Source organism: Serratia sp. CY74737, from assembly GCF_052166775.1.
GTDB lineage: Bacteria > Pseudomonadota > Gammaproteobacteria > Enterobacterales > Enterobacteriaceae > Serratia > Serratia ureilytica.
The window spans coordinates 170,714-274,165 of record NZ_JBJNOF010000008.1 but is presented as its reverse complement, the minus strand read 5'-3'; the positions used below and the strand labels follow the sequence as shown (position 1 = coordinate 274,165).

106 protein-coding genes, 1 rRNA gene and 1 other RNA gene (1 of these 108 running past the window's edge) are annotated in these 103,452 nt (G+C 60.7%); 62 read left to right on the top strand and 46 right to left on the bottom strand.

Annotated features, from left to right (window positions below; genetic code table 11):
* Positions 1–112: ribosomal RNA gene (rrf, locus tag ACJ8PE_RS14145) — 5S ribosomal RNA — on the top strand; the annotation flags it as partial.
* Between the two features lie 258 nt (positions 113–370).
* Positions 371–1,681: an MFS family transporter gene (locus tag ACJ8PE_RS14140; RefSeq protein ID WP_033644171.1), complete on the top strand. Its 1,311-nt coding sequence runs from the start codon at positions 371–373 to the stop codon at positions 1,679–1,681.
* A gap of 36 nt (positions 1,682–1,717) precedes the next feature.
* Here the strand turns inward: ACJ8PE_RS14140 and pssA are convergent, their stop codons facing one another.
* The 4 genes from pssA to trxC form a co-directional block, all read right to left on the bottom strand.
* Positions 1,718–3,073: a CDP-diacylglycerol--serine O-phosphatidyltransferase gene (pssA, locus tag ACJ8PE_RS14135; protein WP_033644170.1), complete on the bottom strand. Its 1,356-nt coding sequence runs from the start codon at positions 3,071–3,073 to the stop codon at positions 1,718–1,720.
* Positions 3,074–3,225: 152 nt separating this feature from the next.
* Positions 3,226–5,874 carry a bifunctional acetate--CoA ligase family protein/GNAT family N-acetyltransferase gene (locus ACJ8PE_RS14130; protein WP_122016696.1) on the bottom strand — a complete coding sequence of 883 codons (2,649 nt, stop codon included), beginning with the start codon at positions 5,872–5,874 and terminating at the stop codon, positions 3,226–3,228.
* A gap of 48 nt (positions 5,875–5,922) precedes the next feature.
* Positions 5,923–6,612, bottom strand: a complete 690-nt coding sequence (locus ACJ8PE_RS14125) for a tRNA-uridine aminocarboxypropyltransferase (protein WP_047573925.1) — start codon at positions 6,610–6,612, stop codon at positions 5,923–5,925.
* A gap of 114 nt (positions 6,613–6,726) precedes the next feature.
* The gene (trxC, locus tag ACJ8PE_RS14120) at positions 6,727–7,146 is read right to left on the bottom strand and encodes a thioredoxin TrxC (protein ID WP_442536767.1); all 420 of its coding nucleotides are present in this window, start codon (positions 7,144–7,146) and stop codon (positions 6,727–6,729) included.
* Between the two features lie 207 nt (positions 7,147–7,353).
* Between trxC and ACJ8PE_RS14115 the strand changes: the two genes are divergently transcribed.
* The gene (locus ACJ8PE_RS14115) at positions 7,354–8,442 is read left to right on the top strand and encodes a tRNA/rRNA methyltransferase (RefSeq protein ID WP_033644167.1); all 1,089 of its coding nucleotides are present in this window, start codon (positions 7,354–7,356) and stop codon (positions 8,440–8,442) included.
* Between the two features lie 54 nt (positions 8,443–8,496).
* Here the strand turns inward: ACJ8PE_RS14115 and emrB are convergent, their stop codons facing one another.
* The 7 genes from emrB to ACJ8PE_RS14080 all read right to left on the bottom strand — a co-directional run bounded on the left by emrB (position 8,497) and on the right by ACJ8PE_RS14080 (position 15,814).
* Positions 8,497–10,035 (bottom strand): multidrug efflux MFS transporter permease subunit EmrB, encoded by a 1,539-nt coding sequence (gene emrB, locus ACJ8PE_RS14110; protein WP_033644166.1) that lies wholly within the window; start codon positions 10,033–10,035, stop codon positions 8,497–8,499.
* Between the two features lie 17 nt (positions 10,036–10,052).
* A complete protein-coding gene (gene emrA / locus ACJ8PE_RS14105; RefSeq protein ID WP_016929855.1) occupies positions 10,053–11,225 on the bottom strand; it encodes a multidrug efflux MFS transporter periplasmic adaptor subunit EmrA in 1,173 nt (390 codons plus the stop codon).
* Positions 11,226–11,248: 23 nt separating this feature from the next.
* On the bottom strand, positions 11,249–12,700 hold the full coding sequence (locus ACJ8PE_RS14100) for an efflux transporter outer membrane subunit (protein ID WP_197793477.1): 1,452 nt from the start codon (positions 12,698–12,700) through the stop codon (positions 11,249–11,251).
* Positions 12,701–12,728: 28 nt separating this feature from the next.
* Positions 12,729–13,247, bottom strand: a complete 519-nt coding sequence (gene mprA, locus ACJ8PE_RS14095; protein ID WP_004928879.1) for a transcriptional repressor MprA — start codon at positions 13,245–13,247, stop codon at positions 12,729–12,731.
* Positions 13,248–13,409: 162 nt separating this feature from the next.
* The gene (gene ygaH / locus ACJ8PE_RS14090; protein WP_197760276.1) at positions 13,410–13,757 is read right to left on the bottom strand and encodes an L-valine transporter subunit YgaH; all 348 of its coding nucleotides are present in this window, start codon (positions 13,755–13,757) and stop codon (positions 13,410–13,412) included.
* Positions 13,747–14,493: an AzlC family ABC transporter permease gene (locus ACJ8PE_RS14085; RefSeq protein WP_197793476.1), complete on the bottom strand. Its 747-nt coding sequence runs from the start codon at positions 14,491–14,493 to the stop codon at positions 13,747–13,749. The genes ygaH and ACJ8PE_RS14085 overlap by 11 nt, the downstream gene beginning before the upstream one ends.
* 121 nt (positions 14,494–14,614) lie before the next feature.
* A complete protein-coding gene (locus ACJ8PE_RS14080) occupies positions 14,615–15,814 on the bottom strand; it encodes an MFS transporter (protein ID WP_197760274.1) in 1,200 nt (399 codons plus the stop codon).
* 105 nt (positions 15,815–15,919) lie between these two features.
* Here ACJ8PE_RS14080 and ACJ8PE_RS14075 point away from each other — a divergent pair, with 105 nt between their 5' ends.
* Positions 15,920–16,798, top strand: coding sequence for a LysR family transcriptional regulator (locus ACJ8PE_RS14075; protein ID WP_197793475.1), 879 nt, complete (start codon positions 15,920–15,922; stop codon positions 16,796–16,798).
* Positions 16,799–16,828: 30 nt separating this feature from the next.
* On the opposite strand, the gene proX is transcribed toward ACJ8PE_RS14075, so the two are convergent.
* The 3 genes from proX to proV all read right to left on the bottom strand — a co-directional run bounded on the left by proX (position 16,829) and on the right by proV (position 20,201).
* Positions 16,829–17,830, bottom strand: coding sequence for a glycine betaine/L-proline ABC transporter substrate-binding protein ProX (proX, locus tag ACJ8PE_RS14070; protein ID WP_197793474.1), 1,002 nt, complete (start codon positions 17,828–17,830; stop codon positions 16,829–16,831).
* A gap of 69 nt (positions 17,831–17,899) precedes the next feature.
* Entirely contained in the window at positions 17,900–19,006 is a 1,107-nt protein-coding gene (gene proW, locus ACJ8PE_RS14065; RefSeq protein WP_042785249.1) for a glycine betaine/L-proline ABC transporter permease ProW, read from the bottom strand.
* Positions 18,999–20,201: a glycine betaine/L-proline ABC transporter ATP-binding protein ProV gene (proV, locus tag ACJ8PE_RS14060; protein ID WP_197760271.1), complete on the bottom strand. Its 1,203-nt coding sequence runs from the start codon at positions 20,199–20,201 to the stop codon at positions 18,999–19,001. Before proV ends, proW begins: the two co-directional genes overlap by 8 nt.
* A 126-nt stretch (positions 20,202–20,327) precedes the next feature.
* On the opposite strand from proV, the gene ACJ8PE_RS14055 reads away from it, so the two are divergent.
* Positions 20,328–20,591, top strand: coding sequence for a hypothetical protein (locus ACJ8PE_RS14055; RefSeq protein WP_197760270.1), 264 nt, complete (start codon positions 20,328–20,330; stop codon positions 20,589–20,591).
* 16 nt (positions 20,592–20,607) lie between these two features.
* Here the strand turns inward: ACJ8PE_RS14055 and ACJ8PE_RS14050 are convergent, their stop codons facing one another.
* On the bottom strand, positions 20,608–21,294 hold the full coding sequence (locus ACJ8PE_RS14050; RefSeq protein WP_033644157.1) for a response regulator: 687 nt from the start codon (positions 21,292–21,294) through the stop codon (positions 20,608–20,610).
* 33 nt (positions 21,295–21,327) lie between these two features.
* Positions 21,328–22,920 carry an ATP-binding protein gene (locus ACJ8PE_RS14045; RefSeq protein WP_033644156.1) on the bottom strand — a complete coding sequence of 531 codons (1,593 nt, stop codon included), beginning with the start codon at positions 22,918–22,920 and terminating at the stop codon, positions 21,328–21,330.
* A gap of 326 nt (positions 22,921–23,246) precedes the next feature.
* Here ACJ8PE_RS14045 and ACJ8PE_RS14040 point away from each other — a divergent pair, with 326 nt between their 5' ends.
* Positions 23,247–24,602: a 2-hydroxycarboxylate transporter family protein gene (locus tag ACJ8PE_RS14040; protein ID WP_033644155.1), complete on the top strand. Its 1,356-nt coding sequence runs from the start codon at positions 23,247–23,249 to the stop codon at positions 24,600–24,602.
* A gap of 96 nt (positions 24,603–24,698) precedes the next feature.
* On the opposite strand, the gene ACJ8PE_RS14035 is transcribed toward ACJ8PE_RS14040, so the two are convergent.
* Positions 24,699–25,670, bottom strand: a complete 972-nt coding sequence (locus tag ACJ8PE_RS14035; RefSeq protein ID WP_047025553.1) for a patatin-like phospholipase family protein — start codon at positions 25,668–25,670, stop codon at positions 24,699–24,701.
* A 206-nt stretch (positions 25,671–25,876) separates the two neighbouring features.
* Here ACJ8PE_RS14035 and ACJ8PE_RS14030 point away from each other — a divergent pair, with 206 nt between their 5' ends.
* Positions 25,877–26,821 carry an MBL fold metallo-hydrolase gene (locus tag ACJ8PE_RS14030; RefSeq protein WP_197793472.1) on the top strand — a complete coding sequence of 315 codons (945 nt, stop codon included), beginning with the start codon at positions 25,877–25,879 and terminating at the stop codon, positions 26,819–26,821.
* A gap of 12 nt (positions 26,822–26,833) precedes the next feature.
* On the opposite strand, the gene ACJ8PE_RS14025 is transcribed toward ACJ8PE_RS14030, so the two are convergent.
* Positions 26,834–27,727, bottom strand: a complete 894-nt coding sequence (locus tag ACJ8PE_RS14025; RefSeq protein ID WP_195880653.1) for a LysR family transcriptional regulator — start codon at positions 27,725–27,727, stop codon at positions 26,834–26,836.
* A gap of 102 nt (positions 27,728–27,829) precedes the next feature.
* On the opposite strand from ACJ8PE_RS14025, the gene ACJ8PE_RS14020 reads away from it, so the two are divergent.
* From ACJ8PE_RS14020 to ACJ8PE_RS14005, 4 genes are all read left to right on the top strand, one after another.
* Positions 27,830–28,570, top strand: a complete 741-nt coding sequence (locus ACJ8PE_RS14020) for an SDR family oxidoreductase (RefSeq protein WP_197793470.1) — start codon at positions 27,830–27,832, stop codon at positions 28,568–28,570.
* Between the two features lie 64 nt (positions 28,571–28,634).
* Complete coding sequence (locus ACJ8PE_RS14015; protein ID WP_046897850.1) at positions 28,635–28,829, top strand: DUF1289 domain-containing protein; 195 nt, start codon at positions 28,635–28,637, stop codon at positions 28,827–28,829.
* A gap of 77 nt (positions 28,830–28,906) precedes the next feature.
* On the top strand, positions 28,907–29,194 hold the full coding sequence (locus ACJ8PE_RS14010) for a CopG family ribbon-helix-helix protein (RefSeq protein WP_033639547.1): 288 nt from the start codon (positions 28,907–28,909) through the stop codon (positions 29,192–29,194).
* On the top strand, positions 29,194–29,481 hold the full coding sequence (locus tag ACJ8PE_RS14005) for a type II toxin-antitoxin system RelE/ParE family toxin (protein WP_033639548.1): 288 nt from the start codon (positions 29,194–29,196) through the stop codon (positions 29,479–29,481). The genes ACJ8PE_RS14010 and ACJ8PE_RS14005 overlap by 1 nt, the downstream gene beginning before the upstream one ends.
* Before the next feature lie 43 nt (positions 29,482–29,524).
* On the opposite strand, the gene nrdF is transcribed toward ACJ8PE_RS14005, so the two are convergent.
* The 5 genes from nrdF to ACJ8PE_RS13980 all read right to left on the bottom strand — a co-directional run bounded on the left by nrdF (position 29,525) and on the right by ACJ8PE_RS13980 (position 33,979).
* Positions 29,525–30,496, bottom strand: a complete 972-nt coding sequence (nrdF, locus tag ACJ8PE_RS14000) for a class 1b ribonucleoside-diphosphate reductase subunit beta (RefSeq protein ID WP_033639549.1) — start codon at positions 30,494–30,496, stop codon at positions 29,525–29,527.
* Positions 30,497–30,504: 8 nt separating this feature from the next.
* A complete protein-coding gene (gene nrdE, locus ACJ8PE_RS13995) occupies positions 30,505–32,649 on the bottom strand; it encodes a class 1b ribonucleoside-diphosphate reductase subunit alpha (protein ID WP_071845116.1) in 2,145 nt (714 codons plus the stop codon).
* Positions 32,631–33,035 (bottom strand): class Ib ribonucleoside-diphosphate reductase assembly flavoprotein NrdI, encoded by a 405-nt coding sequence (nrdI, locus tag ACJ8PE_RS13990; RefSeq protein WP_004928930.1) that lies wholly within the window; start codon positions 33,033–33,035, stop codon positions 32,631–32,633. The genes nrdE and nrdI overlap by 19 nt, the downstream gene beginning before the upstream one ends.
* Positions 33,036–33,044: 9 nt before the next feature.
* On the bottom strand, positions 33,045–33,275 hold the full coding sequence (locus ACJ8PE_RS13985) for a redoxin NrdH (protein ID WP_033644148.1): 231 nt from the start codon (positions 33,273–33,275) through the stop codon (positions 33,045–33,047).
* A gap of 272 nt (positions 33,276–33,547) precedes the next feature.
* A complete protein-coding gene (locus ACJ8PE_RS13980; protein WP_042785242.1) occupies positions 33,548–33,979 on the bottom strand; it encodes a carboxymuconolactone decarboxylase family protein in 432 nt (143 codons plus the stop codon).
* A 95-nt stretch (positions 33,980–34,074) separates the two neighbouring features.
* Between ACJ8PE_RS13980 and pdxR the strand changes: the two genes are divergently transcribed.
* A complete protein-coding gene (gene pdxR / locus ACJ8PE_RS13975; protein WP_404769058.1) occupies positions 34,075–35,499 on the top strand; it encodes a MocR-like pyridoxine biosynthesis transcription factor PdxR in 1,425 nt (474 codons plus the stop codon).
* A gap of 67 nt (positions 35,500–35,566) precedes the next feature.
* On the opposite strand, the gene ACJ8PE_RS13970 is transcribed toward pdxR, so the two are convergent.
* Positions 35,567–35,875 carry a DUF883 family protein gene (locus ACJ8PE_RS13970; protein ID WP_004928950.1) on the bottom strand — a complete coding sequence of 103 codons (309 nt, stop codon included), beginning with the start codon at positions 35,873–35,875 and terminating at the stop codon, positions 35,567–35,569.
* Positions 35,876–36,104: 229 nt separating this feature from the next.
* On the opposite strand from ACJ8PE_RS13970, the gene asr reads away from it, so the two are divergent.
* Positions 36,105–36,455, top strand: a complete 351-nt coding sequence (asr, locus tag ACJ8PE_RS13965) for an acid resistance repetitive basic protein Asr (RefSeq protein WP_103830240.1) — start codon at positions 36,105–36,107, stop codon at positions 36,453–36,455.
* A gap of 196 nt (positions 36,456–36,651) precedes the next feature.
* Here the strand turns inward: asr and ACJ8PE_RS13960 are convergent, their stop codons facing one another.
* Both ACJ8PE_RS13960 and ACJ8PE_RS13955 read right to left on the bottom strand, forming a co-directional pair.
* Positions 36,652–37,032: a DUF4440 domain-containing protein gene (locus tag ACJ8PE_RS13960; RefSeq protein ID WP_004928958.1), complete on the bottom strand. Its 381-nt coding sequence runs from the start codon at positions 37,030–37,032 to the stop codon at positions 36,652–36,654.
* Positions 37,029–38,411 (bottom strand): MFS transporter, encoded by a 1,383-nt coding sequence (locus tag ACJ8PE_RS13955; RefSeq protein ID WP_404769060.1) that lies wholly within the window; start codon positions 38,409–38,411, stop codon positions 37,029–37,031. The genes ACJ8PE_RS13960 and ACJ8PE_RS13955 overlap by 4 nt, the downstream gene beginning before the upstream one ends.
* Positions 38,412–38,516: 105 nt before the next feature.
* On the opposite strand from ACJ8PE_RS13955, the gene ACJ8PE_RS13950 reads away from it, so the two are divergent.
* From ACJ8PE_RS13950 to ACJ8PE_RS13940, 3 genes are all read left to right on the top strand, one after another.
* Positions 38,517–39,413, top strand: coding sequence for a LysR family transcriptional regulator (locus ACJ8PE_RS13950; RefSeq protein ID WP_197760266.1), 897 nt, complete (start codon positions 38,517–38,519; stop codon positions 39,411–39,413).
* Between the two features lie 98 nt (positions 39,414–39,511).
* Entirely contained in the window at positions 39,512–40,684 is a 1,173-nt protein-coding gene (locus ACJ8PE_RS13945) for an MFS transporter (RefSeq protein ID WP_404769061.1), read from the top strand.
* A 102-nt stretch (positions 40,685–40,786) separates the two neighbouring features.
* Positions 40,787–41,125: a DUF2002 family protein gene (locus tag ACJ8PE_RS13940; protein ID WP_042785237.1), complete on the top strand. Its 339-nt coding sequence runs from the start codon at positions 40,787–40,789 to the stop codon at positions 41,123–41,125.
* Positions 41,126–41,150: 25 nt separating this feature from the next.
* Here the strand turns inward: ACJ8PE_RS13940 and ACJ8PE_RS13935 are convergent, their stop codons facing one another.
* Both ACJ8PE_RS13935 and ACJ8PE_RS13930 read right to left on the bottom strand, forming a co-directional pair.
* A complete protein-coding gene (locus tag ACJ8PE_RS13935) occupies positions 41,151–41,597 on the bottom strand; it encodes a DUF1198 family protein (RefSeq protein WP_033644142.1) in 447 nt (148 codons plus the stop codon).
* 67 nt (positions 41,598–41,664) lie between these two features.
* Positions 41,665–42,000: an MbeD/MobD family mobilization/exclusion protein gene (locus ACJ8PE_RS13930; protein ID WP_033644141.1), complete on the bottom strand. Its 336-nt coding sequence runs from the start codon at positions 41,998–42,000 to the stop codon at positions 41,665–41,667.
* 184 nt (positions 42,001–42,184) lie between these two features.
* On the opposite strand from ACJ8PE_RS13930, the gene smrA reads away from it, so the two are divergent.
* Complete coding sequence (gene smrA / locus ACJ8PE_RS13925; protein ID WP_197793466.1) at positions 42,185–42,757, top strand: DNA endonuclease SmrA; 573 nt, start codon at positions 42,185–42,187, stop codon at positions 42,755–42,757.
* Positions 42,758–42,807: 50 nt separating this feature from the next.
* On the opposite strand, the gene ACJ8PE_RS13920 is transcribed toward smrA, so the two are convergent.
* The gene (locus ACJ8PE_RS13920; RefSeq protein WP_016929826.1) at positions 42,808–43,221 is read right to left on the bottom strand and encodes a DoxX family protein; all 414 of its coding nucleotides are present in this window, start codon (positions 43,219–43,221) and stop codon (positions 42,808–42,810) included.
* Between the two features lie 192 nt (positions 43,222–43,413).
* Here ACJ8PE_RS13920 and ACJ8PE_RS13915 point away from each other — a divergent pair, with 192 nt between their 5' ends.
* Together ACJ8PE_RS13915 and ACJ8PE_RS13910 are read left to right on the top strand one after the other, a co-directional pair.
* Positions 43,414–43,644, top strand: a complete 231-nt coding sequence (locus tag ACJ8PE_RS13915) for a (4Fe-4S)-binding protein (protein ID WP_016929825.1) — start codon at positions 43,414–43,416, stop codon at positions 43,642–43,644.
* Position 43,645: 1 nt separating this feature from the next.
* Positions 43,646–43,924: a GNAT family N-acetyltransferase gene (locus ACJ8PE_RS13910; protein WP_033644139.1), complete on the top strand. Its 279-nt coding sequence runs from the start codon at positions 43,646–43,648 to the stop codon at positions 43,922–43,924.
* Between the two features lie 32 nt (positions 43,925–43,956).
* Here ACJ8PE_RS13910 and ACJ8PE_RS13905 read toward each other — a convergent pair whose 3' ends face one another.
* Complete coding sequence (locus tag ACJ8PE_RS13905; protein WP_016929823.1) at positions 43,957–44,139, bottom strand: YodC family protein; 183 nt, start codon at positions 44,137–44,139, stop codon at positions 43,957–43,959.
* Positions 44,140–44,259: 120 nt separating this feature from the next.
* Between ACJ8PE_RS13905 and ACJ8PE_RS13900 the strand changes: the two genes are divergently transcribed.
* Positions 44,260–44,775 carry a DUF1543 domain-containing protein gene (locus tag ACJ8PE_RS13900; protein WP_197760263.1) on the top strand — a complete coding sequence of 172 codons (516 nt, stop codon included), beginning with the start codon at positions 44,260–44,262 and terminating at the stop codon, positions 44,773–44,775.
* 151 nt (positions 44,776–44,926) lie between these two features.
* On the top strand, positions 44,927–45,427 hold the full coding sequence (locus ACJ8PE_RS13895) for a GNAT family N-acetyltransferase (RefSeq protein ID WP_033651602.1): 501 nt from the start codon (positions 44,927–44,929) through the stop codon (positions 45,425–45,427).
* A gap of 59 nt (positions 45,428–45,486) precedes the next feature.
* On the opposite strand, the gene ACJ8PE_RS13890 is transcribed toward ACJ8PE_RS13895, so the two are convergent.
* On the bottom strand, positions 45,487–46,221 hold the full coding sequence (locus ACJ8PE_RS13890) for a class I SAM-dependent methyltransferase (protein WP_033651601.1): 735 nt from the start codon (positions 46,219–46,221) through the stop codon (positions 45,487–45,489).
* A gap of 100 nt (positions 46,222–46,321) precedes the next feature.
* On the opposite strand from ACJ8PE_RS13890, the gene ACJ8PE_RS13885 reads away from it, so the two are divergent.
* The 3 genes from ACJ8PE_RS13885 (at position 46,322) to ACJ8PE_RS13875 (ending at position 49,036) form a co-directional block, all read left to right on the top strand.
* Positions 46,322–46,774 (top strand): GNAT family N-acetyltransferase, encoded by a 453-nt coding sequence (locus ACJ8PE_RS13885; protein WP_197760262.1) that lies wholly within the window; start codon positions 46,322–46,324, stop codon positions 46,772–46,774.
* 112 nt (positions 46,775–46,886) lie between these two features.
* Complete coding sequence (locus tag ACJ8PE_RS13880) at positions 46,887–47,303, top strand: DUF2946 domain-containing protein (RefSeq protein ID WP_232094946.1); 417 nt, start codon at positions 46,887–46,889, stop codon at positions 47,301–47,303.
* Between the two features lie 71 nt (positions 47,304–47,374).
* Positions 47,375–49,036, top strand: coding sequence for a DUF2534 family protein (locus ACJ8PE_RS13875; protein WP_197793465.1), 1,662 nt, complete (start codon positions 47,375–47,377; stop codon positions 49,034–49,036).
* A 55-nt stretch (positions 49,037–49,091) separates the two neighbouring features.
* Here ACJ8PE_RS13875 and ACJ8PE_RS13870 read toward each other — a convergent pair whose 3' ends face one another.
* Positions 49,092–50,027, bottom strand: a complete 936-nt coding sequence (locus tag ACJ8PE_RS13870; RefSeq protein WP_025303965.1) for a LysR family transcriptional regulator — start codon at positions 50,025–50,027, stop codon at positions 49,092–49,094.
* A gap of 135 nt (positions 50,028–50,162) precedes the next feature.
* Here ACJ8PE_RS13870 and ACJ8PE_RS13865 point away from each other — a divergent pair, with 135 nt between their 5' ends.
* From ACJ8PE_RS13865 to ACJ8PE_RS13855, 3 genes are read left to right on the top strand one after another with little or no spacing between them, the layout of a single operon-like run.
* Positions 50,163–50,816: a DUF3313 domain-containing protein gene (locus tag ACJ8PE_RS13865; protein WP_025303964.1), complete on the top strand. Its 654-nt coding sequence runs from the start codon at positions 50,163–50,165 to the stop codon at positions 50,814–50,816.
* Between the two features lie 38 nt (positions 50,817–50,854).
* On the top strand, positions 50,855–51,199 hold the full coding sequence (locus ACJ8PE_RS13860) for a DUF3302 domain-containing protein (protein ID WP_197760259.1): 345 nt from the start codon (positions 50,855–50,857) through the stop codon (positions 51,197–51,199).
* Between the two features lie 9 nt (positions 51,200–51,208).
* Complete coding sequence (locus tag ACJ8PE_RS13855; protein WP_033651593.1) at positions 51,209–52,345, top strand: HlyD family secretion protein; 1,137 nt, start codon at positions 51,209–51,211, stop codon at positions 52,343–52,345.
* Positions 52,346–52,478: 133 nt separating this feature from the next.
* Here ACJ8PE_RS13855 and ssrA read toward each other — a convergent pair.
* Both ssrA and smpB read right to left on the bottom strand, forming a co-directional pair.
* Positions 52,479–52,842: a transfer-messenger RNA gene (ssrA, locus tag ACJ8PE_RS13850) on the bottom strand.
* A 49-nt stretch (positions 52,843–52,891) separates the two neighbouring features.
* Positions 52,892–53,374: an SsrA-binding protein SmpB gene (smpB, locus tag ACJ8PE_RS13845; protein WP_016929804.1), complete on the bottom strand. Its 483-nt coding sequence runs from the start codon at positions 53,372–53,374 to the stop codon at positions 52,892–52,894.
* 161 nt (positions 53,375–53,535) lie between these two features.
* On the opposite strand from smpB, the gene ACJ8PE_RS13840 reads away from it, so the two are divergent.
* Both ACJ8PE_RS13840 and ACJ8PE_RS13835 read left to right on the top strand, forming a co-directional pair.
* Positions 53,536–53,970 carry a type II toxin-antitoxin system RatA family toxin gene (locus ACJ8PE_RS13840; protein WP_004929096.1) on the top strand — a complete coding sequence of 145 codons (435 nt, stop codon included), beginning with the start codon at positions 53,536–53,538 and terminating at the stop codon, positions 53,968–53,970.
* Positions 53,963–54,247, top strand: coding sequence for an RnfH family protein (locus tag ACJ8PE_RS13835; protein ID WP_004929098.1), 285 nt, complete (start codon positions 53,963–53,965; stop codon positions 54,245–54,247). Before ACJ8PE_RS13840 ends, ACJ8PE_RS13835 begins: the two co-directional genes overlap by 8 nt.
* A gap of 116 nt (positions 54,248–54,363) precedes the next feature.
* Here the strand turns inward: ACJ8PE_RS13835 and bamE are convergent, their stop codons facing one another.
* From bamE to nadK, 3 genes are all read right to left on the bottom strand, one after another.
* Positions 54,364–54,702 carry an outer membrane protein assembly factor BamE gene (bamE, locus tag ACJ8PE_RS13830; RefSeq protein WP_044030646.1) on the bottom strand — a complete coding sequence of 113 codons (339 nt, stop codon included), beginning with the start codon at positions 54,700–54,702 and terminating at the stop codon, positions 54,364–54,366.
* Positions 54,703–54,942: 240 nt separating this feature from the next.
* Positions 54,943–56,604, bottom strand: a complete 1,662-nt coding sequence (gene recN, locus ACJ8PE_RS13825) for a DNA repair protein RecN (protein ID WP_033644129.1) — start codon at positions 56,602–56,604, stop codon at positions 54,943–54,945.
* 86 nt (positions 56,605–56,690) lie between these two features.
* On the bottom strand, positions 56,691–57,569 hold the full coding sequence (gene nadK, locus ACJ8PE_RS13820) for an NAD(+) kinase (RefSeq protein ID WP_004929107.1): 879 nt from the start codon (positions 57,567–57,569) through the stop codon (positions 56,691–56,693).
* Positions 57,570–57,694: 125 nt separating this feature from the next.
* Between nadK and grpE the strand changes: the two genes are divergently transcribed.
* Complete coding sequence (gene grpE, locus ACJ8PE_RS13815) at positions 57,695–58,279, top strand: nucleotide exchange factor GrpE (protein ID WP_025159545.1); 585 nt, start codon at positions 57,695–57,697, stop codon at positions 58,277–58,279.
* A 56-nt stretch (positions 58,280–58,335) separates the two neighbouring features.
* On the opposite strand, the gene ung is transcribed toward grpE, so the two are convergent.
* Positions 58,336–59,019: a uracil-DNA glycosylase gene (gene ung / locus ACJ8PE_RS13810; protein ID WP_004929112.1), complete on the bottom strand. Its 684-nt coding sequence runs from the start codon at positions 59,017–59,019 to the stop codon at positions 58,336–58,338.
* Positions 59,020–59,365: 346 nt separating this feature from the next.
* On the opposite strand from ung, the gene grcA reads away from it, so the two are divergent.
* From grcA to ACJ8PE_RS13795, 3 genes are all read left to right on the top strand, one after another.
* Positions 59,366–59,749 carry an autonomous glycyl radical cofactor GrcA gene (grcA, locus tag ACJ8PE_RS13805; protein WP_004929114.1) on the top strand — a complete coding sequence of 128 codons (384 nt, stop codon included), beginning with the start codon at positions 59,366–59,368 and terminating at the stop codon, positions 59,747–59,749.
* Between the two features lie 183 nt (positions 59,750–59,932).
* Positions 59,933–60,892: a DUF2974 domain-containing protein gene (locus tag ACJ8PE_RS13800; RefSeq protein ID WP_033644128.1), complete on the top strand. Its 960-nt coding sequence runs from the start codon at positions 59,933–59,935 to the stop codon at positions 60,890–60,892.
* Positions 60,885–61,640, top strand: a complete 756-nt coding sequence (locus ACJ8PE_RS13795; RefSeq protein ID WP_033651589.1) for an ankyrin repeat domain-containing protein — start codon at positions 60,885–60,887, stop codon at positions 61,638–61,640. Before ACJ8PE_RS13800 ends, ACJ8PE_RS13795 begins: the two co-directional genes overlap by 8 nt.
* A gap of 52 nt (positions 61,641–61,692) precedes the next feature.
* Here ACJ8PE_RS13795 and srmB read toward each other — a convergent pair whose 3' ends face one another.
* Complete coding sequence (gene srmB / locus ACJ8PE_RS13790) at positions 61,693–63,015, bottom strand: ATP-dependent RNA helicase SrmB (protein WP_047025578.1); 1,323 nt, start codon at positions 63,013–63,015, stop codon at positions 61,693–61,695.
* A 99-nt stretch (positions 63,016–63,114) separates the two neighbouring features.
* On the opposite strand from srmB, the gene trmN reads away from it, so the two are divergent.
* Positions 63,115–63,894, top strand: coding sequence for a tRNA(1)(Val) (adenine(37)-N(6))-methyltransferase TrmN (gene trmN / locus ACJ8PE_RS13785; protein WP_060660335.1), 780 nt, complete (start codon positions 63,115–63,117; stop codon positions 63,892–63,894).
* A 38-nt stretch (positions 63,895–63,932) separates the two neighbouring features.
* Here the strand turns inward: trmN and nadB are convergent, their stop codons facing one another.
* Positions 63,933–65,534, bottom strand: a complete 1,602-nt coding sequence (gene nadB / locus ACJ8PE_RS13780; protein WP_016929796.1) for an L-aspartate oxidase — start codon at positions 65,532–65,534, stop codon at positions 63,933–63,935.
* A gap of 214 nt (positions 65,535–65,748) precedes the next feature.
* Between nadB and rpoE the strand changes: the two genes are divergently transcribed.
* Genes rpoE through rseC form a run of 4 tightly spaced genes read left to right on the top strand, consistent with a single transcriptional unit; the run spans position 65,749 to position 68,440 of the window.
* Positions 65,749–66,324, top strand: coding sequence for an RNA polymerase sigma factor RpoE (gene rpoE / locus ACJ8PE_RS13775; protein ID WP_004929136.1), 576 nt, complete (start codon positions 65,749–65,751; stop codon positions 66,322–66,324).
* Between the two features lie 30 nt (positions 66,325–66,354).
* A complete protein-coding gene (gene rseA, locus ACJ8PE_RS13770; protein WP_197760257.1) occupies positions 66,355–67,008 on the top strand; it encodes an anti-sigma-E factor RseA in 654 nt (217 codons plus the stop codon).
* On the top strand, positions 67,008–67,964 hold the full coding sequence (gene rseB, locus ACJ8PE_RS13765) for a sigma-E factor regulatory protein RseB (protein ID WP_025303948.1): 957 nt from the start codon (positions 67,008–67,010) through the stop codon (positions 67,962–67,964). The genes rseA and rseB overlap by 1 nt, the downstream gene beginning before the upstream one ends.
* Complete coding sequence (gene rseC / locus ACJ8PE_RS13760) at positions 67,964–68,440, top strand: SoxR-reducing system protein RseC (protein ID WP_197760256.1); 477 nt, start codon at positions 67,964–67,966, stop codon at positions 68,438–68,440. Before rseB ends, rseC begins: the two co-directional genes overlap by 1 nt.
* On the opposite strand, the gene ACJ8PE_RS13755 is transcribed toward rseC, so the two are convergent.
* Complete coding sequence (locus ACJ8PE_RS13755) at positions 68,437–69,273, bottom strand: hypothetical protein (protein ID WP_033644123.1); 837 nt, start codon at positions 69,271–69,273, stop codon at positions 68,437–68,439. The two genes, rseC and ACJ8PE_RS13755, sit on opposite strands and share 4 nt — an antisense overlap.
* A 519-nt stretch (positions 69,274–69,792) precedes the next feature.
* Between ACJ8PE_RS13755 and lepA the strand changes: the two genes are divergently transcribed.
* The 7 genes from lepA to acpS all read left to right on the top strand — a co-directional run bounded on the left by lepA (position 69,793) and on the right by acpS (position 76,341).
* On the top strand, positions 69,793–71,592 hold the full coding sequence (gene lepA / locus ACJ8PE_RS13750) for a translation elongation factor 4 (protein WP_019452315.1): 1,800 nt from the start codon (positions 69,793–69,795) through the stop codon (positions 71,590–71,592).
* Positions 71,593–71,624: 32 nt separating this feature from the next.
* Positions 71,625–72,602: a signal peptidase I gene (lepB, locus tag ACJ8PE_RS13745; RefSeq protein WP_033644122.1), complete on the top strand. Its 978-nt coding sequence runs from the start codon at positions 71,625–71,627 to the stop codon at positions 72,600–72,602.
* Between the two features lie 234 nt (positions 72,603–72,836).
* A complete protein-coding gene (rnc, locus tag ACJ8PE_RS13740) occupies positions 72,837–73,517 on the top strand; it encodes a ribonuclease III (protein WP_004929158.1) in 681 nt (226 codons plus the stop codon).
* Entirely contained in the window at positions 73,514–74,422 is a 909-nt protein-coding gene (era, locus tag ACJ8PE_RS13735) for a GTPase Era (RefSeq protein ID WP_004929162.1), read from the top strand. Before rnc ends, era begins: the two co-directional genes overlap by 4 nt.
* A gap of 4 nt (positions 74,423–74,426) precedes the next feature.
* Positions 74,427–75,158 carry a DNA repair protein RecO gene (recO, locus tag ACJ8PE_RS13730; RefSeq protein ID WP_015378804.1) on the top strand — a complete coding sequence of 244 codons (732 nt, stop codon included), beginning with the start codon at positions 74,427–74,429 and terminating at the stop codon, positions 75,156–75,158.
* Between the two features lie 71 nt (positions 75,159–75,229).
* A complete protein-coding gene (gene pdxJ / locus ACJ8PE_RS13725; protein ID WP_033651585.1) occupies positions 75,230–75,961 on the top strand; it encodes a pyridoxine 5'-phosphate synthase in 732 nt (243 codons plus the stop codon).
* Positions 75,961–76,341: a holo-ACP synthase gene (acpS, locus tag ACJ8PE_RS13720; RefSeq protein ID WP_004929169.1), complete on the top strand. Its 381-nt coding sequence runs from the start codon at positions 75,961–75,963 to the stop codon at positions 76,339–76,341. The genes pdxJ and acpS overlap by 1 nt, the downstream gene beginning before the upstream one ends.
* A 44-nt stretch (positions 76,342–76,385) precedes the next feature.
* Here the strand turns inward: acpS and ACJ8PE_RS13715 are convergent, their stop codons facing one another.
* The 3 genes from ACJ8PE_RS13715 to ACJ8PE_RS13705 all read right to left on the bottom strand — a co-directional run bounded on the left by ACJ8PE_RS13715 (position 76,386) and on the right by ACJ8PE_RS13705 (position 79,280).
* Positions 76,386–76,646 carry a YfhL family 4Fe-4S dicluster ferredoxin gene (locus tag ACJ8PE_RS13715; protein ID WP_033635622.1) on the bottom strand — a complete coding sequence of 87 codons (261 nt, stop codon included), beginning with the start codon at positions 76,644–76,646 and terminating at the stop codon, positions 76,386–76,388.
* Between the two features lie 91 nt (positions 76,647–76,737).
* Positions 76,738–78,288, bottom strand: a complete 1,551-nt coding sequence (locus ACJ8PE_RS13710) for a phosphoethanolamine transferase (protein ID WP_197793462.1) — start codon at positions 78,286–78,288, stop codon at positions 76,738–76,740.
* 143 nt (positions 78,289–78,431) lie between these two features.
* The gene (locus ACJ8PE_RS13705) at positions 78,432–79,280 is read right to left on the bottom strand and encodes a MurR/RpiR family transcriptional regulator (protein ID WP_044030653.1); all 849 of its coding nucleotides are present in this window, start codon (positions 79,278–79,280) and stop codon (positions 78,432–78,434) included.
* Between the two features lie 167 nt (positions 79,281–79,447).
* Here ACJ8PE_RS13705 and murQ point away from each other — a divergent pair, with 167 nt between their 5' ends.
* Genes murQ through yfhb form a run of 3 tightly spaced genes read left to right on the top strand, consistent with a single transcriptional unit; the run spans position 79,448 to position 82,381 of the window.
* Positions 79,448–80,341, top strand: a complete 894-nt coding sequence (gene murQ / locus ACJ8PE_RS13700; protein WP_197760253.1) for an N-acetylmuramic acid 6-phosphate etherase — start codon at positions 79,448–79,450, stop codon at positions 80,339–80,341.
* A gap of 18 nt (positions 80,342–80,359) precedes the next feature.
* On the top strand, positions 80,360–81,721 hold the full coding sequence (locus tag ACJ8PE_RS13695; protein WP_033644117.1) for a PTS transporter subunit EIIC: 1,362 nt from the start codon (positions 80,360–80,362) through the stop codon (positions 81,719–81,721).
* A 3-nt stretch (positions 81,722–81,724) separates the two neighbouring features.
* Positions 81,725–82,381 (top strand): phosphatidylglycerophosphatase C, encoded by a 657-nt coding sequence (gene yfhb / locus ACJ8PE_RS13690; protein WP_046897770.1) that lies wholly within the window; start codon positions 81,725–81,727, stop codon positions 82,379–82,381.
* A gap of 45 nt (positions 82,382–82,426) precedes the next feature.
* Here the strand turns inward: yfhb and ACJ8PE_RS13685 are convergent, their stop codons facing one another.
* Positions 82,427–83,479 (bottom strand): DUF2157 domain-containing protein, encoded by a 1,053-nt coding sequence (locus ACJ8PE_RS13685; RefSeq protein WP_033644115.1) that lies wholly within the window; start codon positions 83,477–83,479, stop codon positions 82,427–82,429.
* Positions 83,480–83,596: 117 nt separating this feature from the next.
* Between ACJ8PE_RS13685 and tadA the strand changes: the two genes are divergently transcribed.
* Entirely contained in the window at positions 83,597–84,103 is a 507-nt protein-coding gene (gene tadA, locus ACJ8PE_RS13680) for a tRNA adenosine(34) deaminase TadA (protein WP_033644114.1), read from the top strand.
* Here tadA and mltF read toward each other — a convergent pair whose 3' ends face one another.
* On the bottom strand, positions 84,104–85,564 hold the full coding sequence (gene mltF, locus ACJ8PE_RS13675) for a membrane-bound lytic murein transglycosylase MltF (RefSeq protein WP_033644113.1): 1,461 nt from the start codon (positions 85,562–85,564) through the stop codon (positions 84,104–84,106).
* Between the two features lie 278 nt (positions 85,565–85,842).
* On the opposite strand from mltF, the gene purL reads away from it, so the two are divergent.
* The 13 genes from purL to patD all read left to right on the top strand — a co-directional run.
* Positions 85,843–89,733, top strand: a complete 3,891-nt coding sequence (purL, locus tag ACJ8PE_RS13670) for a phosphoribosylformylglycinamidine synthase (RefSeq protein WP_197793461.1) — start codon at positions 85,843–85,845, stop codon at positions 89,731–89,733.
* Between the two features lie 886 nt (positions 89,734–90,619).
* Entirely contained in the window at positions 90,620–92,056 is a 1,437-nt protein-coding gene (locus ACJ8PE_RS13665) for a sensor histidine kinase (protein ID WP_046897768.1), read from the top strand.
* Between the two features lie 3 nt (positions 92,057–92,059).
* Positions 92,060–92,932, top strand: coding sequence for a two-component system QseEF-associated lipoprotein QseG (gene qseG / locus ACJ8PE_RS13660; RefSeq protein ID WP_197793460.1), 873 nt, complete (start codon positions 92,060–92,062; stop codon positions 92,930–92,932).
* Positions 92,929–94,269, top strand: a complete 1,341-nt coding sequence (glrR, locus tag ACJ8PE_RS13655; RefSeq protein ID WP_033644111.1) for a two-component system response regulator GlrR — start codon at positions 92,929–92,931, stop codon at positions 94,267–94,269. Before qseG ends, glrR begins: the two co-directional genes overlap by 4 nt.
* A gap of 130 nt (positions 94,270–94,399) precedes the next feature.
* Complete coding sequence (locus ACJ8PE_RS13650; RefSeq protein WP_025303930.1) at positions 94,400–96,022, top strand: NAD+ synthase; 1,623 nt, start codon at positions 94,400–94,402, stop codon at positions 96,020–96,022.
* 12 nt (positions 96,023–96,034) lie between these two features.
* A complete protein-coding gene (glnB, locus tag ACJ8PE_RS13645; protein WP_004847623.1) occupies positions 96,035–96,373 on the top strand; it encodes a nitrogen regulatory protein P-II in 339 nt (112 codons plus the stop codon).
* Positions 96,374–96,704: 331 nt separating this feature from the next.
* Complete coding sequence (locus tag ACJ8PE_RS13640; RefSeq protein ID WP_015378793.1) at positions 96,705–97,628, top strand: LysR substrate-binding domain-containing protein; 924 nt, start codon at positions 96,705–96,707, stop codon at positions 97,626–97,628.
* A 114-nt stretch (positions 97,629–97,742) separates the two neighbouring features.
* Positions 97,743–99,206, top strand: a complete 1,464-nt coding sequence (locus ACJ8PE_RS13635) for a gamma-aminobutyraldehyde dehydrogenase (RefSeq protein WP_142075911.1) — start codon at positions 97,743–97,745, stop codon at positions 99,204–99,206.
* A gap of 73 nt (positions 99,207–99,279) precedes the next feature.
* On the top strand, positions 99,280–100,434 hold the full coding sequence (gene ydcS / locus ACJ8PE_RS13630; protein WP_025303928.1) for a putative ABC transporter substrate-binding protein YdcS: 1,155 nt from the start codon (positions 99,280–99,282) through the stop codon (positions 100,432–100,434).
* 53 nt (positions 100,435–100,487) lie between these two features.
* The gene (locus tag ACJ8PE_RS13625) at positions 100,488–101,516 is read left to right on the top strand and encodes an ABC transporter ATP-binding protein (protein WP_015378790.1); all 1,029 of its coding nucleotides are present in this window, start codon (positions 100,488–100,490) and stop codon (positions 101,514–101,516) included.
* A 1-nt stretch (position 101,517) separates the two neighbouring features.
* A complete protein-coding gene (locus tag ACJ8PE_RS13620) occupies positions 101,518–102,462 on the top strand; it encodes an ABC transporter permease (protein ID WP_025303927.1) in 945 nt (314 codons plus the stop codon).
* Entirely contained in the window at positions 102,452–103,258 is an 807-nt protein-coding gene (locus ACJ8PE_RS13615; RefSeq protein WP_016929774.1) for an ABC transporter permease, read from the top strand. Before ACJ8PE_RS13620 ends, ACJ8PE_RS13615 begins: the two co-directional genes overlap by 11 nt.
* A gap of 35 nt (positions 103,259–103,293) precedes the next feature.
* Positions 103,294–103,452 carry the 5' end (the start) of an aminobutyraldehyde dehydrogenase gene (patD, locus tag ACJ8PE_RS13610; protein WP_442536766.1) on the top strand. It continues 1,266 nt past the right edge of the window, so the window shows 159 of its 1,425 coding nt (coding positions 1–159); it begins with the start codon at positions 103,294–103,296; the stop codon falls past the right edge of the window.

Below are 103,452 nucleotides of genomic sequence, written 5' to 3'. Positions count from 1 at the left end.
GCGGCAATAGCGCGGTGGTCCCACCTGACCCCATGCCGAACTCAGAAGTGAAACGCCGTAGCGCCGATGGTAGTGTGGGGTCTCCCCATGCGAGAGTAGGACACTGCCAGGCATCAAATAAAGCCGAAAGCCCTGAACTGACGTTCAGGGCTTTTTGCTATGCGTAAAATGGAAAATCCCCGTTGTAATCCGCTTCAGCTTTCATCGTACTGTTTAATATTCATCACAAAACCAACGCATTGTTTCTCTGAATGTCAGATATTCTTCGTCCGCTATTAAGTTTGGCTGTTAACTTATAAATAACAATAAAGTAACAACCAGGGCGGCAGGAAGCCAAATTTCATCATTGTTATGGCTCGGAGAATACATCATGACAGAAACAACATCGGCTCTTGGGGATGAGCACGGCGTCGAACAGGGGGCGCTGGATAACAAGAAACGCATTTTCGCTATCGTCGGGGCTTCATCAGGCAATCTGGTGGAGTGGTTTGATTTTTACGTTTACTCCTTTTGTTCCATTTACTTTGCCGCCTCGTTCTTCCCGGCGGGCAACAGCACCACGCAGCTGCTGCAAACCGCCGGGGTATTCGCCGCCGGCTTCTTTATGCGGCCGATTGGCGGTTGGCTATTCGGCTATATTGCCGACAAGCATGGTCGAAAAAATTCCATGCTGCTTTCGGTCTGTATGATGTGCGCCGGATCGCTGGTGATCGCCTGCCTGCCGACGTATGAATCGATCGGCAGCTGGGCGCCGGCGTTGCTGCTGATCGCCCGCCTGTTCCAGGGGCTGTCGGTAGGGGGAGAATACGGCACCAGCGCGACCTATATGAGTGAGGTGGCGATCAAGGGGCGACGCGGCTTTTACGCCTCGTTCCAGTACGTGACGCTGATCGGCGGGCAACTGTTGGCGTTGCTGGTCCTGGTGATCCTGCAGCAGATATTGCCCGCCGAAGAGCTGAAAGCCTGGGGATGGCGCATTCCGTTTGCCCTGGGGGCCGTGTTGGCGGTAGTCGCGCTGTACCTGCGTCGTTCGCTGAATGAAACCTCCGATGCGAAGACGCGTAACCACAAAGATGCCGGTTCGCTGACGGGGCTGTGGAAAAATCGCAAGGCGTTCCTGATGGTGCTGGGCTTTACCGCCGCCGGTTCGCTGACCTTCTACACCTTCACCACCTACATGCAGAAATATCTGGTGAATACCGCCGGTATGGACGCCAAGCTGGCCAGCGCCATCATGACCGTCGCGCTGTTCGTCTTTATGCTGCTGCAGCCTGCGGTAGGCGCGTTTTCGGACAAAATCGGCCGTCGCAGCTCGATGTTGATCTTCTCGGCCTTTGCCACGGTGTTGACGGTGCCGATCCTGTTCGCTCTGAAAGAGGTGAGTAATCCTTATATGGCGTTTGGCCTGATCGTGCTGGCGCTGTTCATCATCAGTTTTTACACCGCGATCAGCGGGCTGCTTAAAGCCGAAATGTTCCCGCCGGAGGTACGTGCTTTAGGGGTGGGCTTGTCTTATGCGGTGGCGAACGCCATGTTCGGCGGCTCGGCGGAATATGTCGCGCTGTCGCTTAAATCGTTTGGCGTGGAGAACGCTTTCTTCTGGTATGTCTCCGGCATGTGCCTGCTGGCGCTGCTGGTCTCGCTCCGGTTGCATCGCAAAGGCAAGGAGATACAGCTGTAATAAAAACCCCGGCCTTGGCCGGGGTCAGCATACCGCTTACAGGATACGGCTGATCAGCCGATCGATACGGATACGGCGCAGACGCCGAATCAGCTTACGCACCTTGATCGGATACTGCTGAATGCTTTGCAGTTCCTGATAATGGCCGACTACAGTGGTATGAGTACGGATGCATTCCAGCTCTTTCTGCCGTTGCTCGCGCAGCTCTTGCTTGGGATCGTGGATCAGAATGGCGTTTTCCAGATCCAGCCGCCAGGCGCGCGGGTTGAGGTTATTGCCGGTAATCAGCTGCCACTCTTCGTCTACCCACATGCCTTTCAGGTGATAGCTGTTATCACCATCCTTCCACAAACGCACGATCAGTTGGCCGGTGTCGATGTAACGCTGCAACCGGCTCAGGAAGCGGCGCAGGTTGATCTCATACAGGTAGGGCAGCGCGCCGATGATTTTGAACGGCTGGTCCTCCGGAATATAGAAATCGTTGGCGGTTTTATCGCCGACGATGATTTCCACCTGCTTGCCCTGTCGCAGCAGATAAATGATGTTGCGCACCAGCAGCGCCGGCAGGTTGAAATAGGGAGTGCACAGCGTCAGTTTCTGGTCGGTGCATGACATCAGGTGATGAATGGTTTTATTCAGCACGCTTTGTTTGCCTAGCCCAACCATCGGCGTCACCGCCAGCTCATCGTTGCCGGCTTTGCCGCGGAAGTGGTAACCGGCACGGCGCAGGGCGAAACGGAACAGACGGGTTTCGTTTTTGATCTCCGGGCTTTTCGGCCGATCGCTGCGATCCAGGCGTTGTACGGCGCCGGCGGTGAGCAGATGCTGCTTGATGTAATCGATCAGGGTATCGGCCAGCACGCCGTTGGTGATCAACTGGTAGCGATCGTAACGGTATTTCTCATGCTGATGCAGATAGACGTCGTTGATGCTGGCGCCGCTGTAGATAACGGTATCGTCGACCACAAAACCTTTCAGATGCAATACGCCCAGCGCTTCGCGAGTATTGACCGGTACGCCGTAGATCGGCACCGATTGTTCCGGATGCTGGCTGGCCATGGCGCAGTACCAGTCGGCGTTGGTATTGGCGGCGGCGGCGCCGATGCGCCCGCGCTGTGCGCGGTGCCAGTCGACCAGCACGCAGATTTCCAGCTCGGGCCGCCGCTGTTTGGCTTGATACAGCGCGTTGAGGATCTCACGCCCGGCGTCGTCATGCTCCAGATACAGAGCCACCAGATAGATACGTTGGGTGGCGTTGGCGATGGAATCCAGCAGCGTGGCGCGAAAGTCGGACGGCGCGTACAGAGTACGAACATCAGCAACCGTCTGGGGGAGTTTGGGCAGTTGTGCAAGGTGTTGTTGATGTTTGCTACGTTTAAATTTTGACAACATCACAGTGCGCTTCTTCTCTCATGATTGATGGCCGGAACGCCACAGACTTAAAAACAATAAACCGAATAATCGGGCGATAATACCATTAGTTGCCTCGATTGTGCGTATGTTTTGGCGTTAAGTGGTGGATTCGTAGCGCATTGCGACGCAGGTCACTGCGCGTCGTCGGCCTGCAGCGGCAGCGTCAGATTGACGATGCCGTCCTCAAGCTGCACCTCGATGCCAAAGCCCAACCGCTGCGCCAGCGCGATCATGCCGCGGTTATTCGGCATGGTGATACCGCTCAGGCGGGTCAGGCCATGCGCGCGCGCATAGGCGATCATTTTCTCCAGCAGCTGGCGGCCCAGGCCCAGGCCTTTCAGGTCGGAACGTACCAGCACGGCGAACTCGGCATCGGTGTTGTCCGGATCGGACAGCGCGCGGGTCACGCCGATGATCTCGTCTGCGCGCACCGCCACAAAGGCCATTTCCCGATCGTAGTCGATCTGCGTCATGTTGGCCAAATCGTCATGGGTAAACTCGTTGATCTCGCTGAAGTAGCGGTAATAGAGATCTTCCTTGGTCACCCGGTCGATGAAATGCTTCAGCGCCGGCTCGTCTTCCGGCAGGATAGGGCGGAACAGGCATTGGCTGCCGTCTTTCAGCGCGATGGTCTCTTCCAGCTCATGCGGATAAGGCCGAATCGCCAGCCGCGCCTGCGGATCGCCGCTGAACGGTGCGAGCTGCATCGAAACGTCCAGCAGGGTGAACTCGCTGCCGGAAGCCAGCACCGGGTGAATATCCAGCCGGGCGATCTCAGGGCAGTCAAGGATCAGGTTGGAAACCTGCACCAGCAAGCGGCTCAGCCCGGGGATATCTAAAGGCCGCAGTGCGCTGCGCCCGCGGATCTTGCCGCCTTTCACCGCCTGCAGCACCAGATAACGCGCCAGCGCCATATTCAACGGCGGCAGCGCGACCGCGACCTGATTTTCCTGGCGCCACTCTACGCCGCCTTCTCCCAGCATGATCAACGGGCCGAAAATGGCATCCTGCTCCACGGCGATGCGCAGCTCCTGGGCGCCGGCGCGGTTGGCCATGCTCTGCACCAACAGGCCGTGGATGCGCGCCTGAGGATAGGTACGCTTCACGCGGTCGAGGATCGCCTCCGCCGCGCGTTGCACTTCGGTCGCGGTGCGCAGGTAGAGCATCACGCCCTGAACTTCCGATTTGTGCGGGATATCCGGCGAGCGCAGCTTCAGCGCCACCGGGTAGCCGATCTGCTCGGCGATGTGCACCGCTTCGGCGCTGTCTTCGGCGATCCAGGTCGGCAGGGTGCTCAGATCGTAGGCCTGCAGAATGGATTGCACCTCGTGGGTATCCAACTGGGTGGCGCCTTCGGCCAGCGCCTGATGGATCAGGCGGTGGGCATCGGCGGTATTGGCGGTCAGGCCGACCGGCAGCGCCGGCGTCTCCTTCAGCTGCTTCTGGTTGCGGCGGTATTCCACCATATGCATAAAAGCGGTCACAGCGCCTTCCGGCGTGCGGTAAGTCGGAATGGCGGCTTCGGTAAACAGCCGGCGCGCCTCTTGCGAAGAGTATTCGCCGCACCAGTTGGTCAGCAGCGTGATGCGCTTGCCGCGCGCATGGCGATGCAGCGCGTCGATCAGCCGCTGCGCCGTGGCGGTGCCGGGCGCAGCCGCGCTCGGCGCGTGGATCAGCAGCAGCGCGTCATAGTCGTGGCTGTCGAGCAGCGCTTCGAGAGCCGCCAGATAACGCTGCGGCGTGGCGTCGTCGCGCAGGTCGAGCGGGTTGCCGGCGCGAATGAAGTCCGGCAGCGCGTCGCTCAGCGTCGCCAGGCTCTCCTCGCTCAGCGTCGCCAGCTTGCCGTTGCGGCCGAGCAGTTCGTCCAAGGCCATCGCCGCCGGCGCCGCCCCGTTGCTGACGATCATCAGCCGTTCGCCGCGCAGCGGATGCATATGGCTGAGGGTTTCCACCGCCGAGAACAGCTCATGGGTATCCTGGACGCGCAGCAGGCCGGCGCGCTGGATGGCTGCGTCATAGGCGGCGTCCAGCCCCAGTTGGCTGTTGAGCAGTAATTGCGCCTGTTGGCTGCGGCCGCTTTTGATCACCAGAATGGGCTTGTTGCGCGAGGCGCTGCGCGAGGCGGAGAGAAAGCGCCGCGCGTCGCTGATGTTTTCCAGATACAGCAGGATGGCGCTGGTCTTGCTGTCGCGCGCCAAAAAGTCGAGCAGGTCGTCGACGTCGATATCCAGGCTGTCGCCCAGCGCGATGAAATAGGAGAAGCCGACTTCGCGCTGCTGCGCCCAGTCGAGAATGGTGTTGGCGACGGCGGCGGACTGCGAGATAAACGCCAGCTTGCCCTTTTGGATCGGCACCGGCGAGAAGCTGGCGTTGATGCCTTGCCACGGCGCCAGCAGCCCCAGACTGTTGGGGCCCAGCAGCCGCATGGCGTAACGCTGCGCGCAGGCTTTGAGCTCGGCGAACTGTTCCGGCGGCGAAGAGAGCACGATGGCGGTTTTGCAGCCGCGTTGGCCCAGCGCTTCAATCAGCGCCAGATTACGGCTGGCGTGGGTGCAGATGATCGCCAGATCCGGCGTCAGCGGCAGGCTGGCGACGTCGGGATAGGCCATGACGCCGCATACCGCCTTGTAACGCGGCGTCACCGGCAAGATGGGCCCGCCGAAACCGCCGGCCAGCAGGTTGCTCATCATCAGGTTGCCGGCGCGGCCCGGCTGCTGCGAAGCGCCCAGCACGGCGATCGATTTGGGACGTAGTAGCGCTTCTAACCCTCGCTGGCTCATGCACGGCTCCTTTTGGCAACGTTACGCCTGATTTTAGGCGCTTTATGGCTACATTGCTGTGACCGGTGCCTCCGGTCGGGTCGGTTTTCCCGCCAGATACTGTTGACGGAAATAGCGGAAGTGCTGATTCAATCCGTCGGCGGCCGGCATATCGCCCGCCTGTTGCAGCAGGGCGGCGGCCACTTCCGCCGTGCAGTGTTGCTCGGCGCGGCTGGCTTCGCGCAGCTGGTAGGCCGATGCGGCGTCGACGTTGAGTGAAAACACCGGGAATTGATTGAGATACGGGCTTTTACGGAACATTTTGCGCGCTTCCGCCCAGGTGCCGTCCAGCATGATGAACAGCGGCGGTTTGCCGCCGACGGGCAGTTCGCTGAACACCGGCCGCTCGGCGTCGGCGTAGGACGCGGGGAACACCACGTAAGGCTGCCGTGTCGGATCGTTGATGGCCGCCAGCAGGGCGGGATCGACCTCGGTACGCGACCAGAGGAACGCCTGGGTGTCCGGCAGGATATCGGCGATCAGGCGCCCGGTGTTGCTGGGCTTGAGCGGCTCGGCGCCGAACATGATCAGGCAGAAACGGCTGCCGGCCTGCTGCGGGCGAATGGTGTCGCACAGGCAGTTCTTATGCGGCAGCAGGCACCCCTGACAACGCGCCACTCGGCAACCGCGCGCCAGAAAGGGGCGGGTGGCGCGGTCTAAACGGAATTGGCGCAGGCGAAGTACGGCGTTGTCGGTCATAACGATCCTGGGGAAAAACCGCTATTGTAACGCAGAAAAAAGCCCGCCGGGAGGGGCGGGCTCGATCGGGGCGCGTTCGCGCGCGATGGCGGGATACGGCCTATACTTGCCGAATCACACTAACTCGTTGAGCCAGTTGTCAAACGGCGCCTTCGGCATCGCGCCGTTGAGCATGTCGACCATCTTGCCCTGACGGAACACCATAATGGTCGGGATGCTGCGGATGCGGAAACGGGCGCTCAGTTCCGGCTCGGCTTCGGTGTTCACTTTCACGAAGCGCACTTTGCCGGCGCGCTCTTCGGCCACGTCTTCAAAGATCGGCGCAAAGCTGCGGCACGGGCCGCACCACGGCGCCCAAAAATCGACCACGACCGGCAGATCGTCCTGCAGCAACTGGTCCAGCGTGACGGCGGTGGCGTTGATCACTTCACCGTCGAAGAGCTCATGGCCGCAGCGGCCGCATTTCGCGTTGTCCGCCAGACGTTCTTCCGGCACACGGTTGGTGGCATTGCAAGCTGCACAAACTGTATTCATGTTGACCTCGGGTACTGAGAAAGCCGGGTCCCCGCAACGCGGTTGCGGAGATGTTTCTTTAATGCTGACGATTATCGGCAAAACCCGGCGCATGAACAATGAGGTTTGTTCAATGGATGTGATAGTTGGGAGCTTTTAGCGCAAGTTGGTGGCTTCATGCACCAACATCAGGTAATCTTCGCGCCCTGCGCGTTGGTGGAGAAGACAATGAACGATTCATTTAGTGGCAAAAACGGTAAGGTCAAAGTGATGTACGTCCGCAGCGACGACGACAACGGCGACGACCGCAACAAGAATAAACGTCCGGCCGGCAAAGGCCGTCCGGCTGACGGTGCGCGCTCGGGCCGCACCGGTCAAGACAAGGCGCGCGGCGGCAATGACCGTCGCGGAGCCGATTCCCGCCGCAGTGAAAGCGATCGTCCTCGCCGTCCGGCGCGCTCTGAAGATCGCGGCGGCAACGAGTCGCCGTGGAGAACCGTGTCGCGCGCGCCGAGTGAAGAGCCGGCGTTCGATCACGGCGGCATCAGCGGCAAAAGCTTTATCGATCCGGAACAGCTGCGCCGCCAGCGCGCGGAAGAAACCCGCGTTTACGGTGAAAACGCCTGTCAGGCGCTGTTCGCCAGCCGCCCGGAAGCGATCGTGCGCGCCTGGTTCGTGCAGTCGGTCACGCCGCGCTTCCGTGAAGCGCTGCGCTGGATGGCGGCTAACCGCAAAGCCTACCACGTGGTGGATGAGGAAGAGCTGGCCAAGGCTTCCGGCACCGAGCACCACGGCGGCGTCTGTTTCCTGATCAAAAAGCGTCAGGGCCTGGATGCGCAGACCTACCTGAAAACTGCGCCGGCGACCGACTGCGTATTGGCGCTGGAAGAAGTCGGCAACCCGCATAACCTGGGCGCCATCGTCCGTTCGTGCGCCCACTTCGGCGTCAACGGCGTGCTGCTGCAGGATCCGGCGTTGCTGGAATCCGGCGCGGCGGTGCGTACCGCAGAAGGCGGCGCGGAGCACATCAAGGCGATCAACGCCGATGATTTCCTGTCGGTGCTGGATACCTTCCGCAAGGCGGGTTACACCATCGTCACCACCTCGAGCCACAAAGGCACCGCGCTGGCGCAGGCCAAGCTGCCGGCCAAGATGGTGCTGGTGCTGGGCCAGGAGCGCGACGGCCTCAGCGACAGCGCCTGGCAGCAGGGGGATATGAACGTGTCTATCGGCGGCACCGGCAAGGTAGAAAGCCTGAACGTTTCCGTGGCGACCGGCATTCTGCTGGCGGACTGGTGGCGTCAGAATCAGGCGTGATTTTCACGTCGAATAAAAAAACGGGCGCCTCAGGGCGCCCGTTTCGTTTGAAGCTTAGTGAGCGCCACCGCCCCCGCCGCCGCCGGAGCTGAATGGCGGTTTCGCTACCCACACCAGCGCCAGCAGCACCAGGAATACCCCGGCCGACAGCCAGAAAATCTCGTTGGCGGAGATGATCAGCCCCTGTGCCGTGATCTCGTTGGCGATGTAGGCCGACGCCTGCTGCTTGCTCATGCCGAGCTGCTCGAGCTGCCGGTACATCTCCTGCGACTGCGGATTGTACGGGTTGACGAACTCCGTCAGCTGCGCGTGATGCTGCGATTCGCGCTGCGTCCACAGGGTGGTGGTGATCGAGGTGCCGATCGACCCCGCCAGGGTTCGCGTAAAGTTCGACAGGCTCGATGCCGCCGCCATGCGTTCCGGCGGCAGGCCGGACAGCGTGATGGTGGTCAACGGCATGAAGAAGCAGGCGATGGCGAAGCCCTGAACGAACTGCGGCCAGGCCGAAGCGCCGAAGTCCATGCCCGGTTCAAACGTATAGGCGCGCCAATAGAAGCACACGGCATACATGATGAAGCTGAAAGTCACCAGCTTGCGCATGTCGAGCCGGTTGCCGAACTTACCGATGATCGGCGACAGCAGCACCGGGATCAGCCCGACCGGCGCCGACGCCAGCCCCGCCCAGGTGGCGGTATAGCCGTACACCTCTTGCAGCAGCTGCGGCAGCAGAACGATGGCGCCGAAATACAGCATGTACGCCAGGCTGATGCACAGACAGCCGATGGTAAAGTTGCGCGACTTGAACAGCGACAAATCCACCACCGGATGATCGTCCGTCAGTTCCCAGACCACCAGGAACAGCAGCGCCACGACCGCCACGACGGTCAGGGTGATGATCTCGGTCGAGTTGAACCAGTCCAGCTCCTTGCCCTGATCGAGCATCACCTGCAGCGAACCGATGCCGACGATCAGCAGCACCAGGCCAACCGTATCGATCGGCTTGATCTCGGTTTTGGTTTCTCGCCCCTTCAGCGTCGCCATCGCCGCCAGGATAACGAAGGCGCCGATCGGGATGTTGATGAAGAAGATCCAACCCCAGTGGTAGTTGTCGCTGATGTAACCGCCGAGAATTGGCCCGAAGATCGGCGCAACGATCACGGTCATCGACCAGAGCGCCAGGGCCATCGCTCGCTTGGCGGGCGGGTAGTTGTTCAGCAACAGGCTCTGCGACAGCGGGATCAGCGGCCCGGCCACCACGCCCTGGATCACGCGGAAGAAGATCAGCATGCCGAGGCTGTTGGAGATGCCGCACAGCCAGGAGGCGAGAACGAACAGCGCGGTGGACCAGAGGAACAGCCGCACTTCGCCGATGCGCTTCGCCAGCCAGCCGGTGATCGGGATCGAGATGGCGTTCGCCACGCCGAACGAGGTGATCACCCAGGTGCCCTGCGAGTTGGAAGACCCGAGGTTACCGGCAATGGTGGGGATCGCCACGTTGGCGATGGTGGAGTCCAGCACCTGCATGAAGGTCGCCATGGCGAGCGCGACCGTCATCCAGGCAAGCTGGGCGCCTTCAAGCGGTTTCTGTGGCAAGATGGCCTCCCGCGCGCTTAGCCGGCGTTCGCATGGATCACGTCGGCGATCAGCTGGTTAACCGGCGCCAGATTCAACGCCAGCGCGTCGCTCTGATACAGCGGTTTGTCGCGCACCACGTCAGACAGCACGCGGCCGTCCAGGTTGGCGGTGTCGACGGTGACCAGCGTCGAAAGACCGATGCGCAGCGGATGATCGGCCACCTGCTTGGCGTCGAGCTCAATACGCACCGGCAGACGTTGCACCACCTTGATCCAGTTGCCGGTGGCGTTCTGGGCCGGCAGCAGCGAGAAGGCGCTGCCGGTGCCCATGTCGATACCGACCACTTTGCCTTGATACACCACGTCGTCGCCGTAGACGTCGCTGACCACCGTCGCCGGCTGGCCGATGCGCATATTGGCGATCTGCGTTTCCTTGAAGTTGGCGTCAACCCAGATGTGATCGGCCGGCACCACCGCCATCAGCGGCGAACCGGCGGCGATCTGCGCGCCGACCTGCACGCTGCGGCGCGAGACATAGCCGGTAATCGGGCTGATCACTTTGGTACGCTGCAGCGCCAGCCAGGCGTCGCGCATCTGCGCGGCGGCTTGCTGGATCGCCGGCTGCTGTTCCAGCGGGGTGTTCAGCACCATCGCCTGGTTGGCGTTGTATTGCTGCACCGCCACTTCCAGCGCGGCTTTGGCGCTGTCGACCGCATCGCGAGCGTGTTGCAGCTCTTCGCGGCCGATGGCGTCAACGCTGCCCAGCACCACGCGACGTTTCAGATCGTTCTCGGCCTTGCTCAGATCGGTCTTGCGCAAGGCGATGTTGGCCTGATACTGCTTGCTGTTGATGATCAGCTGGTGGGTCTGACGCACGCTGTTGGCCAGGCCGGTTTTGGCGCGTTCAAACGCCTGCTCGGCATCGGTCGGATCGAGCGTCAGCAGCACGTCGCCCTGCTTGACGTAGTCGGTGTTGTCGAAGTTGACGCTGTTCACGCTGCCGGACACCTGGGCCATGATCTGCACCTGGTTGCCAGAGACGTAGGCGTCGTCGGTTTCCTGGTGATGACGCAGCACCAGGAACCAATACACTAAATAAGCCACCCCTATAACAATGAAAATAACCGTCAGCAACAGCAGCCAAAATTTGCGCTGCTTCTTTTTGCCGCTCGGCTGCTGCGGGTTTTGGGTTTCCGCGCTTGCGCTCATGGTGTTCTCCAAGCCTTATATTATTATGCTTTCGAATCCGCTGCGGCCGGGGCCTGATAGCCACCGCCCAACGCGCGGATCAGTCCTATCTTCGCCTGCAGTAAATTGCTGCTGGCATTCAACTCCGCCTGTTGCTGCTGCAATAGCTGCGTCTGGCTGGTCAACAGATCGTCGCGCCCGATAATCCCTGCCTGGTAACGGGCGTTGGCGACCTGATACACCTGTTGCATCGACTGGGCCGCGGACGCCGCCTGCAGCTGCTGTTGTGCAGAGCTCTGCTGGATGGTGATGGCGTCGGCGGTTTCCTGTACCGCATTCAGGATGGTTTGGTTGTAGGATTCCACCGCTTCGTCATACAGCGCGGATTCCTCACCCAGCTTGCTGCGCAGGGCGCCGGCGTGGAAGATCGGCAGCGAGATCGCCGGCATCACGTTCCAGGCCTGGCTGGCCGCTTCAAACAGATTCGGGCTGGTGCCACTGGTATTGGTGGTCATCAGGCCGGCGAAGGCTGAAATGGTCAGGCTGGGGTAAAACTCTTTACGCGCGGCGCTGACGCGCTGGCTGTAAGACTCCACCAGCTGGCGTTGCGCGGCGATGTCCGGGCGTTTGCCCAGCAGATCCGCCGTCAGTTCGCCCTGCGGCGCCATCAGGTTGTCTGCAGGCAGCGGCACCTGACGCAGGTGCTGCATGGCGTTCGGCCCCTGGCCCGCCAGCGCGGCGAGCTGGTGTCTGAGCTGTTCGATTTGCGACTGCAGCTGCAGAATCTGCTGTTTGGCGACGTCGGACTGCGCCTGGGTTTGTTGCGGCACGTCGACGCCGGTCAGGCCGGCCTGATAGCGCTGTTGGCGCAGCGCGGTCAGGCGCTCGTTGTTGTTCACTTCCTGCTGCAGCAGCTTCTCGAGCGCGAGATTGCTCTGCAGCTGGTAGTAGGCGGATGCCACCGAGCTGGTCAGCGTCAGCGCCGCCTGTTCCTGCTCGGCGCGCGCTGCGTTCACTTGCGCCTTGGCGGCGTTCACCTGGTTGCGGTATTTGCCCCACCAGTCGAACTCGTACGCCAGGTTCAACCCCAGCGAGTTGGAGCTTGAATAGATCGGCTTATGCGGATACCCCAGCCCCATATTCACGTTTTGCGGCACGCGTTGACGCTGGGTGCTGGCGTTCAAATCCAGGTTCGGCCCGTTGGCGGCGTTGGCTTCGCCTACCACGCTCTGCGCTTCGCGCACGCGGGCGGCGGCCTGACGCAGGGTCGGCGAATTTTGCAGCGTCTGCGTCATCAAGGCGTCCAACTGCGGATCCTTGAGGGCGCGCCACCACTGCGGGCTGACGGCCAGCGAACTGACTTTCGGCTGAGCCAACTGCAGGCTCTGCGGATCCATCAGCGTGGATTGCGGGGCAATATTATCGGTAGAAGCACACCCGGCCAGCAGCAACACGGCGAACAGCGGGGTGAATCTCCAGTGAAATGGGGATCGCATAAGTAGGTACCTGAACAGAAATTGTGAATTAGGGTAACTGTTCTGTGATTTCCATTTGATCCAGACGTGCCAGCAATTTGCGCGTCAGCTGTTCCAGCTGTTTTTGCTCATCGTCGGTCAGCGTGGACCACAGGAAATGCAGACATTGGTGCTGCGGCGGCAGCAGTTGACTGAGAAATTCTTCCCCCTGCGGCGTCAGATGCAGATGCAGGCAGCGGCGATCGTTGTCGCTTTCCCGGCGCTCGATCCAGCCGCGCTTCTCCAGCTCGTCGGCGATGCGGGTCGCATTGGTGCGCGAGGAGCCCAGGGCAGAGCTTAGCTCAGAAGGTTGGATGCTGTGGCTTTCCTGCGCATCCAGGGTAATCAGCGCCATAAACAGTGTTTCGTTAATCCCCTGCGCTTTCAGCATCTTATTGCGATTTTCCAGCAGCTTGCCTTGCATGTGCATGCACAGACGGGTCAGCAGGATTTCCTGATAAGGGAAATCTTTCTGCCGCGTGGCGCGGAAATTCAGCATTTGTTCTATGGGGGCAAACGAGCTTTCCATAATTTAGGGCCTCATTAATTTCGTTCGAGATAGTAACGACGGTGACAAATAATGTAAATGTTCAGCCGTGCGGATAATTTAGCAATTCGTGTCATTTGTCAGTGTTTGTAAAGATGTGACGCCTGAAAACGCCAGTGCGAAGCCAAACGGTCGGAGGCAACGTCAGCCAGGGCCGAAAAACATTAACAATTTTAATGTGGCGCCAAAAGCCGTCGCGCCGAGCAGCGTCGACAGAATGATGCTTTTGCTGCGGTAGAAGCACAGCGCCAGCGCGGCGAACCCCGCTAACGTCGGCAGCAGCTTGTCCGGTTCGCGCATCACCACCGGCGTGCTGGAGACCACCAACAGGGCGCAGATCGAGGCGATGCCGATGCTGTCGAGCAACAGGGCGGCTTTACCGCGTTTGAGGCCGGGCTGGGCGCGCGTCGGCGCCAGCCGCAGCGGCAGATAACGGAACAGGTAATTGGCGCAGCCCACCACCAGGCCGATCACCAGCACATCAGTGTTCATGGCTGGCCTCCGCGTGCGGGGGTTGGAACAGGGCGGCGACGCAGCCGGTGCCGATGCCGGCCAAAATGGCGACCGGAATGGAGAACAGCACCACGCCGAGCAGCGCGCCGGCCAATGCGGCGGCAATGGTCAGGCTCTGCGGGCGCCGGAAGGCGGCCAGCAGGAAACTGAGAAACAGCGCCGGCAGCATGAAGGCCAGCGAGGCTTCGATCACCGGGAACTGCTCCAGCGGGCCGTTGCCGAACAGCGCGCCGAGCGCGGTGCCTGCCACCCAGGAGAGCCAGGAACAGAGCGCGATGCCCAGCATCCAGTTTTCGCTCCAGCTGCGGTTATTGCGCATCAGCCTGGCGGTGGCGGCGGCGAAGACCTCATCGGTCAGGCCAAAGGCCCACAGCGCCGTTTTGCCGGGCGACAGGCGCGAGACGATGCGGTGACGCAGCGCCGGGCCATACAACAGGTGGCGCACGTCCATCGCCATTACCGTCAGCGCGGAGACCCACAGCGACATGCCGGCGCTCAGCAGGGCGGTGATCACGAACTGGCTGGCGCCGGCGTAGATGATGCAAGAGAAGAAAATGCTTTCCAGCGGGGAAAAGCCCAGTTTGACGGCGCTGAGGCCGAAGGCGAACGCCACCGGCACGTACCCGATGACGATCGGCAAACTGTCGACGACGCCGTTGGCGAAGGTGGCGCTGACGGCGGGCGGAGTGAGGCTGTCTGCAGCTTGGCTTTGCATGGTTGTGGGTCGCAGGGTAGATAGGTCGTCAATAGTTTATGCCCAGAACATTACCAGAGAGTAAGTAATGTTTATACCCTGCACCGCTAATAAATTTCTTAAGTGACTATTTGCACGATAATCAGATTGTCGCCGGCCCCTGCGGATCGTGGTGCTTGCCGAGCCACCAGGTCAGCAGGTTGAGCAGGCATAACACCCCGCCGACGGCGGCTACGCCGTACCAGCCGGCATGCTGATAGGCCGAGGCTGAGAGCAGCGAACCGAGAGCGCCGCCGATAAAGTAGCTGGTCATGTAGCCGGCGGTCAGGCGGTTGCGCGCCTCCGGCATGATGCGATACATCACGCTCTGGTTGGTGACGTGTACCGCCTGCACCGCCAGATCGAGGATCAGGATGCCGGCGATCAGCGCCCACAGCGATTGTTTAGCCAGCGCGATAGGTATCCAGGACAGCAGCAGCAATACCAGGCCGACGGTGGTGGTCAACCCGGCCTTGCCTTTGTCCGCCAGATGCCCGGCGCGCGAAGCGGCCAGCGCTCCGGCGGCGCCCACCAGACCGAACAGTCCGATCACCCCTTCGGAATAGTTGAACGGCGGCGCGGCGAGCAGAAAGGCCATTGAGGTCCAGAGTACGCTGAAGTTGGCGAACGACAGGGCGCCGAGAATGGCGCGGGTGCGCAGCAGCGGCGTGCGGCAGAACAGGCTGAAGATCGAGGCCAGCAGCTGCGGGTAGTTCAGCCCGGAGTGTTGCTTATAGCGCGGCAGCGCGCGCCACAGGATCAGCGCCATCAGGATCATCAGCACGCTGGCGACCCAGTAGATGGTGCGCCAGCCGCCGAACGACGCCAAGGCGCCCGCGACGGTGCGCGCCAGCAGGATGCCGAGCAGCAGGCCGCTCATGATGATGCCGACGGTCTTGCCACGCTTTTCCGGATGGGCCAGCGTGGCGGCCAGCGGCACCAAAATCTGCGCCACCACCGAGAACAGCCCGGTGAGCGCGGTGCCGAGGATCATCATCGGCAGCGTGGCGGAAGTGGCGGTGATCAGCATGCCGCCGGCGGCCAGCAGCGTCATGAACACGATCAGCCCGCGGCGCTCGAACATATCGCCGAGCGGTACCAGCAGCAGCAGGCCGGTGGCGTAACCGAGCTGCGCAGCGGTGACGATAAAGCCGGCCTGATTGACCGACAGGTTGAAACCGGTGGCGATGGTTTCCAGCAGCGGTTGCGCGTAATAGTTGCTGGCGACCGCCAGGCCGGTAGCGATGGCGATCAGCACGGTCAGCGCCGGGCTGAGGCCCGGATGGGCGTTTTGTTGGCTCATGGTTTTTTCATCACGGAAAGAAGATGGCGCGCAGTATCCGGCAACGCGCGTCCGGAAACCAATGTATAATTTTCATTTGATTTATCTCATTTCAAGATAGATGCCATGAACCTGAAACAGATCCGCTATGCGCTGGCGGTGGCGGAAGAACAGAGTTTCACCCGGGCGGCGCAGCGCTGCCATACGGTGCAGTCGGCGCTCAGCCACCAGATCGCCAAACTGGAAGAAGAGCTGGGCTGTCCGTTGTTTGAACGTACTTCGCGCCGGGTGCGCTTGACCCCCGCCGGCCAGGCTTTCATACCCTCGGCGCAGCGACTGTTGGCGGCACAGCAGGCGCTGGTGGAGGAGGTGACCGCCGCCGGCGATGCGGTGTCCGGCACCCTGACCATCGGCACGATTTCAACCATAAACGCGATTGATCTGACCGAAAAACTCGACAAGTTTCATCGCCACTATCCGGCGGTGAATATCCGCCTGTACGTTGGCATGAGCGAAGCCCTGCTGGAGGATGTGCGTCAGCAGAAGTGCGATATGGCGTTCGTCGGCATCTGGCCCGGCGATGTCGATCTGCTGCCGATGTCGCACCGGCAGTTGACCGATGAGCCACTGGTGGCGCTGGTGGCGCCGCAGCACCCGCTGGCCAACCGTGAGCGGGTGAACCTGCAGGCGCTGGCGGAAATGCCGCTGGTGGATTTCTACAGCGGCACCGGCGCGCGGCGCCAAACCGATCGCGCCTTCCTGGCGGCGGGCATCCGCCGGCACGTCAGTTTTGAGATTGATCATATCGAATGGCTGGAGAATTTGGTGCGGCGCGGGTTGGCGGCGGGCATCGTACCGATCTCGACCGCGCAACGCTTAAGCGCGCTGGTGTCGATTCCGATTGAAGACGGGCCGCGGCGCCAGGTGTATTGCATCTGGCCACAGCCCTTGTCGAACGCCGCCGCCCGTTTTTTACAGTTCAGCGGTATCGATCTGGCGGGGTAGGGGCGCGGCAGAGGCGGCGCCCCCGATCGGTTACGGCTTCGCCGCTTCGGCGGCGGTTTTCACCCAGCCGTCGAAGGTCGCCTGATGCGCCTTGATCCAACCGTTGACGTGGTTTTGGATGTCGGCCTCCGAAGCCTGGCCTTCATGCATGCGCAGGTTTTGCGCGTTGATGTCGGCGATCGGCAGCTTCATGATGGCGAACAGCTTGGCGGCCACCGGGTTGGCTTCGGCCCACTGCTTGTTGGCGGCGATGCGCATGGTGTTGACCGGGAAGCCGTAGTTGGCACCGTTAGGCAGCTTGGTATCGACGTTCTTCTGCTCGCCCGGCAAGGAAGAGAACGGTACCTGCAGCCAGACCACGTCGCGGCCCGGCACCATCACATCGCTGACCCAGTACGGCGTCCAGGTGTAATACAGTACCGGTTTGCCCTCTTTGTAGCGGGTGATGGTGTCGGCGATCATCGCCGCGTAGTTGCCCTGGTTGTGTTCGACGGTATTGCTCAGGCCATAGGCCTTGATGTGATGGTTGATCACCGCCTCGCAGCCCCAGCCCGGGGTGCAGCCGGTCAGATCGGCCTTGCCGTCGCCGTTGGTGTCGAACAGCTTGGCGATCTTGGGATCCTTGAGCTGTTCGACGTTGGTGATGTGGTACTGCTCGGCAGTTTTCTTGTCGATCAGGTAGCCCTGCGCGGCGCCGTTGACGTAGACGCCTTCGCGGTAGAACTTGGCGTCGCCGCCGGCGGCCTTGTACTGATCGGCGTGCAGCGGATCCCAATTGACCGCGATAAAGGTGGCGTCGCCGGAGGCGATGGAGGTGTAGGCGACGTTGTAATCCACTTCGCGCGGTTCCTTCACGTCGTAACCCAGTTTTTCCAGCGCCTTGCTGACCAGCAGCGTCTGGAACGTCTCTTCGGAAATGGTGCTTTGCACCGGCTGTACCGCTATTCCCTTGCCGGGTAAATCCGCCGCGATGGCGCTCTGTGAGCCAATCAGTGTCGTCAGGGCGAGAGCCCAGATGCCCGTGATGCGCATAGTGTTTCCCCTCTTTTGATATGGTGGTGCCCTGGCCCGCCGGGGCCGCAGCCGCCGGCGGGAAAAGCGTCAGGCTTGTTTGATAAATGGACGGGTAAACAGCCCGATGGGGCCGCGACGGTACCAGCGGCCGATGCCCTTGCTGCGGCGATCGCGCCCCAGCGATTGGGTGAGGCGATCGAGAATGATCGCCAGGATCACGATGCCGACCCCGCCGATGGCGGCCAGGCCCATATCCAGCCGGCCGATGCCGCGCAGCACCATCTGGCCCAGACCGCCGACGGCGATCATCGAGGCGATGACGACCATCGACAGCGCCAACATCAGCGTCTGGTTCACGCCGGCCATGATGGTCGGCATCGCCAGCGGCAGCTGCACCTTGAACAGCAGCTGGCGCGGGCTGGCGCCAAAGGATTCGGCGGCCTCGATCAGATCCTCCGGCACCTGCTTGATGCCAAGAATGGTCAGACGCACGATCGGCGGCAGCGCGAAGATAATGGTTACCACCACGCCCGGCACGTTGCCGATGCCGAACAGCATGACGATCGGCACCAGATAGACGAAGGCCGGGGTGGTCTGCATGGCGTCGAGCAGCGGCCTAATCACTTTGGCGGCATGCTTGCTGCGCGCCAGCCAGATGCCGAGCGGCAGGCCGATAAGGATGCAGAAGAACAGCGCGGTCAGCACCAGCGCCAGCGTAACCATCGCCTGCGACCAGGCGCCGATGGCGCCGATGGCGACCAGAGAGAGCAGCGTCGCGGCGCCCATGCCGAGGCCCGCGATCTGCCAGGCGACCAGCGAGAACACCAGAATGGCGATCGGCGCCGGCATGCCCAACAGCAATTGCTGGAAGCCGCTCAGGATCACGTCTACCGGCACGCGGATGCCCTGGAACAGCGGGCGGAAGTGCAGCACCAGCCAGTCGATGCCTTGCGTGACCCAGGAATCAAACGGCACCCAGGCTTTGTGGAACGGATCAAGCAGGCTGAAGTGCTCAGGCTGCGCCGGGGCGCTGCTGAGCCAATCGGCGCCTTGCCCGGCGGCGTCATGAGCGGCCGGCGGCGGCGCGCTGGACCAGGCGTCGCCGGCGTTGGCGGCGGCATCGTGAGTTGGGGCAGCGCCGGCATCGGCCGGTGCGGTAGCCCAGGGATCTTGGGTTTGCGTGGTATCACTCATTGGCTGAGCCCTCCTTGTCCAACGCCTGCAGCAGCATGGCCTTGGAGATGATGCCGAGATAGTTATGTTCTTCGCCCACTACCGGCACCGCGCACGGCGCCTGGGCAACCAGGGAGATCAGATCGCTGAGCGGCGTGTCGGCCGGCACGGCGGCGGGGGCCTCAAGCAAGGCATCGTCCAGCGTTTGATTGGCGGACAGCGCCTTTTTCAGCGACTCTATCGACACCACGCCGATAAATTTCTTCCCGCGTTCAACAACATAACCATAATCACGGTCCTCATCGCGCAGCAGCTGCAGCGCCGAGCGGGGGCCAAAACCGGGGGTTTTGCGGATCAGCGTCACCGGACGCCGCTGGGCGATATCCTTGGCGCTGAACACATGACTGATGTCCACGCCGCGGAAGAAGGTGCGCACGTAGTCGTTGGCCGGATTATTGAGGATCTCGTCCGGCGTGCCGACCTGGATCACCTCGCCGCCCTGCATGATGGCGATGCGATCGCCAATGCGCATCGCTTCGTCCAGATCGTGGGAAATAAACACGATGGTGCGCTGATGCTGAGCCTGTAATTTCACCAGCTCATCCTGCATTTCGGTGCGAATTAACGGATCGAGCGCCGAGAAGGCTTCGTCCATCAATAATATATCCGGGTTATTGGCCATCGCGCGGGCTAATCCCACGCGCTGACGCATGCCGCCGGATAATTCATCCGGATAAGACAGCGCATAATTTTCCAGCCCGACCTGACGCAGGGCGTCCAGCGCTTTTCCCTGGCGTTCCTGCAGCGGTATTCCGGCTAATTCCATGCCAAAGGCGGTATTATTCAGAACATTCATATGCGGCATTAGCGCGAATGACTGAAATACCATGCTGATCTTATTTCGCCGCACGGTGCGCAGCGCGGTGTCGGATATTTTGGCGATGTCCTCACCGTCGATCAGCACCTGACCGCGGGTGGGTTCTATCAGACGATTGAGAAGGCGTACCAGGGTGGACTTGCCGGAACCGGAGAGCCCCATGATGACAAATATCTCGCCTTCTTCAATGGCCAGAGTGGCGTCTTTTACGCCGAGCGATAAGCCGGTTTTTTCAAACAGCTGATCTTTTGTCAGACCTTTATCCAGCAGTTTGAATGCGCGTTCCGGGTGCTCGCCAAATATCTTATACAGGTTCTTTACTTCGAGTTTAATTGCCATGCAATTTGCTGTTTCCTCTGGTTTAATTAAAGCGTTATGGGCTGTCCTTAGCAAAATGAAAGAGCTTTTTACCCTAACACAGTGAATATCTGAAACAACCCTCAATGTCATTTAAATGGGATATTAGTGGTTTACATCAAGGTTTTAATTAGTTATGGTAATTTGGCCCGTGACTCAAAATTGACGGCCATTATTCGCCATAATGGTTTGGTTTTTGGGGAAATAATACGGTGTGGCGCAGAGAAATATTTTGGCGCCGCGCCTGCCGTTCGGATAATAAAAAACCCGACCAGAGGCCGGGCAAAAGTCATCAATATTTCATCAGTTTTAACGACAGGTGCCGATATCGAGGGGGATATCGTCGGGCGTCATGTTATCGCCTTAGTATGACAGCCAGATGGCAGCCTCAGGCCTTGCGATACAGCCTGCGCGGATGGCCGATATTGCCGTACAGCATCTCCACCCGCACGAACTGGGTGGCGACGCAATATTCCAGATAACGGCGAGCGGTGGTTTTGCTGATGCCGACCTGTTCGACCACGTCTTCCACCGCATGCGCCACCGCCGGCTGGGCGATAAACAGCGCCTGCACCAGCTCCAGCGTGTTGGTTTCTATGCCTTTGGCGCTCGGTTCGCTGGAGAACTGCTTCGACTGCAGGTTGTACAGCGCATCGACATTGTCCTGATCGATGATTTTGAAGGTGCGCTGGGTCTGCACGAACTGCATGAAGCGCTCGAGCGAGTTGCGCAGCCGTTTGTAAGACACCGGCTTGATGATGTAGTCGAAGGCGCCGTTGCGGATCGCCTGGCTGCAGGTATGCATGTCGCTGGCGGCGGTGATGAAAATCACCGAACAGGCGGGATTCTTTACCGCCGGTTCTTCCATCAGCTCAATGCCCTGGCCGTCCGGCAGAAAGTTGTCCAGCAGGATCAGCCGCGGCTGATGCTCGTTGGCTTTGGCCCGCGCTTCGGCCAGCGTGGCGGCGTAGGCCACCACCCGCAGGTTGAAATTTTTCTCGATGAACTCTGCGTGCAGCGTCGCCAGTTGCGGCTCATCTTCCACGATCAGAACGTCCAGTGTTTGGTGTGACATAATCGGGTGCTCAAAAAAATCGGGTTATGGGTTTTATTTAGGGATAAATATAGAGAATATCGCGCCGTGCGGCTCGTTGTCCGACACTTCTATGCTGCCGTGCGCCTGCGCCACGTGGCTGGCGACCAGATGCAGGCCGATGCCGTGGTCGCTTTTATCCGCTTTGGTGGTCACGCCCTGTTCAAACAGCGTATCACGAATCTCCTCGGCGATGCCGGTACCGCGATCCGCCACCTCGATCACCAGCTCGTCGCTGCCGTCGCTGATATAGAGTTCGATCGCGTCGTGCGGAGCCGGGCAGTGCAGCGTCGCCTCCACCGCATTATCCAGCAGGTTGCCGACGATCGACATCAGTTCGGTCTCATTCAGCGCCGCCGGGATCTGCCGCAGCTGGCAGGCCGGATCGAAACGCAGTTCGATGCCTTTCTCTCTGGCGCTGGAGTATTTGCCCAGCAGCAGCCCGCACAGCGCCGCCGAACTGAAGCGCTGCGAGATGAAATCGAGGATCTCCTGCGCCCCCTCCGACTGGGCTTCCACATAGCGGATGGCCTCGTCGTAGCGCTGCATATGCAGCAGCCCGGCCAGCGTGGCGGTCCAGTTCAGCTGCTCGTGGCGCATGATGCGCAGGTTGTCGGCATAGCGTTTCACCTGGCTGAGCTGGCTGCTCAGGGTATTGATATCGTTCTTGTCACGGAAGCTGATCACCCAGCCTTGCAGCTCCTGCTCCTGCATGATGCGCACCCGGCTGGCGATCACCCGCACGTGGTTGAAGCGGCACACCTCGTCATGGGTGTCGTGTTCCAAGTGCGCGACGGCGAAAAAGTCCGGCTGGGCCTGGATCACGTCGCCGATCGGCCGGCCCAGCAGGCCGGTGGCGGGCTGATGCAGATCCAACAGCTCACGCGCCGCATGGTTGATGGTGATGATCCGCAGCTGCGGATCGATGGCGATCACGCCCTCATAGATGGCTTCCAGCAGCGCTTTTTGCTGGCGCACCAGCAGCGCGATCTCTTTCGGCTCCAGCCAGAACATTTGGCGTTTGAGGTTTTTCGACAGCAGCCAGGAAAAAACGAACAGGGCGATCAGCAGCAGCACGATGGAACCGATAATTTGCGTTAATGTCCTGGCATTTAAATTATCGATATGCGATTTCAAATAGCCGACGGAAACGATGCCGATGACGTGATTATTTTCATCCAGAATCGGCGCCTTGCTGCGTAATGAAACGCCGATGCCGCCCTTGCGAATGGAAATAATGCTTTTTCCTTCCAATACTTCTTTATTATCGCCGCCGATCATCGGCGTGCCCAGGCGGCCCTCATATTCGGAATGATAGAGATGACGGGCATGATTATCACCGATGACGATATAGCTGGCGTCGCTGCTGGCGCGGATTTTTTTCATCAACGCAGCGATCCTGGCGGCGTCGTTTTTTTCTACGGCATCCACCAACGAAGGGATAAGGGCGATTTCACGCGCCTGCACCTGGGCGCGGGCGCCGAGATCGCGGTGCAGCTGCGCATCCAGCTGGTAATAGGTGTAGGCGCCGATGCAGCTCAGCAGCAGGCAGGAGAAGGCCACCAGGCACAGAAACAGCTTGATTTGAAATGAGAGTTTAAGGCGCATGGCGGAGCTTCACCGTAAAGAGATCCTGAAGCCTTACCCTATCACGAGATACGGGGTGTGTAATATTGCGCCCGATCAACTTGTGATCCCTCACACGGGATTAGAGTGAACCGGACGAGAATTGTTCGTCTGCGATAAAGTTGATAAGCTTTAAAATAAAAACGGTATTAACGCCATTAAAACCACGCTGATTTTTACATAATCTTAATTAACCCCATAGAAACCATAACCACCATTAAAAACCCTTTTTAATTTTGAACATAATCACAGCAGATAATCCGTGCGCTTCTCTATGATGGCTGAACAAACTAATAAGAGGCCAGATTATGAGCACAACAGATGATTCTTACCTCGTAGCCAAAGACAAGGCCGCTGATATTCCTCTGCGTGAGAAATGGTGGCGGATACTGGATAATTATAAAGTAGGGATTATTCCGTTACCGTTCTTTATTCTGGCCGGCGTGTTGATTCTGCTCGACTGCCTGGAAGGCAAATTGCCGAGCGATATCGTGGTGATGGTAGCCACCCTGGCGTTCTTCGGTTTCGCCTGCGGCGAATTCGGCAAGCGCCTGCCGCTGATCGGCAAAATGGGCGCGGCGGCGATCTGCGCCACCTTCATTCCTTCCGCGCTGGTGCACTATGGCCTGCTGCCGGACGTGGTGGTGGAGTCGACCACCAAGTTCTACAAATCGACCAACATTCTTTACCTCTACATCTGCTGCATCATCGTCGGCAGCATCATGAGCATGAACCGCCAGGTGCTGATCCAGGGCTTCCTGCGCATCTTCATCCCGATGCTGTGCGGCGAGATCGTCGGCATGCTGGTGGGGATGGGCGTCGGCATGGCGCTGGGCCTGGAACCGTTCCAGATCTTCTTCTTCCTGATCCTGCCGATCATGGCCGGCGGCGTAGGTGAAGGGGCGATCCCGCTGTCGATGGGCTATGCCGCGATCCTGCACATGGAGCAGGGCGTGGCGCTGGGGCGCATTCTGCCTATCGTGATGCTCGGCAGCCTGACCGCTATCGTCATCGCCGGCCTGCTCAACCAGCTGGGCAAGCGTTATCCGCACCTGACCGGCGAAGGCAGCCTGATGCCGAGCAAGCAGGGTGAAAGCGACATGAGCGCGGTGGAAAAAATCAGTGGCAAGGTGGACGTCAGCACCATCGCCTGCGGCGCGCTGTTGGCCATTCTGCTGTATATGGTGGGCATGCTGCTGCACCGTCTGATCGGCCTGCCGGCGCCGGTGGGCATGCTGTTCGCCGCCGTGGCGGTGAAGTTGGCGCACGGGGTGTCGCCGCGCATTCAGGAAGGCTCGCAGGTGGTGTACAAATTCTTCCGCACCGCCGTGACCTATCCCATCCTGTTCGCCGTCGGGGTAGCCATCACGCCGTGGCAGGAACTGGTGGACGCGTTCACCGTACAGAATCTGATCGTGATCGTCACCACCGTCAGCGCGCTGGTAGCGACCGGTTTCTTCGTCGGCAAGAAAATCGGCATGCATCCTATCGACGTGGCGATCGTCTCCTGCTGCCAGAGCGGGCAGGGCGGGACCGGCGACGTCGCGATCCTCACCGCTGGCAACCGCATGTCGTTGATGCCGTTCGCCCAGATCGCAACCCGTATCGGCGGCGCTATCAACGTTTCGCTGTCGCTGCTGGTGTTGGCCAAGTTCTTCGTATAACTCCTATAAATCCTTAGCGTTACTTTGCCTTTCCCCGCCCCCGCGGGGATTTTTTTGCCCGCGCGCCGGCCTGACGCGCGGGCGGGGAACTGCCGGTTATGCCGCTTGCTTCATGGCGGCGTCATACCACGCGAAGTAGCGCTCTACGCCGCGACGGCCGGATTCGATCAGCGCGCGTTTCTTCTCCTCGCTGATGCCGAACTCCAGCGTGCCGACGTCGAGCGTGTCGACATACACGGTGCGCTTCCAGTCATCGCTGTCCAGATGCACCTTGGTTTGGATGTCCAGCATCACGTTGGCCACCGCCAGGGTGAAATCAAACAGGTTGTTGACCGGCGTGCGCGGGCCGGCCTGACCGGCGGCCTGAGCGATTTCACTGGCGGAGTCCAGGCGAATGCCCAGCGTACGGGTGTTGATGCGCTGGCTGGTGCTGTCGATGTAAGGCGGCGTGGCGGAGAAGTCATAGTCGAACAGCCGCACCGGGTAGTTGTCGATCATGCCGCCGTCGATGCACAGGTCGCCCAGGGCATTTTTCTTCGCCACGAAGGCGAACGGGAACGACATCGAAATGCGCAGGCCATCCGCCACTTTCATGCGCGGCGTGGTGCGATGCGAATAGACTTCGCGCTGGCCGCTGTTGAGGTTGGCGCCGATAAAGTAAATCGACTTGAACCCTTTCGCCGTTTTCATCGCTTCGAACTGTTCGAAGGTAATATCCGGGTTGCCGGTATATTGTTTGATAATATCGCGTGACCATTGATAGAAATAATCGCCGGGCGCGATGCCGTATTGATTGAACAGGCGATAGGCGTCCTGGAGCGTGCCGAAAAAACCGCCGTTATAATCGAGGAATTTTTTAAAATCCATCGCCGACAGAATCTTGGTCACGTCGGCCGAGCTGCAGCCCAGCCCGACCAGCAGCGCGGCGATAGCGCCCGCTGAGGCGCCGGAGGTTTGCTTGATCTGCGGCATGATGCCTTTGGCCTCCAGCAATTCCAGTGCGCCGCCATAGGCGATGCCTTTTACGCCGCCGCCTTCAAAGACCAGGTTTTCGAATTGATAGCTCATCATATTTCCTTACTCGTGGTTTAGGGAGTAAGAAAAATAACGAAGCGGCGCACGAGAAAATATGGATTGGGGTTGTGTGGCTTGGCAAACAAAATTATTCATAATGAATATATTATTTATATATTTATCAAAGGCATTTATTAAACAGGCGCATCGGACTTTTTGCGTCAATACTTAGCGCTGTTCAATTCTCACAAGGAGTCATCATGTTCTGGAAACGTTGTCTGTTGGGCGCGGCGCTGGCCGTTATGTCGTTACAGGCCGCCGCCGCCGCGCCGCAGGCCAAAACCCCGACGCCGGGATTTTACCGCATCATGCTGGGCAGCTTTGAAGTGACCGCGTTGTCCGACGGCATTATTCGCTTGCCGGCGGATAAGCTGTTACTGGGCCGTACGCCGCAGCAGATCGCCGCCGGGGTAGCCGAGCAGCATCAAAGCCTGCCGGTGGTCACGTCGGTCAATGCTTATCTGATCAATACCGGCGACAAGCTGGTGATGATCGACAGCGGCGCCGGCCAACTGCTGGGCGACGGCCTGGGCAAGCTGGTGGATAACCTGCGTGCGGCGGGCTACCAGCCGGAGCAGGTGGATGAGATCTACCTGACCCACATGCACCCGGACCACCTCGGCGGCCTGACGCACGACGGCAAGGCGGTATTCCCCAATGCGGTGGTGCGCGCCGCCAGCCAGGACGCGGACTTCTGGCTAAGCGCGGACAAACTGAAACAGGCTAGCGCGGGCAGTAAAAGCAACTTCGAAAGGGCTCAGGCAGTGATCAAGCCGTATCAGGCGGCCGGCCACTTTAAGCCGTTCAGCGGCGACGGTGAGCTTTCCCCGGGCATTGCCGCCTTTGCCGCCCACGGCCATACGCCGGGACATAGCGTGTATCAGGTGACCAGCCAGGGCCAGAAGCTGTTGCTGCTGGGGGATCTGATCCACGTGGCGGCGGTGCAGATGCCGCATCCGAAGGTGGCTATCAGCTTTGATAATGACGCCAAGGCGGCGGTCGCTCAGCGGCTGCGGATATTTGGTGACAGCGCGCGGCAGAGCGAGCTGGTGGGGGGCGCACACCTGTCGTTCCCGGGGTTGGGGTATTTGAACCGCCAGGGCGACGGTTACACCTGGGTGCCGTTGAACTACGGCGCGCTGTAACGCACGTTCTTGTTATCGGTTCCGCTCGGCGAACACCCGGCTGAACCAATCGAGAAACACGCGCACCCGCGGCGACAGCTGGCGGTTGCGCGGATAAAGCAGCGAGACCGGCATCGGAGGAGAAGGCCAATCCGGCAGCAGCGGCAACAGGCTGCCGTCGGCCAGATCGCCGCGCAGGTGATAGCGCGGCACCTGAATGATGCCCAACCCGGCGCGGGCGGCGGCGACCAGGCTCTCCGCCGCGCTGACCGATACCGTCGCCGGCAGCGTGATGGGCTGCGCTTGCCCCGTCACCGTGAACGCCAGCGGCATCAGCGCACCGGTCGCCGAAGAGCGAAAGCCCACCATGCGGTGATGGCGCAGATCGTCCAGGCTTTGCGGCGTGCCGAAGCGCTGCAGGTAGGCCGGGGCGGCGCAGGTCACCTCTTCCAGCTCGCCCAGGCGGCGCGCCACCATGTCGCTGTCCCGCAGTGTGCCGACGCGCACCACGCAGTCGATGCCTTCCCGCAGCGCGTCCACCAGCCGATCGCCTTCGCTCATATAGAGCTCGATATCCGGGTATTGCGCCAAAAAATCCGGCAAATCGGGCAACAGAAAATGGCGCGCCAGCGTGCCGTGTACGTCGATGCGCAGCAACCCGCGCGGTTTGGCGCCGGCGAATGCCATCTCCGCCTCTTCGATGTCCGCCAGAATGCTCAGGCAACGCTGATAGTAGGCTTCGCCGTCCAGCGTCGGGCTGACGTGGCGGGTGGTGCGTTGCAGCAGCCTGACCTGCAGCCGGGCTTCGAGCTGTTTGATGGCGTCGGTCACGGTGGAGCGCGGCAAGTTCAGATCCTGCGCCGCCTGGGTGAAGCTGCGTTGTTCTACCACGCGGGTGAACAGACGCATGGCGTCGATTCTGTCCATAATTGTTCGCTTATTTCGGATAGTGATGACGAAGAATAGGGGATTATTCGCTGTACCGAAAGGTGCATGATGACAGTACATTAACCCGATGAGGAGATATCCATGAATCACGCGACTCAACGCGTCGCCATCGTCACCGGCGCATCGCGCGGTATCGGCGCGGCCATCGCCGAGCGTCTGGCCGCCGACGGTTTTACCGTCATCATTAACTATTCAGGCAACCCGGCGCCGGCCGATGAGCTGGTGCGCAAGATTGAACAGGGCGGCGGCCGCGCCTTGAGCGTCAAAGCCGACGTCAGCGATGCATCTGCGGTCGCCCGCCTGTTCGACAGCGCCGAACAGGCGTTTGGCGGCGTCGACGTGCTGGTCAATAACGCCGGGGTGATCGCGCTGGCGCCGGTGGCGGACATGCGTGACGAAGACGTGGATCGCCTGCTCGACATCAATCTGAAAGGCAGCTTCAATGCGATGCGCGAGGCGGCGAAGCGCCTGCGCGACAATGGCCGCATCATCAACTTCTCCTCCAGCGTGGTGGGGTTGCTGCAGCCGGGGTACGGCATGTATGCCGCCAGTAAGGCGGCGATCGAAGCGCTGACCAGCGTGCTGGCGAAAGAGCTGCGCGGCCGCAATATCACGGTGAACGCCGTCGCGCCGGGACCGACCGCCACCGGTTTGTTCCTCGACGGCAAAACCCCGGAGCTTATCGAGCGGCTGGCGAAGATGGCGCCGCTGGAGCGCCTGGGCACGCCGGACGATATCGCTGCAGTGGTGGCCTTCCTCGCGGGGGCCGACGGCGGCTGGATCAACGGCCAAACCCTGCGCGCCAACGGCGGCATCATCTGATTGACGACGCGCCGCCGCAGGATCGGGTATCCTGTGGCGGAACTCATCACATCAAGGGCAGCGTATGGCGGGCGACAATCAGCAGTTTCATCCCGGCGTCAGGTCGCCCTGCGTCAGCCTGTGTCGGATCGACGACGAAACCCAGCAGTGCCGCGGATGCCGGCGCACGCGGGCGGAGATCGCCGCCTGGCCGACCGCCAGCGACGCGGAGAAACGCGCTATCTGGCGGCGGCTAGAGCTGCGTCAATCGGTGAAATAATCCTCTGCATTATTGCGCTGCCTGACTGCATGTAGCACAATTGAGCTACATGTGATTGACCGACGTTAGGAGCGATTATGTCGACGACGACCATTCGTATTCCAGATGAGCTTAAAGCCCGAGTCGCTGCCGTCGCCGAGCAGGTTGGCGTAACGTCTCACAGCTTTATTTTGCAGGCAATAGCGGAGAAAACGCAGCAGGAAGAGTTGCGCCGCGACTTTGAGAATGAAGCGGAAAAACGCTATGCCAAGATAATTGCGACGGGAGAGACGGTCTCTTGGAAAGAGATGCGCGGTTATTTGGAAAATTACGCAGCGGGTGATACTGCCGCTGTCAAACCTCCGGTTAAAAAATTGGGGCGCTGATGGCAAATGTCGAGTTGGCGCCAGAGGTCAGGGATGATATCGAACGTATTCTCGCTCATTTGGCTCAGTATGGCGCTGCGGATTCAGGGCGGCGCATTCAGGAAATCATCCAGGCAATTGCGGTATTGGAACATAATCCATTGATCGGACGGTCCCTTGGCGCAGGGCTGCGTGAATTGATTATTGGGCAGCAAGCTCGCGGTTATTTGGCGCTCTACAAATACATTCCTGATATCGATACGGCGTTTGTTCTGGCGATCCGCAGTCAGAAAGAACAAGGGTATTGAATGCACGATACCGGCCTGAAAGACCGGCATCGCTGTCATGTCCTCAGAAATCCCAGTCCTCATCCTCGGTGTTGACCGCCTTGCCGATGACGTAGGACGACCCTGAACCGGAGAAGAAGTCGTGGTTTTCGTCGGCGTTTGGCGACAGCGCCGACAGGATCGCCGGGTTGACCTCCGCCATCGCCGGTGGGAACAGCGCTTCATACCCCAGGTTCATCAGCGCTTTGTTGGCGTTATAGTGCAGGAAGGTCTTCACGTCTTCCGTCCAGCCGACGCCGTCGTACAGTTCCTCGGTGTAGCGCACCTCGTTGTCGTACAGGTCCTGCATCAGATCGAAGGCGAAATTTTTCACCTGTTGGCGCCGTGCGGCGTCCACTTTCTCCAGCCCTTTCTGGAACTTATAGCCGATATAGTAGCCGTGCACCGCCTCGTCGCGAATGATCAGGCGGATCAGATCGGCGGTGTTGGTCAGCTTGGCGCGGCTGGACCAGTACATCGGCAGGTAAAAGCCCGAATAGAACAGGAACGACTCGAGGAACACGCTGGCGACTTTTTTCAGCAGCGGATCGTCGCTGCGGTAGTGCGCCAGAATGATGCCGGCTTTCTTCTGCAGCGCGCGGTTTTCCTCGCTCCAGCGATAGGCGTCATCCACGTCCGGCGTTTGGCACAGGGTAGAGAAGATTGAGCTGTAAGAGCGGGCGTGCACCGCCTCCATAAAGCTGATGTTGGAGTACACCGCCTCTTCGTGCGGCGTCAGCGCATCGGCGATCAGGGCCGGCGCGCCGACGGTGTTCTGGATGGTGTCCAGCAGCGTCAGCCCGGTGAACACCCGAATGGTCAGCTGCTGCTCCTTCGGTGTCAGCGTGGCCCAGGAGGGGATATCGTTGGACAGCGGCACCTTCTCCGGCAGCCAGAAGTTGGAGGTCAGGCGGTTCCACACCTCCAGATCCTTGTCGTCTTCGATGATGTTCCAGTTGATGGCGCGCACCAGCGGCGCCGATGTTACGGTCGTCATAAGTTGCCTCACAGCGCGCAGGACACGCAGCCCTGCACCTCGGTGCCTTCCAGCGCCATCTGGCGCAGGCGGATGTAGTAAATGGTTTTGATGCCTTTGCGCCAGGCGTAGATCTGCGCGCGGTTGATGTCGCGGGTGGTGGCGGTATCGCGGAAGAACAACGTCAGCGACAGCCCCTGATCGACGTGTTGCGTCGCGGCGGCATAGGTATCGATGATTTTTTCCGGGCCAATCTCGTAGGCATCCTGGTAATACGCCAGGTTGTCGTTGGTCATGTACGGCGCCGGATAGTAAACGCGGCCGATCTTGCCTTCCTTGCGGATCTCGATGCGCGAGACGATCGGATGGATGCTGGAGGTGGCGTTGTTGATGTACGAGATGGAACCGGTCGGCGGCACCGCCTGCAGGTTCTGGTTGTACAGCCCGTGCATCATCACCGACTGGCGCAGCGCGCGCCACTCATCGCGGCCCGGAATGGCGATGCCGGCGGCGGCGAACAGCTCGCGCACCCGCTCGGTCTGTGGCAGCCAGTCGCGTTCGGTGTATTTGTCGAAGTACTCGCCGCTGGCATAGCGCGAGTGCTCAAAGCCGTCGAACGCGCCGCCGCGTTCGATCGCCAGCCGGTTCGAGGCGCGGATGGCGTGATAGGCCACGGTATAGAAATAGAGATTGGTGAAGTCGATGCCTTCTTCCGAACCGTAGAAGATGCGCTCGCGCGCCAGGTAACCGTGCAGGTTCATCTGGCCCAGACCGATGGCGCGGGCGCTGCGGTTGCCTTCGGCGATCGACGGCACCGAGCGGATATCGCTCATGTCGGCCACCGCGGTCAGCGCGCGGATCGCGGTCTCGATCGCCTTGCCGAAGTCCGGCGCGTCCATGGTTTTGGCGATGTTCAGCGAGCCGAGGTTGCAGGAGATATCTTTGCCGATGCGATCGTAGCTCAGATCTTCGTGATAGGTGCTGGCGCGGTTGACCTGCAGGATTTCCGAACACAGGTTGCTCATGTTGATGCGCCCGGCGATCGGATTCTCTCGGTTGACCGTGTCCTCGAACATGACGTAGGGATAGCCGGATTCGAACTGGATCTCCGCCAGCACCTGGAAGAACTCGCGCGCGTTGATGCGCGACTTGCGGATGCGCTTGTCGTCCACCATCTCGCGGTATTTTTCACTGACGCTGATTTCAGACAGCGGCGTGCCATACACCCGTTCGACGTCGTAGGGCGAGAACAGGTACATTTCTTCGTTGTTCTTCGCCAGTTCGAAGGTGATATCCGGGATCACCACCCCCAGCGACAGCGTTTTGATGCGGATCTTCTCGTCGGCGTTTTCCCGCTTGGTGTCGAGAAAACGCAGGATATCCGGGTGGTGGGCGTTGAGATACACCGCGCCCGCCCCCTGGCGCGCGCCGAGCTGGTTGGCGTAGGAGAAGGCGTCTTCGAGCATTTTCATGATCGGAATGACGCCGGAGGACTGGTTCTCGATGCGTTTGATCGGCGCGCCCACCTCGCGAATGTTGCTCAGCATGAAGGCCACGCCGCCGCCGCGTTTCGACAGCTGCAGCGCGGAGTTCACCGCCCGGCCGATCGATTCCATATTGTCTTCGATGCGCAGCAGGAAGCAGGAGACCAGCTCACCGCGCTGGCGTTTGCCGCAGTTGAGGAAGGTCGGCGTGGCCGGCTGGAAGCGGCCCGAAATCATCTCTTCCACCAGATCCTGCGCCAGGGCGGTGTCGCCCGCCGCCAGCGTCAGCGCCACCATGCACACCCGGTCTTCGTAGCGTTCCAGATAGCGCTTGCCGTCGAAGGTTTTGAGCGTATAGCTGGTGTAGTACTTGAAGGCCCCGAGGAAAGTCTCGAAGCGGAATTTTTTGGCGTAGGCCTGCTGGAACAGCTGCTTGATAAACGGGAATTCGTACTGCGCCAGCACCTGCGGCTCGTAGTAGCCTTCTTCCACCAGATAGCGCAGCTTTTCCTCCAGGTTATGGAAGAACACGGTGTTTTGGTTGACGTGCTGCAGGAAGTAGTGCCGCGCCGCCAGCCGATCTTTATCGAACTGGATCCGGCCTTCCGCATCGTAAAGATTGAGCATCGCGTTGAGCGAATGGTAATCCAGCGCGCCCGTCTCGGGCCTGGTCAGTTCTGTCGTTGCCAAAATGCGGTTACTCCCTGTCTAACGTTTTCAACGTCTTGCGTAGTGCCGAGCAGCTCGAAGCGGTACAAGAAAGGCACCTGGCATTTTTTGGCGATGATGTCGCCGGCGATGCCGTACGCTGCGCCGAAGTTGGTGTTCCCGGCGGCGATGACGCCGCGCAGGTATGAACGGTTTTGCGGAACGTTGAGAAAGCGGATCACCTGGATCGGCACCGCGCCGACGGCGCTGCCGCCGCCATAGCTGGGCACGATCAAGATATAGGGCTGTTCCATCAGCAATTTGCTGCGGGCGCCGGCGATCGGAATGCGGATCGCCGGCAGGCCCAGTTTCTCAACGAATCGGTGGGTGTTCTCCGAGCTGCTGGAGAAATAGACCAGCGGATTCATCGTCGGGCCTCAGCAGGTGAGCGCCAGCGCGCCGATTTTGTCCGGCCGGAAACCGGCCCAGTGATCGTCACCGGCGATAATCACCGGAACTTGCTGATAACCTAAGGATTTAACGTGGTCCAGCGCCTGCGGATCCTGGGTGAGGTCGATCACCTGATAATCAATCCCCTGTTTATCAAATGCGCGATAGGTGGCGTTGCACTGGACACAGTCCGGCTTACTGTAAATAATAATGCTCATGATTCGCATTTACCTTTAGGCTGAAGGAAAGGCGGACAAGTCAGAGAACGGAGCATTGTTCCTGGCGTTTCTGACGGCGTTATCAGCCGAACAACATTCCCTGCGGCTGACCCATAAAATACTATATGTTGATATTTGTTTTATCAACCACGCTATATATGGTGGTTTGTCGGGTTTTGCGCGCAGGCCGCGCCGGGGCTGGAAAAGGCGAGGGGAAAAATTTTTGCGGGTGTGAAATTCCCCCTCAGAGTCAAGAGGGGGAGGCGAGCGCATTACTGACGCATGCTGACGGCCAGCCGGTTGAAGGCGTTCATGATGCTGATGGCGAAGGTCAGATCGGCGATCTCGGTATCGCTGAAGTGCGCCTTCAGCGCCTCGAAAGCGCTGTCCGGCGCGCCGGTGGCGGCGATCAGCGTAACCGACTCGGCCCACTCCAGCGCCGCGCGTTCACGCTCGCTGAATTCATGGCTGACGCGCCAGCCCGCCAACGTATCCAGCTTGGCATGGCTGAAGCCGCTTTCGCGCAGCGCTTTGCCGTGCATGTCCAGGCAGTAGGCGCAGCCGTTGATCTGCGAAACGCGCATAAACATCAACTCGATGGTCGCTTTGTCCAGGGCGCCTTTCTCCAGCGCCATCAGCGCGCTCACCATATTTTTGTACGGGGCGGGCGCCAGCTCGGCATAGTTCAAACGTGGCTTAATCATGGTCAACCTCAATCGATAGTAACGAAATCATGGCGCTACTTTAGCGGCCTTATGGTCTATGCTATAGGGCCATAAAATGATTATTTAACCGGGCCATGATGCCACCGTTCCTGACTTCATTGCGGCTGGACAGCCGGCTCGCCGAGCCGCTGTACCGGCAGATTTACCAGCGGATTAAAGACGCCATCGCCCAGGGCAGCCTGGCGGCGGGAAGCCGGCTGCCTTCGGTGCGCGGGTTGGCGAGCGATCTGGGCGTGGCGCGCGCCACGGTGGAAAGCGCCTACGCGCAACTTATTGCCGAAGGTTTATTGCAGAGCCGGGGGCAGGCGGGCACCTATGTCTCGCCGCAGTTGCCGCACATGCCGCCGGGCGCGATGCCCGCTGCGCCGCCGCTGGCGGCGATGGCGCCCGATCCGCTGCAGCCGCAGGGCATGCTGCAGCCTTTCCAACTGGGCGTGCCGGCGCTGGATGCGTTTCCCCGCGCGCTGTGGCAGCGCATTGTCGCCCGCCAGCTGCGCGGTTCCACGGCGGCTTCCCTGGCGCTGCCGCCGGCCGGCGGCCTGCCTGAACTGCGTGAGGCGATCGCCCATTATCTGCATTTGTCGCGCGGCATCAGCTGCCGGCCGGAGCAAATTTTCCTCTGCGCCGGTTATCCGGCGTTGCTGGACTGGGTGACGGAGACGCTGTTGCATGCCGGCGACGCGGTATGGATCGAAGATCCCGGCTATCCGGTCACGCGCCCGCTGTTGCGGGCCGCCGGTGTCAGGCCGGTCGCCGTGCCGGTGGATGAACAGGGGATGGACGTGGCTGCGGGTATGCTGACGGAGCCTGAGGCGCGGCTGGCGGTGGTGACGCCGACCCATCAAAGCCCGCTCGGCGTCTCGCTCAGCCTGGCGCGGCGGGTGGCGCTGCTCGACTGGGCGCAGCAGCGCGGGGCCTGGATCCTCGAGGATGACTACGACAGCGAGTTTCGCTATCACGGGCGGCCGCTGCCGCCGCTGAAAAGCCTCGATGTTCAGGGGCGGGTGCTGTATGCCGGCACCTTCAGCAAAACGCTGTTCCCGGCGCTGCGCATGGCTTATTTAGTGGTGCCCGTCGGCCTCACGGAGGCCTTTGCGCGCAGCAGCCGGCTGCGCGGCTGCGGTTGCCCGCCGCTGCTGCAGGCCGGCGTGGCGGATTTTATCCGGCAAGGGCATTTCTATCGCCACCTGAAACGCATGCGACTGTTGTACCGCCAGCGGCGCGAGTGGCTGACGCTGGCGTTGGAGCGGCAGCTGGAGGCGTGGCTGACGACGGTGCCGCAACAGGGCGGCATTCAGCTGTTGGCCCGGCTGCGCGACGGCTTGGCGGATGCGCCGTTGGCGGCGCAAGCCTGGCAGCAGGGGCTGGCGGTGCAGGCGTTGTCTGACTGGCGAATCGACCATCCGGCGGGGCAAGGGTTACTGCTGGGGTTCGCCAATTTCAGTCGGCGAGAGGAGGCGGAGCGGGCGGTACAGGGGCTGGCGCAGCTGTTTCGCTAAAATTAAACGGCCCGCGATTTCCGCGGGCCAGACGCACATCTGTTTTATCTTTATGACTGCAGGGGTGTTAACGCCGGGCCAGCAGCACGCCGAGCACGATGCCGACGGCGGCACCGATCCCTACGCCCTGCCAAGGTTTGTCACGCACATAGCTGTCGGCTTGATCGACCGCGTCGCGCGCATGTTGTGTCAGACTGGTGGAGCCGTTGAATCGCGCTCGCGCGTCGCGCAGCACGCCTTTCGCCTTGCTGTGCAGCTCTTTCAGTTCCTCTTTGGTCTTGTCACCGGACTCGCGCAACACTTCATCCAGCGTATCGGCCAACAGAGTCACATCCTGATCGATATCGCGTTCTGTTCTTTCCGCTTTCTTAAACATTCAGCTCTCCATTTCGACACATGTCTTTTAAGTGTAGACCATGCCGAGATTTGTGTGGCCGATCACGGAAAAAAACCGCCGTCACGCAGGTGTTTGCCGGCACCTGGGCTTTGTACATTTGGTTACTCGGCGAAACCAATCACTCACGGAAACGGCCGTTTGATTCCACTAGTATCTGTTTCAACGGCTCCACCGGAGCTTACCGAAACAACACTCTGAGGATTTAAAGATGAAAAAAGTATTAGCGCTGATCGTTGCTGCCACTATGGGTCTGTCTTCTGTTGCTTTCGCTGCTGATACTGCAGCTACTGCTCCGGCTACCACCACCGCGCCAGCTGCGACCACCACTACCGCTGCGCCAGCGGCTGCTGCTGAAAAAGCGCCAGCTAAAGCAACGCACCACAAGAAAGCCAAGCACCACAAAAAAGCGCCAGCCCAGAAAGCTCAGGCCGCTAAAAAGCACCACAAAAAAGCGCCAGCTCAGAAAGCCCAGGCTGCTAAAAAACACCACAAAAAAGCGCCAGTGCAGAAAGCTCAGGCCGCTAAAAAACACCACAAAAAAGCCGCTAAAAAAGCTTAATTAAGTGATGTTTGCGGAACCGACAAGGTTCCGCACTCTACAGCCCGTATTCCAGACACCCGGTCTTTCCGGGTGTCTTCTTTTGAGGCTACTCACGATGATCCATCGCTATCTGTTTGAAGTCATTTTCAGCGCGGTAACCCTGTGCGGGGTGATCGTCGGTTGGGAACTGTTTCTGGCCGGCAGCTTCCTGTAATTATTGCGCCGCGGCGGTTTCGTGCAAATGCCGCCAGCCGAGCGCGTCGGGCAGGCGTTCAAACACCACCGTGGAGTAGCGCAGCGTGGCGCTTTGCCCCGGCAGACTCTGTTTTTCCCGGTAGCTGACTACCGCGCCAGTCGGCCATTCGGCCACCAGCTTCATCTCTTCTATCTCGATTTCCAGTCCCGGTTTGGCGGCGCGATGCGCGCGGAAAAAAGCGCACAGCGCGGTGAAATCCAGCGGGGCGCCGTTCAGCGCTATCATGCTGAAATCCGGCGTAAAGCGCGCCAGCAGCGCTTGCTCCTCTCCGGCGCCTTTGCCCAGCCAGCGTTCAATGGCGATGTGGGCGTCGATCACTTCGGTAAAATACGGGTTCATAAAGCATCCTGTTGAGCGTTGAGTTGGCGCACGATGGCGCGGTTGGCGAGGCGCAGACACAGTAACAGCGGGATAAGTGTGCTGGCGCCCGCCAGAATGAAGCAGGTTCGGTAAGCCGCCGCGGGCGGCAACCCGGTCAGCAGCAGATTCAGCAGCAGGCTGAGCAGCGCCACGCCGAGGCAAAAACTGAGCTGGCGGTTGATATTCCACAGTGCGCTGGCGTCCGCCAATTGGCCGTCGGGGATCTGCAGAAACGCGCTGCTCTGCGCGGTGCTGCTACACAGGCTGCCGCCGAACCCCATCAGGGCGAAGGCGGCGATCTGCAACGCGTGCTGCCCGGCCTGATCGATCTGCGCCAGCGTCAGCATGCCGGCGCCTTGCAACAGGCAGCCGGCGATCAGCAGCGGCCGCGGGCCGAGGCGATTAAAGCTTTTGCCGGTCAACGTGATGGCCAGGAACGACGCCAGCGCCCAGGGCAGCATCAGGCCGCCGACCTGCGCGGCGGGCATCCCCAACTGGTTTTGCAAATACAGCATCGCCACCAGGCTGACGCCGATGAACAGGCCGGGAATGCACAAATAAACCGCCATGGCGTTGCGCAGCAGCGGATCGCCGACCAGCCGCAGGTTCAGCAGCGGCTGCGGGGTGCGCAGGCTATGGCGCAGATAATAGGCCAGCACCAGCAGGCCGGCGGCCAGCAGCGCCGCGCCGGAAACCTGATGACCGGCTTCGCTCAGCCGGGTCAGGCCGAGCAGCAGCAGCGTCAGCGCCGCGCAGGCGCTCAGTAATCCTGTCGCGTCGAGCGGTTTGCGCGCCGCCGTCGGCGCTTCCGCACGTAGCCACAACGCCGCCAGCGCCAGGGCCAGGGCCGCCAGCGGCAGGTTGGCGAAAAACACCCAGCGCCAGTCCAACCGATCGACGAGCCAGCCGCCCAGCGCCGGTGACAGCGCCGGCGCCAGCAGCCCCACCAACATGATGGCCGCCGACAGCCCGGCGCGTTCATGGCTGCGGTACAGCTGATAGGTCAGGGTCTGGCCGATGGGGATCAGCAAACCGCCGCCCATGCCTTGCAGGGTGCGCCAGCCGATCAGCGCGCCGATGCTGTCGGCGTTGCCCGCGCCGAGGGTGGCCAGCATGAACAGCGTCAGCGACAGCAGGAACACTCGCCGCCCGCCGATGCGCTGCGCCAGCCAGGCGCTGAGCGGGATCACCAGCGTCAGGCCGAGAATATAGCCGTTGCTGACCCACGCCAGTTGGCTGACCGATGCCCCCATCGCCTGGCCGATGGCGGGGTAGGCGACGTTGGCGATAAACATATTGATCAGATCGACGAAAAAGCCGAGCAGATAGACGATTGCCACTTTGCTGCGATAAGACATGGTGCCTCCGGTTGAAGGCGAGCAGTGTATCGGGGGGAAAAGTGCGGATAAATCGGCGACGGGCGATTACACTGTCAAAATTATTTTGACAATAAGGGCGACGAAATGCTGAATTTGCAGCGTCTGGCGATCTTCGCGTCGGTGGTGGAAGCGGGCAGCTTTACCGCGGCGGCGGCGGCGCTGGGGCAAACCAAGGCGGTGGTGAGCTTTAACGTCAAGCAGCTGGAGAACGAACTGGGGGTTTCACTGCTGGCGCGCAGCACCCGCCGATTGTCGCTGACCGATGCCGGCGAACGCTTCTACCAGCGCAGCCTGCAGCTGTTGCAGGAGGCGGAGAACGTGCTCGACGACGTGCGACGCGATCATCACGGGCTGAGCGGCGTGCTGCGTATCACCAGCACGCCTGAGTATGGCGCGCAGGTCGTGGTGCCGGCGCTGGCGGCGTTTTCGCGGCAGCATCCGCGCCTGCGCATCCAGCATGTGTCTTCCTCTTATCATGCCGATCTGATCTCGGAGCGCTTCGACGTGGCGATCCGCCTGGGCCAGCTGGCGGATTCCAGCCACCGCGCGGCGCTGATCGACAGCTTCGCCATCTTTCCGGTGGCGGCGCCGAATTATCTGGCCGAGCGGCAGATTCATTCGCTGACGGATCTGGCGCAGGCGCAGTGGATCGCCCACAGCCGGCTCAGTTCGCCCCTCAGCTGGCAGGTGGTCACGCCGCAGCGCGAAGCGGTGCTGTTCAAGGTCGCGGATGCCGCCACGCTCACCGGCGACAGCGCCGCGGCATTGCTGGCGTTCGCCCTGCATGGCGCCGGGGTGGCGCTGCTGCCGGCGTGGCTGGCACAGCCCGACATCGATGCTGGCAGGCTGCAGCGGTTGCTGCCGGATCACCGTTTCCCCGAGCAGAGCATCTATGCGCTCTACCCGAACACGCGCCACGTGCCGGAGAAGGTGCGGGCGTTTATCGATTTTCTGCGTGCGCGGGTGGCGGCAAACCGTTAGCGAAATAATAATTCGTTATCACTCTCTCATTTATCATCAAATCTCGTCGGGGTATGCTGGCAATCTCTGTCTACCCCGTCCGATGCGAGCCACCTTCGATGACCGCAGAAAATAACCTCCAACTGAACCGACGCATTCTGTCCGTGGTGATGTTCACCTTCGTCTGCTATCTGACCATCGGCCTGCCGCTGGCGGTGTTGCCGGGATTTGTGCATGACCACCTGGGCTACAACTCGGTGCTGGCGGGCCTTATCATCAGCGCGCAGTACTTCGCCACGCTGTTCAGCCGCCCGCACGCCGGGCGTTACGCCGATCAGTTGGGGCCGAAGAAGGTGGTGCTGTTCGGCCTGGCCTGCTGCGGCGCCAGCGGCCTGTTTTACGCGCTGGCGTTCGGCGTTGACGGTTGGCCGTGGCTCAGCCTACTGCTGCTGTGCGTGGGGCGGGTGTTTCTCGGCGTCGGCGAAAGCTTCGCCAGCACCGGCTCCACGCTGTGGGGCATCGGCCGGGTTGGGGCGATGCACACCGCGCGGGTGATCTCCTGGAACGGCGTCGCCACCTACGGTGCGATGGCGGCCGGCGCGCCGCTCGGCGTGTATCTGAATCAGCAGTGGGGCTTGGCCGGGGTGGCGGCGCTGATCGTGCTGGCGGTTGCGGTGGCGCTGTTGTTGGCGAGCGGCAAGCCGGACGTCTCGATCGCCGCCGGGCAACGCATCGCCTTTCGCGCGGTGTTCGGCCGCATTTGGGCCTATGGTCTCGGGCTGGCGATGGGCACCGTCGGCTTCGGCGTGATCGCCACGTTCATCACCCTTTACTACGCCGACAAAGGCTGGAGCGGCGCGGCGTTTTCGCTGACGCTGTTCAGCTGCGCCTTCGTCGGCATTCGCCTGATCTTCAGCAATGTCATCAACCGCCACGGCGGGTTGAAGGTGACGCTGGCGTCGTTTCTGGTTGAGATCGTCGGGCTGCTGTTGATTTGGCAGGCCGGCGAGCCCTGTATGGTGCAAACCGGCGCATTGCTGGCCGGCGCCGGTTTTTCGCTGGTGTTCCCGGCGCTGGGCGTTGAGGCGGTGAAACAGGTGCCGCCGCAGAATCAGGGCACGGCGCTCGGCACCTATTCGGCGTTCCTCGACCTGGCGTTGGGCATCACCGGCCCGCTGGCCGGGCTGCTGATTGGGCAGGCGGGCGTGCCGTCGATTTATCTGGCGGCGGCGCTGCTGGTGGCGCTCGGGGTGTTGCTCACTCTGCGCCTGCTGCAGCGCAGCCGGGCCTGATTCAGGAATAGTCCGAAACCCGGATTCCTCCCCAGAAAATCATTGTTTCGGTGAATGATTACGGTAAGGTCGCTCAGCGGTCCAGAATGAGAGGAGGAATCGATGTATTTACGGCCGGATGAAGTGGCTAAAGTGTTGGAGAATACCGGCTTTGAGCGTGATTATGTCACCGATCAGGCCTATGGTTACCGCAAGGGCGCACACTACGTGTATGTGAATCGCGAAGCGCGGATGGGCAGAACCGCGTTGGTGATCCACCCGGCGTTGAAAGAGAGAAGCGTACATTTCGCCACGCCGACCTCGCCGGTGCGCACCAGCGAGCAATATCTGGAATTTCCCCTGGATTTAAGCAGCGACGCGCCGAATCAGCGTTACGGCATCGCACACGGCTTCAGCTCGCGCGAAGCGCTGTCGCGTTACCTCTACAGCATGTTCCTGTAAACGGTCCCCCGCCAGGGGGACGCTATCAGCCGTGGGCCAACGCTTCGCGGTTGAAACGCTCGTTGTAGGCGCGGCGGAACTGCGCCAGTTCAAACGCATCGATATCCAACTCGGCGAAGTAAAACAGCGCCGCTTCGGTGTGCTCGGCGTGCAGCTCCGGCGACAGCCCGGCGCGCAGCAGCACGTCGCGCCAATGGCCAATCTGCTCGTCGTCCGCCTGTTTGATGAACGTCAGGTAGATGAACAGCAGGTAAGCGGCCTGGTGCATCTCTTCGGTATAGCCGTTGTTCAGCATGCGGATAAAGGTCTGGCTTTGGCGGCCGCCCATTTCCTGGATCATCGATTCGATCAGCATCGGTTTAACCCTCAGCAGATGGGCCAGCGAATCGATGGCTTTACGGGTATCGGACGTCAAAATGCGGTAACCGATGATGAATACGACGATCAGGGCGGCGAGGATGATCCAGGTCATTTAGGCTTTATTACACTCTCAATACGCCAGAAGAGGGGCGGGAGGCGCTGTGCGACAGCGCCCGCTATCAATGCTGTTCGCCGCTGAAATTACCGACCGCACTCTGTTGGCGCAGGTGGTGATTGAAGGTGGCCGCGTCTTTGGCCAGCGCGTCCAGATGGGCACCGAGCATTTTGATCTGCTTGACCAGCGCATGCTGCTCCGGCACCGAACTGGCGGTGCTCAGTTTGCGCGCCAGTTGTTCATTCTGCGCCCGCAGCGCGGCTTCGCGCTGTTTGGCTTCTTCCAGCAGTTGCTGCAGCGCCTGGTAGCTCCGCTGCCATTCGCGGTGTTGCCGTTCGAAGCTGCTCTGCAACTCATTCATCGCATTTTGAAACTGGATTTCCAGCTCGCGCATTGTCATGGGCTCGATCCTTTGCGGCACTCAATGATGGCTTAGCAGTATAGCGAAAACTGCTCGCAAGCTCACCCGTTGACGACAATTGAGACAAATGCCGCTGACAATTCCCGGCTTGCAACCGCGCCAAGGCGTCTTACAATCGTCCCCATCCCCGGCCGTAAAGGCTGCCGTTCAAGAGAGGTGGAACATGAGCGAGCAGGAAAAAGACTTTTTTGAACAGGCGATGGCAGACGTGGTGCCGCTGGCGAGCAGGCGCCAGACGCTGTACCTCAAGCCGCAGGAGACGGTGGACAAAAGCGCGCGGCGCGAAGCGCAGCGGCTGATGCAGGAAAACTTCCTCAGCACCGATTTCCTCGAGGTGATCCCCTGCGATCGGCCGCTGGAGTTCAAAGGGGAAGGCATTCAGCAGGGCGTGCTGGACAAGCTGCGCAACGGGCGTTACCCGCCGCAGGCGTCGCTGAATTTGCTGCGTCAGCCGGTTGAAGCCAGCCGGCAGGCGCTGTTCCGTTTCATTATGCAGGCGGAGGCGCAAAACCTGCGTTCGCTGCTGATCGTGCACGGCCGCGGGCGGCAGAACGAAAGCCATCCGAATATCGTGCGCAGTTACGTCGCCAAATGGCTGGCGCAGTTTGAACAGGTGCAGGCGTTTTGCCGCGCCTTACCGCGCGACGGCGGTGAGGGCGCCTGCTATGTCACGCTGCGTAAATCGGCGCAGGCCAGGGCGGAAAACTTTGAGCGCCACGCCAAGCGCAGCCGGTGAAAGGATAGCCGAAATAAAATGGCCGGCGCATATCGCCGGCCATCGATGAATTATTTATTAAATATTTTATAGTCCAGCGAATAACGGCCGGCGCCAGTCACCGCCAGCAGCAGCAAACCGCCAATGATGCTGATGTTTTTAAAGAAGTTGATTTCGTTGCCCATCATTTCCATGCCGGTCATTTTCCAGAACGGATGGCCGATAAACGCGGTGCCCAACACATACAGGGCAAAAATGACCGCGATAGGGCGAGTAAACAGGCCGAGAATAAGCGCGATGCCGAAAATAAACTCCACCACCACGGCGACAATCGCCGCCAAATAAGGCATCGGCGTGCCATAGCCTTCCATCGCCGTGACGGTCGCACCGAAGTTGACCAGTTTCATCCAGCCGAAAATGATAAACAGAACCATCAGTAGAATGCGGGACAGCAGAATTACGCCGTCTTTTGAGCTATCACCCATTTCGAACTCCTTAGCCACTGTCGGAATTATGTTGTCTTGCTGAATAAAGATTAGAACAATTTACGGTTTTTTCTAGCGGCGACGGGCGGTTGCGCCACTTTTTTCGGCGGACGAGAGGCGTGGTGAAGCCGGCGGCATTGCCTATACTTGAGCCTGGAGCAAAAACAATAAAACGGGCAATGTGAGGCCATGATGGATGAAGAATTGACCGCCGCCGGTTACCGCCGTTATTCCGGCGACAAGATTGACGTTTATTTTAACAGCGCGATATGCCGCCATTCCGCCAACTGCGTGCGTGGCAACGCGGCTATTTTTACCCTGAATCGCCGGCCGTGGATTATGCCGGACAATGCCGACGCGGCCGAAGTGAAACGCGTTATCGATACTTGCCCCAGCGGCGCACTGAAATATAGGGAGAAATAATATGGATCATAAAATACTGGCGGACGAGAAGCGTTTTTATATCAATGACGAGCACGGCAAGTTGATCGCCGAGATCTCTTTCGTGCCGAGCGGGGACAAGCTGACCATTATCGATCACACCTGGGTGGATGAGTCATTGAAGGGGCAGGGCGTCGGCAAAAAGCTGGTGGCGCTGGTGGTGGAGAAAATGCGCGCGGAGCAGCGCAAAATCATTCCGCTGTGCCCGTTCGCCAAGCATGAGTTCGATACCACCCCAGCCTATCAGGACATTCGCGCCTGAGGCGATAACGGGGCGCGGCGCGCCCCGGTCATTCAGCAGACGCCGAAATCGCCGTCTTCGTGGTACAGCGCCACCTCGTTGGCCTGCACTTCCGTGCGCTGCTCTTTACCCAGTTCATTCCAGCTGCAAACCAGGGTTTCGCCGTCGATCGCCACCACGGTCATCTTCGGGCCGCCGGTGGTGCGTTGTACAAAATCACCGATATTGAATGCCATGCGTTCCTCCACAACAGATTAAACCTCATCTATTGATAACACAGAATGGCGCCGCCGTTGGCAGGTGTTTCGTTATGTATTAAATTATACAGCGACTATTACCAGGGAGAGCAAACTAACATGCCGGGATTATTGATGTTTTATGTGGGCGGTACGGCGCCGGGCGCCAATATTGAGTTGCACGACGTGCAGTTCGCGGCGGCGGATCGGCCGGAAGAAGCGTATCCGCTGCTGCGTGAAAAGTGGTTCGGCGATAAGCGCAAGGTGCATGTCGACGGCTATGCGCGCATCGACTGGGCGGACGGTTACGACGTGAGCCTGAAGCCCGCGCCGTTTGCCGGTGAAGAGAAGCTGTTTTTCGTTAACGTGGGCGGCTACCGCAGCGATGAGCTGGCGGAATTGCACCAGTTCGGTCTGTTTGTGGCGCGCTCCGCCGACGAGGCGAAGGAGAAAGCCAAACGGGCGCTGCTGACGGACAGCGCGCAGCAGCACAAAGATGATCTGGCTGAGGTGGACGACTGCCTGCTGCTGCAGGCGCTGCAGGGCTACCACGTGCATCTGCGCGCCAACCCGCACGGCGAACCGGCCCGGCCGCTGTGGCAGGGGTATCTGCCGATCGGCGAACCCGCGTTATAACGCCGCTTCGAACACCCGCGGCAGGTTGAGATCGAGGCGTTTCAAATCCAGATGCATGATATTCATTGCCTGTTGATGAAAATGCCGTTCATGCAGCATGAGAGGCGCTGTATGCTGGCAAGCACAGCCATCAACTCACACAGGACTTGCCATGACCATTGAGATTTACCCGGCGCAAAAAAGCGACGCCAAACTGATTCTGGATATGATTATCGAGCTGGCGGTGTACGAAAAGGCGCGCGAGCAGGTGCGGGCCAGCGTGGAGGACATCGAACGCAGCCTTTTTGGGCCGGGCGCCTGTTCCGAAGCGCTGATTTGCACGGTAAACGGCGAGCCGGCGGGTTATGCGGTGTTCTTTATGAGTTACTCCACCTGGCTGGGTAAAAACGGCATCTATCTGGAAGACCTGTACGTGGCGCCGAAGCATCGCGGCGCGGGCGCCGGTAAAACGCTGCTGCGGCACATCGCCCAACTGGCGTGCGAGCGGCAGTGCGGCCGCCTGGAGTGGAGCGTGCTGGACTGGAATCAGCCGGCTATCGATTTCTACCTTAGCATCGGCGCGCAGCCGCAGGGCGAGTGGGTGCGTTATCGCATGGAGGGCGAGGCGCTGACGCACTTCGCGGCGCACGGGGCGGCGCTGCCGGTACAATAGCCGTTGGGGGGAGGCGGCCTCCCCAACTGTGGTGGTGTGAACGGTTTACTGCGGATCAATCAGGCGGGTTTGCGGGCGGCGAGAATGAAGATCATCGGGCGTTCCTGCTCTTCGTCCAGCGCCGGAGTAGCGGCGATTTGCTGCGCGCTGGGGCCCCATTCGTTCAAATGCTGGATGATAAACCCTTGCTGCGCCAGCGGGTTGATATAGCTGCCGAGCGTGCGGTGCTGCTTGATGACGCCTTCCGCCAGCCAGTTGGAGACGCGCCGGCCTTCCCGTTGGTAGCCGTTGACCGGCCAGGATTTCTGCCCGTTGCCGTCGGTCAGCCAGCCCTGCTGCGCCGGGGCGGTGTAGATCGGGTGCTCGGCGGTGAAGATGAACTGCCCGCCGGGTTTCAGCGCGGCGTAAACCGTGGCGAACAGCGCGGCTAGATCCTCGAGGTAGTGCAGCGTCAGCGAGCTGTAGATCAGATCGTAACTTTCCGGCGGCAGCTGCAGCTGCGCCAAATCTTGCCGACGGTACTCGATGCCCGAGTCGGCGGTCATCTCCCGCGCTTTGGCCAGCATCTTTTCCGAGACGTCCAGCCCCAGCACGCTGGCTGCGCCCTGTTCGCGGGCGCTGCGGCAGAACCAGCCGTAGCCGCAGCCGAGATCGACCACGCTTTTGCCCTGTAAATCCGGCAGGATGCGGCGGATGGCGGGCCATTCCGGCGCGCCGTCCAGGCCGTGCTGCGAGCGGCTGAGCTGCGCGTAGCCGTCGAAGAAGGCCTGATTGTCATAGATATTTTGCGTCATGATGACTCCTTGGGGTGAATGACGGCGGCGGAATGCCGCTGCCATACCGTGCATATTGCTGCATAATTCTACGCTGACAACATGAATAACGGGAATGACGATGGACATGATTTCGGTGCGGCAAGCGCCCGAGCTGGCGCCGCGCGCCATTGCGTATTTTCAGCGGCACTGGGCCACGGAAGAAACGCTGATGATGTATGAAGACGCCATCAACCGCAGCCTCGGCGCCGCCAACCCGCTGCCGCAGTGGTACCTGCTGATGGAAAATGACCAGATCCTCGGCTGTGCGGGACTGATTACCAACGACTTTATCAGCCGTGGGGAATTGTATCCCTGGCTGTGTGCGCTCTACGTAGAAGAGACGCAGCGCGGCCGGGGCTACGGCACCAAGCTGATTGAGCATGTGGCGACGGAAACCCGCCGGCTGGGCTTCCCGCAGCTGCACCTGTGCACCGATCTGGAAGGCTACTACGAGCGCAGCGGCTTCGTTTATAACGGGCTCGGCTATCACCCCTGGGGCGAAGCCTCGCGGGTCTACTCGCGGGCGCTGTGATCGCCCTCGCCGGGGACGATCAAGACAAACCTGACTTTTCTTTCACCTCATCGCGCATCGCGGGTTACACTGGCCGCTTGTTCGCCACCGACCGGGTTAATTCGCCGCCGCGATGAGAGTGCCACGCCAGCTACAGCAACGCTTTACCGCCTGCATCGCCATTATGGCGGTGCTGTTGCTGTTTGTGGCGCCGGTGGTGTCGAAATCGCTGATGCACCACCCGATGATGGGCGGCATGGCTCAGACGGACGCCGCCATGCCGCACGACCTGCACGGGATGGCGATGCCCGCCGCCGAGCATGCCGGCCACCACGGCATGGATCCTGCGGAGATGATTTTCTGCGGCTATTGCGAGCTGCTGATCCACGTGCCGCTGCTGCTGTGGACATTCGTCCCGCTGCTGTGGCTGATGGCGCGTATCGCGCGCCTGCCTTGCGCGCCGCGCATCGCTTCTCCACCCCTTCGGCGCCTTATTCTGCGGCCAAGCCCGCGCGGGCCGCCCGGCCAACCGTTTTTCCCTATTGCTTGATCATGGGTAACGCCGTCCGTATCGCTGCGGACGGTTTGCCTGCGCGCACAGTTTGAAAAACGAGAAAGGCCATGTCTTCAATAACCAAAACTCCACCTGCCGCATCGCCGCGTGGCGCGATGCTGAACCTGATCAGACGGCTGCATTTCTATATCGGCCTGCTGGTTGCCCCTTTTATTCTGGTCGCTGCACTGACCGGCACGCTGTATGTGCTGACCCCGCAACTTGAAGAGGCGCTGTATCGCGATGCGCTTTTCACCGAGCCGCACGGGCAGGCGAGATCGCTGGCTGACCAGATCGCCGCTGCCCGCCGTGCGGCGGGTGACGAGGCGCGCATTTACGCCGTGCGTCCGGCTCCCGGCGCAATGGATACCACGCGCGTACAGTTCGCGAGTGCCGATCTGGGCGCTTCCGAGTCACGTGCGCTGTTTGTCGATCCCTATACCCTGGCGATCAAGGGCGATATGACGGTGTACGGCACCTCCGGCGTGTTGCCGCTGCGCACCTGGCTGGACAAGCTGCACAGTAGCCTGCTGCTTGGCGATCTGGGCCGCAACTACAGCGAGCTGGCGGCCTCCTGGCTGTGGGTGGCCGCGCTGGGCGGCGTGGCGCTGTGGTTGGCGACGCGGCCGAAGCGCAAGCTGAAAAAGGCAAAAGGGGGCTTCGCCGCCAGCCGCCATTGGCATATCACGCTGGGCGTGGCGCTGCTGGCCGGGCTGCTGTTCTTCTCGGCTACCGGGCTGACCTGGTCGCAGTGGGCCGGCGGCAACATCGACGCACTGCGGGCCAACCTGGGCTGGCTGACGCCGCAGGTCAACACCAGCCTGCAGGCCGATGCGCCGCAGACGCCGGCCGATCCGCACGCCGAGCACCGCGGGATGATGCCGGGCATGAAGATGGGCCCTGCCGCGCAAAGCAATGCGCTGAACGGCGATTGGGATCGGGCGCTGCATGCCGCGCGCGCCGCCGGAATAGACGCCGCCAAGGTCGAGCTGCGCCAGCCGAAAGGCGAGGGCAAAGCCTGGACGGTGACCGAAGTAGATCGCAGCTGGCCGACGCAGGTGGACGCGGTTGCCATCGCGCCGCAAAGCTTCGCCGTCGTCGACCAGGTGCGGTTCGACACCTTCCCGCTCATCGCCAAGCTGACCCGCTGGGGCATCGACGCCCACATGGGCATTCTGTTCGGCTTGCCGAATCAGCTGCTGCTGGCGGCGTTCGGCCTCGGGCTGTGCTTAACGACCGTGCTGGGTTACCGCATGTGGTGGAGTCGCCGCCCGGCGGCGGGGACGCAGCATCCGGTGCAGACCCTGGTTGCCGCCTGGCTGGCGCTTTCCCTGCCTGCCCGCGCCGTCACGCTGCTGGTAGCAGCGGCGCTGGGTTATTGCCTGCCGGTAATGGGCGTGAGCCTCGCGGCGTTGCTGCTGGTGGACGTAGGGCGCTGGCGCGGCCAGCGGCAAGGGCTTCGGGACGAAACGCCGGAAGCGGCCGCCCGCCGCGCCGAGGTGCGCAAGTTCCGCGCGGCGGTGGCGACAGTGGCGGTGGCGGTCGGCTGCGTGATGGGCCGGGCGATCCTCGGCGGCACCGTCGAACAGTTTCAGCTGCCGATCGGTGACTGGAGCGCACAGATGGTGATCATGCAGAGCCTGATGGTGCTCCTGTATACGCTGGTGTTCACCCTGCTGCTTTCCATTCCGCTGTGGTATTTCTTCCTGGGGGAAAAAGAGGGGCGGTGAGGTATTTTGCGCTGATGTGATGCGTTAAACCCCGCTGCGGCGGGGTTTTTCTTGGCTATATCAGCCGGTGTGCGTGCAGTTTGACGCTTTCCATGATGCTGTCCATCGTCACCTGCACGCGGTGCGGCAAAACGCCGCGCCGGCGGTAGATCAGGTAGGCCTGCATATCGATGCCGCGCTCGCGCGCCAGGCAGGGCAGCAGCGTGCCGGCATCGAGCTCGGCGGCGACGGAATAATACGGGGCGTAGACGATGCCCAGGCCCTGTTTGGCCAGCTCGATCGCCGGCAGAATGTTATCGCAGACGCTGGCGCCGTTGATCTCGACCTGCACCAACTCCCCCTGCGCACTGTAGCCGCTCCAGGTATTGCGGATGCCGCCCAGCATGCGCAAGGTAATGCAGCGATGCTGCGACAGTTCATCCAGCTCATTCAGCGGCGAGCGGGCGATGTAATCCGGCGCGGCGAACAGCCCGACGCGAAAACGGGTAAAGGGCCTGGCAATCAGGCTTTCGTTTTGCGGCTGGAAAAAGCTGATCAGCAAATCGCAGTCGCTGTCGAATACTGCGCCATATTTTTTCTCGCGTTCGTCGGGGTTGCGGGTTACCAGATCGACAGTCAGCGCCGGCGCAGCGTGCAGCAGCGGCGGCAGCAAATAGCTGGCCAGGAAAGCGTGGATGCCGATCGGCGCGCCGAGCGTGACCATGCCGTTCAGGCTGCGCTTATAGGTGCCGGCCATATCGAGCAGATCGCTATGCTCGTTCAGCAACTGCGAGGCGCGCCGCAAGAATTGTTCGCCGAACTCGGTCAGTGACAGAGTACGCGGGCCGCGCAGGAACAGCTCCAGCCCGAGCCGCCGCTCCAGCGCGGTGAGGGCGCGCGACACGTTAGACTGCGGCATATCCAACAGCTGCGCCGCTTTGCTGACGCTCGCCGTTTCGGCAATGACGCGGACAATCCTGAGTTCTTCAATGCGGAAGTCTTTCTCTTTCACTGGCCGGCTCGTATGAGTTTGTATATCAAAAATGATATACACCTTTGGCGGCATTGTCATATGACTTATCACGGGTGGGTGGGTATCATTCGATTTGATTATTTGCTATCCACAAAAATAAAGAGAAACCCGTCAATGAAAGTGACAAGAGCGGTTATTTTACCTGCGCTGTTATTACTGGCCGCGTGCTCTTCCGCCGTGACCGAAAAAGAAAAATACTCGACCTTTCTGACCAATTATAACGATATCAATAAAGGTCAATCCGCGTCCGGAAAAGACGTTTTATATTGGAAGGATAAGAACGTCGATTTTTCCCGTTATCAATATCTGGTGTATCAACCGATGATCTATTTCCCGCGGCCGAAACCGAGCGAGATGGTGAGCCAACGTGCGCTCGACAATATCCTGAATTACACCAACCAGCAGTTTAAGCAGGCGATGGGCACCCATTTTACGCTGGTGGACATGCCGCGCGAGCATACCCTGATTTTCCGCGGCGCCATCACGGCGATCGACACGCAGAAGAAAGGGCTGCAGGTCTATGAAGTCTTGCCAATCACGCTGCTGATCGCCGCGACGCAAAGCGTAACCGGGCACCGTACTATGGAGAGCGCGGTCTATATGGAAGGCGAGTTTATCGATGCCGCGACCAATCAGCCGGTCATTAAAGTGGTGCGTAAGGCTTCGGGGGAAAATCTTAATAATGAGAAAGCACAGCTGAAAGTCACCGACGTGAAGAATGCCATCGATACCATCGCCAACGACATCAGACAATATAACACGCTATAGAGATTATTTATTTCCATTATTCTCAACCAGGACTTTACATGTTTCTTAACTATTTTGCTTTAGGCGTACTGATCGCGGTATTCCTGATATTATTCTACGGCGTCATTATTATTCATGATATTCCTTATTTGCTGGCGAAAAAACGCCGGCACCCGCATCAGGATGCGATTCACGTCGCCGGTTGGGTCAGCCTGTTTACGCTGCACGCCATTTGGCCGCTGCTGTGGATCTGGGCGACGCTCTATCGGCCGGAACGCGGCTGGGGCATGAGTGAAAGGCCTGAATTCTCAACGGATCTGCAGGCGCGCATCGCACTGCTCGAAGCGGAATTACAACGCCTGCAGGAAAAGCCGACGGCGGTTCCCGGCCCCACGGTAAGTTGAGCGTAGCCTATGGATTTGCTCATTATTCTCAGCTACGTGGCGCTGAGCTACGGCGTATTTAAACTGTTCCGCATTCCGGTCAACAAATGGACCGTGCCGACTGCGGTGCTTGGCGGAATATTTATCGTTGGCGCCTTGATTCTGACGATGAACTACAACCATCCGTATAGCGATCGGGCGCAGAAAATTGCCGTGTCGGTGCCGATGGTGCCGCAGGTCTCGGGCATGATCGTTGAGGTGACGGAGAAAACCAACGTGCTGCTGCGCAAAGGCGAGGTGCTGTTCCGGCTCGACGACAGCCGCTACCGCGCGCGGCTCACCAAGCTGGAAGCGGATCTGGCCGGGGCGGAGGCGGAGATCAGAACGCGTCGGGCAGCGCTTAGCGAGTCCGCCGCCAACGTGCAGCGGGCGAACGTGGAGTTTGAGCGCGCCCGTAAAGATTACCAGCGCTACGCGAAAGGGGCGGCCATGCCGGTCAATCCGTTTTCGGAGCAGGACGTCAGCCATGCGCAGCAGCAGTATCAGGCGCAATCCGCCGCGCTTCAGGCGGCGAAAGCCCAGTTCCAACAGGAACAGGCGCGGTTGTCCGGGCGCTATGACGGCGAAGACGCCACGATAGCCAGCCTGAAATCGCAAATAGCCGAAGCGCGTTACAACCTGGAACAAACGGTGGTGCGTGCGCCGAGCGATGGCTATGTCACGCAGGTGCTGGCGCGGCCGGGCACGGCGGCGGTGCGCTTGCCGTTCAAACCGGTGATGATTTTTATCCCGCAGCAAAAGCGCCAGGTGGTGGCGGTATTCCGCCAGAACGCCATCCTGCGCTTGGCGCAGGGGGATCAGGCTGAAGTGGTGTTTAACGGTTTGCCGGGACAGGTTTATGGCGGCACCGTAAGCCGGGTGTTGCCGGCGATACCGGACGGCAGCTACCAGGCCAGCGGCGCACTGCAGGGCCTGAGCGCCACGCCGGGCCGGGAAGGGGTGTACGTGATGATCGATCTGGCAGCCAACCCGGATCTGGATCATCTGCCCGACGGCGTGAGCGCTCAGGCGGCGGTCTATACCGGGCACTTCGAGCACGTCTCCGTGATGCGCAAAGTGCTGCTGCGCATGACCAGCTGGCTGCATTACCTCTATCTGGATCACTAGCCCGCATTGGCCCGGGGGAGCTCGGGCCAAGGGGCTTCCCCCTGAATGTGACAAAAACAAAAAAGCCCGCAACCGAAGTTGTGGGCTTTTTCGCTATTATCGCCGGGTCTATCTGGTTCACTGGCGACGTATTTGGTGGAGCTGGGGGGATTTGAACCCCCGTCCGAAATTACTACACCGTCGGCACTACATGCTTAGTCCAATCTTTACATTCGCCGGCCAGCTGCGGATGGACACGCTACTGACAGACTAGCCTGATTGAGTTTAACGCTTCAGCCCCAGGCAGGACATCCACGCGATCTCTTTTGGGTTTGACCTCTCTTGATCCCCGTCCTAAGAGCGGAGGCTAGGGAGAGAGGGCTCTAAGCAGGGTATTAAGCTGCTAAAGCGTAGTTTTCGTCGTTTGCGACTATTTTTTTGCGGCTTTTTACGAGGCCAACCGCCCCTCGGCATGCTCCTAGGGCTTCGCAAATCCCGTCGAATCCAGAATCAGCCCCAAGTAACTTTGTGCAGTATACCAGAAGTTTACCTCGATAAGCCAGCGGCTTAACGATTGGCGTGCTTCATGATACGGGCTTTCGCCGTCTGCCATTCGCGATCTTTGATGTCATCGCGTTTGTCGTGCTCTTTCTTGCCTTTGGCTACGCCGATCTTGATCTTGCTCCAGGCATTTTTCCAATACAGGGACAAGGCCACCACGGTGTAACCGTCGCGGTTGACGCGGCCGAGCAGGGTGTCCAGCTCGCGTCGGTTCAGCAGCAGTTTACGGGTACGCGTCGGATCGCACACCACATGCGACGAAGCCACGTTGAGCGGGGTGATGGTGGCGCCAAACAGGTAGGCTTCACCGTCACGGAACGTCACGTAGCTGTCGCTGAGGTTGGCTTTGCCTGCACGCAGCGATTTAACTTCCCACCCTTGCAGCGACAGGCCCGCCTCGAACTCTTCTTCAATGAAGTATTCGAAACGCGCGCGCTTGTTTTGGGCAATGGTGGCGGAACCGGGTTTGTGTGCTTTTTTCTTTGTCATAGTGCGTTCATTATACTGGATGCTTCAGCGAAAGAAATCCTTTCCCGTTCAGCACCTGCGCAATTTTTCGCATTTTTGGTGCCCTCATCCCTTAGCAGATTTTTTGTTTGCCGCCAGATAAATGGTATTATCTGTACGTTTTATGTCTTACAGGAAATGATATGCCCCAGATCAGTCGGTCTGCATTAGTGCCGTTCAGCGCCGAGCAGATGTATCAGTTGGTTAACGATGTTCATTCTTATCCCGATTTTCTGCCAGGCTGCACCGGCAGCCGGGTGCTTAACGCTACCTCCAACGAAATGACCGCCGCGGTGGACGTCGCCAAGGCAGGTATCAGCAAGACCTTCACCACGCGCAATACGCTGCTGGATAACCAGAGCATCAATATGCAGCTGGTCGATGGTCCGTTCCGCAAGCTGATGGGTGGCTGGCAGTTCACGCCGCTGAGCGAAGAGGCCTGCAAGGTGGAGCTGCACCTGGACTTCGAGTTCACCAACAAACTGATAGAGCTGGCGTTCGGCAAGGTGTTCAAAGAGCTGGCGGGCAGCATGGTGCAGGCATTTACCCAGCGGGCGAAAGAGGTCTACAGTGTCTGACATCCAGGTCGAGGTGGTGTACGCCTTGCCGGAGCGGCAGTACCTGCGCAAGGTGAAGCTGGCCGAGGGCAGCAGCGTCGAGCAGGCGATCCAGGCTTCGGGCCTGCTGGAGCTGCGCCAGGATATCGATCTTAAAAGCAACAAAATCGGCATCTACAGCCGCCCGGCCAAGCTGGGCGATACGCTGAACGACGGCGACCGGGTGGAGATCTACCGGCCGCTGATCGCCGATCCGAAAGAGCTGCGCCGGCAACGGGCAGAAAAGGCAAAAAAATAAGGCGCTTAAGCGCCTTATTTTTTATCTGAGACTGATTTTCTCTTCCGCGTTGCAGCCTGCGACTGTCATGAGGAACATCGTGCCACCTCATGGGCCGGAAGAGCGGGCGGCGCCGATTACTTGGTCAGCGCCGGTTTGTTCTGGATATCGGTCAACACGCCTGCGCTGTCGAAGGTCAGCGTCAGCGTCTGCTGGGTGATGTCTTCATGGCCAGGCTGCTGGCGGAACACATAGAACCACGTCTGAGTCCCGAACGGGTCTTGCAGCATTGGTGTGCCCAATGTGTAAGCGACCTGTTGTTGGGTCATCCCTTTCTGAATTTTCGCCACGTCGGTCGACGTCAGGTAGTTCCCCTGATTGATGTCAGGACGATAAACCACCTTTTCAAAAGTAGAACAGCCTGCAGTCAGCATCACAAAAACTACAGCGGCGGCAGTCAGCGTTTTACAGCGCATAGTAATCACATTCCTTTAGGGCATAGGATGCCGATGATAATAGACCTTGCGGCAGTTGGAAACCTTTATACCCTTCATCTTTCACGTTGCGACGCGTTGGCTTTCCTTTAGCACCTCAAGCGCTTGGCCTTTTTCAGGCTGTTGAGATGGCTTTGGATCACCGCCGCGCCGCACTTTAGATATTTCTCGGGCCAACAGCGTCACTGTCAGACCGCAGGAAAGTGAAAAAGTTGAGCTTTTTTATGCCGCCAGCAGTTCTTTGGCGTTCGCCAACGTATTGCGGGTGACTTCGCTGCCGCCGAGCAGGCGCGCCAGCTCCTGCAGCCGGGCGCGTTTATCCAGCGGCGCCATCTGGGTTTCGGTAACCGTGCCGTCGGTCTGCTTGCTGACGAACAGGTGCTGATGCCCGCATCCGGCCACCTGCGGCAGGTGGGTGACGCACATCACCTGGGTGGATTCGCCGAGCTGGCGCAGCAGACGGCCGACGATGGCGGCGGTCGGGCCGCTGATGCCCACGTCCACCTCATCGAAGATCAGCGCCGGGGTTTCCATCTTGCGGGCGGTGATCACCTGAATGGCCAGCGCGATGCGCGACAGCTCGCCGCCGGAGGCGACCTTCGCCAGCGGCTGCAGCGGCTGCCCCGGGTTGGTGGAGACGCAGAACTCGGTGCGGCTGGCCCCTTCGGCGCTCAGGTGCTGCGGTTCGAAGCGCACGTCGATGTTGAACTTGCCGTGCGGCATGGAGAGCGCCTGCATGCTGTCGGTGATGAGCGTGGTCAGCTCGGCGGCGTAGTGCAGGCGTTTCTGATGCAGCTGCTCCGCCAGCGCCAGCGCCTGCTGATGATGCAGGGTCACCGCCTCGTTCAGGTGCTCATGGTCGCTTTCCTGCTGAGACAGCAGCTGCTGTTCATCCAGCAACTGCTGATGCAGCTGCGGCAGCTCTTCCGGCGCGACCTGGTGTTTGCGCGCCAGGCTGATTTGACGCGACAGGCGCTGTTCCAGCTCGTGCAGGCGATTGGGATCGAGATCCATGCGATCGGCGTAATGGCGCAGTTCGTCGCTGGCTTCGCTGATCTGGATAGAGGCCTCTTCCAGCATGTCCAGCAGACCGCTGAGCTTATCGTCCAGCCCGGCCAGCTCAAGCAGCAGGTGTTTGGCGCTGTAAAGCTGGCTGAGCATGTTGTTCTCGTCGCTGTCGGCCAGCAATTGCAGCGTTTGCTGGCTGAGGGTCAGCAGCTGGCCGCTGTTGGCCAGGCGCTTGTACTCGGCGTCGGTCTGTTCGAACTCGCCGGCCTGCGGCGCGAATTCGTTCAGCTCTTTCAATTGGTATTGCAGCAGCTGCTTGCGCGCTTCGCGCTCGATGGACTGCTGCTGATGGTGCGCCAGCTCGCGGCAGCTCTGATGCCAGCGTTGGTAGGCCTGGCTCATCGCCGCCAGCAGGGCGGGTTCGTCGGCGTAGGCGTCGAGCAGCGCTTTTTGGTGCTCCGGCTTGAGCAGCAGCTGATGGGCGTGTTGACCGTGGATCTGGATCAGGCGTTGCCCCAGCTCACGCAGCTGCGACAGCGGCACGGCGGTGCCGTTGATAAAGCCGCGCGAACGGCCGTCGGCGTTGATCACCCGGCGCAGCAGGCATTCGTTGCTGTCGTCCAGCTGGTTTTGCTCCAGCCACGCGCGCGCGGACGGGGTGTCCGCCAGCGAGAAGCGTGCGCAGATGTCGGCGCGGGCGGCTCCCAGGCGCACCACGTTGCCGTCGGCGCGGTTGCCGAGGCACAGCCCCAGCGCATCGATGGCGATGGATTTGCCGGCGCCGGTTTCACCGGTGATCGCCGTCATGCCCGGTTGAAAATCGATTTCCAACTCACGAACGATAGCAAAGTTGCTGATGGTTAATTGCGCCAGCATGGGAACCTTCCTGTGTATAAACACATAACTGTAGTTTCATACAGTATAAACTGGTTTTATATACAGTAAAGTGGCCGATGCAGATTTTAGAACAATTTTTTCGACCAGCCCAACTTGGTGCTTAACGTGTTGAAATAGCTGTAGTCCTTCGGGTGAATCAGGTTCAGATGGAAGTTGCTGCGGCGGATCAGCACTTCTTCGCCTTCCTGGATCGGCAGTGCGATCTGGCTGTCGCAGCTGATCTCCAGATCGCTGCCGATCTGCGAGAATTTCAGGCGGATGGTGCTGTCGCCGTTGATCACCAGCGGCCGGGCGGAAAGGGTGTGGGGGAACATCGGCACCAGCGCGATCGCCTCCAGCGACGGGGTGAGGATCGGCCCGCCGGCGGAGAGCGAGTAGGCGGTGGAGCCGGTCGGCGTGGCGATGATCAGGCCGTCCGAGCGCTGCGAGAAGGCGAAGCGATCGTCGATATACACCTCGAATTCGATCATGTGCGCCACTTTGCCGGGGTGCAGCACCACTTCGTTGATGGCGGTGCTGATGCGGCACTGCTGGTGCTCTTTATGCACGATGGTTTCCAGCAGGAAACGCTGTTCGTCGATGTACTCGCCTTCCAGCACGTCCGCCAGCTGCTGCAGAGCGTTGTCGGGATCGAGATCGGTGAGGAAACCGAGGTTGCCGCGATTGACTCCGATTACCTTGATGTCGTAGCGCGCCAGCACGCGCGCGGCGCCGAGCATGTTGCCGTCGCCGCCGACCACCACCGCCAGATCGGCGCGCTGGCCAATATCCGCCAGGCTGCCGGTGACGGCGTCTTTCAGCCCCAAATCATGGGCGATTTGGCGTTCGACCATCACCGAATAGCCGCGGGCCACCAGCCAGTGGAACAGCATCTCGTGGGTTGCCAGCGCTGAAGGGTGACGCGGGTGGCCAACAATGCCAATACAGGCGAATTTTTTATTCATTTGTTGTGATTTTCCTCACCGGGACCCGTTTATGCCCCACATTGTGACCGGTTGACTTGAAACCCCGGTTTTGATCCCCATAATAAGCCAAGTTGCGAGATTAATGCTAAAACGCGGAGATATTCATGAGTAGTAAAGAACAGAAGACGCCAAACGAGCAAGTCTCGGAAGAAATGGAACAACACGCTCATCACGAGGATACGCTGCCGGAAGCGGCGGAAGGCGTCGATCTGCGCGATGCGCGTATCGCCGAACTGGAAGCCCAACTGGCGGAAGCTCAGCAGCACGAGCGCGACAGCCTGCTGCGCGCCAAAGCGGAAGCGGAGAACATCCGTCGCCGCGCCGAACTGGACGTCGAGAAAGCGCACAAGTTCGCCCTGGAGAAATTCTCCGGCGATCTGCTGCCGGTGATCGACAACCTGGAGCGCGCGCTGGATCTGGCGGATAAAAACAATCCGGAACTGGCCGCGATGATCGAAGGCATCGAGCTGACGCTGAAATCGCTGCTGGACGTGGTGCGCAAGTACGGTATCGAAATCGTCGGCGACGTCAACGTGCCGTTCAACCCGGAAGTGCATCAGGCGATGAGCATGATGGAATCCGCCGATCACCAGCCGAACCACGTGATGATGGTGATGCAGAAAGGCTATACGCTGAACGGCCGCCTGCTGCGTCCGGCGATGGTCGCGGTCTCCAAAGCCAAGGCGTAATCGCCCCGGCAACGGCATAAAGAAAGGCACCCGAGGGTGCCTTTTTTGTCTCTGGACTACGCCTGCGGCAGGCGCGGCATCCAGTCGATCGGCGTGAGCCCTTGCTGCTCCAGCAGCTGATTGGCCTGCGAGAAGTGGCGGCAGCCGAGGAAACCGCGGTGCGCGGAGAGCGGCGACGGGTGCGGTGCTTTCAGCACATGGTGGCGGTTGCGGTCGATAAAGTTGCCTTTCTTCTGCGCGTGCGAGCCCCACAGCAGGAACACCACGCCTTCGCGGTTCTCGTTCAGGGCGGCAATCACCTTATCGGTAAAGGTTTCCCAGCCCAGGTTGGCGTGCGAGTGCGCGCGGCCGCCTTCCACCGTCAGCACGGTGTTGAGCAGCAGCACCCCCTGTTCGGCCCAGCTTTGCAGGTAGCCGTGATCCGGGCGCTCGAAACCGGGAATGTCGGTCGCCAGCTCTTTATACATGTTCACCAGCGACGGCGGCGCCGGCACGCCGGGGCGCACCGAGAAAGAGAGGCCGTGCGCCTGATTGGGGCCGTGGTAGGGATCCTGGCCGAGGATGACGACTTTGACGTCCGCCAGCTCGGTAAAGCGGAACGCGTTGAACACGTCTTTCTGCGGTGGATAAATGGTCTTACCGGCCTGGCGCTCAGCGGCAACAAAGGCGAGCGTTTCAACAAAATAGGGTTGCTCTTTTTCTTTGCCGATCACGTCATGCCAGGTGAGGGAGGTGGCCATAAACGCTCTCCTTTGTTTTCTTTAGCAATTCATGGGCTATAGCTTACCGTGTCGGCCCGCGCAGCGAAACCCGCTTTTCATTTCTCGCCGCCGTTTGTAATGCAATTATTTTTGAAAATTTACAAAAATAATTGTTTTTTAGCGCGACGGGAAAATTGATATAAAACATAAATTTGCCCCTTCACGCCTTGTGCCTACCCGGTAAAAATTGACTTTAATCAAAGAACTGGCCCGGTCAGGCTGGTATACAGAACAACAAGACAACAATGGTTTTACCAAATGGCCGAAACCAGAATTGGGTTTTCTCACGATGTGAATTTTTACGCCCTTGTACGGAGGCAACATAATGATTACCGGTATTCAAATTACCAAAGCGAACGACCAGGCGCTGGTGAATTCTTTCTGGCTGCTGGACGATGAAAAAGCGGAAGCTCGCTGCGTGTGCGCCAAGGCCAACTACGCGGAAGATCAGGTTGTCGCGGTCAGCGATCTGGGCCAGATCGAATACCGTGAAGTGCCGCTGGAAATGCAGCCGACCGTGCGCGTGGAAGGCGGCCAGCACCTGAACGTCAACGTGCTGCGTCGCGAAACCCTGGAAGACGCGGTCAAGCATCCGGAAAAATACCCGCAGCTGACCATCCGCGTGTCCGGCTATGCGGTGCGTTTCAATTCCCTGACGCCGGAACAGCAGCGCGACGTTATCGCCCGCACCTTTACCGAAAGCCTGTAATCGGCGGCGCAGTCAATCAGGGAGCTTCGGCTCCCTTTTTGCGCTTGATGGCCGAAAACTGAAGGCGGATCACATTCTGCACAAAGATAAGCATTCCTGATACAGAACTCATCCGACCTGCCGATAGCTAAATCAGCACCTATTCAGGTGCTAAATAAAAAAGTCTATCGACAAGGAGTCGGCATGAGTATGCCTTTAAGTTTTACCTCTGCAGTATCCCCGGTGGCCGCGATCCCTACACCTCGCGCCGCTGCCGAAACGGCGACGGCATCGCAGCCTGCGGCAGCGCCGGCAAATCCGGCGCCGGTGGCCACCCCTTCTCAGAATACGCTGAACGCGCAGAACCTGTTGAATACGCTGGTCGGCGATATCTCTGCGGCGGCGCCGACGGCGGTTGCGCCGGGCGTGACCCGGGGGCAACAATCTCAGGAAGGCGATTATGCGTTGGCGCTGTTGGCCAAGGACGTTTACTCGCTGAACGGCCAGGGCGCCGCCGGGTTCAACCGTCTGAGCGACAGCGCGTTGCTCGGGTTCGGCATCGATCCCGCCAGCCTGCACGACGCGGGCAGCGGTTTCCAGGCCGGGATTTACAGCAACGACAAGCAGTATGTGTTGGCGTTCGCCGGCACCAACGACTGGCGCGACTGGCTGAGCAACGTGCGGCAGGCGACGGGTTATGACGATGTGCAGTACAATCAGGCGGTTGCCGCCGCCAAAAGCGCCAAGGCGGCCTTCGGCGATGCGTTGGTGATCGCCGGTCATTCGCTCGGCGGTGGTCTGGCGGCCACGGCGGCGCTGGCGACCGGCACCGTCGCGGTCACCTTCAATGCGGCCGGGGTGTCGGATTACACCCTGAATCGCCTGGGTATCGATCCGGCGGCGGCGAAGAAAGACGCCGAAGCCGGCGGCATTCGCCGTTACAGCGAGCAATATGACATGCTGACCAGCACCCAGGAATCGACTTCGCTGATCCCGGACGCCATCGGCCACAACATTACCCTGGCCAACAACGATACCCTGACCGGCATCGATGACTGGCGGCCGAGCAAGCATCTGGATCGCAGCCTGACGGCGCACGGCATCGACAAGGTGATAAGCTCGATGGCGGAACAAAAGCCGTGGGAGGCGAAGGCCAATGCCTGAAGGGCGTCGCTTGCGGCGGGCGCTGGCGATAGCCTTACTGGCGCTGGTCGCGGTGACCGGTTTACTGATGATGGCTAAGGAGCAACAGATGGGGCAGGAGATTTCACCGTTTGACGGCCGCAGCAACCAGGCGCTGGCTCAGGCGGTGGCGCGCGGCGATACGCAGGGCATCGGTGCGCAGGCCACGCAGGATCGCTTGCGCGAACGGGGCGATCGGCAGGTCACGCTGTTGCAGTGGGCGGTGCTTTCGCAACAGCCGGCCAGCGTGCAGACGTTGCTGGAGCTCGGTGCCGACCCGGCGACGGCGGGGCTGGACGGCAACAGCGCGCTGCACACCGCGGCGATGTTGCAAGACGCGCAGTATCTGCGGTTGTTGCTGACCGAAGGGGCGCAGGTGAACGTGCGCAATGCCGTTACCGGCGCCACGCCGCTCGCGGCGGCGGTGCTGGCCGGGCGTGAGGAGCAGCTGCGGCTGCTGTTGGCGGCCGGGGCGGACACCACGTTGAGCGATCGGCTGGGGGATACTCCGCTGCATCTGGCGGCGAAGATCAACGCGCCGCACCTGGCGCTGTTGCTGTTGCAGGCCGGTGCCGATGCCCGGGCGCGCAATCAGCAGGGTTATGCGTTCCAGTTTTATTTCTCGCAAACGCCGGCGCATTTGCAGAATGACGAGCTGAAGGCGCAGTTCCGCGAGCTGGATAAATGGCTGCAGGGGCGCCGCCTGGCCACGCATTACGCGCAGCAGTAAACACCCATAAAAAAACCGCCTGTACAGGCGGTTTTTTCTTAGGCAGCGGCGGTTATTGCGCGTCGCCGGTCGGTTTGGCCTTCGCCTGACGGCGTTTGCCGACGTTTTTGGCGTCGCGATGGCGCACTTTCACCTTGGCCTTTTCTTTGTTCTTCGCCTTGTCTTCCGCGCGCTTGGCCAGCACTTTCTTCGACGGTTTACCGTTGCTCTTCTCGTTCGGCACCTTGGTTTTCGGCCGCAGTTCATCGATCACGCGCGCTTTCAGCGGCTCGTTCAGGTAACGGCCCACTTTGCCCAGCAGCAGATGATCGTGCGCTTCCACCAGCGAAATGGCGGTGCCTTTGCGCCCGGCGCGGCCGGTACGACCGATGCGGTGCAGGTAGGTATCCGCAGTGCGCGGCATGTCGAAGTTGAACACGTGGGTGATATCGAGGATATCCAAGCCGCGCGCGGCAACGTCGGTGGCCACCAGCACGTTAACCCGGCCATCCATCATGCGTTTGACCGCTTCGTTGCGTTTGGCCTGCACCATTTCGCCTTCGAGATAACAGGTGTTGATGCCCGCTTCGCGCAGCCAGGTGGCCAGCTCATGCACGCGCTCGCGTTTGCGCACGAAGATCACCGATTTCTGCACGTCCGGCTGCTTCAGCAGGTGGATCAGCAGCGCGGTTTTGTGCTGCACGTCATCGGCGCGGTAGTACCATTGCAGGATCTTTTTGCGTTCGCGGCGCGACGGATCGGCCTCCACTTCCACCGGCTCTTTCAGGATGCGCTCGGCGAATTCGCGGATCGCTTCGCCTTCCAGCGTGGCGGAGAACAGCAGCGTCTGGTTGCGCCAGCGGGTTTCGGCGGAGATGGTTTCGATGTCCTGCGCGAAGCCCATGTCGAGCATGCGGTCGGCTTCGTCGAGGATCAGGGTTTCCACCGCGCGGCAGTCGAAGTTCTCTTCTTTAATGTATTGCAGCAAGCGGCCGGTGGTGGCGACCACCACGTCCTGGTTTTCGCTGAACACTTCCGCGTGGTTCATGTAAGCGACGCCGCCGGTGATGGTGGCGATATCCAGCGAGGTATGAGCAGCCAATTCACGCGCCTGGTCGGCGACCTGCATCGCCAGTTCACGCGTTGGCGTCAGGATCAGCACGCGCGGCGGGCCGGATTTCTTGCGTGGAAAGTCCAGCAGGTGCTGCAACACGGGCAGCAGGAAGGCGGCGGTTTTGCCGGTGCCGGTCGGAGCCGAACCTAAGACGTCGCGCCCGTCCATCGCCGGCGGGATCGCAGCGGCCTGAATGGCGGTGGGGCGATCGTAGCCTTTGTCGCGCAGCGCGTCGATCAGGCGATCATCGAGTTCGAGTTCGGAAAAAGTGGTTGCTGTCATGGTCTACCTCTACTTGGGGCGCCGATTATAGACGGGTTGGCCGCGATCTTCACCTATTTAAGCGGAAAGCCGCTCTTTTCCCGCCGATCAGATTGCCTTATGCTACGCCAGTTTTATAGCCAGGTGGTGAGTGTGAGCAAGCGATCGAAAGCCGATTTTACCCCGCGCCGCGGGGGTTTTACCTTTAAACAATTCTTTGTCGCCCACGATCGTTGCGCCATGAAAGTGGGCACCGACGGGGTGCTGCTCGGCGCCTGGGCGCCGCTGGGGCAGGCGCGCCGGGTGCTGGACATCGGCAGCGGCAGCGGGCTGATCGCGCTGATGCTGGCGCAGCGCAGCGGCGACGAAGTGACCATCGACGCGGTGGAGCTGGATGAAGCCGCCGCCGGCCAGGCGCGCGAAAACGCGGCGGAATCGCCGTGGCCACAGCGCATCCGCGTGCATGCGCAGGATATTCACCATTATGCGCAGCAGCATGCCGCTGAGTATGAGCTGATCGTCAGCAATCCGCCTTATTTTGAGCCGGCGGTGGCCTGCCGCGACCAGGCGCGCCACAACGCGCGCTACACCGAAACCCTGACGCACGAGGCGCTGTTAGCCTGTGCAGTACAGCTGCTGGCGGAACAGGGTACGTTCTGCGTGGTGCTGCCGCACGACATCGGCGCCGAATTCGAACGCCTGGCGCAGCAAAGCGGTTGGCACACGGCGGCGAAAGTGAACGTCAGCGATCGGGCCGATACGCCGCTGCACCGGGTGTTGCTGGCGTTGACGCGGCGGGAAACGCCGCTGCGGGAGCAGGCGCTGGCGATCAAACAGGCCGACGGCAGCTATACCGACGATTTCCGCCGGTTGATCACCGACTTCTACCTGTTCTACTGAAAAGAAAAGGGCGCCGATAAGGCGCCCTGTCGCAGAGTTTAAGGCTGCAAAATGGTCGGCAGCGCTTCCGGCAGCAAATCCGGGTAGTCCAGCGTGTAGTGCAGGCCGCGGCTCTCTTTGCGCGCCATGGCGCTGCGCACGATAAGCTCGGCCACCTGCACCAGATTGCGCAGCTCCAGCAGGTTGTTGGAGATGCGGAAGTGAGCGTAGTACTCGTCGATTTCCGCCTGCAGCGTGTTGATGCGGCGCAGGGCGCGCTCAAGGCGCTTGGTGGTGCGCACGATGCCGACGTAATCCCACATGAACAGCCGCAGCTCGTGCCAGTTGTGTTGAATCACCACCCGTTCGTCCGCATCGTCCACCCGGCTTTCATCCCAGTGCGGCACCTGTTTGGCCTGCTGGATGAACGGCAGGCGCTGCAGAATGTCTTCCGCCGCCGACCAACCGTAAACCAGGCACTCCAGCAGCGAATTCGACGCCATGCGATTGGCGCCGTGCAGGCCGGTGTAGCTGACCTCGCCGATGGCGTACAGCCCGTCGAGATCGGTGCGGCCGTGCTGATCGACCATCACGCCGCCGCAGGTGTAGTGCGCCGCCGGGACGATGGGGATCGGTTGCCGAGTCAGATCGAAGCCCAGCGTCAGCAGCTTTTCGTGGATCATCGGGAAATGCTGGGTGATGAACTCCGCCGGCTTGTGGCTGATGTCCAGGTACATGCAGTCGGCGCCCAGGCGCTTCATTTCATGGTCGATGGCGCGGGCGACGATATCGCGCGGTGCCAGTTCGCCGCGCGGGTCGAAATCCGGCATAAAGCGGCTGCCGTCCGGGCGCTTCAGGTAAGCCCCTTCGCCGCGCAGCGCTTCGGTCAGCAGGAAGTTGCGCGCCTGTGGGTGGAACAGGCAGGTCGGGTGGAACTGGTTGAACTCCAGGTTGGCGACCCGGCAGCCGGCGCGCCAGGCCATGGCGATGCCGTCGCCGGAGGAGATGTCCGGGTTGGTGGTGTATTGGTATACCTTGGCCGCGCCGCCGGTGGCTAGCACCACCGTTTTGGCGCGGTAGGTTTCCACCCGCTCGAGCTCGCGGTTCCAGACGTAAGCGCCCACGACTCGGCGGGTGCCCGGCAGGCCGATTTTGTTCGAGGTAATTAGGTCAACCGCGTTGCGGCGTTCCATCACGCAAATATTGGGGTGAGCGCTTGCTTTCCCCACCAGCGTGGTCTCTACTTCCTTACCGGTAGCGTCCGCGGCGTGCAGGATGCGGCGATGGCTGTGGCCGCCTTCGCGCGTGAGGTGATAATGCGCCTCGCCCTGCGCGTTGACCTCGGTGTCGAACAGCACGCCCTGATCGATCAGCCACTGCACGCAGTGGCGCGCGTTGCCGGCGATGAATTCGACGGCCTCTTTGTCGCACAGGCCGGCGCCGGCAATCAAAGTGTCATCAACGTGTGAGGCAATGCTGTCCGTCTCATCGAACACCGCGGCGATCCCGCCTTGGGCGTAAAAGGTGGCCCCCTCGCTGAGCGGCCCCTTGCTGAGAACGGTAACCTTGCAATGCTGCGCCAGGCGCAGCGCCAGTGACAGGCCCGCAGCGCCGCTGCCGACGATCAGTACATCGCTAACATGTTCAGATGATGGTTGCATAACGTATGATGTGTGCAGAAGAAGAGTGAATTTCATGTTAGCCTAACTGTCCGGGCAAAAGCCACGGATAGGGTGACATCAACAGAAAAAACAATGGCGATATGGAACTTCGTGTTCTATATGAACTCCAAGCGAGTGCTTGCTCAGGAAAATAATGTATGGCTGGCAGTACAATTTTACGCGTGGAGACGGATTTGGGGAGAGTTTACCTCGGATGAGCGAGCAGTTAACGGATCAAGTTCTGGTTGAGCGGGTCCAAAAGGGCGACCAGAAATCGTTTAACCTACTGGTAGTGCGCTATCAGCATAAGGTGGCGAGTCTCGTTTCCCGCTATGTGCCGCAGGGCGATGTGCCCGATGTGGTGCAGGAGTCGTTTATCAAGGCCTATCGCGCACTGGAATCGTTCCGTGGCGACAGCGCTTTTTATACCTGGTTGTATCGAATCGCCGTGAACACGGCAAAGAATTATCTGGTTGCTCAGGGGCGCCGTCCGCCATCCAGTGATGTGGACGCCAACGATGCGGAAAATTACGAAAGTGCGGGCGCACTGAAAGAAATTTCGAACCCTGAGAACTTAATGTTGTCAGAAGAGCTGAGACAGATAGTTTTCCGTACCATTGAGTCTCTCCCTGAGGATCTTCGCATGGCGATTACCCTGCGGGAGTTGGATGGTCTAAGCTACGAAGAGATAGCCGCCATCATGGATTGCCCGGTCGGAACCGTACGTTCGCGTATTTTCCGCGCCCGGGAAGCTATCGATAATAAAGTTCAACCGCTGATCCAGCGTTAGCAATGGCGGGCACAGGAAGGGTACTTAGGCATGCAGAAAGAAAAGCTTTCCGCTCTGATGGATGGTGAATCGTTCGACAGCGAGCTGTTGAGTTCTCTGTCGCAAGATCGAACGCTTCAGCAAAGCTGGCAGAGCTATCACCTGATACGTGACACACTGCGGGGTGATATCGGACAAGTGATGCATTTCGATATCGCCGATCGCGTCGCCGCTGCACTTGAGAAAGAACCTGCCCGGCTGGTGCCTTCCGCCGTTCAGGAATCTCAGCCGCAGCCTCACACCTGGCAGAAAATGCCGTTCTGGGACAAAGTGCGTCCTTGGGCGAGCCAGATTACGCAAATCGGCATGGCGGCCTGCGTGTCGCTGGCGGTCATCGTCGGCGTGCAGCACTACAACCAGCCTTCTGCGTCAGCGAACGCGTCCGAATCGCCGGCCTTCACCACGCTGCCGATCATGGGCCAGGCCTCACCGGTCAGCCTGGGCGTTCCTGCCGACAGTTTCTCCACCGGCAGCGGCCAACAGCAGCAGGTGCAGGAACAGCGTAAGCGTATCAACGCCATGCTGCAGGACTATGAGCTGCAACGTCGCCTGCATTCGGATCAGCTGCAGCTTGAGCAAAGCAATCCGCAACAGGCTGCCATTCAGGTTCCCGGAACTCAGTCTTTAGGAATGCAACAGCAGTAATGAAGCAAATCTGGTTCTCCGTTTGTTTATTGACGGGCAGCCTGCTCTATTCCAGCATCGCCCCGGCGCAGCCGACTGCGTCCGGGGCGTTATTGCAACAGATGAGCAGCGCCAGCCGTTCTCTCAATTACGAGCTCGCCTACATCAGCATCAGCAAGCAGGGAATCGAGTCGTTGCGCTATCGCCATGCGGTGATCGGCAACGTGCCGCTCGGCCAGCTGTTGCACATGGACGGCCCGCGCCGCGAAGTGCTGCAGCGCGGCGGCGGGATCAGCTACTTCGAACCCGGCCTGGAGCCGTTCACGCTCACCGGCGATCACATCGTCGATGCGCTGCCGGCGATCGTTTATGCCGATTTCACCCGCCTGGCCAAGTACTACGACTTCATCTCCGTGGGCAGCACCCGCATCGCCGATCGGCCGTGTGAAGTGCTGCGCGTGGTGGCGCGCGACGGTTCCCGCTACAGCTACATCGTCTGGATGGACGAGGACACCAAGCTGCCGCTGCGGGTGGATTTGCTCGATCGCGACGGCGAAACGCTGGAGCAATATCGGGTGATCTCCTTCGCGGTCGGCGCCGACGTGCAGGGCGCGATGCAGGGGCTGCTCAAAGCCAACCTGCCGCCGCTGCTGTCGCTGCCGGCGGTGGAAAACGTCCAGCTTAGCTGGAGCACCGGCTGGCTGCCGGCGGGGGTAGACGAGGTGGCGCGCAACCGCCGCAAATTGCCTAACGTCGCCGTGCCGGTTGAATCCCGCCTTTACAGCGACGGCTTGTTCAGCTTCTCGGTCAACGTCAGCCCGGCGGGCAGCGGAGCCGGGCAGCAGTACTACCGTCAAGGGCGCCGCACCATCCAGACCGAAGTGCGCGCGGGCAACGAAATCACGATTGTGGGCGAATTGCCGCCGGCGACGGCCAAACGCATCGCCGACAGCATTTCTTTCAAGGTATCGCCGTAATGATGAAAGAGTGGGCCACGGTGGTTTCGTGGCAACAGGGCGTAGCGCTGCTGCGCTGTGAACCCAAGGCCGGCTGCGGCAGCTGCACCGCGCGCTCCGGCTGTGGCGCGCGTGCGTTGAACGAACTGGTGCCGGAAACCGAGCATCAGCTGCAGGTGCATATCGAGCAGCCGCTCGAGCCGGGGCAGCGCGTCGAGGTCGGCATCGCGGAAGGCAGCCTGCTGCGCTCCGCCATGCTGGTTTACCTGACGCCGCTGCTGGGCATGATGCTGGGTGGCGCGTTATTGCAATATTGTTTCGGCAGCGACGCCTCGGCGGCAGTCGGCGCCGTACTGGGCGGCGGGGTGGCCTTTATGCTGGCGCGCCGCTTGGCCCGGCGTCTGGGCGAGCAGGCCGACTATCAGCCGGTGGTGCTGCAGATTGGCTTACCGCCTACCGCACTGCGCATACAAGTGGAAAACTCCCCGCTGATTTAAACCGACGGCCGCGTCATCGCCGGGTTGTGATAGGCGGGGATGCGGTTGTGGATCATATGTTCCAGCAGCGCGATGAACAGATCGGCGCTGAGCAGCGAATCATCGTTGATAGCGAACAGCACATTGCCCTGGCCGTCGAATAAGCGGATGCCGCGCTGCGGATGATTTTCCAACGCGCGGATCTGCTCGATAGGCACGTTGCCCCGTTCAGTGGTCAGCAGGGTGGCGCTCAGCCGCAGCGTTTCGGTCGGCGTGCCTTGCCGTTTGCCGAGCAGTAACTGCCACAGCCAGCGTGCGTCGCCCTCAACCGTGTGAAACGACACCGTCTCCCCCTGATAGAGCGCGTTCAACGCCAATGGCCCGCGCTGCTGCAGCTGCTGATCGACGATCACGTCCGCCAGTCGCCACGAATGGGCGACATTGCTGAAGACCGTGCACCAGGGCTGATCCGCGCCGGCGCGGAACGCCGTGACGTCAAACAACCCGCCAAAAGCCTTGCCGCCGCGAAAGCGATAGATGTCGCCGATTTTCTCAAACGGAATGAAACGCTCTTTGTGATGGTGGCCGTCAAAGACCCGCACGCCGTGCTCGTAGAGCCGATACGTCAACACCGGGCGCAGGTAATGCCGCAGCGCCAGCAGCGTACAGCCGAGTAAAATTGTGCCCGCGCCGGCCTGCAACAGCGTGATGACGTCGTTCTCATCAATGCTGCTCAGCAGCGGCAGCACCAACAGCGCCGCACCCACGCTGAACAGCAGCGCCGCCGCCGCCAGAATGCCCCAGTTGACCTTCGAAAAATCGTGCCGGCTCAGCATTTGCCCTTTATCGATCATAATGCACCTTCCAATCAACGTACGCAGATATGCTGGTGAACCCCGGTGGGCTGCCGATGTAGTGCCCGGAATAATGTTTTGTCGCGGAGTTCATGCCCTTTCTATCCGAGGGACGGTGGTGGCGTATATGGGGTTTTTCCTAAAGGATGTGGGGCAAAATCGAATTCTAAGAGGTTGATCCAAATATTCTTTTTCGATAATTTCAGAAGGGGTTTATTGCGCTGCGGCCGGTTATGTATTAGCGCCGGAGTTTGACGGCCACGGAGCACCTGCAAGCCTTGGGTTCAGGCCGTATAGCCCGTGTTAACATCTGTTTTCATCAGCCGGGGCGCCCTGTAACATTTAGCTGCGCATAATAGAATGCCTTCACTGCACCGATCGCTAGGTTTTCAGTGGTGTGGCATGTAGAATGCAGCGATTCAGGTGCAAGACGGCCTAACCCATTCACTGTCGCTTTAGGTCCATGCGGGTTTCTATAGGCGAGTAATTCAGAAATACCAAGGCAGAAAAACTTTTATAATGAAGCATATACGAAATTTCTCCATTATTGCCCATATTGACCACGGTAAGTCGACGCTGTCTGACCGCATTATCCAAATTTGCGGTGGCCTGTCCGACCGTGAAATGGCTGCGCAGGTGCTCGATTCCATGGATCTGGAGCGCGAGCGCGGCATCACCATCAAGGCGCAAAGCGTCACGCTGGATTACAAGGCGCTGGATGGGCAGACCTATCAGCTTAACTTTATTGACACCCCAGGCCACGTTGACTTCTCCTATGAAGTGTCCCGCTCGCTGGCGGCCTGCGAAGGCGCGCTGCTGGTGGTGGACGCCGGCCAGGGCGTAGAAGCCCAGACGCTGGCCAACTGCTACACCGCGATCGAAATGGATCTGGAAGTGGTGCCGGTGTTGAACAAAATCGACCTGCCGGCCGCCGATCCGGATCGCGCCGCGCAGGAAATTGAAGACATCGTCGGCATCGACGCCACCGATGCCGTGCGCTGCTCGGCCAAAACCGGCGTCGGCGTGCCCGACGTGCTGGAGCGCCTGGTGCGCGACATTCCTGCGCCGCAGGGCGATCCGGATGCGCCGCTGCAGGCGTTGATCATCGATTCCTGGTTCGATAACTACCTGGGCGTCGTGTCGCTGGTGCGCGTCAAGAACGGCACGCTGCGCAAGGGCGACAAGATCAAGGTCATGAGCACCGGCCAGGTGTACAACGCCGATCGTTTGGGCATTTTCACGCCGAAGCAGGTCGATCGCGACGTGCTGAACTGCGGCGAAGTGGGCTGGTTGGTCTGCGCGATCAAAGACATCCTTGGCGCGCCGGTGGGCGATACCCTGACGCAGGCGCGTCAGCCGGCGGATAAAGCGTTGCCGGGCTTCAAAAAAGTGAAGCCGCAGGTGTACGCCGGTCTGTTCCCGATCAGCTCCGACGACTATGAATCTTTCCGCGATGCGCTGGGCAAGCTGAGCCTTAACGACGCCTCCCTGTTCTACGAACCGGAAAGCTCCACCGCGTTGGGCTTCGGCTTCCGCTGCGGCTTCCTTGGTCTGCTGCATATGGAGATCATTCAGGAGCGTCTGGAGCGTGAATACGATCTGGATCTGATCACCACCGCGCCGACGGTAGTCTACGAAGTGGAAACCACCGGCAAAGAAGTGATCTACGTCGACAGCCCATCCAAGCTGCCGCCGTTGAACAACATCCAGGAACTGCGCGAGCCGATCGCCGAATGCCACATGCTGATGCCGCAGGAATACCTGGGCAACGTCATCACCCTGTGCGTTGAGAAACGCGGCGTGCAGACCAACATGGTCTACCACGGCAACCAGGTGGCGTTGACCTATGAAATCCCGATGGCGGAAGTGGTGCTCGACTTCTTCGACCGCCTGAAGTCCACGTCGCGCGGTTATGCGTCGCTGGATTACAACTTCAAGCGCTTCCAGGCCTCCGACATGGTGCGCGTGGACGTGCTGATCAACAACGAGCGCGTGGATGCGCTGGCGCTGATCACCCACCGCGACAACTCGCAGTATCGCGGCCGTGAATTGGTGGAAAAGATGAAAGATCTGATCCCGCGTCAGCAGTTCGACATCGCGATTCAGGCGGCGATCGGCACGCACATCATCGCGCGCTCCACCGTGAAGCAGCTGCGTAAAAACGTGCTGGCGAAATGCTACGGCGGTGACGTCAGCCGTAAGAAAAAGCTGCTGCAGAAACAGAAAGACGGTAAGAAGCGCATGAAGCAGGTCGGCAACGTCGAGCTGCCGCAGGAAGCGTTCCTGGCCATTCTGCACGTCGGTAAAGACGGCAAGTAACCGCGACGAGTTCGCGAAACGAGGGAGTTTGCATGGCGAATATGTTTGCCCTGATCCTGGCGTTGGCCACCCTGGTCACCGGGATCATCTGGTGCTTCGAGCGCTTTAAATGGGCGCCGGCCCGCCGCGCGAAGATTGCGGCGGTCAACGAGCAGACCGCGGGCGCAGTAGACGATAAAACGCTGGCGAAAGTGGCTAAGCAGCCTGGCTGGGTAGAGACCGGGGCATCGGTCTTCCCGGTGTTGCTGCTGGTCTTTGTGGTGCGCTCGTTTATTTACGAACCGTTCCAAATCCCGTCCGGCTCAATGATGCCGACGCTGTTGATTGGCGATTTCATTCTGGTGGAGAAATATGCTTACGGCATTAAAGATCCGATAACCCAGACCACGCTAATTGAAACCGGTCATCCGAAGCGCGGCGATATTGCGGTATTTAAATATCCGCTGGATCCGAAGCTGGATTATATCAAGCGCGTGATTGGCCTGCCGGGCGACCGTATTACTTACGATCCGGTGAATAAGCGCGTTACGGTGCAGCCGTCGTGCAACAGCGGGCAGTCCTGCGATACCGCGCTGGCGGTCACCTACGCCGACGCTCAGCCGAGCGACTTCGTACAGCTGTTCAGCCGCAGCGGCATGGGCGAGGCCAGCAACGGTTTCTACCAGATCCCGCTGAATGACAACGTGCCGCAGGGCGGCATTCGTCTGCGTGAACGTCAGGAGAGCCTGGGCAACGTGACGCACCGCATCCTGACCGTGCCGGGCACGCAGGATCAGGTGGGCGCTTACTACCAACAGCCGGGCAAACCGCTGGCGGAGTGGGTGGTGCCGGCCGGGCATTACTTCATGATGGGCGACAACCGCGACAACAGCGCGGACAGCCGTTACTGGGGCTTTGTGCCGGAGAAGAATCTGGTGGGTAAAGCCACGGCCATCTGGATGAGCTTTGAAAAGCAGGAAGGCGAGTGGCCTACCGGCGTGCGTTTCAGCCGGATTGGCGGCATTCATTAATCGCTGATTTATTCCCTGTCAATTTCACGCCGCAGCCTGCTGCGGCGTGAAAGATTAAGGGGATATAAACACAGCATTATGTTTCCACTCGTTGTAGAATACTTTCTCGAGCGATAAAAGTTGGCTCCTGCTGGGAGCCACTGCAAACGAAACAGCTTTGGATCGGCTTTCGGCGAAGCAGGCCTGTTCCGTATGCTGCAAGTTTTTGACGCATTCTTGATCTATTGGTAACTCATGAACCCCATCGTAATAAACAGGCTGCAGCGGAAGCTGGGCTACACTTTTCAACAGCAGGAGCTTTTACTGCAGGCTTTGACTCACCGCAGCGCCAGCAGTAAACACAATGAACGTCTTGAGTTTCTGGGTGACTCGATTCTTAGCTTTGTCATCGCCAATGCGCTCTATCACCGCTTTCCTCGCGTAGACGAGGGCGATATGAGCCGCATGCGCGCCACGCTGGTGCGCGGCAACACGCTGGCGGAGATGGCGCGCGAGTTTGACCTGGGCGAATGTCTGCGGCTTGGGCCGGGCGAATTGAAAAGTGGTGGGTTCCGCCGCGAGTCAATCCTGGCGGATACGGTGGAGGCATTGATCGGCGGCGTGTTCCTGGACAGCGACATCCAGACCGTCGAGCGCCTGATTTTGGACTGGTATCGCAGCCGGTTGGACGAAATCAGCCCCGGTGATAAGCAGAAAGACCCGAAAACCCGTTTGCAGGAATTTTTGCAGGGGCGTCATCTGCCGTTGCCTTCTTATTTGGTGGTGCAGGTTCGCGGTGAAGCGCACGACCAAGAGTTTACCATCCACTGCCAGGTGAGTGGTTTGAGCGAGCCCGTGGTGGGCACCGGCTCGAGCCGCCGTAAAGCCGAGCAGGCGGCAGCGGAACAAGCGCTGAAAAAGCTGGAGCTTGAATGAGTGAAGTAAAACAACACTGCGGTTTTATCGCCATCGTCGGCCGCCCGAACGTGGGCAAATCGACGTTGCTGAACCAACTGCTGGGGCAGAAGGTTTCCATTACGTCGCGTAAGCCGCAGACGACCCGTCACCGCATCATGGGCATCGACACCGATGGCGCTTATCAGGCGATCTACGTCGATACCCCAGGGCTGCACATCGAAGAAAAACGCGCCATCAACCGTTTGATGAACCGCGCGGCCAGCAGCTCGATCGGCGACGTCGAACTGGTTATCTTCGTGGTTGAAGGCACCAACTGGACCGCCGACGACGAAATGGTGGTCAACAAGCTGCGCAGCCTGCGCTGCCCGGTACTGCTGGCGATCAACAAGGTCGATAACGTCACCGACAAATCCAAGCTGTTGCCGCACATTGCGTTCCTAAGCCAGCAGATGAATTTCCTCGACGTGGTGCCTATCTCCGCCGAGAAAGGGATGAACGTCGACACCATCGCCGGCATCGTGCGCAAGCTGCTGCCGGAAGCGGAACACCACTTCCCGGAAGACTACATCACCGATCGCTCCCAGCGCTTTATGGCGTCCGAGATCATCCGCGAGAAGCTGATGCGTTTCCTGGGTGAAGAGCTGCCGTATTCGGTGACGGTGGAAATCGAACAGTTCGTGGCCAACGATCGCGGCGGCTACGATGTGCACGGCCTGATCCTGGTCGAGCGCGAAGGCCAGAAGAAAATGGTCATCGGCAACAAGGGCGCCAAGATCAAAACCATCGGCATCGAAGCGCGCCAGGACATGGAACAGATGTTCGACGCTAAAGTGCATCTGGAGCTGTGGGTGAAAGTGAAATCCGGTTGGGCGGACGACGAACGTGCGCTGCGCAGCCTGGGCTATGTTGACGATCTGAAGTAACGCCGTGGACGGCTGGGAGCGCGCTTTCGTCCTGCATGGGCGGCCGTACAGTGAAACCAGTCTGATGCTGGATCTGTTTACCGAAGGTCATGGGCGGGTGCGCTTGCTGGCAAAAGGCGCGCGCAGCCGCCGCTCCAATCTGAAGGGCTGCCTGCAGCCCTTTACCCCCCTGTTAGTGCGCTGGGGCGGCCGCGGCGAAGTGAAAACGCTGCGCAACGCCGAAGCGGTCTCTCTCGGTTTACCCCTCAGCGGCATGATGCTTTACAGCGGCCTGTACGTGAACGAACTGCTGGCGCGCGTGCTGGAGCAGGAAACCAACTACTCGGTGCTGTTCTTCGACTACCTGCAGTGCCTGCAGGCGCTGGCGGCGGAAGACAGCTCGCCGGAACAGGCGTTGCGCCAGTTCGAGCTGGCCTTGTTGCAGCACCTGGGTTACGGCCTCGATTTCCTGCACTGCGCCGGCAGCGGCCTGCCGGTGGATGACGCCATGACCTACCGCTACCGTGAAGAGAAAGGCTTTATCGCCAGCCTGGTGGTGGATCACTACAGCTTCACCGGGCGCGAACTGCGCGCGCTGGCGGAGCGGCAGTTTCCCGATGCCGAGACGTTGCGCGCCGCCAAGCGTTTCACCCGCATGGCGCTGAAACCCTACCTCGGCGGCAAGCCGTTGAAGAGCCGCGAACTGTTTCGCCAATTCGTGCGCAAACAGCCGAATACGCCGGTCGACGACGCCTGACCTTTTCCCCTTTTGCCGTTCTGCACCCGCGTGTAAACTGCTGGCACTGAAAATCGTATTTAGAGGTTGTCATGGCTGATTTACTGCTGGGCGTCAATATCGATCACATCGCCACGTTACGTAACGCGCGCGGAACCCAATACCCGGATCCGGTTCAGGCGGCATTCATTGCCGAACAGGCGGGGGCCGACGGCATTACCGTGCATCTGCGCGAAGACCGTCGCCACATCACCGACCGCGACGTGCGTTTGCTGCGCCAGACCATCCAGACGCGCATGAATCTGGAGATGGCGGTGACCGACGAGATGCTGGACATCGCCGTGGAGCTGAAGCCGCATTTCTGTTGCCTGGTGCCGGAAAAGCGCGAAGAAGTGACCACCGAAGGCGGCCTGGACGTCGCCGGCCAGCTGGACAAAATGAGCGTGGCGGTCGAGCGCCTGGCGCAGGCGGGCATTCTGGTCTCGCTGTTCATCGATCCCGATCATCGCCAAATCGACGCGGCGGTGGCGGTGGGCGCCCCCTATATTGAAATCCACACCGGCGCCTACGCCGAAGCGCAGGGCGAGCTGGCGGTACAGGCCGAGCTGCGCCGCATCGCGGTCGCCGCCGCCTACGCGGCCGAGAAGGGGCTGAAGGTCAACGCCGGCCACGGCCTGACCTATCATAACGTGCAGCCGATCGCCGCGCTGCCGGAAATGCACGAGCTGAACATCGGCCATGCGATTATCGGCCAGGCGGTGATGAGCGGGCTGCCGGCCGCGGTTGCCGACATGAAAGTGCTGATGCGGGAAGCGCGCCGGTAATGGCGGTGCTCGGGCTGGGTACCGACATCGTCGAGATGGCGCGTATCGAAGCGGTGGTGGAACGCAGCGGCGATCGTCTGGCGCGCCGCGTGCTGAGCGACGCCGAATGGGCGCTGTACCAGCAGCACCAGCAGCCGATTCGCTTTCTGGCCAAGCGTTTCGCCGTGAAAGAGGCCGCTGCCAAGGCGTTCGGTACCGGCATTCGCAACGGCCTGGCGTTCAATCAATTCGAAGTGTTCAACGATGCGCTGGGCAAGCCGAATATTCGTTTGCACGGCCGCGCCGCCGAGCTGGCGGGGGAGATGGGGGTCACCGCGATCCACGTTTCGCTGGCCGACGAACGGCGTTATGCCTGCGCGACGGTGATCGTCGAAAGCTGAAAAGAGAAAGGGCGCCTATGGCGCCCTTGTCAGTCCTGCGGCGATTAAATGCGATCGGCGTGGTGCAACACCACGAACTTGTCCCACAGCTGCTCATTAGTCTCGCGGTGCTGCGGATCGGTAATGATGGTGTTGTCGATCGGGCAGACCTGCTGACAGGTCGGCGTATCGTAATGGCCGACGCACTCGGTGCAGCGGTCGGTATCTATCTGATAAATTTCATCGCCCATCGAAATTGCCTGGTTCGGGCATTCCGGCTCGCACATATCGCAGTTGATGCATTTCTTGGTAATCAGCAGTGCCATTGTCAGTTATCTTTCCATCGGTGTGCTCGGGCTGGCGCGCAATCTATCATAGAATCGCCGCGCAACGGGCACTTTTTCGTCATCTTACCGCTTAGGGTAACTCAGGCGGATCGTCAGCCAACTGATCGAAATCAACCATTCTCTGCCCGTCAAACACCCAGCGTTTATCTGCATCTGCATCTGCGATACGTATCGTAGGCATCACTTCGGGATGGGCAATCCGTATTCCCGCCTCTTGGGCAAACAATCCGATAAAATCGAACGCGCTTAAGGGATCATCAATGATCTGGTGCTGTTGGTCGCGATCGCTCAGCACCAGCAACGGCACCTGGTAATTCTGCCGGGTATCGCCGCTGTGGCGTAAAGAACGCCCACCGCCGATATCCTTGTGGGAAAGGCCGTGATCGGAGAAATAGAACAGTTTAAACGGTGTGCCACTCTGTTTCAGGCTGTGATAAACCTGCTCGATAAAACGGTCGGTCTTGCGGTAGGTAGAGAGATAGCAGGCCAGTTCCTTATTCGGCGACTCGACGCTCGGCGGTTCGCCGTTAAGCCGCTCGCAAAAGTCGGCGTGCGAGCCCATCAGATGCAGCACATACAGATTGCCTTGTCCCTGGCGACGCAATAATGGGTCAAATATCGGCAGCAGCGCATCGTCATCGGTATTGCGCGATTGGAAGTCGCCTTTCTTCAGGAAATAATGGCTATCGCTGAACATGGCGATTTTTGATACCGGCGTATCGAATTGTCCGAACATGCCCTGATTGGACAGCCAGTGGGTTTTGAGACCGGCGGCTTTTGCCAGGGTGATGATATTATCTCCGATGGCAATGTTATGGCCGTTGCTCAAAGCCAGCGTGCGAGGAAGCGATTCGAACGTATTTGGCGCAGTGGAAATATAATTGCTGTAAAATCGTCCATTGGCATTATCCAGAAACGGCGTAGTGGACACCGGATAACCAAATAATGACATATGATCTTTGCGCATACTTTCGCCGACGATAATGACATAGTTTTCATTCGTCGGTGCGCCTGCGGTTATTGACCAAGTATCCGGTGTTGTAGCACCGGCACTTAATTCATCAACCTGCTGTTGGTATTGATGGTAAGCCGAGTAGAGGGATAAAAAGAAGTCAGGCAATTTAAGATTCGCCACACCGCCATTGAAGGCTCTGGCGATAATGATAACCATCAGCAGGGCTAGCAAGGGAAGTATAGTTTTTTTTGAAATGGCTTGCCGCCAAATAAATAGGCCGAGAATGGCCAGCATAACCAGAATGGCGGCGGGCAGCAGATAACAACTGGCCGGCAGGGTCTGCAAAAACTCCCTCGCTTCTATGAGGTTGGTTTGCAACAGGGCGGACATCACGGCAGCGGAAGGGGTACCGTAAATGGCCCCGACCGGCGCATACAGCGCGCACAGCAGAATAAACGGAATAATCAGGCCGTATCGGGTAAGCGAATGAATAGATAATAATAGCAAAGTAAGCGCAATAAAAAGAATATCAATACCTTTTCCACCGCTGTATCCCATCGCCTTGATTAGAATCAATGCAGTAATGATATAGAGCAAAAAGGTACGCAGAATCGGATGCGTCACGGAATGCCGTAACTTATCTAAAATAACAGTGTGTGTATTCATAATGGTATCGTTAAATAATGCTGTCCATGCACGCCCAATTATTGATCGATAATTGAGCAGGTCACCGCCCGCACATTATTTTTCGAATGCAGAGAAGGGAAATAATTGAACTGGCGGCGTTTTATCGGCCGCCATTATACGCGTCAAACCAACTTTTTCATTAACTGTTCGCTGTGCCTGATACGGTCGCGGGCATGATCGAGATCGTGCTGGATCAATGCCATAAACAGCAGGTCGGTGAGGGCGAACTGGGCGGTGCTGGAGGAGATGGCCGCGCTGCGGGTATGGGGCTCTTCGGCGATGGTATAGAGACAGTGGTCCGCGCGCTGCTGCAGACCATTGGGCGAGAAGCTGGTCAGCGCCAGCACTCTGGCGCCGGCCTGGCGCGCCTCTTCCGCCGCCAGATTGATTTCACGCCGTTCGCCGCTGAAGGAGATAGCCAGCAGCAGATCGCGTTTGTCCAGCGCCTGCACCGCCGCCAGCTGGACGTGCATGTCCGCTTCGGCCACCGCCATCACGCCGATTTTCAGCAGCTTGAAGGAAAAATCCTTGGCCACCAGCCCGGAGGCGCCGATGCCGATCAGCATCACCCGGCGCGCCTGGCGCAGCATATCCAGCGCCTGATGCAGCCGCTCTTCGCTGTTGATGTCCAGCGTCGCGCGCAGCGCCGCCTGCTTTTCCGCCAATAGCTTTTCACCGACGGTTTTCAGCGTGTCGCTGCTGAGGATGTGGTTGTGGACGGTCACTACCGGTTCTGCCTGCGGCTGGGCCAGCGTTTCGCTCAGCGCCAGCTTCAGCGCCGGGAAACCTTTATAGCCCAGTTTTTGGGCGAACTTCACCACGCTCGACTGGCTGATGCCGGCCAGCTGGGCCAGCTTTTGCGAGCTGAGATGGCGCGCCTGCTCGGCGTTATTCAGCAGAAAGTCCGCCAGCTTGCGGTCGTTTTGCGCCAGTGTCGGATACATCTGGCGAATGCGCAGAAGGGTACTCATTGATCTTTCCCTGGAAACCAGCGGCCATTTTGCCACGCAGGCGGCGAAAACGCGCGGTGAAAATTTTTGTGAGCTCGTCGTTAAAATAGCAAATAGCGCTCGCTTTGTTGAATAAAATATTCAAATATTGATTTAATTTTGTGAATTAAAAATTCAAAGGTGAACAGATGAACTTAGGCGCACTGGTATCGGAAACCCGCAACCCGGCCACCGTGGGGCTGGATGAGATGTCGACGCTGGACATGGTCCGCTGCTTTAACCAGGAAGATCGCAAGGTGCCGGAGGCGATTGAAAAGGTGCTGCCGGCGATCGCGCAGGCGGTCGATTTGGCCGCGGCGGCGCTGAAGGCCGGCGGGCGGCTGATTTATTTGGGCGCCGGCACCAGCGGGCGCCTGGGCGTATTGGATGCCTCCGAGTGCCCGCCGACCTTCGGCGTGCCGCACGGCGTGGTGGTGGGGCTAATCGCCGGCGGGCCGGGCGCGCTGCTCAAAGCGGTGGAAGGGGCGGAAGATGACGCAGCCCTGGGCGAGGCCGACCTCCGGGCGCTGAACCTGACCGCCGTCGATATGGTGGTGGGGTTGGCGGCCTCGGGGCGCACGCCTTACGTGATCGGCGCGCTGCGCTATGCGCGCGGGCTGGGTTGCCCGACGGCGGCCATCTCCTGCAACCCGGATTCGCCGATCGCGCACGAAGCGCAGGTGGCGATCTCGCCGGTGGTGGGGCCGGAGGCGCTGACCGGTTCTACGCGCCTGAAATCCGGCACCGCGCAGAAGCTGGTGCTCAACATGCTGTCGACCGGTGCGATGGTCAAGCTGGGCAAGGTCTACCAGAACCTGATGGTGGACGTGAAGGCCACCAACGTCAAACTGGTGGATCGCGCCTGCCGCATCGTGGTGGAGGCCACCGGCGCCGAACGCGCTCAGGCGGAGGCGGCGCTGGCGCAGACCGGCTTTGAGGTCAAACCGGCGATCCTGATGATTTTAGCCGGCGTCAGCGCCGATGAGGCGCAGCAGCGGCTGCAGCGGCACGACGGCTACCTGCGCGCGGCGTTGGCGCGTTAATTCACGGTGGGGGCGGCGATGGACAAGACAACGGCATTGGCGACACAGATCCTGGCGGGCGTGGGGGGCGAGGGCAATATCCTCAAACTGGAGAACTGCATGACGCGGGTGCGCGTCGAGGTCAGCGACGAACAGCGTCTGGATCTGGCGGCCCTCAAGCAGTTGCCCGGCGTGAAGGGCTATATCAAGCAGGGTGAACAGCATCAGTTTATCGTCGGCCCGGGCGCCGCCGCCAAGGTGGTGGACGCCATGCGCGCTTTGCTGAGCGGCAGCGCGCAGCCCGCCGTTGGTGACGCCGCCCGCACCAAGGCGCAGGCCAAACAGAAATACGCGGCGCCGATGAGCGGCGCTCTGAAAAAGCTGGCCGACGTTTTTATTCCGCTGATCCCGGCGTTTATCGCCTCGGGGCTGATCACTGGCATCATCAACCTGCTGAAACGGCCCGACATCGCCGGACAGTTGGCGTTGGACTATCCGAACGCGCTGGGGCTGCTGGCGATCTTCGGCAGCGCGGTGTTCGCCATCATGAACATTCTGGTCGGGGTGAACGCCGCGCGGGTGTTCGGCGGCTCACAGGCGATGGGCGGCGTGATGGCCGGGATCCTCTCCAGCCCGGCGCTGGCGCAGATCACCCTGTTCGGCGAGGCGCTGCAGCCGGGGCGCGGCGGGGTGATCGCCGTGCTGCTAGTGGTAGCGTTGATGTGCTGGGTGGAGAAACGCCTGCGCACGCTGCTGCCGGAGTCGGTCGAACTGATCCTCAATCCGCTGCTGACCACGCTGGTGACCGCCTCGTTGGCGATCCTGATCCTGCAGCCGATCGGCGGCGCCATTTCCGATGCCATCGCCCACGGCGCCAATCTGGCGATCGACAAGGGCGGGCTGCTTGTCGGGGCGCTGCTCTCCGGGCTGTTCCTGCCGCTGGTGTTGTCCGGCTTGCACCAGGGGCTGGTGCCGATCCACGTCGAGCTGGTGCAGGCGCACGGTTCCAACCCGCTGTTGCCGATCCTGGCGATGGCCGGCGTCGGTCAGGTGGGGGCAGCGCTGGCGGTGCTGTTGAAAACCCGTAACGCGCGGCTGAAGAAGGTGATCAAAGGGGCGTTGCCGGTCGGCATTCTCGGCATCGGCGAGCCGCTGATCTTCGGGGTGACGCTGCCGCTGGGCCGGCCGTTTATCGGCGCCTGCCTCGGCGGTGCGGTAGGCGGCGCGCTGATCAGCTACTGGAAAGTGGCGACGGTGATTACCTTCGGCATTTCGGGGCTGCCTTTGGCGTTGACCATCGTCTCAGGTAAGGTGATGTTGTATCTGGCGGGGATGCTGATTACGATTATCGCCGGTTTTCTCTTCACCTGGATGATGGGGTTCAACGATCCCGAGGAGTAGCGTTTGAACGACAAGCAGCAACCATCGGCCGCAGCAGGGCGCCGCGTGGTCTTTTTCGATCTGGACGGCACTCTGCATCAGGAGGATATGTTCGGCAGTTTCTTGCGTTTCCTGCTGCGCCGTTTACCGCTGAATTTGCTGCTGGTGATACCGCTGTTGCCATTGATTGGCCTGGCGCTGTTGCTGCTGGGGCGCGCCGCGCGCTGGCCGATGAGCCTGTTGTTGTGGGCTATCACCTTCGGGCGTACCGAAGCGACGCTGAAGGCGCTGGAGCGGCAGTTCATCGAGGTTTTCCGCCAGAAGGTCACTGCGTTTCCGGTGGTGCAAATGCGCTTGCGGCAGTATCTGGATGAGCACGATGCCGAGGTGTGGCTGATTACCGGCTCGCCGGAGCAACTGGTGGCGCAGGTGTATCGGGATTCGGCGTTTCTGCCGCGGGTGCGATTGGTCGGCAGCCGCATCGCGCGCCGCTATGGCGGCTGGGTGCTGACCTTGCGCTGTCTGGGCGTACAAAAAGTGGTGCAGCTGGAGCAACGGCTCGGCGCGCCGCTGAAGCTGTACAGCGGTTACAGCGACAGCAAGCAGGATAACCCGCTGCTGTTTTTTTGCGAGCACCGTTGGCGGGTGAGCAAGCAGGGCGAGCTGCAGCAGCTGGAATAAACAAAGGGCGGAGAATTCCGCCCTTTGCTGTTATCGCTGCCGCGATCAGTCGTCGGTTACGTCGTGCGGTTTGCGTCCGAGCTGCCAAATCTTCTCCGCATAATGCCCCAACGCCCACAGGCTCAGGCCGAGCAGCGCGAAGAAAATCGTCTTCGGCATGCTGTCCCAGAAAAACTCGAACAGGCGGGTATAGAGGTTGATGCCGAGAAAGGTCAGCCCGAAACCGCGCAGCATGGCGTCGTCATGCTTCAACCCCAGCCAGATGGCGGCGAAGGCGGCCAGCCCGAACAGCAGGCTCCAGTGGAACAGCTCAATCTGGCGCGCGCGGTACCAGCTGTCGAGATCGCCGTAGTTGCCGAAGATGGACAGCAGCCACAGCGCGATGAACAGGTACAGCAGGCCCATCGCCAGCGACACCCGCTGCAGGCCGCGCTGCGCCAATAGCGGCCGCAGCAGCAATGCGGCGGCGATCAGCACCGCGCCGAAGGCGATAAAGCGAATCGGGTAGCTCATGCCGAGCCAGTAGGCGCCCCAGCCGGACAGGTAGCCGGTCTCGGCGCCGAAGGCGTTGCCGAGCGACAGCAGGGCGAACCACCATACCAGCCCGGAGCGGCTGAACCAGCCGATGGCGCCGTACAGCAGCGCGGCGACCAGCAGCAGCACGGAAACCCGCCCGCTGCCGTTATCCAGCCAGACGCCCAGTTGCCATAAGGCGCAGGCGGTGAGCAACACGGCGACAAACAGCGCCGCCTCATTGCCGTAGCGTTTTTCCGGGTGGCGTTGACGACGACGCAGCGCCCAGACGTAGGCCAGCGCCGCCAGTACGCCGGCGATCGCCATGCGCACCGGCGCGTCGAAGCGGAACAGTTCGCTCAGCCATTCAAGCAGTGCGCTGTCGGCGAACAGGCTGGTGACGGCGATCAGCAACGAGGCCAGCGCGGCGAGAAACGCATAGCGCGCCAGCCGTCGCCAGTCGAAAGGCTGCACGTCCACATGCAGCAGCAGTTGCTGTTGTTGCTCGGGGGTCAAGGCGCCTTCCCCAACCCAGCCGTCCAGCGCCTTGCGCACCACGACGGCGTTCTTTTTACTGAGTTTCATGTTTCTTGTCCCTGAATCACACGCTGATGTGGCCAGTATAGCCATTGGCGGGCGGCTACGACAAAGGGAGGCTAGTGTGTATAATGCCCGCCGCAAAAGCGCACGAGGAATTATGCGATGACTGAATATAACGATGAGTACTGGATGCGTCAGGCATTGCAGCTGGCCCTGCGCGCGCAGGAAGAGGGCGAGGTGCCGGTGGGTGCGCTGCTGGTGCTGGACAATCAGGTCATCGGCGAGGGCTGGAACCGGCCGATCGGCCGGCACGATCCTACCGCGCACGCCGAGATCATGGCGCTGCGCCAGGGCGGCGCGGTGCTGCAAAACTACCGCTTGTTGAACGCCACGCTGTACGTCACGCTGGAACCCTGCGTGATGTGCGCCGGCGCGATGGTGCACAGCCGCATCCGCCGGTTGGTGTACGGCGCCGCCGACGAGAAAACCGGCGCGGCCGGTTCGCTGGTGGATATTTTGCGCCATCCGGGCATGAATCATCAGGTGGAGATCGTCTCGGGCGTGCTGGCGGACGAATGCGCCGCCACCCTGAGCAATTTCTTCCGCCTGCGCCGCGAACAGAAAAAAGCGCTCAAGCTGGCGCAGCGGGCGGCGGATAAGCCGGAATAATCAGTAGTTGAGAGCCAGTTCCGGCATCACCGTCGGATAGCCTTTCCCCAACGCTTCCTGCTCGGCGGCCGCTTGCGCCGCCTTTCTCTCTTTTTCCTGCAGATAACCCACCAGGCTGACCTGGTAGCGGCGGATGTTTTCTACATAATTGTAGGCTTCGCGCCCGCGCGCATAGCCATAGGTCAGCTGCGGGTAGTAGCGTTTTTGGCTGAGCATCGGCAGACGCTGTTTGACGTCGACCCAGCTGTCCGGGTTGCCTTTTTGCGTTTTGGTCAGCTTGCGCGCGTCCAGCATATGGCCCCAGCCCATGTTGTAGGCCGCCAGCGAGAACCAGATGCGCTCATCTTCCGGCACGCTGTCCGGCACCTTGGCCATCAGCCGCTGCAGGTAAAGGGCGCCACCCTGAATGCTCTCTTCCGGATCGAGGCGGTCGTTGACCCCCAGGCCGTCGGCGGTGGCGCGGGTCAGCATCATCAGGCCGCGCACGCCGGTGGGGGAGGTGGCCTGCGGATTCCAGTGCGATTCCTGGTAGGCGATGGCCGCCAGCAGCTTCCAGTCGATCTCGTTGGCGTGTTTCTCGAACAGCGGGCGGAAGTTGGGCAGCACCGAGTCGATGGCCGACAGGAAGGTTTTGGTATCCACGTAGTCGAAGCTGCCGACGTGGCCGAGGTATTTCTCTTCCAGCCGCGCCAGGGTGCCGTCGTCCACCATCTGGCTGTAGAAATCCAGCATCGCCGCGTACAGGCTGTCATCGCCGTCGCGTTTGAGGTACCAGGTGACCGGCTCTTCGTCGGTGACGTCGAACGCCACCGCCAGCTGCGGATGGATGCGCTGCAGCAACGCGATGGTCACCGAATCGCCGAGGGTATAGTCCAGCTTGCCGTCGGCAACCCGCTCCAGCAGCTCTTTGGAGGTGAGATCGCTGGAGGACTCCCAGGCGAGATCCGGGTATTTATCCTGTTTGAGCTGCTTTAGCGTGCTGACGTGCGCGGAACCGGAGGCGACCGCCAGCTTGCCTTTGATGTCGGCGAAGCCTTTTGGCCGCGGGGTGCCCAGCCGGTACACCAGCTGTTGGGAAACGGAGTAGTAGGCGGGGCCGGTGCGCGCGCGGCTGAGGCGCTCCTGGTTGTAGATAAGGCCCGCCGCCAGCAGGTCGGCGTCGTCGTCGTCCAGATCGTCGAACAGGTCATTGATGTTCTGATGGGGGATCACCACCAGTTTTACCCCGAGGTAGTTGGCGAAGCGCTTGGCCAGTTCGTAGTCGAGCCCACCCGGCCCTTGCTTGGTGTTGAAATAGGTCAGCGGTGAATTCAGCGTGCTGATACGCAACTCGCCGCGGGAAATGATCTCCTGGAGTTGCCCGCCCTGGCCGCTGCGCCAGGTGATATTGGGCCACAGCGCGAGAGCCAGAAGCAGAGTGACAACGCCGATGAGGATGTAGTTTATTTTAAGACGTTTCAAATAGTTATCCAGTGGTGGCACAGGTACGCCGGCGACGACAACCGCGACTTTTCTCATGGTTAAATCACCAGTGCGGGGGGCATTTTGCGCAACAAAACGCCAGTGTGCAACTTTATTGACACGTTATGACAATTCGACGGTGCGGCGCGCTTTTATCAATAATCCCTACGCAAACGGTTTCGTCGGCGGCGAGGATTCTCTATAATGACGCGCGTTTTCCCCTGTTGCGCCCAATGAAGCGTCTTATCCGTCGCTTCGAAGACGAGAGAACTTTGATTATGGAAATTCTGCGTGGTTCGCCCGCTTTATCGGCTTTTCGCATTACCAAACTGCTGTCCCGCTGCCAGGACGCCCACCTGCCCGTCAGTGATATCTACGCCGAGTACGTCCACTTTGCCGATGTTAGCGCACCGCTAAGTGCCGAAGAACACGCCAAACTTCAGCGCTTGCTCAAGTACGGTCCTTCTCTCGCCGAACACGCCCCCGAAGGCCGGTTGCTGCTGGTCACGCCGCGCCCGGGCACCATTTCCCCCTGGTCTTCCAAAGCCACCGACATCGCCCACAACTGCGGTTTGCAACAGGTGCTGCGGCTGGAGCGCGGTCTGGCGTTCTACGTCAAGGCGCCTGAGCTGACGGAAGCCCAGTGGCACCAGCTCGCCGCGCTGCTGCACGATCGCATGATGGAAACCGTCTTCAGCGAGTTGCAACAGGCTGAACAGCTGTTCGCGCACCATCAGCCGGCGCCGTATCAGTCGGTCGCCGTGCTGGGCGCAGGGCGCGCCGCGCTGGAGCAGGCCAACGTCCGGCTCGGCCTGGCGCTGGCGCAGGACGAGATCGATTACCTGCTGAATGCCTTTACCGGTTTGGGGCGCAACCCGACGGATATCGAACTCTATATGTTTGCGCAGGCCAACTCTGAGCACTGCCGCCACAAGATTTTCAACGCCGACTGGATCATCGACGGCGAACAGCAGCCCAAGTCGCTGTTCAAAATGATCAAGAACACCTATGAGCAGACGCCGGACTATGTGCTGTCGGCGTATAAAGACAACGCCGCGGTGATGGAAGGCTCGCAGGTCGGCCGCTTCTTCGCCGCGCCGGAGAACGGCACGTACGACTACCATCAGGAAGACGCGCATATCCTGATGAAGGTGGAAACTCACAACCACCCGACGGCGATCTCGCCGTGGCCGGGCGCCGCGACCGGCTCCGGCGGCGAGATCCGCGACGAAGGCGCCACCGGCCGCGGCGCCAAGCCGAAGGCCGGCCTGGTGGGCTTCTCGGTGTCCAACCTGCGCATTCCCGGCTTTGAACAGCCGTGGGAGCAGGACTTCGGCAAACCGGAGCGCATTGTCACCGCGCTGGACATCATGACCGAAGGCCCGCTGGGCGGCGCGGCGTTCAACAACGAATTCGGTCGCCCGGCGCTGCTGGGCTACTTCCGCACCTATGAAGAGCGCGTCAACAGCCATAACGGCGTCGAGCTGCGCGGCTACCACAAACCTATCATGCTGGCGGGCGGCATCGGCAACATTCGCGCCGATCACGTGCAGAAAGGGGAAATCACCGTCGGCGCCAAGCTGGTGGTGCTGGGCGGTCCGGCGATGAATATCGGTCTGGGCGGCGGCGCGGCGTCATCGATGGCGTCCGGCCAGTCCGATGCCGATCTGGACTTCGCGTCGGTGCAGCGCGACAACCCGGAAATGGAACGCCGCTGTCAGGAAGTGATCGACCGCTGCTGGCAGCTGGGCGACCAGAACCCGATCCTGTTTATCCATGACGTCGGCGCCGGCGGCCTGTCCAACGCCATGCCGGAGCTGGTGAGCGACGGCGGCCGCGGCGGCCGTTTCGAACTGCGCGACATCCTCAACGACGAGCCGGGCATGAGCCCGCTGGAAGTATGGTGCAACGAATCGCAGGAACGTTACGTGATGGCGATCGCCCCGGCGCAGATGGCGCAGTTCGACGAGATCTGCCGCCGCGAGCGCGCGCCTTACGCGGTGATCGGCGAAGCGACCGAAGAGCAACATCTGACGCTGAACGATCGTCACTTCGACAATCAGCCGATCGACATGCCGCTGGACGTGCTGCTCGGCAAGACGCCGAAGATGACCCGCGACGTGACCCGTCTGCAGGCGCAGGGCCAGGCGGTACAGCGTGAGAACATCACGCTGGCCGACGCGGTGAAGCGCGTGCTGCATCTGCCGGCCGTGGCGGAGAAAACCTTCCTGATCACCATCGGCGACCGCACCGTCACCGGCATGGTGGCGCGCGACCAAATGGTCGGCCCGTGGCAGATCCCGGTGGCCGACTGCGCGGTCACCACCGCCAGCCTGGACAGCTATTACGGCGAAGCGATGTCGATCGGCGAACGCGCGCCGGTGGCGCTGCTGGACTTCGCCGCCTCCGGCCGCCTGGCGGTCGGGGAAGCGCTGACCAACCTGGCCGCCACGGAAATCGGCAGCCTGAAGCGCGTGAAGCTGTCCGCCAACTGGATGGCCGCCGCCGGCCACCCGGGTGAAGACGCCGGCCTGTACGAAGCGGTGAAAGCGGTGGGCGAAGAGCTGTGCCCGGCGCTGGGCATCACCATTCCGGTGGGCAAAGACTCCATGTCGATGAAAACCCGCTGGCAGGAGGGCAATGAACAGCGTGAAATGACCTCGCCGCTGTCGCTGGTCATCACCGCCTTCGCCCGCGTGGAAGACGTGCGCCAGACCGTGACGCCGCAATTGCGCACCGATAAGGGCGACAGCGCGCTGCTGTTGATCGACCTGGGCAACGGCCATAACGCGCTGGGCGCTACCGCGCTGGCGCAGGTTTATCGCCAACTGGGCGACAAACCGGCCGATGTGCGCGATGTCGCGCAGCTGGCGGGCTTCTTCAACGCCATGCAGCAGCTGGTGGCCGATCGCGCGCTGCTGGCTTATCACGACCGCGCTGACGGCGGCCTGCTGGTGACGCTGGCGGAGATGGCCTTCGCCGGTCACTGCGGCGTAGAGGTTAACCTCGATGGCCTCGGCGACGATGCGCTGGCGGTGCTGTTCAACGAGGAGCTGGGCGCGGTGATCCAGGTGAGCGCCGAACGTCTTGACGACGTGAAGCGGGCGTTCGCGCAGCACGGTCTGACCGACAACGTGCATCACATCGGCAGCGTACAGGCCGGTGATCGTTTCGTCATCAATCAGCACGGCAAAGCGTTGTACAGCGAAAGCCGCAATACCCTGCGCACCTGGTGGGCGGAAACGACCTGGCAGATGCAGCGTTTGCGCGACAACCCGGCGTGCGCCGATCAGGAACATCAGGCCAAGCAGGATGAACAAGATCCCGGCCTGAACGTGAAGCTGACCTTCGCACCCGAGGAAGACATCGCTGCGCCGTACATCGCCAAGGGCGCTCGCCCGAAAGTGGCGGTGCTGCGCGAGCAGGGGGTGAACTCCCACGTTGAAATGGCGGCGGCGTTCCACCGCGCCGGCTTTGACGCCGTGGACGTGCACATGAGCGATCTGCTGGCCGGGCGTCGCGATCTGCAGGACTTTCACACGCTGGTGGCCTGCGGCGGCTTCTCTTACGGCGACGTTCTGGGCGCCGGCGAAGGCTGGGCGAAGTCTATCCTGTTCAACGAGCGGGTGCGCGACGAGTTCGAGGCGTTCTTCCACCGTCCGCAGACGCTGGCGCTGGGCGTGTGCAACGGCTGCCAGATGATGTCCAACCTGCGTGAGCTGATCCCGGGCGCCGAACACTGGCCGCGCTTCGTGCGCAACCTGTCGGATCGCTTCGAGGCGCGCTTCAGCCTGGTGGAAGTGGCGGCCAGCCCGTCGCTGTTCATGCAGGGCATGACCGGCTCGCGCATGCCGATCGCCGTTTCCCATGGCGAAGGGCATGTCGAAGTGCGCGATGCGGCGCATCTGGCGGCGTTGGAAAGCCACGGCCTGGTGGCGCTGCGTTTCGTCAACAACGCCGGTCAGGTCACGGAAGCTTACCCGGCTAACCCGAACGGTTCGCCGAATGGCATCACCGCCGTGACCAGCGCCAACGGGCGCGCAACGGTGATGATGCCGCACCCGGAACGCGTGTTCCGCACCGTCAGCAACTCCTGGCACCCAGAAGAGTGGGGCGAGGATAGCCCGTGGATGCGCATGTTCCGCAACGCCCGTAAGCAACTGGGCTAAAAACGGCCACCACCGTACAGAGGGCGCAAGCAATTGCGCCTTTTTTATGGCCGGCACTCGGCGATTGGCGGCAGTGTCTGCATTTTGCGACAAGCGCTGGTTTGGTTGTCGCTAAATGGAGACATTTAACCCATTGATTTTATTATCGGTAAACAGGTTTGACTTTAGTTGTCGGCGTTTGGCGACAGAGCGGTGTTTATTTCATCACTGCCCGGCGCGGAATTGGCGAATCAAACGGCAGGATTTTATTTATTTTTTAGTAAAATCAATTTTTTATTAATTTAATTGCAAAGTTGGCACGTAACGTGCATTATTCTCTGCGGTTGCTCATTCACCTTTTTATGACGGCGCCGTAATTAGACGGCAAATCGCCTCATAAGCCTCCGAATGATGCCAAAGAAATGGTGCCTATCGTCCAACCAAACCGATAACAGACCGCGCAAGCGGCTTTATCAAGCATCGGGCGACACGTGGAGTGAGGCACCGCCTGTATCCAACTGTGATGAAGGGTTCATCAATCCTGGATACTTACGGATGCTATTCGTCCTGTTCGATGCCAGCCGCTGCGCTACATCACCCTGGGGACGAGGTTCAAGGGCATCCACACTTTCCTTGCGGCGGGGCAAGCTTATTGCCCCGGCGTCAATTCTCAACGCTGCGCTTACTCCTGTTTCGTTGCCTATGCCCTCGAACGCAGACGCTATTCCCACACTCTCGCTTTCGTATCGGTTTTTGTTACCGGGGCCGTATGCCATCGGCAGGCCAACCTTATCGGCGCGGTTCACCGATCCCGCGGCTTTTTCCTTGTGCGTTCAGGATTCTCCCTTGCCGGGCTTTTCTCTTTCCGGCGAGTCAGTTAGCATCGTGACAGGCCTGAGAGAATGAGATGATTTCGTTGAAAAAATGGCGTTTATTCCCCCGTTCGCTGCGGCAATTGGTGCTGCTGGCGTTCCTGTTGGTGCTGCTGCCGCTGTTGGTGCTGGCCTATCAGGCCTACCAGAGTCTGGATCACCTGAGCGCGCAGGCGGCGGACATCAACCGCACCACGCTGGTGGACGCGCGGCGCAGCGAGGCGATGACCAGCGTGGCGCTGGAGATGGAGCGCAGCTATCGTCAGTACTGCGTGCTGGTTGAGCCCACGCTGCAGAAGCTGTACCAAAATCAGCGCAAGCAGTATTCGCAGATGCTGGACGCCCACGCGCCGATTCTGCCGGACGAGCGCTATTACCAAACGCTGCGTCAGTTGCTGACCCAGCTGGCGGCGATCAAGTGCCATAACAGCGGGCCGGACCAAGAAGCCTCCGCCTTGCTCGAGTCGTTCTCGCGCTCCAATGCCGAAATGGTGCAGGCCACGCGCGCGGTGGTGTTCTCGCGCGGCCAGCAGCTGCAGCAGGCCATCGCCGAGCGCGGCCAGTTCTTCGGCTGGCAGGCGCTGCTGCTGTTCCTGGTCAGCGTGCTGCTGGTGGTGCTGTTCACCCGCATGATCATCGGGCCGGTCAAGGCCGTGGAGCGGATGATCAACCGCCTGGGGGAAGGGCGCGCGTTGGGCAGCACCGCATCGTTCAAAGGGCCGCGCGAGCTGCGTTCGCTGGCGCAGCGCATCATCTGGCTGAGCGAACGGCTGGCGTGGCTGGAGTCGCAGCGCCACGAGTTCCTGCGCCATATCTCGCACGAATTGAAAACGCCGTTGGCCAGCATGCGCGAAGGCACCGAACTGCTGGCCGACGAGGTGGCGGGGCCGCTGACTTCCGACCAGAAAGAGGTGGTGGCGATCCTCGACAACAGCAGCCGCCACCTGCAGCAGCTGATTGAACAACTGCTGGATTACAACCGCAAACTGGCCGATGGCCCGGCGGAGCACGAGAACGTCGAGCTGCGCGAGATGGTCGATTTGGTGGTCGCCGCGCACAGTTTACCGGCGCGGGCGAAGATGATTTCCACCGAAATCGCACTGGAAGCGGAAATCTGCTGGGCAGAGCCTACGCTATTAATGCGCGTGCTGGATAATCTCTACTCCAATGCGGTGCACTACGGCAAGGAATCCGGTAACATTTGGATCCGCAGCCGTCAGGTTGGACAACGGGTGCAAATCGACGTCGCCAATACCGGCACGCCGATCCCCGAGGCTGAAAGAGCCATGATTTTCGAGCCTTTTTTCCAGGGTAGTCACCAGCGAAAAGGGGCGGTAAAAGGAAGCGGACTGGGGTTGAGCATCGCTCAGGACTGTATCCGTCGCATGCGCGGTGAGCTGCAACTGGCGACGGTCGCCGGTGCAGACGTCTGCTTCCGCATTGAACTGCCGTTAACCGCCGAGAATGAATAAATAATGTACACATGGTCTAAACGCCTTCGTCTTTCACAGACCGAACGTTCACCGCGTGCCACGCACAGAGCGCCGCTCGGCAAACGCCCGATCAGCTGGCTGGGCGCCGTTTTCTTTATGCCGCTGTTGCTGGCGGGCTGCGTCGATCGCGCCGTCAGCGGCGGATTGAACCCTCAGCAGCAAGAGGCGATCCCGGATACCAAGGTGATCGATTACCGCACCGCGGCCTGCGATACCCTGTGGCAATTGGACGACAAGGACGCGCTGGATAACGCGCTCTACTGGCTGCGCGCGATGGACTGCGCCGATCGCATCGGCTCGACCCAGGCGCGTGCGCTGGCGAAAACGGTGCCGGGCGATAGCTGGTCCGGCGTTTTCAAACAGAGCATCTTGCTGGGGAGCGCACAGCCGACCTCCGGTGAACGCCGCCAGATGCTCGACAGGATCAACAGTTACCGGATGGAGTTCCCCGGTTCGCTGCGTCCGTTGACGCAGCTGTGGCGCCAGCAGCAGATGCTACAGATCACGTTGTTCGATGAGAAAGCGCGCTATCAGCATCTGCAGGAGAGCAGCGACAGCCAGATCGATTCGCTGCGCCAGAATCAGGCGCGCCTGCAGTCGCAGCTGCAGGACACCTCGCGCAAGCTGGAAAACCTGACCGATATCGAGCGCCAGCTCTCATCGCGCAAGCAGCTGCAAGGGGAAATCCCGGAAAACGGCGCGGGCCAGCAGAAGGGCGAAGCCGCCGGTAAAAGCGGCGCTGCCGCCAAAGGCGCTGAAACGCAGGACGAACCGGAAAAAGGCACCGCGCTGCCGGTTGAACCGGAAGACACCTATACGCCGCATCCCGCCAATAAGGAGTCCCACGCGCAATGACCGCACGCAAACCGGCCAACCTGTTATTGGTTGACGACGATCCCAGTCTGCTGAAGCTGCTGGGCATGCGCCTGACCAGCGAAGGTTTTCACGTCACCACCGCCGAAAGCGGCCAGGAAGCGCTGCGCCTGTTGGCGCGCGAACAGATCGATCTGGTGATCAGCGATCTGCGCATGGATGAGATGGACGGCATGGCGCTGTTCGCCGAAATCCAAAAGCATCAGCCGGGCATGCCGGTGATCATTCTTACCGCGCACGGTTCGATTCCCGATGCGGTGGCCGCCACCCAGCAGGGGGTGTTCAGCTTCCTCACCAAACCGGTGGATCGCGATGCGCTCTATAAGGCCATCGACGAGGCGCTGTCGCTGTCGGCCTCCCCCGCGGGTGACGACGCCTGGCGTGAAGACATCGTCACCCGCAGCCCGTTGATGCTGCGGCTGCTGGAGCAGGTGAAAATGGTGGCCCAGTCCGACGTCAGCGTGTTGATCAACGGCCAGAGTGGCACCGGCAAAGAGGTGTTGGCGCAGGCGATCCACGCCGCCAGCCCGCGCGCCGGCAAGGCGTTCATCGCCATCAACTGCGGGGCGCTGCCGGAGCAACTGCTGGAGTCCGAACTGTTCGGCCACGCCAAGGGCGCCTTCACCGGCGCGGTCAGCAGCCGCGAAGGGCTGTTCCAGGCGGCGGCGGGCGGCACGCTGTTCCTCGACGAGATAGGCGACATGCCGCTGTCGCTGCAGGTGAAACTGCTGCGCGTGCTGCAGGAGCGCAAGGTGCGGCCGCTGGGCAGCAACCGCGATCTGGACATCGACGTGCGCATCATCTCCGCCACCCACCGCGATCTGCAAAAGGCGATGGCGAAGAACGAGTTCCGCGAGGATCTCTACTATCGTCTCAACGTGGTGAATCTGAAGATCCCGGCGCTCAACGAGCGCGCCGAAGACATTCCGCTGCTGGCCAATCACCTGTTGCGCGAAGCGGCTCAGCGGCACAAGCCGTTCGTGCGCAGCTTCTCGACCGACGCCATGAAGCGGCTGATGACCGCCAGCTGGCCGGGCAACGTGCGTCAGTTGGTCAACGTCATCGAGCAGTGCGTGGCGCTGACTTCGGCGCCGGTGATCAGCGAGGCGCTGGTGGAACAGGCGCTGGAAGGGGAAAACACCGCGCTGCCGACCTTTGCCGAAGCGCGCAACCAGTTCGAGTTGCACTACCTGCGCAAGCTGCTGCAGATCACCAAGGGCAACGTGACCCAGGCCGCACGCATGGCGGGCCGCAACCGCACCGAGTTTTACAAATTGCTGTCGCGTCACGAGCTGGACGCCAACGATTTCAAAGAATGACAGATTCCCGCCGGCGCCTGCCACGCAGGTTCTCAACAAATCCGGCGGAATGATTTACACTCCGTTCTCTTTGCCGCGGCGCGCCCCGGCGTAGAGCACCATGGAACGTATTAAGCGGGATCGTACACAAATGAGCAGATCACTTTCCATCGCCCTGGCCCAGCTGAACCTGCTGGTCGGCGACATTGAAGGCAACACCGAACGCATGTTGCAAATCGTGCAGGAGCAGCAGAAGGCGGGAGCCGATCTGGTCATGTTCAGCGAACTGGCGCTGTCCGGCTACCCGCCGGAAGACCTGCTGTATCGCAATGACTTCTATCAGCGCTGCGACGCGCAGCTGCTGCGCCTGCAGCAGGCTTCCGCCGAGACGGCGATCCTGGTCGGCCACCCGTGGCGCGAAGGCGACAAGCTGTACAACGCGCTGTCGCTGTTTGCCGAAGGCCGCCTGCTGACCCGCTACTTCAAGCAGCAGTTGCCGAACTACGGCGTGTTCGATGAGAAGCGCTATTTCCACGCCGGCAACGACACCTGCGTGGTGGAGTTGAAAGGCTACCGTCTGGGGCTGCTGATTTGCGAAGATCTGTGGTTCCCGGAGCCGATCGACGCCGCCAAGGCCGCCGGCGCGGAGATTATCCTGTCGATCAACGCCTCGCCGTATAACCGCGAAAAACCGTATATCCGCAAAACGCTGATGGCCGGCCACTGCCAGCGCACCCAGCTGCCGCTGGTGTACCTCAACCAGGTCGGCGGCCAGGATGAGCTGATCTTCGACGGCTGCTCCAAGGTCTTCGACGCCGCCGGCACCATGACCCACCGTCTGGCGGCCTTCGACGAGCAGGTGACTCGTCTGGAATTCAACGAGCTGGCCGTGGTGCCGATGGCCGATCCGGCCGCTGAACTGCCGCAGCTGGCGCAGGTGTATCAGGCGCTGGTGCTGGCGGTGCGCGACTACGTGACCAAAAACGGCTTTAAAGGCGCGGTGCTGGGGCTGTCCGGCGGCATCGACTCGGCGCTGACGCTGGCGATCGCCGTGGATGCGTTAGGTAAAGACAAGGTGCAGGCGCTGATGATGCCGTTCCGCTATACCGCGGACATCAGCATCGCCGACGCCAAGGAAGAGGCGGAAATCCTCGGCGTGGAGTTCGATATCGTCTCCATCGAGCCGATGTTCGATGCCTTTATGGGCCAGCTGTCGCCGATGTTCGCCGGCACCGAGCGCGACACCACCGAAGAGAACCTGCAGGCGCGTTGCCGCGGGGTGGTGCTGATGGCGCTGTCCAACAAACGCCGCAGCATCGTGCTGACCACCGGCAACAAGAGCGAAATGGCGGTCGGTTACGCCACGCTGTACGGCGATATGGCCGGCGGTTTCGATGTGCTGAAAGACGTGCCGAAAACGCTGGTGTTCAAGCTGTCCGAATACCGCAACACCGTCTCCTACGTGATCCCGCAGCGGGTAATCGATCGTCCGCCGTCCGCCGAGCTGGCGCCGGATCAGGTCGATCAGGACAGCCTGCCGCCGTACGATATCCTGGATGCGATCCTGGAAGGCTACGTTGAGCGTGACAAGTCGGTCGCCGATCTGGTGGCCGAAGGCTTCGACGAAGCGATCGTGCGCAAGGTGATCCGCCTGGTGGACATCAACGAATACAAGCGGCGTCAGGCCGCCGTCGGGCCGCGCATCACCGCCCGTAACTTCGGCAAAGACCGCCGCTACCCCATCACATCCGGTTTTGGCCGCAAAAATTGGTAATAAGGAAAGAAGATGAAAAAGATCGACGCGATTATCAAGCCGTTCAAACTGGATGACGTCCGCGAAGCGCTGGCCGAAGTGGGCATCACCGGCATGACGGTCACCGAAGTCAAAGGCTTCGGCCGCCAGAAGGGCCACACCGAGCTGTACCGCGGCGCCGAGTACATGGTCGACTTTCTGCCGAAGGTGAAGATAGAGATCGTGGTTGCCGACGACATCGTCGACACCTGCGTAGAAACCATCATGCAGACGGCGCAGACCGGCAAGATCGGTGACGGCAAGATCTTCGTCTTCGACGTGGCGCGCGTGGTGCGCATCCGTACCGGCGAGCAGGACGAAGAAGCGATCTGATCCTCCGCAGGATCATCGGTCATCAGGGCGCAGCTTGCTGCGCCCTTGTCATTTCTGTCCCCCGCACATCGCACTTCTTCGCCTCATTGTTCCCCTCATTTTTGCCTGTCGGCATTCTAAAAAAGCGAACGCTATCTCGTTTTTGATACTTTTCCCGATCGCTTCTCTCGCGAGATCTACAATCAACGTAACTATTTTGATTAAGGTGATCCCCAATGAATTTCAAGTTGCGGCTAGGCGGCAAGGGCGTGCATCCCCAGGAGCTTACTCAAGTAAGTGACTGGGGTAAGCGCACGCAGACAACAACGCAGCGGCTTGAAAGGCGATGGGGATGATGACGTTACGCCAAATCCGCCACTTCATCGCGGTGGCGGAAACCGGGTCGATCTCCGCCGGCGCCCAGGCGGTGTTTGTCTCCCAGTCTTCGCTGACGCTCGCTATCCAGCAGCTGGAAACCGAGATCGGCGTGCGGCTGTTCGATCGCCACGCCAAGGGCATGACGCTGACCCATCAGGGGCACCAGTTTTTGCGCCAGTCGTATCTGATCCTGGCGACGGTGGACAACGCCAAGCGCAGCCTGCAGATCGGCACTGAAAGCCTGACCGGCAAGCTGACCATCGGCGTCACCAGCCTGGTGGCCGGCTACTTCCTGGTGGAACTGCTCACGCGCTTTAAATCGGCCTATCCCAACGTCACCGTGCAGGTGGTTGAAGACGAACGCCCGTACATCGAGCATCTGCTGGTCAGCGGCGAGATCGACATCGGCGTGCTGATCTTGTCGAACATCGAGGACCGCGACGCGCTGCAGACCGAGGTGCTGATGCACTCGCCGTACCGCCTGTGGCTGCCGCCGCTGCACCCGCTGCTGGAGCACGAGAGCATCAGCCTGGCGGACGTGGCCAAACAGCCGCTGATCCAGCTCAACGCTGATGAAATGGATGTGCATGCGCGGCGCATCTGGGCGCGCGCCGGGCTGAAGCCGGAGATCGCGATGAAGACCGCCTCGACTGAGGCTGTGCGCAGCCTCGTGGCGGCGGGGATGGGGGTATCCATCCAGCCGGACATGGCCTACCGCGCTTGGTCGCTGGAGGGCAATATGATCGAGGCGCGCAAGCTGGACGATCTGCTGGAGCCGCTGGATATCGGGCTGGCATGGCGGCGCGGCAGCGCGCGGCCGGAGCTGGTGACGCCGTTCCTCACCATCGCGCGCGAGAACGGCAGCAAACACGCCGCCGGGCTTAAGCATTCGATTTAATCGAACGAGGCGTTCAGTATTTAGAATTTGTTGCCCGCCAGAGGCTCGCTTAGGCTGATTAAAACTAACTTATTCACATTTGGTTAACGTTTTTGTCACTTGGGGCGTCAGGCGATGGCGGATGTGCAGGTTCTCTCAGGTTTGTCCTGTCAGCAGTTCATTAACGGTCAGCTTATCGACGGCGAAGGCCAGCAGGAATGCATCGTCAATCCGGCCAACGGCGAGACGCTGATCGCCCTGACCGAAGCCTCTTCGACGCAGGTCGGCAGCGCGGTAAAAGCCGCGCAGCAGGCGTTCAGCCACTGGTCGCGCACCACGCCGGCCCAGCGCGCCACGCTGTTGCTGCGCATCGCCGACGCCATCGAGCGGCAGGCGCCGCAGCTGGCGCAGCTGGAAGCCCTCAACTGCGGCAAACCGCTGCATCAGGCGCTCAATGACGATCTGCCGGCGGCGGTCGACGTGTTCCGCTTCTTCGCCGGCGCAGTGCGCACGCAGCAAGGGCAGCTGGCCGGTGAGTATGTGCCGGGCCACACCTCGATGATCCGCCGCGATCCCATTGGCGTAGTCGCCTCGATCGCCCCCTGGAACTATCCGCTGATGATGGCGGCGTGGAAGATCGCGCCGGCGTTGGCGGCGGGCAATACCGTGGTGTTTAAACCGTCCGAGCACACGCCGCTGACTATTCTGGCGCTGGTGCCGGCGCTGCAGGAGATCCTGCCGCCGGGCGTGCTGAACATCGTCTACGGCGGCGGGGAAGGGGTCGGCAGCCAGCTGGTGGGGCACCCGCAGGTGCGGCTGGTGTCGGTCACCGGCGATATCGTCACCGGGCAAAAAATTCTTCAGGCGGCGGCCAAAAGCGTCAAGCGCACCCACCTGGAACTGGGGGGCAAGGCGCCGGTGATCGTCTGCGACGACGCCGATCTTGACGAAGTGGTCAACGGCATTCGCACCTATGGCTATTACAACGCCGGCCAGGACTGCACCGCCGCCTGCCGCATCTACGCGCAGGCCGGCATCTATCCCAAATTGGTGGACGCGCTGGGCGAGGCGGTCGCCAGCCTGCGCTTCGCCCGCAAGCGCGATCAGGACAACGAGATCGGCCCGTTGATAAGCAGCCGCCAGCGCGATCGCGTCGCCAGTTTTGTCGAGCGCGCGCTCAGCCAACCGCATATCGAATTGATCACCGGCGCCGCGGCGCACTCCGGGCCGGGATTCTACTATCAGCCGACCCTGCTGGCGGGCTGCCTGCAAAGCGACGAGATCGTGCAGCGCGAGGTGTTTGGCCCGGTGGTCAGCGTCACGCGCTTCGAGCATCTGGCGCAGGCGGTCGAGTGGGCCAACGACTCGGAATATGGGCTGGCTTCGTCGGTGTGGACGCAAAATATCGATCGGGCGCTGCACATCGCCGCCCATTTGCAGTACGGCAGCACCTGGATCAACACCCATTTCACCTTGGCGAGCGAAATGCCGCACGGCGGCCTGAAACGCTCCGGCTACGGCAAGGATCTGTCCAGCGATTCGCTGCAGGATTACAGCGTTGTCAGGCACGTAATGGCGAAGTTCAAAGCCAGCTTCTAGCGGTTCTATAAAGCAAAATCGGGCGGCAGCCGTTCCCTGCCGCACACAGATACGCAACACAGGGGTAATTACGATGAGAAAAACTACCGCAGTCACCACCACCGTCTCCGCGCTCTGTCTCACCGTGCTGTGCGGCCTGGCTCAGGCGGCCGATCTGCCGCAGTCGCTGGGCAAAGGCGAAGGCCGGCTGGATATCATCGCCTGGCCCGGCTACATCGAACGCGGCCAGTCCGACAAAAACTACGACTGGGTCACCCAGTTTGAGAAGCAAACCGGCTGTGCGGTGAACGTGAAGACCGCCGCCACCTCCGATGAAATGGTCAGCCTGATGGCCAAGGGCGGCTACGATCTGGTGACCGCCTCCGGCGACGCCTCGCTGCGCCTGATCTTCGGCAAGCGGGTGCAGCCGATCAACACCGCGCTGATCCCGAACTGGAAGAACATCGATCCGCGCCTGCTGAACGGCGCCTGGTATACCGTGGACGGCAAAACCTACGGCACGCCGTACCAGTGGGGGCCAAACCTGCTGATGTACAACACCAAAACCTTCCCGACGCCGCCGGACAGCTGGGCGGTGATCTTCCAGCAGCAGAACCTGCCGGACGGCAAGAGCAACCAGGGGCGGGTGCAGGCTTACGACGGCCCGATCTACATCGCCGACGCGGCGCTGTTCCTGAAAGCCACCCAGCCGCAGCTCGGCATCAGCGATCCTTACCAGCTCAACGAAGAGCAGTATCAGGCGGCGCTGAAGCTGCTGCGCAGCCAGCACGCGCTGATCCACCGCTACTGGCACGATACCTCGGTGCAGATGAGCGACTTTAAAAACGAAGGCGTGGTGGCTTCCAGCGCCTGGCCGTATCAGGCCAACGCCCTGAAGGGCGAGGGGCAGCCGATCGCCACCGTGTTCCCAAAAGAGGGCGTGACCGGCTGGGCGGATACCACCATGTTGCACAGCGACGCCAAACACCCGAGCTGCGCCTACCAGTGGATGAACTGGTCGCTGGAGCCGAAGGTGCAGGGCGACGTGGCGGCCTGGTTCGGATCGGTGCCGGCTTCACCGGCGGGCTGCAAGGCCAGCGCACTGCTGGGTGAGAAGGGCTGCGAAACCAACGGATTCAACCAGTTCGACAAAATCGCCTTCTGGAAAACGCCGCAGGCGCAGGGCGGCAAGTTCGTGCCGTACAGCCGCTGGACCCAGGACTACATCGCCATCATGGGCGGCCGCTAAGCCGCGGGGCGCAGCCCGCTGCGCCCGAATCACATCCGTATGGAGCACAGAAAATGACCATTGCCGTGCAATTCATCGATGTTTCGCGGACTTTCGGCGATGTTCGCGCCGTGGATCGGGTATCCATCGATATTCAGGACGGGGAATTCTTCTCCATGCTCGGGCCGTCCGGCTCGGGCAAAACCACCTGCCTGCGCCTGATCGCCGGCTTTGAACAGCTGACTTCCGGCTCGATTCGCATTCACGGTCAGGAAGCCGCCAACCTGCCGCCGTATCAGCGCGACGTGAACACCGTGTTTCAGGATTACGCGCTGTTCCCGCACATGTCGGTGCTGGAAAACGTCGCCTACGGCCTGATGGTGAAGGGCGTCGCCAAACGCGAGCGGCTGGCGCGGGCGCAAGAGGCGCTGGAGAGCGTGGCGCTCGGTTTCGTTGCCGAACGCAAACCGGCGCACCTGTCGGGCGGCCAGCGTCAGCGCGTGGCGTTGGCGCGCGCGCTGGTCAATCGGCCACGGGTGCTGCTGCTGGACGAGCCGCTCGGCGCGCTGGATCTCAAGCTGCGCGAGCAGATGCAGGGCGAGCTGAAGAAGCTGCAGCGCCAGCTGGGCATCACCTTTATCTTCGTCACCCACGATCAAAGCGAAGCGCTGTCGATGTCCGATCGGGTGGCGGTGTTCAATAACGGCCGCATCGAACAGGTGGATACGCCGCGCGAGCTTTACATGCGGCCGAAGACGCCGTTCGTCGCCGAGTTCGTCGGCACCTCCAACGTGGTACGTAGCGAGCTGGCGCAGCGCCTGCTCGGCGAAAGTCGAACCTTCTCGATCCGGCCGGAACATATCCGCCTGCTGGAGCAAGGCGGCGCGGCGCAGGACGAGATCCAGGTGCAGGGCACGCTGCAGGAAATCCATTACCAGGGCGCGGCCACACGCTATGAAATCGCGCTGAACGGCGGCGAAAAGCTGCTGGTCAGCCAGGCCAATCCGCAGTGGATCGCCGAAGGGCAACAGCGGCAGATCGGCCAGCCGATCGTCGCCTGCTGGCCGCGCGCGGCGATGGTGCCGCTGCTGGAGGAGAGGTGAGATGGACATGAGCATCGATTCCCCCTCGGCGCGCGGCGGCACCGTGCGCGCGCTGTCGACCTGGCTTTATCGCCGGCCGACGCTGTATCTGCTTTTGCTGCTGGTGCCGCCGCTGCTGTGGTTCGGCGCGGTGTACCTCGGTTCGCTGCTGACACTGCTGTGGCAGGGGTTTTACACCTTCGACGATTTCACCATGGCGGTGACGCCGGACCTGACCTTCGCCAACCTGGCGGCGCTGTTCAACCCGGCCAACTACGACATCATCCTGCGCACGCTGACCATGGCGGTGCTGGTGTCGCTGGCCAGCGCGGTGCTGGCGTTCCCCATCGCCTATTATATGGCGCGCTACACCAGCGGCCGCGTCAAGGCGTTCTTTTATATCGCGGTGATGATGCCGATGTGGGCCAGCTATATCGTTAAAGCCTATGCCTGGACCCTGCTGCTGGCGAAAGATGGCGTGGCGCAGTGGTTCCTGCAGCACCTGGGGCTGGAGCCGCTGTTGGCTTCGTTGCTGACGGTGCCCGGCGTCGGCGGCAACACGCTGTCGACCTCGGGGCTGGGGCGTTTTCTGGTGTTCGTCTATATCTGGCTGCCGTTCATGATCCTGCCGATCCAGGCGGCGCTGGAGCGCCTGCCGCCCTCGCTGCTGCACGCTTCGGCGGATCTGGGCGCTCGGCCGGCGCAGACCTTCCGTCACGTCATTTTGCCGCTGGCGGTGCCGGGCATCGCCGCCGGGTCGATCTTCACCTTCTCGCTGACGCTGGGCGACTTTATCGTGCCGCAGCTGGTGGGGCCGCCGGGTTATTTCATCGGCAGCATGGTGTACGCCCAGCAGGGCGCGATCGGCAATATGCCGATGGCCGCGGCCTTTACGCTGGTGCCGATCGTCCTGATCGCCATCTATCTTTCCATCGTCAAACGTCTGGGGGCTTTCGATGCACTCTGAACGCGCGCCCTTAGGGCTGAAGCTGGCCGCCTGGGGCGGACTTGTCTTCCTGCATTTCCCGTTGGCGATCATCGCCATCTACGCCTTCAACACCGAGGACGCGGCCTTCAGCTTCCCGCCGAAGGGTTTCACGCTGCATTGGTTCAACGTTGCCGCCGGGCGGCAGGACATTATCGATGCGGTGTTGCTGTCGGCGCAGATCGCCTGCCTGGCGACCGCCATCGCACTGGTGCTCGGCACCCTGGCGGCGGCGGCGCTGTATCGGCGCGATTTCTTCGGCAAGGACAGCATTTCGCTGCTGTTGCTGCTGCCGATTGCGCTGCCGGGGATCGTCACCGGCCTGGCGCTGCTGGCGGCGTTCAAGGCGCTGAACATCGAGCCCGGCATCCTGACCATCGTCGTCGGCCATGCGACGTTCTGCGTGGTGATCGTGTTCAACAACGTCATCGCCCGGTTCCGCCGCACCTCGTACAGCCTGATCGAAGCGTCGATGGATCTCGGCGCCGACGGCTGGCAAACCTTCCGTTACGTGATCTTGCCGAACCTCGGCTCGGCGCTGCTGGCCGGGGGCATGCTGGCGTTCGCGCTGTCGTTCGACGAAATCATCGTGACCACCTTTACCGCCGGCCACGAGCGCACGTTGCCGCTGTGGCTGCTGAACCAGCTCGGCCGCCCGCGCGACGTGCCAATCACCAACGTGGTGGCGCTGTCGGTGATGCTGTTGACCATGCTGCCGATCCTCGGCGCTTACTACCTGACCAAAGGTGGAGAAAGCGTCGCCGGCAGCGGCAAATAATTTCCTTACCCGACCTCTGACAAAAGGATAACCCTATGCAAAGCCAACTGTTGATTGACGGCCAACTGGTGAATGGCCAGGGCGCGACCCAGCCGGTGTATAACCCGGCGACCGGCGAAGTGATCGCGCAGGTGGCGGAGGCCAGCCCGGAGCAGGTCGATCGCGCGGTGCTGGCGGCGGACGCCGCGTTCGCC

Bases quoted from the DNA above. Each gene is read 5' to 3' on its own strand.
- ACJ8PE_RS13710 (WP_197793462.1), bottom strand. From the start codon at position 78,288: ATGAATACACACACTGTTATTTTAGATAAGTTACGGCATTCCGTGACG.
- ACJ8PE_RS13900 (WP_197760263.1), top strand. From the start codon at position 44,260: ATGCCGGGATTATTGATGTTTTATGTGGGCGGTACGGCGCCGGGCGCC.
- purL (WP_197793461.1), top strand. From the start codon at position 85,843: ATGGAAATTCTGCGTGGTTCGCCCGCTTTATCGGCTTTTCGCATTACC.
- ACJ8PE_RS13935 (WP_033644142.1), bottom strand. From the start codon at position 41,597: ATGACCTGGATCATCCTCGCCGCCCTGATCGTCGTATTCATCATCGGT.
- ACJ8PE_RS13860 (WP_197760259.1), top strand. From the start codon at position 50,855: ATGTTTCTTAACTATTTTGCTTTAGGCGTACTGATCGCGGTATTCCTG.
- nrdI (WP_004928930.1), bottom strand. From the start codon at position 33,035: ATGAATCCGCTGGTCTATTTCTCCAGCAGCTCGGAGAACACCCACCGA.
- ACJ8PE_RS13890 (WP_033651601.1), bottom strand. From the start codon at position 46,221: ATGACGCAAAATATCTATGACAATCAGGCCTTCTTCGACGGCTACGCG.
- ACJ8PE_RS14030 (WP_197793472.1), top strand. From the start codon at position 25,877: ATGTTCTGGAAACGTTGTCTGTTGGGCGCGGCGCTGGCCGTTATGTCG.
- ung (WP_004929112.1), bottom strand. From the start codon at position 59,019: ATGGCCACCTCCCTCACCTGGCATGACGTGATCGGCAAAGAAAAAGAG.
- rseA (WP_197760257.1), top strand. From the start codon at position 66,355: ATGCAGAAAGAAAAGCTTTCCGCTCTGATGGATGGTGAATCGTTCGAC.
- ACJ8PE_RS13980 (WP_042785242.1), bottom strand. From the start codon at position 33,979: ATGATTAAGCCACGTTTGAACTATGCCGAGCTGGCGCCCGCCCCGTAC.
- ACJ8PE_RS14100 (WP_197793477.1), bottom strand. From the start codon at position 12,700: ATGCGATCCCCATTTCACTGGAGATTCACCCCGCTGTTCGCCGTGTTG.
- ACJ8PE_RS13665 (WP_046897768.1), top strand. From the start codon at position 90,620: ATGATTTCGTTGAAAAAATGGCGTTTATTCCCCCGTTCGCTGCGGCAA.
- rnc (WP_004929158.1), top strand. From the start codon at position 72,837: ATGAACCCCATCGTAATAAACAGGCTGCAGCGGAAGCTGGGCTACACT.
- ACJ8PE_RS14010 (WP_033639547.1), top strand. From the start codon at position 28,907: ATGTCGACGACGACCATTCGTATTCCAGATGAGCTTAAAGCCCGAGTC.
- ACJ8PE_RS13915 (WP_016929825.1), top strand. From the start codon at position 43,414: ATGGATGAAGAATTGACCGCCGCCGGTTACCGCCGTTATTCCGGCGAC.
- tadA (WP_033644114.1), top strand. From the start codon at position 83,597: ATGACTGAATATAACGATGAGTACTGGATGCGTCAGGCATTGCAGCTG.
- ACJ8PE_RS13865 (WP_025303964.1), top strand. From the start codon at position 50,163: ATGAAAGTGACAAGAGCGGTTATTTTACCTGCGCTGTTATTACTGGCC.
- grpE (WP_025159545.1), top strand. From the start codon at position 57,695: ATGAGTAGTAAAGAACAGAAGACGCCAAACGAGCAAGTCTCGGAAGAA.
- trxC (WP_442536767.1), bottom strand. From the start codon at position 7,146: ATGAATACAGTTTGTGCAGCTTGCAATGCCACCAACCGTGTGCCGGAA.
- ACJ8PE_RS13895 (WP_033651602.1), top strand. From the start codon at position 44,927: ATGACCATTGAGATTTACCCGGCGCAAAAAAGCGACGCCAAACTGATT.
- ACJ8PE_RS14035 (WP_047025553.1), bottom strand. From the start codon at position 25,670: ATGAGCTATCAATTCGAAAACCTGGTCTTTGAAGGCGGCGGCGTAAAA.
- ACJ8PE_RS13695 (WP_033644117.1), top strand. From the start codon at position 80,360: ATGGACAAGACAACGGCATTGGCGACACAGATCCTGGCGGGCGTGGGG.
- ACJ8PE_RS13930 (WP_033644141.1), bottom strand. From the start codon at position 42,000: ATGACAATGCGCGAGCTGGAAATCCAGTTTCAAAATGCGATGAATGAG.
- ACJ8PE_RS13840 (WP_004929096.1), top strand. From the start codon at position 53,536: ATGCCCCAGATCAGTCGGTCTGCATTAGTGCCGTTCAGCGCCGAGCAG.
- asr (WP_103830240.1), top strand. From the start codon at position 36,105: ATGAAAAAAGTATTAGCGCTGATCGTTGCTGCCACTATGGGTCTGTCT.
- pdxJ (WP_033651585.1), top strand. From the start codon at position 75,230: ATGGCTGATTTACTGCTGGGCGTCAATATCGATCACATCGCCACGTTA.
- ACJ8PE_RS14005 (WP_033639548.1), top strand. From the start codon at position 29,194: ATGGCAAATGTCGAGTTGGCGCCAGAGGTCAGGGATGATATCGAACGT.
- ACJ8PE_RS13955 (WP_404769060.1), bottom strand. From the start codon at position 38,411: ATGTCTTATCGCAGCAAAGTGGCAATCGTCTATCTGCTCGGCTTTTTC.
- ACJ8PE_RS13685 (WP_033644115.1), bottom strand. From the start codon at position 83,479: ATGAAACTCAGTAAAAAGAACGCCGTCGTGGTGCGCAAGGCGCTGGAC.
- ACJ8PE_RS14015 (WP_046897850.1), top strand. From the start codon at position 28,635: ATGGCGGGCGACAATCAGCAGTTTCATCCCGGCGTCAGGTCGCCCTGC.
- ACJ8PE_RS13615 (WP_016929774.1), top strand. From the start codon at position 102,452: ATGCACTCTGAACGCGCGCCCTTAGGGCTGAAGCTGGCCGCCTGGGGC.
- trmN (WP_060660335.1), top strand. From the start codon at position 63,115: ATGCTACGCCAGTTTTATAGCCAGGTGGTGAGTGTGAGCAAGCGATCG.
- emrA (WP_016929855.1), bottom strand. From the start codon at position 11,225: ATGAGCGCAAGCGCGGAAACCCAAAACCCGCAGCAGCCGAGCGGCAAA.
- nrdF (WP_033639549.1), bottom strand. From the start codon at position 30,496: ATGACGACCGTAACATCGGCGCCGCTGGTGCGCGCCATCAACTGGAAC.
- ACJ8PE_RS13970 (WP_004928950.1), bottom strand. From the start codon at position 35,875: ATGTTTAAGAAAGCGGAAAGAACAGAACGCGATATCGATCAGGATGTG.
- ACJ8PE_RS13945 (WP_404769061.1), top strand. From the start codon at position 39,512: ATGACCGCAGAAAATAACCTCCAACTGAACCGACGCATTCTGTCCGTG.
- ACJ8PE_RS13705 (WP_044030653.1), bottom strand. From the start codon at position 79,280: ATGAGTACCCTTCTGCGCATTCGCCAGATGTATCCGACACTGGCGCAA.
- smrA (WP_197793466.1), top strand. From the start codon at position 42,185: ATGAGCGAGCAGGAAAAAGACTTTTTTGAACAGGCGATGGCAGACGTG.
- ACJ8PE_RS13755 (WP_033644123.1), bottom strand. From the start codon at position 69,273: ATGATCGATAAAGGGCAAATGCTGAGCCGGCACGATTTTTCGAAGGTC.
- murQ (WP_197760253.1), top strand. From the start codon at position 79,448: ATGAACTTAGGCGCACTGGTATCGGAAACCCGCAACCCGGCCACCGTG.
- ACJ8PE_RS13950 (WP_197760266.1), top strand. From the start codon at position 38,517: ATGCTGAATTTGCAGCGTCTGGCGATCTTCGCGTCGGTGGTGGAAGCG.
- proW (WP_042785249.1), bottom strand. From the start codon at position 19,006: ATGAGTGATACCACGCAAACCCAAGATCCCTGGGCTACCGCACCGGCC.
- qseG (WP_197793460.1), top strand. From the start codon at position 92,060: ATGTACACATGGTCTAAACGCCTTCGTCTTTCACAGACCGAACGTTCA.
- ACJ8PE_RS13625 (WP_015378790.1), top strand. From the start codon at position 100,488: ATGACCATTGCCGTGCAATTCATCGATGTTTCGCGGACTTTCGGCGAT.
- ACJ8PE_RS13620 (WP_025303927.1), top strand. From the start codon at position 101,518: ATGGACATGAGCATCGATTCCCCCTCGGCGCGCGGCGGCACCGTGCGC.
- ACJ8PE_RS14045 (WP_033644156.1), bottom strand. From the start codon at position 22,920: ATGCGCCTTAAACTCTCATTTCAAATCAAGCTGTTTCTGTGCCTGGTG.
- ACJ8PE_RS13855 (WP_033651593.1), top strand. From the start codon at position 51,209: ATGGATTTGCTCATTATTCTCAGCTACGTGGCGCTGAGCTACGGCGTA.
- bamE (WP_044030646.1), bottom strand. From the start codon at position 54,702: ATGCGCTGTAAAACGCTGACTGCCGCCGCTGTAGTTTTTGTGATGCTG.
- ACJ8PE_RS13635 (WP_142075911.1), top strand. From the start codon at position 97,743: ATGGCGGATGTGCAGGTTCTCTCAGGTTTGTCCTGTCAGCAGTTCATT.
- era (WP_004929162.1), top strand. From the start codon at position 73,514: ATGAGTGAAGTAAAACAACACTGCGGTTTTATCGCCATCGTCGGCCGC.
- ACJ8PE_RS14050 (WP_033644157.1), bottom strand. From the start codon at position 21,294: ATGTCACACCAAACACTGGACGTTCTGATCGTGGAAGATGAGCCGCAA.
- lepA (WP_019452315.1), top strand. From the start codon at position 69,793: ATGAAGCATATACGAAATTTCTCCATTATTGCCCATATTGACCACGGT.
- pssA (WP_033644170.1), bottom strand. From the start codon at position 3,073: ATGTTGTCAAAATTTAAACGTAGCAAACATCAACAACACCTTGCACAA.
- srmB (WP_047025578.1), bottom strand. From the start codon at position 63,015: ATGACAGCAACCACTTTTTCCGAACTCGAACTCGATGATCGCCTGATC.
- ACJ8PE_RS13640 (WP_015378793.1), top strand. From the start codon at position 96,705: ATGATGACGTTACGCCAAATCCGCCACTTCATCGCGGTGGCGGAAACC.
- recN (WP_033644129.1), bottom strand. From the start codon at position 56,604: ATGCTGGCGCAATTAACCATCAGCAACTTTGCTATCGTTCGTGAGTTG.
- ACJ8PE_RS14115 (WP_033644167.1), top strand. From the start codon at position 7,354: ATGAACGATTCATTTAGTGGCAAAAACGGTAAGGTCAAAGTGATGTAC.
- rseB (WP_025303948.1), top strand. From the start codon at position 67,008: ATGAAGCAAATCTGGTTCTCCGTTTGTTTATTGACGGGCAGCCTGCTC.
- acpS (WP_004929169.1), top strand. From the start codon at position 75,961: ATGGCGGTGCTCGGGCTGGGTACCGACATCGTCGAGATGGCGCGTATC.
- ACJ8PE_RS14130 (WP_122016696.1), bottom strand. From the start codon at position 5,874: ATGAGCCAGCGAGGGTTAGAAGCGCTACTACGTCCCAAATCGATCGCC.
- glrR (WP_033644111.1), top strand. From the start codon at position 92,929: ATGACCGCACGCAAACCGGCCAACCTGTTATTGGTTGACGACGATCCC.
- ACJ8PE_RS14125 (WP_047573925.1), bottom strand. From the start codon at position 6,612: ATGACCGACAACGCCGTACTTCGCCTGCGCCAATTCCGTTTAGACCGC.
- rseC (WP_197760256.1), top strand. From the start codon at position 67,964: ATGATGAAAGAGTGGGCCACGGTGGTTTCGTGGCAACAGGGCGTAGCG.
- ACJ8PE_RS14040 (WP_033644155.1), top strand. From the start codon at position 23,247: ATGAGCACAACAGATGATTCTTACCTCGTAGCCAAAGACAAGGCCGCT.
- ACJ8PE_RS14025 (WP_195880653.1), bottom strand. From the start codon at position 27,727: ATGGACAGAATCGACGCCATGCGTCTGTTCACCCGCGTGGTAGAACAA.
- ACJ8PE_RS14020 (WP_197793470.1), top strand. From the start codon at position 27,830: ATGAATCACGCGACTCAACGCGTCGCCATCGTCACCGGCGCATCGCGC.
- ACJ8PE_RS13960 (WP_004928958.1), bottom strand. From the start codon at position 37,032: ATGAACCCGTATTTTACCGAAGTGATCGACGCCCACATCGCCATTGAA.
- ACJ8PE_RS13650 (WP_025303930.1), top strand. From the start codon at position 94,400: ATGAGCAGATCACTTTCCATCGCCCTGGCCCAGCTGAACCTGCTGGTC.
- ACJ8PE_RS13800 (WP_033644128.1), top strand. From the start codon at position 59,933: ATGAGTATGCCTTTAAGTTTTACCTCTGCAGTATCCCCGGTGGCCGCG.
- rpoE (WP_004929136.1), top strand. From the start codon at position 65,749: ATGAGCGAGCAGTTAACGGATCAAGTTCTGGTTGAGCGGGTCCAAAAG.
- ACJ8PE_RS13795 (WP_033651589.1), top strand. From the start codon at position 60,885: ATGCCTGAAGGGCGTCGCTTGCGGCGGGCGCTGGCGATAGCCTTACTG.
- ACJ8PE_RS13885 (WP_197760262.1), top strand. From the start codon at position 46,322: ATGGACATGATTTCGGTGCGGCAAGCGCCCGAGCTGGCGCCGCGCGCC.
- smpB (WP_016929804.1), bottom strand. From the start codon at position 53,374: ATGACAAAGAAAAAAGCACACAAACCCGGTTCCGCCACCATTGCCCAA.
- ACJ8PE_RS14075 (WP_197793475.1), top strand. From the start codon at position 15,920: ATGAACCTGAAACAGATCCGCTATGCGCTGGCGGTGGCGGAAGAACAG.
- proX (WP_197793474.1), bottom strand. From the start codon at position 17,830: ATGCGCATCACGGGCATCTGGGCTCTCGCCCTGACGACACTGATTGGC.
- glnB (WP_004847623.1), top strand. From the start codon at position 96,035: ATGAAAAAGATCGACGCGATTATCAAGCCGTTCAAACTGGATGACGTC.
- ACJ8PE_RS13875 (WP_197793465.1), top strand. From the start codon at position 47,375: ATGTCTTCAATAACCAAAACTCCACCTGCCGCATCGCCGCGTGGCGCG.
- pdxR (WP_404769058.1), top strand. From the start codon at position 34,075: ATGATGCCACCGTTCCTGACTTCATTGCGGCTGGACAGCCGGCTCGCC.
- ACJ8PE_RS13920 (WP_016929826.1), bottom strand. From the start codon at position 43,221: ATGGGTGATAGCTCAAAAGACGGCGTAATTCTGCTGTCCCGCATTCTA.
- lepB (WP_033644122.1), top strand. From the start codon at position 71,625: ATGGCGAATATGTTTGCCCTGATCCTGGCGTTGGCCACCCTGGTCACC.
- ACJ8PE_RS14140 (WP_033644171.1), top strand. From the start codon at position 371: ATGACAGAAACAACATCGGCTCTTGGGGATGAGCACGGCGTCGAACAG.
- grcA (WP_004929114.1), top strand. From the start codon at position 59,366: ATGATTACCGGTATTCAAATTACCAAAGCGAACGACCAGGCGCTGGTG.
- mprA (WP_004928879.1), bottom strand. From the start codon at position 13,247: ATGGAAAGCTCGTTTGCCCCCATAGAACAAATGCTGAATTTCCGCGCC.
- nadB (WP_016929796.1), bottom strand. From the start codon at position 65,534: ATGCAACCATCATCTGAACATGTTAGCGATGTACTGATCGTCGGCAGC.
- ACJ8PE_RS13985 (WP_033644148.1), bottom strand. From the start codon at position 33,275: ATGAGCATTATTATTTACAGTAAGCCGGACTGTGTCCAGTGCAACGCC.
- ACJ8PE_RS13715 (WP_033635622.1), bottom strand. From the start codon at position 76,646: ATGGCACTGCTGATTACCAAGAAATGCATCAACTGCGATATGTGCGAG.
- ACJ8PE_RS14080 (WP_197760274.1), bottom strand. From the start codon at position 15,814: ATGAGCCAACAAAACGCCCATCCGGGCCTCAGCCCGGCGCTGACCGTG.
- ACJ8PE_RS13910 (WP_033644139.1), top strand. From the start codon at position 43,646: ATGGATCATAAAATACTGGCGGACGAGAAGCGTTTTTATATCAATGAC.
- ACJ8PE_RS14085 (WP_197793476.1), bottom strand. From the start codon at position 14,493: ATGCAAAGCCAAGCTGCAGACAGCCTCACTCCGCCCGCCGTCAGCGCC.
- ACJ8PE_RS13905 (WP_016929823.1), bottom strand. From the start codon at position 44,139: ATGGCATTCAATATCGGTGATTTTGTACAACGCACCACCGGCGGCCCG.
- proV (WP_197760271.1), bottom strand. From the start codon at position 20,201: ATGGCAATTAAACTCGAAGTAAAGAACCTGTATAAGATATTTGGCGAG.
- ydcS (WP_025303928.1), top strand. From the start codon at position 99,280: ATGAGAAAAACTACCGCAGTCACCACCACCGTCTCCGCGCTCTGTCTC.
- nadK (WP_004929107.1), bottom strand. From the start codon at position 57,569: ATGAATAAAAAATTCGCCTGTATTGGCATTGTTGGCCACCCGCGTCAC.
- ACJ8PE_RS13940 (WP_042785237.1), top strand. From the start codon at position 40,787: ATGTATTTACGGCCGGATGAAGTGGCTAAAGTGTTGGAGAATACCGGC.
- ygaH (WP_197760276.1), bottom strand. From the start codon at position 13,757: ATGAACACTGATGTGCTGGTGATCGGCCTGGTGGTGGGCTGCGCCAAT.
- ACJ8PE_RS13880 (WP_232094946.1), top strand. From the start codon at position 46,887: ATGAGAGTGCCACGCCAGCTACAGCAACGCTTTACCGCCTGCATCGCC.